Origin of the sequence: Sphingomonas sp. DBB INV C78 (genome assembly GCF_042693015.1) — a bacterium.
GTDB lineage: Bacteria > Pseudomonadota > Alphaproteobacteria > Sphingomonadales > Sphingomonadaceae > Sphingomonas_E.
Genome location: NZ_CP170544.1, coordinates 279276 through 390522, shown reverse-complemented (window position 1 = coordinate 390522; position 111247 = coordinate 279276). Strand labels below are relative to the sequence as shown.

General features: G+C 64.8%; 121 protein-coding genes, 3 tRNA genes and 1 pseudogene (2 of these 125 only partly in view). 76 read left to right on the top strand and 49 right to left on the bottom strand.

Going from position 1 to position 111247, the window contains the following annotated elements:
• Positions 1 to 1445 carry the 3' portion of a hypothetical protein gene (locus tag ACFB49_RS02040; protein ID WP_380875275.1) on the top strand. It extends 7 nt beyond the left edge of the window, so 1445 of the gene's 1452 nt are visible here — the last part of the coding sequence; its start codon lies beyond the left edge, outside the window; the stop codon is at positions 1443 to 1445.
• 6 nt (positions 1446 to 1451) lie between these two features.
• Here ACFB49_RS02040 and ACFB49_RS02035 read toward each other — a convergent pair whose 3' ends face one another.
• The 3 genes from ACFB49_RS02035 to ACFB49_RS02025 form a co-directional block, all read right to left on the bottom strand.
• Positions 1452 to 2207: an FkbM family methyltransferase gene (locus ACFB49_RS02035; protein WP_380875273.1), complete on the bottom strand. Its 756-nt coding sequence runs from the start codon at positions 2205 to 2207 to the stop codon at positions 1452 to 1454.
• A 75-nt stretch (positions 2208 to 2282) separates the two neighbouring features.
• Positions 2283 to 3866, bottom strand: coding sequence for a hypothetical protein (locus ACFB49_RS02030; protein WP_380875270.1), 1584 nt, complete (start codon positions 3864 to 3866; stop codon positions 2283 to 2285).
• Between the two features lie 194 nt (positions 3867 to 4060).
• Complete coding sequence (locus ACFB49_RS02025; RefSeq protein WP_380875267.1) at positions 4061 to 4594, bottom strand: serine O-acetyltransferase; 534 nt, start codon at positions 4592 to 4594, stop codon at positions 4061 to 4063.
• Between the two features lie 381 nt (positions 4595 to 4975).
• Between ACFB49_RS02025 and rpoB the strand changes: the two genes are divergently transcribed.
• The 13 genes from rpoB (at position 4976) to speD (ending at position 22494) form a co-directional block, all read left to right on the top strand.
• Complete coding sequence (gene rpoB / locus ACFB49_RS02020) at positions 4976 to 9133, top strand: DNA-directed RNA polymerase subunit beta (protein ID WP_380875264.1); 4158 nt, start codon at positions 4976 to 4978, stop codon at positions 9131 to 9133.
• A gap of 77 nt (positions 9134 to 9210) precedes the next feature.
• Complete coding sequence (gene rpoC, locus ACFB49_RS02015; RefSeq protein ID WP_380875262.1) at positions 9211 to 13464, top strand: DNA-directed RNA polymerase subunit beta'; 4254 nt, start codon at positions 9211 to 9213, stop codon at positions 13462 to 13464.
• A 258-nt stretch (positions 13465 to 13722) separates the two neighbouring features.
• Positions 13723 to 14172, top strand: coding sequence for a hypothetical protein (locus ACFB49_RS02010; protein WP_380875260.1), 450 nt, complete (start codon positions 13723 to 13725; stop codon positions 14170 to 14172).
• A 72-nt stretch (positions 14173 to 14244) separates the two neighbouring features.
• A complete protein-coding gene (locus tag ACFB49_RS02005) occupies positions 14245 to 14379 on the top strand; it encodes a hypothetical protein (protein WP_380875258.1) in 135 nt (44 codons plus the stop codon).
• Positions 14376 to 15065 (top strand): uracil-DNA glycosylase, encoded by a 690-nt coding sequence (ung, locus tag ACFB49_RS02000; RefSeq protein WP_380875256.1) that lies wholly within the window; start codon positions 14376 to 14378, stop codon positions 15063 to 15065. The genes ACFB49_RS02005 and ung overlap by 4 nt, the downstream gene beginning before the upstream one ends.
• 83 nt (positions 15066 to 15148) lie before the next feature.
• Positions 15149 to 16141 (top strand): SPFH domain-containing protein, encoded by a 993-nt coding sequence (locus ACFB49_RS01995; RefSeq protein WP_380875254.1) that lies wholly within the window; start codon positions 15149 to 15151, stop codon positions 16139 to 16141.
• Between the two features lie 147 nt (positions 16142 to 16288).
• Positions 16289 to 16957 carry a DUF4178 domain-containing protein gene (locus ACFB49_RS01990; protein ID WP_380875251.1) on the top strand — a complete coding sequence of 223 codons (669 nt, stop codon included), beginning with the start codon at positions 16289 to 16291 and terminating at the stop codon, positions 16955 to 16957.
• Positions 16933 to 18303: a DUF4178 domain-containing protein gene (locus tag ACFB49_RS01985; protein WP_380875248.1), complete on the top strand. Its 1371-nt coding sequence runs from the start codon at positions 16933 to 16935 to the stop codon at positions 18301 to 18303. Before ACFB49_RS01990 ends, ACFB49_RS01985 begins: the two co-directional genes overlap by 25 nt.
• 1 nt (position 18304) lies before the next feature.
• On the top strand, positions 18305 to 18451 hold the full coding sequence (locus ACFB49_RS01980) for a hypothetical protein (RefSeq protein ID WP_380875245.1): 147 nt from the start codon (positions 18305 to 18307) through the stop codon (positions 18449 to 18451).
• 7 nt (positions 18452 to 18458) lie between these two features.
• Positions 18459 to 18674 carry a DUF350 domain-containing protein gene (locus tag ACFB49_RS01975; RefSeq protein ID WP_380875242.1) on the top strand — a complete coding sequence of 72 codons (216 nt, stop codon included), beginning with the start codon at positions 18459 to 18461 and terminating at the stop codon, positions 18672 to 18674.
• 127 nt (positions 18675 to 18801) lie between these two features.
• Positions 18802 to 20331: a polyamine aminopropyltransferase gene (locus ACFB49_RS01970; protein ID WP_380875240.1), complete on the top strand. Its 1530-nt coding sequence runs from the start codon at positions 18802 to 18804 to the stop codon at positions 20329 to 20331.
• 118 nt (positions 20332 to 20449) lie between these two features.
• Entirely contained in the window at positions 20450 to 22063 is a 1614-nt protein-coding gene (locus ACFB49_RS01965; protein WP_380875237.1) for an FAD-dependent oxidoreductase, read from the top strand.
• Positions 22060 to 22494: an adenosylmethionine decarboxylase gene (gene speD, locus ACFB49_RS01960; RefSeq protein ID WP_380875235.1), complete on the top strand. Its 435-nt coding sequence runs from the start codon at positions 22060 to 22062 to the stop codon at positions 22492 to 22494. Before ACFB49_RS01965 ends, speD begins: the two co-directional genes overlap by 4 nt.
• A 127-nt stretch (positions 22495 to 22621) precedes the next feature.
• Here the strand turns inward: speD and hisI are convergent, their stop codons facing one another.
• Entirely contained in the window at positions 22622 to 22981 is a 360-nt protein-coding gene (gene hisI, locus ACFB49_RS01955; RefSeq protein ID WP_380875232.1) for a phosphoribosyl-AMP cyclohydrolase, read from the bottom strand.
• Positions 22982 to 23106: 125 nt separating this feature from the next.
• Between hisI and purF the strand changes: the two genes are divergently transcribed.
• The 3 genes from purF to ACFB49_RS01940 all read left to right on the top strand — a co-directional run bounded on the left by purF (position 23107) and on the right by ACFB49_RS01940 (position 25992).
• Positions 23107 to 24567, top strand: coding sequence for an amidophosphoribosyltransferase (gene purF, locus ACFB49_RS01950; protein ID WP_380875229.1), 1461 nt, complete (start codon positions 23107 to 23109; stop codon positions 24565 to 24567).
• A complete protein-coding gene (locus ACFB49_RS01945; RefSeq protein ID WP_380875226.1) occupies positions 24564 to 25304 on the top strand; it encodes an SDR family NAD(P)-dependent oxidoreductase in 741 nt (246 codons plus the stop codon). Before purF ends, ACFB49_RS01945 begins: the two co-directional genes overlap by 4 nt.
• Before the next feature lie 88 nt (positions 25305 to 25392).
• Positions 25393 to 25992 (top strand): hypothetical protein, encoded by a 600-nt coding sequence (locus ACFB49_RS01940; protein WP_380875223.1) that lies wholly within the window; start codon positions 25393 to 25395, stop codon positions 25990 to 25992.
• On the opposite strand, the gene ACFB49_RS01935 is transcribed toward ACFB49_RS01940, so the two are convergent.
• The 7 genes from ACFB49_RS01935 to ACFB49_RS01905 form a co-directional block, all read right to left on the bottom strand.
• Positions 25989 to 26591 carry a GAF domain-containing protein gene (locus ACFB49_RS01935; protein WP_380875220.1) on the bottom strand — a complete coding sequence of 201 codons (603 nt, stop codon included), beginning with the start codon at positions 26589 to 26591 and terminating at the stop codon, positions 25989 to 25991. The two genes, ACFB49_RS01940 and ACFB49_RS01935, sit on opposite strands and share 4 nt — an antisense overlap.
• A 133-nt stretch (positions 26592 to 26724) precedes the next feature.
• Positions 26725 to 27474, bottom strand: a complete 750-nt coding sequence (locus ACFB49_RS01930) for a queuosine precursor transporter (protein WP_380875217.1) — start codon at positions 27472 to 27474, stop codon at positions 26725 to 26727.
• 153 nt (positions 27475 to 27627) lie between these two features.
• Positions 27628 to 28629, bottom strand: coding sequence for an NADPH:quinone oxidoreductase family protein (locus ACFB49_RS01925; protein WP_380875215.1), 1002 nt, complete (start codon positions 28627 to 28629; stop codon positions 27628 to 27630).
• 24 nt (positions 28630 to 28653) lie between these two features.
• Positions 28654 to 29238 (bottom strand): 3-isopropylmalate dehydratase small subunit, encoded by a 585-nt coding sequence (leuD, locus tag ACFB49_RS01920; RefSeq protein WP_380875212.1) that lies wholly within the window; start codon positions 29236 to 29238, stop codon positions 28654 to 28656.
• Positions 29238 to 30068 carry an N-acyl homoserine lactonase family protein gene (locus ACFB49_RS01915; protein WP_380875209.1) on the bottom strand — a complete coding sequence of 277 codons (831 nt, stop codon included), beginning with the start codon at positions 30066 to 30068 and terminating at the stop codon, positions 29238 to 29240. The genes leuD and ACFB49_RS01915 overlap by 1 nt, the downstream gene beginning before the upstream one ends.
• Positions 30065 to 31504, bottom strand: coding sequence for a 3-isopropylmalate dehydratase large subunit (leuC, locus tag ACFB49_RS01910; RefSeq protein WP_380875206.1), 1440 nt, complete (start codon positions 31502 to 31504; stop codon positions 30065 to 30067). Before leuC ends, ACFB49_RS01915 begins: the two co-directional genes overlap by 4 nt.
• A gap of 62 nt (positions 31505 to 31566) precedes the next feature.
• Positions 31567 to 32910, bottom strand: a complete 1344-nt coding sequence (locus ACFB49_RS01905; protein WP_380875203.1) for a serine hydrolase domain-containing protein — start codon at positions 32908 to 32910, stop codon at positions 31567 to 31569.
• Positions 32911 to 33160: 250 nt separating this feature from the next.
• Between ACFB49_RS01905 and rplU the strand changes: the two genes are divergently transcribed.
• The 3 genes from rplU to ACFB49_RS01890 all read left to right on the top strand — a co-directional run bounded on the left by rplU (position 33161) and on the right by ACFB49_RS01890 (position 34544).
• Positions 33161 to 33526: a 50S ribosomal protein L21 gene (rplU, locus tag ACFB49_RS01900; RefSeq protein ID WP_380875200.1), complete on the top strand. Its 366-nt coding sequence runs from the start codon at positions 33161 to 33163 to the stop codon at positions 33524 to 33526.
• A 22-nt stretch (positions 33527 to 33548) separates the two neighbouring features.
• A complete protein-coding gene (gene rpmA / locus ACFB49_RS01895; RefSeq protein ID WP_380875197.1) occupies positions 33549 to 33818 on the top strand; it encodes a 50S ribosomal protein L27 in 270 nt (89 codons plus the stop codon).
• A gap of 174 nt (positions 33819 to 33992) precedes the next feature.
• Positions 33993 to 34544: a GNAT family N-acetyltransferase gene (locus ACFB49_RS01890; RefSeq protein WP_380875195.1), complete on the top strand. Its 552-nt coding sequence runs from the start codon at positions 33993 to 33995 to the stop codon at positions 34542 to 34544.
• Positions 34545 to 34582: 38 nt separating this feature from the next.
• On the opposite strand, the gene ACFB49_RS01885 is transcribed toward ACFB49_RS01890, so the two are convergent.
• Complete coding sequence (locus ACFB49_RS01885; protein WP_380875192.1) at positions 34583 to 35422, bottom strand: metal-dependent hydrolase; 840 nt, start codon at positions 35420 to 35422, stop codon at positions 34583 to 34585.
• 44 nt (positions 35423 to 35466) lie between these two features.
• Between ACFB49_RS01885 and ACFB49_RS01880 the strand changes: the two genes are divergently transcribed.
• Genes ACFB49_RS01880 through ACFB49_RS01865 form a run of 4 tightly spaced genes read left to right on the top strand, consistent with a single transcriptional unit; the run spans position 35467 to position 39183 of the window.
• Positions 35467 to 36042, top strand: a complete 576-nt coding sequence (locus tag ACFB49_RS01880) for a TetR/AcrR family transcriptional regulator (protein WP_380875189.1) — start codon at positions 35467 to 35469, stop codon at positions 36040 to 36042.
• Between the two features lie 45 nt (positions 36043 to 36087).
• Positions 36088 to 37131, top strand: coding sequence for a GTPase ObgE (gene obgE, locus ACFB49_RS01875; protein ID WP_380875186.1), 1044 nt, complete (start codon positions 36088 to 36090; stop codon positions 37129 to 37131).
• 19 nt (positions 37132 to 37150) lie between these two features.
• Entirely contained in the window at positions 37151 to 38275 is a 1125-nt protein-coding gene (gene proB, locus ACFB49_RS01870; RefSeq protein WP_380875183.1) for a glutamate 5-kinase, read from the top strand.
• Positions 38272 to 39183 carry an SDR family oxidoreductase gene (locus ACFB49_RS01865; RefSeq protein ID WP_380875181.1) on the top strand — a complete coding sequence of 304 codons (912 nt, stop codon included), beginning with the start codon at positions 38272 to 38274 and terminating at the stop codon, positions 39181 to 39183. Before proB ends, ACFB49_RS01865 begins: the two co-directional genes overlap by 4 nt.
• Position 39184: 1 nt before the next feature.
• On the opposite strand, the gene ACFB49_RS01860 is transcribed toward ACFB49_RS01865, so the two are convergent.
• Positions 39185 to 39694, bottom strand: coding sequence for a Pycsar system effector family protein (locus ACFB49_RS01860; protein WP_380875178.1), 510 nt, complete (start codon positions 39692 to 39694; stop codon positions 39185 to 39187).
• A gap of 117 nt (positions 39695 to 39811) precedes the next feature.
• On the opposite strand from ACFB49_RS01860, the gene ACFB49_RS01855 reads away from it, so the two are divergent.
• The 3 genes from ACFB49_RS01855 (at position 39812) to ACFB49_RS01845 (ending at position 43392) form a co-directional block, all read left to right on the top strand.
• Positions 39812 to 40054: an acyl carrier protein gene (locus tag ACFB49_RS01855; RefSeq protein WP_380875175.1), complete on the top strand. Its 243-nt coding sequence runs from the start codon at positions 39812 to 39814 to the stop codon at positions 40052 to 40054.
• 94 nt (positions 40055 to 40148) lie between these two features.
• The gene (gene spt / locus ACFB49_RS01850; RefSeq protein ID WP_380875172.1) at positions 40149 to 41354 is read left to right on the top strand and encodes a serine palmitoyltransferase; all 1206 of its coding nucleotides are present in this window, start codon (positions 40149 to 40151) and stop codon (positions 41352 to 41354) included.
• 49 nt (positions 41355 to 41403) lie between these two features.
• Positions 41404 to 43392, top strand: a complete 1989-nt coding sequence (locus ACFB49_RS01845) for an ATP-binding protein (protein WP_380875169.1) — start codon at positions 41404 to 41406, stop codon at positions 43390 to 43392.
• Positions 43393 to 43401: 9 nt separating this feature from the next.
• On the opposite strand, the gene ACFB49_RS01840 is transcribed toward ACFB49_RS01845, so the two are convergent.
• Positions 43402 to 44184: a hypothetical protein gene (locus ACFB49_RS01840; RefSeq protein ID WP_380875167.1), complete on the bottom strand. Its 783-nt coding sequence runs from the start codon at positions 44182 to 44184 to the stop codon at positions 43402 to 43404.
• Between the two features lie 42 nt (positions 44185 to 44226).
• On the opposite strand from ACFB49_RS01840, the gene ACFB49_RS01835 reads away from it, so the two are divergent.
• Together ACFB49_RS01835 and ACFB49_RS01830 are read left to right on the top strand one after the other, a co-directional pair.
• Positions 44227 to 44607 carry a hypothetical protein gene (locus ACFB49_RS01835; protein WP_380875164.1) on the top strand — a complete coding sequence of 127 codons (381 nt, stop codon included), beginning with the start codon at positions 44227 to 44229 and terminating at the stop codon, positions 44605 to 44607.
• 42 nt (positions 44608 to 44649) lie between these two features.
• Positions 44650 to 44820 carry a hypothetical protein gene (locus tag ACFB49_RS01830; RefSeq protein ID WP_380875161.1) on the top strand — a complete coding sequence of 57 codons (171 nt, stop codon included), beginning with the start codon at positions 44650 to 44652 and terminating at the stop codon, positions 44818 to 44820.
• Here ACFB49_RS01830 and ACFB49_RS01825 read toward each other — a convergent pair whose 3' ends face one another.
• On the bottom strand, positions 44821 to 45507 hold the full coding sequence (locus ACFB49_RS01825) for a helix-turn-helix transcriptional regulator (protein ID WP_380875158.1): 687 nt from the start codon (positions 45505 to 45507) through the stop codon (positions 44821 to 44823).
• A gap of 107 nt (positions 45508 to 45614) precedes the next feature.
• On the opposite strand from ACFB49_RS01825, the gene ACFB49_RS01820 reads away from it, so the two are divergent.
• Positions 45615 to 45818, top strand: coding sequence for a hypothetical protein (locus ACFB49_RS01820; RefSeq protein WP_380875155.1), 204 nt, complete (start codon positions 45615 to 45617; stop codon positions 45816 to 45818).
• Positions 45815 to 46126 (top strand): hypothetical protein, encoded by a 312-nt coding sequence (locus tag ACFB49_RS01815; protein ID WP_380875153.1) that lies wholly within the window; start codon positions 45815 to 45817, stop codon positions 46124 to 46126. The genes ACFB49_RS01820 and ACFB49_RS01815 overlap by 4 nt, the downstream gene beginning before the upstream one ends.
• On the opposite strand, the gene ACFB49_RS01810 is transcribed toward ACFB49_RS01815, so the two are convergent.
• On the bottom strand, positions 46123 to 46758 hold the full coding sequence (locus ACFB49_RS01810; protein ID WP_380875151.1) for a hypothetical protein: 636 nt from the start codon (positions 46756 to 46758) through the stop codon (positions 46123 to 46125). The two genes, ACFB49_RS01815 and ACFB49_RS01810, sit on opposite strands and share 4 nt — an antisense overlap.
• A gap of 75 nt (positions 46759 to 46833) precedes the next feature.
• Here ACFB49_RS01810 and ACFB49_RS01805 point away from each other — a divergent pair, with 75 nt between their 5' ends.
• The 5 genes from ACFB49_RS01805 to ACFB49_RS01785 all read left to right on the top strand — a co-directional run bounded on the left by ACFB49_RS01805 (position 46834) and on the right by ACFB49_RS01785 (position 51556).
• On the top strand, positions 46834 to 47910 hold the full coding sequence (locus tag ACFB49_RS01805) for a DNA topoisomerase IB (protein WP_380875148.1): 1077 nt from the start codon (positions 46834 to 46836) through the stop codon (positions 47908 to 47910).
• Positions 47910 to 49112 carry a mechanosensitive ion channel family protein gene (locus ACFB49_RS01800; RefSeq protein ID WP_380875145.1) on the top strand — a complete coding sequence of 401 codons (1203 nt, stop codon included), beginning with the start codon at positions 47910 to 47912 and terminating at the stop codon, positions 49110 to 49112. Before ACFB49_RS01805 ends, ACFB49_RS01800 begins: the two co-directional genes overlap by 1 nt.
• A gap of 205 nt (positions 49113 to 49317) precedes the next feature.
• Positions 49318 to 49776 carry a MaoC family dehydratase gene (locus ACFB49_RS01795; protein WP_380875143.1) on the top strand — a complete coding sequence of 153 codons (459 nt, stop codon included), beginning with the start codon at positions 49318 to 49320 and terminating at the stop codon, positions 49774 to 49776.
• A 30-nt stretch (positions 49777 to 49806) separates the two neighbouring features.
• Entirely contained in the window at positions 49807 to 50982 is a 1176-nt protein-coding gene (locus ACFB49_RS01790; protein ID WP_380875141.1) for an acetyl-CoA C-acyltransferase, read from the top strand.
• 91 nt (positions 50983 to 51073) lie between these two features.
• Positions 51074 to 51556, top strand: a complete 483-nt coding sequence (locus tag ACFB49_RS01785) for a pyridoxamine 5'-phosphate oxidase family protein (protein WP_380875140.1) — start codon at positions 51074 to 51076, stop codon at positions 51554 to 51556.
• Here the strand turns inward: ACFB49_RS01785 and dgcA are convergent.
• From dgcA to ACFB49_RS01770, 3 genes are read right to left on the bottom strand one after another with little or no spacing between them, the layout of a single operon-like run.
• Positions 51553 to 52557 carry an N-acetyl-D-Glu racemase DgcA gene (dgcA, locus tag ACFB49_RS01780; RefSeq protein WP_380875137.1) on the bottom strand — a complete coding sequence of 335 codons (1005 nt, stop codon included), beginning with the start codon at positions 52555 to 52557 and terminating at the stop codon, positions 51553 to 51555. The two genes, ACFB49_RS01785 and dgcA, sit on opposite strands and share 4 nt — an antisense overlap.
• 3 nt (positions 52558 to 52560) lie before the next feature.
• Entirely contained in the window at positions 52561 to 54120 is a 1560-nt protein-coding gene (locus tag ACFB49_RS01775; RefSeq protein ID WP_380875134.1) for a hypothetical protein, read from the bottom strand.
• A complete protein-coding gene (locus ACFB49_RS01770; protein ID WP_380875131.1) occupies positions 54104 to 55330 on the bottom strand; it encodes a polyhydroxyalkanoate depolymerase in 1227 nt (408 codons plus the stop codon). The genes ACFB49_RS01775 and ACFB49_RS01770 overlap by 17 nt, the downstream gene beginning before the upstream one ends.
• Before the next feature lie 145 nt (positions 55331 to 55475).
• On the opposite strand from ACFB49_RS01770, the gene ACFB49_RS01765 reads away from it, so the two are divergent.
• The 5 genes from ACFB49_RS01765 to ACFB49_RS01745 all read left to right on the top strand — a co-directional run bounded on the left by ACFB49_RS01765 (position 55476) and on the right by ACFB49_RS01745 (position 60528).
• Positions 55476 to 57248, top strand: coding sequence for an ABC transporter transmembrane domain-containing protein (locus ACFB49_RS01765; protein WP_380875128.1), 1773 nt, complete (start codon positions 55476 to 55478; stop codon positions 57246 to 57248).
• Positions 57249 to 57251: 3 nt separating this feature from the next.
• Positions 57252 to 57959 (top strand): HAD family hydrolase, encoded by a 708-nt coding sequence (locus tag ACFB49_RS01760; protein WP_380875126.1) that lies wholly within the window; start codon positions 57252 to 57254, stop codon positions 57957 to 57959.
• A 66-nt stretch (positions 57960 to 58025) separates the two neighbouring features.
• Positions 58026 to 58874, top strand: a complete 849-nt coding sequence (locus ACFB49_RS01755; protein WP_380875123.1) for an AAA family ATPase — start codon at positions 58026 to 58028, stop codon at positions 58872 to 58874.
• 181 nt (positions 58875 to 59055) lie between these two features.
• Positions 59056 to 59376, top strand: coding sequence for a DMT family transporter (locus tag ACFB49_RS01750; RefSeq protein ID WP_380875120.1), 321 nt, complete (start codon positions 59056 to 59058; stop codon positions 59374 to 59376).
• Positions 59377 to 59436: 60 nt separating this feature from the next.
• Entirely contained in the window at positions 59437 to 60528 is a 1092-nt protein-coding gene (locus ACFB49_RS01745) for a hypothetical protein (protein WP_380875118.1), read from the top strand.
• Here the strand turns inward: ACFB49_RS01745 and ACFB49_RS01740 are convergent.
• Complete coding sequence (locus ACFB49_RS01740) at positions 60522 to 61667, bottom strand: aspartyl/asparaginyl beta-hydroxylase domain-containing protein (RefSeq protein WP_380875115.1); 1146 nt, start codon at positions 61665 to 61667, stop codon at positions 60522 to 60524. The two genes, ACFB49_RS01745 and ACFB49_RS01740, sit on opposite strands and share 7 nt — an antisense overlap.
• Before the next feature lie 101 nt (positions 61668 to 61768).
• Here ACFB49_RS01740 and ACFB49_RS01735 point away from each other — a divergent pair, with 101 nt between their 5' ends.
• Positions 61769 to 63304, top strand: coding sequence for a M20/M25/M40 family metallo-hydrolase (locus ACFB49_RS01735; protein ID WP_380875113.1), 1536 nt, complete (start codon positions 61769 to 61771; stop codon positions 63302 to 63304).
• A gap of 358 nt (positions 63305 to 63662) precedes the next feature.
• On the opposite strand, the gene ACFB49_RS01730 is transcribed toward ACFB49_RS01735, so the two are convergent.
• Complete coding sequence (locus ACFB49_RS01730; protein WP_380875110.1) at positions 63663 to 64340, bottom strand: endonuclease V; 678 nt, start codon at positions 64338 to 64340, stop codon at positions 63663 to 63665.
• A 213-nt stretch (positions 64341 to 64553) separates the two neighbouring features.
• Between ACFB49_RS01730 and ACFB49_RS01725 the strand changes: the two genes are divergently transcribed.
• From ACFB49_RS01725 to ACFB49_RS01710, 4 genes are all read left to right on the top strand, one after another.
• A complete protein-coding gene (locus ACFB49_RS01725; protein ID WP_380875107.1) occupies positions 64554 to 64892 on the top strand; it encodes a P-II family nitrogen regulator in 339 nt (112 codons plus the stop codon).
• Between the two features lie 75 nt (positions 64893 to 64967).
• Positions 64968 to 66380, top strand: a complete 1413-nt coding sequence (gene glnA, locus ACFB49_RS01720; RefSeq protein WP_380875105.1) for a type I glutamate--ammonia ligase — start codon at positions 64968 to 64970, stop codon at positions 66378 to 66380.
• A 76-nt stretch (positions 66381 to 66456) separates the two neighbouring features.
• A complete protein-coding gene (locus ACFB49_RS01715) occupies positions 66457 to 67239 on the top strand; it encodes a hypothetical protein (RefSeq protein ID WP_380875104.1) in 783 nt (260 codons plus the stop codon).
• A 117-nt stretch (positions 67240 to 67356) separates the two neighbouring features.
• On the top strand, positions 67357 to 68118 hold the full coding sequence (locus ACFB49_RS01710; RefSeq protein ID WP_380875103.1) for an SDR family NAD(P)-dependent oxidoreductase: 762 nt from the start codon (positions 67357 to 67359) through the stop codon (positions 68116 to 68118).
• A 99-nt stretch (positions 68119 to 68217) separates the two neighbouring features.
• Here the strand turns inward: ACFB49_RS01710 and thiS are convergent, their stop codons facing one another.
• Positions 68218 to 69225 carry a sulfur carrier protein ThiS gene (gene thiS / locus ACFB49_RS01705; RefSeq protein WP_380875101.1) on the bottom strand — a complete coding sequence of 336 codons (1008 nt, stop codon included), beginning with the start codon at positions 69223 to 69225 and terminating at the stop codon, positions 68218 to 68220.
• A gap of 95 nt (positions 69226 to 69320) precedes the next feature.
• Between thiS and ACFB49_RS01700 the strand changes: the two genes are divergently transcribed.
• From ACFB49_RS01700 to aat, 9 genes are all read left to right on the top strand, one after another.
• Entirely contained in the window at positions 69321 to 69728 is a 408-nt protein-coding gene (locus ACFB49_RS01700) for an antitoxin Xre/MbcA/ParS toxin-binding domain-containing protein (RefSeq protein ID WP_380875099.1), read from the top strand.
• A gap of 12 nt (positions 69729 to 69740) precedes the next feature.
• A complete protein-coding gene (locus tag ACFB49_RS01695; protein WP_380875097.1) occupies positions 69741 to 70172 on the top strand; it encodes an RES family NAD+ phosphorylase in 432 nt (143 codons plus the stop codon).
• A 42-nt stretch (positions 70173 to 70214) separates the two neighbouring features.
• Positions 70215 to 70649 (top strand): type II 3-dehydroquinate dehydratase, encoded by a 435-nt coding sequence (aroQ, locus tag ACFB49_RS01690; RefSeq protein ID WP_380875095.1) that lies wholly within the window; start codon positions 70215 to 70217, stop codon positions 70647 to 70649.
• Positions 70650 to 70700: 51 nt separating this feature from the next.
• A complete protein-coding gene (accB, locus tag ACFB49_RS01685) occupies positions 70701 to 71174 on the top strand; it encodes an acetyl-CoA carboxylase biotin carboxyl carrier protein (protein ID WP_380875093.1) in 474 nt (157 codons plus the stop codon).
• Positions 71175 to 71180: 6 nt separating this feature from the next.
• Positions 71181 to 72533, top strand: a complete 1353-nt coding sequence (gene accC, locus ACFB49_RS01680) for an acetyl-CoA carboxylase biotin carboxylase subunit (RefSeq protein ID WP_380875091.1) — start codon at positions 71181 to 71183, stop codon at positions 72531 to 72533.
• The gene (locus ACFB49_RS01675) at positions 72506 to 72889 is read left to right on the top strand and encodes an ACT domain-containing protein (RefSeq protein WP_380875089.1); all 384 of its coding nucleotides are present in this window, start codon (positions 72506 to 72508) and stop codon (positions 72887 to 72889) included. Before accC ends, ACFB49_RS01675 begins: the two co-directional genes overlap by 28 nt.
• Complete coding sequence (gene arsC, locus ACFB49_RS01670; protein ID WP_380875087.1) at positions 72886 to 73227, top strand: arsenate reductase (glutaredoxin); 342 nt, start codon at positions 72886 to 72888, stop codon at positions 73225 to 73227. The genes ACFB49_RS01675 and arsC overlap by 4 nt, the downstream gene beginning before the upstream one ends.
• Before the next feature lie 109 nt (positions 73228 to 73336).
• A complete protein-coding gene (locus ACFB49_RS01665; RefSeq protein ID WP_380875086.1) occupies positions 73337 to 74065 on the top strand; it encodes a ParA family protein in 729 nt (242 codons plus the stop codon).
• A gap of 47 nt (positions 74066 to 74112) precedes the next feature.
• Entirely contained in the window at positions 74113 to 74856 is a 744-nt protein-coding gene (aat, locus tag ACFB49_RS01660; RefSeq protein ID WP_380875084.1) for a leucyl/phenylalanyl-tRNA--protein transferase, read from the top strand.
• Between the two features lie 35 nt (positions 74857 to 74891).
• Here aat and ACFB49_RS01655 read toward each other — a convergent pair.
• From ACFB49_RS01655 to ACFB49_RS01630, 6 genes and pseudogenes are all read right to left on the bottom strand, one after another.
• Positions 74892 to 75059, bottom strand: a pseudogene (locus tag ACFB49_RS01655) (DUF2155 domain-containing protein); the annotation flags it as partial.
• Positions 75060 to 75334: 275 nt separating this feature from the next.
• Complete coding sequence (gene mlaD / locus ACFB49_RS01650) at positions 75335 to 75835, bottom strand: outer membrane lipid asymmetry maintenance protein MlaD (RefSeq protein ID WP_380875082.1); 501 nt, start codon at positions 75833 to 75835, stop codon at positions 75335 to 75337.
• Positions 75836 to 75838: 3 nt separating this feature from the next.
• Positions 75839 to 76228: an NADH:ubiquinone oxidoreductase subunit NDUFA12 gene (locus ACFB49_RS01645; protein WP_380875081.1), complete on the bottom strand. Its 390-nt coding sequence runs from the start codon at positions 76226 to 76228 to the stop codon at positions 75839 to 75841.
• Between the two features lie 52 nt (positions 76229 to 76280).
• Positions 76281 to 76775, bottom strand: coding sequence for a DUF192 domain-containing protein (locus tag ACFB49_RS01640; RefSeq protein ID WP_380875079.1), 495 nt, complete (start codon positions 76773 to 76775; stop codon positions 76281 to 76283).
• A gap of 106 nt (positions 76776 to 76881) precedes the next feature.
• A complete protein-coding gene (locus tag ACFB49_RS01635) occupies positions 76882 to 77490 on the bottom strand; it encodes a cold-shock protein (RefSeq protein ID WP_380879799.1) in 609 nt (202 codons plus the stop codon).
• An 80-nt stretch (positions 77491 to 77570) separates the two neighbouring features.
• Positions 77571 to 78053: a regulatory protein RecX gene (locus ACFB49_RS01630; protein WP_380875078.1), complete on the bottom strand. Its 483-nt coding sequence runs from the start codon at positions 78051 to 78053 to the stop codon at positions 77571 to 77573.
• A gap of 209 nt (positions 78054 to 78262) precedes the next feature.
• Between ACFB49_RS01630 and ACFB49_RS01625 the strand changes: the two genes are divergently transcribed.
• The 10 genes from ACFB49_RS01625 (at position 78263) to ACFB49_RS01580 (ending at position 86933) form a co-directional block, all read left to right on the top strand.
• Positions 78263 to 80044, top strand: coding sequence for a fatty acyl-AMP ligase (locus ACFB49_RS01625; RefSeq protein ID WP_380875077.1), 1782 nt, complete (start codon positions 78263 to 78265; stop codon positions 80042 to 80044).
• Between the two features lie 119 nt (positions 80045 to 80163).
• Positions 80164 to 82509: a putative bifunctional diguanylate cyclase/phosphodiesterase gene (locus tag ACFB49_RS01620; protein ID WP_380875075.1), complete on the top strand. Its 2346-nt coding sequence runs from the start codon at positions 80164 to 80166 to the stop codon at positions 82507 to 82509.
• 80 nt (positions 82510 to 82589) lie between these two features.
• Positions 82590 to 82665: transfer RNA gene (locus ACFB49_RS01615), tRNA-Trp, on the top strand.
• 162 nt (positions 82666 to 82827) lie between these two features.
• Positions 82828 to 83031, top strand: a complete 204-nt coding sequence (gene secE / locus ACFB49_RS01610; protein ID WP_380875073.1) for a preprotein translocase subunit SecE — start codon at positions 82828 to 82830, stop codon at positions 83029 to 83031.
• Positions 83032 to 83051: 20 nt separating this feature from the next.
• Positions 83052 to 83591 (top strand): transcription termination/antitermination protein NusG, encoded by a 540-nt coding sequence (nusG, locus tag ACFB49_RS01605; protein ID WP_380875072.1) that lies wholly within the window; start codon positions 83052 to 83054, stop codon positions 83589 to 83591.
• A gap of 149 nt (positions 83592 to 83740) precedes the next feature.
• Positions 83741 to 84172, top strand: coding sequence for a 50S ribosomal protein L11 (gene rplK, locus ACFB49_RS01600; RefSeq protein ID WP_380875071.1), 432 nt, complete (start codon positions 83741 to 83743; stop codon positions 84170 to 84172).
• 3 nt (positions 84173 to 84175) lie between these two features.
• Entirely contained in the window at positions 84176 to 84880 is a 705-nt protein-coding gene (rplA, locus tag ACFB49_RS01595) for a 50S ribosomal protein L1 (RefSeq protein ID WP_380875070.1), read from the top strand.
• Positions 84881 to 85235: 355 nt separating this feature from the next.
• Positions 85236 to 85751, top strand: coding sequence for a 50S ribosomal protein L10 (rplJ, locus tag ACFB49_RS01590; RefSeq protein WP_380875069.1), 516 nt, complete (start codon positions 85236 to 85238; stop codon positions 85749 to 85751).
• 57 nt (positions 85752 to 85808) lie between these two features.
• The gene (rplL, locus tag ACFB49_RS01585; protein ID WP_380875068.1) at positions 85809 to 86186 is read left to right on the top strand and encodes a 50S ribosomal protein L7/L12; all 378 of its coding nucleotides are present in this window, start codon (positions 85809 to 85811) and stop codon (positions 86184 to 86186) included.
• 189 nt (positions 86187 to 86375) lie between these two features.
• Positions 86376 to 86933 carry a DUF882 domain-containing protein gene (locus tag ACFB49_RS01580; protein WP_380875066.1) on the top strand — a complete coding sequence of 186 codons (558 nt, stop codon included), beginning with the start codon at positions 86376 to 86378 and terminating at the stop codon, positions 86931 to 86933.
• On the opposite strand, the gene thiE is transcribed toward ACFB49_RS01580, so the two are convergent.
• From thiE to tkt, 9 genes are all read right to left on the bottom strand, one after another.
• On the bottom strand, positions 86934 to 87638 hold the full coding sequence (gene thiE / locus ACFB49_RS01575; RefSeq protein WP_380875064.1) for a thiamine phosphate synthase: 705 nt from the start codon (positions 87636 to 87638) through the stop codon (positions 86934 to 86936).
• Complete coding sequence (locus ACFB49_RS01570; RefSeq protein ID WP_380875063.1) at positions 87635 to 88012, bottom strand: putative quinol monooxygenase; 378 nt, start codon at positions 88010 to 88012, stop codon at positions 87635 to 87637. The genes thiE and ACFB49_RS01570 overlap by 4 nt, the downstream gene beginning before the upstream one ends.
• Positions 88013 to 88027: 15 nt before the next feature.
• A complete protein-coding gene (locus ACFB49_RS01565) occupies positions 88028 to 88942 on the bottom strand; it encodes a class I fructose-bisphosphate aldolase (RefSeq protein WP_380875062.1) in 915 nt (304 codons plus the stop codon).
• 75 nt (positions 88943 to 89017) lie between these two features.
• A complete protein-coding gene (locus ACFB49_RS01560) occupies positions 89018 to 89149 on the bottom strand; it encodes a hypothetical protein (RefSeq protein WP_380875061.1) in 132 nt (43 codons plus the stop codon).
• A complete protein-coding gene (locus ACFB49_RS01555; RefSeq protein ID WP_380875059.1) occupies positions 89146 to 89442 on the bottom strand; it encodes a VOC family protein in 297 nt (98 codons plus the stop codon). The genes ACFB49_RS01560 and ACFB49_RS01555 overlap by 4 nt, the downstream gene beginning before the upstream one ends.
• A gap of 322 nt (positions 89443 to 89764) precedes the next feature.
• A complete protein-coding gene (locus tag ACFB49_RS01550; protein ID WP_380875057.1) occupies positions 89765 to 90943 on the bottom strand; it encodes a phosphoglycerate kinase in 1179 nt (392 codons plus the stop codon).
• Entirely contained in the window at positions 90940 to 91404 is a 465-nt protein-coding gene (locus tag ACFB49_RS01545; protein WP_380875055.1) for an MOSC domain-containing protein, read from the bottom strand. Before ACFB49_RS01545 ends, ACFB49_RS01550 begins: the two co-directional genes overlap by 4 nt.
• An 11-nt stretch (positions 91405 to 91415) precedes the next feature.
• The gene (gene gap / locus ACFB49_RS01540; RefSeq protein WP_380875054.1) at positions 91416 to 92423 is read right to left on the bottom strand and encodes a type I glyceraldehyde-3-phosphate dehydrogenase; all 1008 of its coding nucleotides are present in this window, start codon (positions 92421 to 92423) and stop codon (positions 91416 to 91418) included.
• Between the two features lie 12 nt (positions 92424 to 92435).
• The gene (gene tkt, locus ACFB49_RS01535; protein WP_380875052.1) at positions 92436 to 94406 is read right to left on the bottom strand and encodes a transketolase; all 1971 of its coding nucleotides are present in this window, start codon (positions 94404 to 94406) and stop codon (positions 92436 to 92438) included.
• Between the two features lie 170 nt (positions 94407 to 94576).
• Here tkt and ACFB49_RS01530 point away from each other — a divergent pair, with 170 nt between their 5' ends.
• The 4 genes from ACFB49_RS01530 to ACFB49_RS01515 all read left to right on the top strand — a co-directional run bounded on the left by ACFB49_RS01530 (position 94577) and on the right by ACFB49_RS01515 (position 96109).
• Positions 94577 to 94804 (top strand): hypothetical protein, encoded by a 228-nt coding sequence (locus tag ACFB49_RS01530; protein ID WP_380875050.1) that lies wholly within the window; start codon positions 94577 to 94579, stop codon positions 94802 to 94804.
• A complete protein-coding gene (locus ACFB49_RS01525; RefSeq protein WP_380875048.1) occupies positions 94804 to 95136 on the top strand; it encodes a cell division protein ZapA in 333 nt (110 codons plus the stop codon). Before ACFB49_RS01530 ends, ACFB49_RS01525 begins: the two co-directional genes overlap by 1 nt.
• 197 nt (positions 95137 to 95333) lie before the next feature.
• On the top strand, positions 95334 to 95900 hold the full coding sequence (locus ACFB49_RS01520; RefSeq protein WP_380875046.1) for a 5-formyltetrahydrofolate cyclo-ligase: 567 nt from the start codon (positions 95334 to 95336) through the stop codon (positions 95898 to 95900).
• Positions 95897 to 96109 carry a DUF2842 domain-containing protein gene (locus ACFB49_RS01515; protein ID WP_380875045.1) on the top strand — a complete coding sequence of 71 codons (213 nt, stop codon included), beginning with the start codon at positions 95897 to 95899 and terminating at the stop codon, positions 96107 to 96109. The genes ACFB49_RS01520 and ACFB49_RS01515 overlap by 4 nt, the downstream gene beginning before the upstream one ends.
• A 302-nt stretch (positions 96110 to 96411) precedes the next feature.
• On the opposite strand, the gene ACFB49_RS01510 is transcribed toward ACFB49_RS01515, so the two are convergent.
• The 3 genes from ACFB49_RS01510 to ACFB49_RS01500 form a co-directional block, all read right to left on the bottom strand.
• Positions 96412 to 96488 (bottom strand) — tRNA-Asp (locus ACFB49_RS01510).
• A 97-nt stretch (positions 96489 to 96585) separates the two neighbouring features.
• Positions 96586 to 96662: transfer RNA gene (locus ACFB49_RS01505), tRNA-Asp, on the bottom strand.
• Positions 96663 to 96726: 64 nt separating this feature from the next.
• Positions 96727 to 97974 carry an AI-2E family transporter gene (locus tag ACFB49_RS01500; protein WP_380875043.1) on the bottom strand — a complete coding sequence of 416 codons (1248 nt, stop codon included), beginning with the start codon at positions 97972 to 97974 and terminating at the stop codon, positions 96727 to 96729.
• A gap of 339 nt (positions 97975 to 98313) precedes the next feature.
• Here ACFB49_RS01500 and ACFB49_RS01495 point away from each other — a divergent pair, with 339 nt between their 5' ends.
• From ACFB49_RS01495 to ACFB49_RS01470, 6 genes are all read left to right on the top strand, one after another.
• Positions 98314 to 98928, top strand: coding sequence for a cell wall hydrolase (locus ACFB49_RS01495; protein WP_380875041.1), 615 nt, complete (start codon positions 98314 to 98316; stop codon positions 98926 to 98928).
• Positions 98929 to 99082: 154 nt separating this feature from the next.
• Positions 99083 to 99862, top strand: coding sequence for a phosphoribosylaminoimidazolesuccinocarboxamide synthase (gene purC / locus ACFB49_RS01490; RefSeq protein WP_380875039.1), 780 nt, complete (start codon positions 99083 to 99085; stop codon positions 99860 to 99862).
• 101 nt (positions 99863 to 99963) lie between these two features.
• Positions 99964 to 100200, top strand: coding sequence for a phosphoribosylformylglycinamidine synthase subunit PurS (gene purS, locus ACFB49_RS01485; protein WP_380875037.1), 237 nt, complete (start codon positions 99964 to 99966; stop codon positions 100198 to 100200).
• Entirely contained in the window at positions 100197 to 100862 is a 666-nt protein-coding gene (gene purQ, locus ACFB49_RS01480; protein WP_380875035.1) for a phosphoribosylformylglycinamidine synthase subunit PurQ, read from the top strand. The genes purS and purQ overlap by 4 nt, the downstream gene beginning before the upstream one ends.
• A complete protein-coding gene (locus tag ACFB49_RS01475) occupies positions 100859 to 101272 on the top strand; it encodes a GFA family protein (protein ID WP_380875034.1) in 414 nt (137 codons plus the stop codon). Before purQ ends, ACFB49_RS01475 begins: the two co-directional genes overlap by 4 nt.
• 54 nt (positions 101273 to 101326) lie before the next feature.
• A complete protein-coding gene (locus ACFB49_RS01470; protein ID WP_380875032.1) occupies positions 101327 to 102181 on the top strand; it encodes a sugar phosphate isomerase/epimerase family protein in 855 nt (284 codons plus the stop codon).
• 42 nt (positions 102182 to 102223) lie between these two features.
• Here ACFB49_RS01470 and ACFB49_RS01465 read toward each other — a convergent pair whose 3' ends face one another.
• The 5 genes from ACFB49_RS01465 to cysD all read right to left on the bottom strand — a co-directional run bounded on the left by ACFB49_RS01465 (position 102224) and on the right by cysD (position 107824).
• Positions 102224 to 103150, bottom strand: coding sequence for an SPOR domain-containing protein (locus ACFB49_RS01465; protein WP_380875030.1), 927 nt, complete (start codon positions 103148 to 103150; stop codon positions 102224 to 102226).
• Between the two features lie 101 nt (positions 103151 to 103251).
• Complete coding sequence (locus tag ACFB49_RS01460) at positions 103252 to 104121, bottom strand: TIGR03619 family F420-dependent LLM class oxidoreductase (RefSeq protein WP_380875029.1); 870 nt, start codon at positions 104119 to 104121, stop codon at positions 103252 to 103254.
• Between the two features lie 126 nt (positions 104122 to 104247).
• Positions 104248 to 104985 (bottom strand): 3'(2'),5'-bisphosphate nucleotidase CysQ, encoded by a 738-nt coding sequence (locus tag ACFB49_RS01455; RefSeq protein ID WP_380875028.1) that lies wholly within the window; start codon positions 104983 to 104985, stop codon positions 104248 to 104250.
• Positions 104982 to 106898 carry a sulfate adenylyltransferase subunit CysN gene (cysN, locus tag ACFB49_RS01450; protein WP_380875026.1) on the bottom strand — a complete coding sequence of 639 codons (1917 nt, stop codon included), beginning with the start codon at positions 106896 to 106898 and terminating at the stop codon, positions 104982 to 104984. The genes ACFB49_RS01455 and cysN overlap by 4 nt, the downstream gene beginning before the upstream one ends.
• Positions 106898 to 107824, bottom strand: coding sequence for a sulfate adenylyltransferase subunit CysD (gene cysD, locus ACFB49_RS01445; protein ID WP_380875025.1), 927 nt, complete (start codon positions 107822 to 107824; stop codon positions 106898 to 106900). Before cysD ends, cysN begins: the two co-directional genes overlap by 1 nt.
• Positions 107825 to 108044: 220 nt before the next feature.
• On the opposite strand from cysD, the gene ACFB49_RS01440 reads away from it, so the two are divergent.
• Positions 108045 to 108491 (top strand): nuclear transport factor 2 family protein, encoded by a 447-nt coding sequence (locus ACFB49_RS01440; protein ID WP_380875023.1) that lies wholly within the window; start codon positions 108045 to 108047, stop codon positions 108489 to 108491.
• Positions 108492 to 108691: 200 nt separating this feature from the next.
• Here the strand turns inward: ACFB49_RS01440 and ACFB49_RS01435 are convergent, their stop codons facing one another.
• From ACFB49_RS01435 to ACFB49_RS01420, 4 genes are all read right to left on the bottom strand, one after another.
• Positions 108692 to 109165, bottom strand: coding sequence for a nuclear transport factor 2 family protein (locus ACFB49_RS01435; protein WP_380875022.1), 474 nt, complete (start codon positions 109163 to 109165; stop codon positions 108692 to 108694).
• Positions 109166 to 109176: 11 nt separating this feature from the next.
• The gene (locus ACFB49_RS01430) at positions 109177 to 109701 is read right to left on the bottom strand and encodes a nuclear transport factor 2 family protein (protein WP_380875020.1); all 525 of its coding nucleotides are present in this window, start codon (positions 109699 to 109701) and stop codon (positions 109177 to 109179) included.
• Positions 109702 to 109805: 104 nt separating this feature from the next.
• Positions 109806 to 110990, bottom strand: coding sequence for an MFS transporter (locus ACFB49_RS01425; protein WP_380875018.1), 1185 nt, complete (start codon positions 110988 to 110990; stop codon positions 109806 to 109808).
• A gap of 5 nt (positions 110991 to 110995) precedes the next feature.
• Positions 110996 to 111247, bottom strand: the end of a protein-coding gene (locus ACFB49_RS01420; protein WP_380875017.1) for a lipid-transfer protein. 918 nt of this gene lie beyond the right edge of the window; only the last 252 of its 1170 coding nucleotides appear in the window; its start codon lies off the right edge, out of view; its stop codon occupies positions 110996 to 110998.

Below are 111247 nucleotides of genomic sequence, written 5' to 3'. Positions count from 1 at the left end.
ACACAGCGATATTGCTGGCCTTCCTGTTGGCCAATCTCGCCTTCCTGCTCTGGCTCTGCGACCGCGACGGCTATGAGGGCGACGATCTCAACAGCATCGTCCCGATGTTCCATCTGGCCGAGGCAAAGGCCGGCCTGCTGCTGATCTATCGCTATGCGTGGCAGCCTTTGTCCTATGAACTCGGCGCCGCGATGTATCGCCTCACGGGGTCACCCGACCCCATCTTCCTGCTCGCGCCGATCGCGGGCGCCATATCGCTGACGCTGCTGCTTTGGCAGGGTTGGCGAGAGCGGCCGACGCGCCATGGCTGGCTGGCGGTCTTCGCACTGCTGCTGACGATCCCCGAATATTGGTATTCGGGCCTCTATTATAATTCCTCGATCCTCGCCCTTCCGTTCCTTGCCGGGGCGGTGCTGGTCGTCCGCAGCACGAGCGACGCCAAGGCGCTGTTCGCGGCCGGCCTGCTTGCCGGCATCGCGGCGCTGATGCGCTTCGACTTCATCCTCGCCTGCCCGCTGCTCGCCGCCTTCACCTCGACGCACAGCGGGCGCATCGCGCCAATAGCGGTGCTCGCGGCAGGGGTGGTGGTTGCGCTGATCGTCGCGCTGGCGACGGGCATCGTCGACCTGAGCGCCATATTCGACGTCTATCGCGCCAGCAGTGCCGAAATCGCGCGCAAGGCCGGAGATCCGGGCTGGGACATCCGCGCCAAATTGTTCGTCTGGACTTTGACCTTCACCCCCTTCGGTTGGCTCATCCTGCTCGTCGGCGGCGCGCTCGGCCTCTGGCAGGCCAACGGGGCCGCCCGCCGCCGCATCGCCCTCTACCTCCTCGCCGCGGTGCCATTGCTCTTCCCGCTCAAGGATATGCTGAGCGTGAAATATGCCCTGCCCCTCCTGGCCTTCGCGCCGATGGTGCTGATCCGCTGCCTCGCAGCGATCGAGGCCGCCCTGCCAACCCTGTGGGCAAGACTCGTGCCGGCGGCGTTGCTCGGCGGGGGCTTTTTGCTTGCGTTCATCTCGATATCGCTGATCGGCCGCCCGCCATTCGTCCTGCCCGGCCTGATGCCCGCGCGCACCATACCCACCCATGACGGAGGGCGCAGCTATGGCGGCTATGTCTGGATGATGCGCGCCCTCGACGCCCCTGCCGCGCGGACGGAAGCGCAGGATCACGCCGCCCGGCTCGCAGGCCTGTTTCTCGGCGGCAAGGGGCCGGATATCGTCATCATCGGCGGCGAGAATGTTTTCGATCGTGGTGGGGTGGGCTGGCGCCACCTGCAACTGAAGCTCGAAGGGGCAGGCATCCACGGCGATTTAGTGGGTCGCGACCAGATCCGTTTCGCGCAAGGAGATCGCCATCTGTGGCTGGTCGGCCCTACCGCGCCGTTGCCGGCCACGTCCGCCGAAGCCATCGTGATCGACGAGCGCGATCCAGCCGGCTGACGCGCCTCAGCCGATCCCGAGCGCAGCCTCGCGTTCGGGGTGGATGAAGACCGTGTTGAGCCCGCTGGTATCCCCGGCGATCAATCGATCGCCATGATAGCGGTAGGGCATCAGGCCGAACTCGCCGAGGGCCGCGACGACGTCCGGCGGCGGGGTTTCGACGATCACCACAGGCTTTGACGCGGCAAGCGTTTCCTTGCCGCCGCGGATCACCGCCAGTTCCAGCCCCTGCACGTCGATCTTCACAACGTCCGGCCGGAAGCCGAACTCGTCGAGCGTCTTCACCCCGACCTCATGCTCCGAAACCGTCAGCCGCTTGCGATCGAAGCCATAGATGCGATGCGGATTGAGCCACTCCGCCGCCGCATCATAATTCAGCGAGGCGAGGCCATCGAAGATGAAGCCCCGATAGGCGGGGATATAGAGCCTGAACGCCCCTTCCTGATCCGCAAGCCCGACCGGCTTGATCTCGACACTCGTATCGGCCGCGAAGACGCGCGTCAGCCGCGCAGACAGCACCGGATTGGGCTCGAACGAAACGATCTTCGCCGGGCGCGCGGTCCGTTGCAGCGCATAGATGCTTTGCCCCCAATTGCCGCCGATATCGAGGGCGAGCCCGACGGGCGCCATTCGGGCAAGCAGCCGGAAATCCTCCTCCATCGGCCAGCCCAGGACACGCGTGCCGAGATTGTAGGACGCAAATTTCAGGGGCCGGATAGCGGGCACATGGCACTGCAAAGTCCGCAACGCTTTAGAGATCATCTCCCGCTCCCCCCAAGCTATCGGACAAATAAGGCAAACCGCCGTTCCCGGCAAATGTTGCGCGGGCGTTGCGGTCTATTCGCTGGTGGCGGAATCGGACGCGGCGGCCACGCCAATATATTCCACGGCCGCCCGGCGCTTCGGTGTTTCCGCCATCGGCTGGCCGGAATATTCGCGCATGCCCCACGCGCCATATCGGCTGATCGGACCGGTGGAGTTGAACAGCGTCATGACATCGCCGATCTGCGTGCGCCACGCCGCCAGATATTTCTTGTAGACGCCATACATGCGCTGATCGCGATTGATCGCGGCCACCAGCGGCACCTCATCGGGATTGACGATGTGCTGCCCGCCCTCATACGCGATGTAGCGCTTGCCATAGCGGCGGGCGGCAGCCTTGTTCGCCATCGCCTTGGCAATCGTCGCATCGACGTCGGCGTTCAGGAAGGCGAAGATGTTGTTGAGGTCGGTCACCCCCTTGCGGGGGCCGGCGAAGGTGGCGTGGCCGAAATAGGGCGCGGTCGCCAGCCCGTCCACATTGGCGGCGGTGTCGGCATATTTCAGCACCTGTTCCGCAACCCAGGGATTGGCATTCTGGGTAGAGATCAGCCTCACCAGACGCGTCGGCTGCGCCTTGAAGACATCGGCCCAGATCTTGTTCATCCAGGTCGATTTCTCGGCATAGCGACGCAGCAAGGCTTCACTCGGGTCCTTTGAAAGCCCCCGTGCCAGCCCTTCCGCCTGTGCCTGCTTGGTCACGGGAAAGCCGAAATTCCACACCTCGTTCGACATCTCGACATAGACCTTGCGGTCGGCGGCGAGATTGTCGCGAACATACATCGCGAAACGCCGGACAAAATCCTCGTCCGCGTTCCAGGGCATGCAGAACCAGGCATCAGCCTTCGTCTGGTTGGCCAGCGCCACCATATATTCGATGGACATGCCGAGCTTGCCCGCCTGGCTCAGCGTCTGTGGCGTTACCCGCGTGGCCCAGGTGACCGGCTCATTGGCGTTGGTATATTGCCAATCCATGAAGCGCAGCAGCTGATAGCCCTTCAGCTGCTCCAGAAAGGCCGGCGAGAACAGATCCGTCGGCGATGCCGATTTCTCGCGGCAATCGATCTGGCGCAGCGGATCGGCCTTGTCGGTCTGGCTGAGCGAAAGCCACGCGGTCTTCGCCTTTGCCGCGCCGGACGGCACCCAGTTGAATTCGACGCTGCTGCCGCCGCTCCGCGACACACCGATCACCGATCCGCCGGCGGTCAGGCTGCCCTTGCCGGCCCAGGTGCAGCGGATGCGCGTCGGGCTCGTGCCCATCGCCCCTTCCGGCGGGATCAGCATCAGATGCCCGATCTCGCCCGGCAACAGCGATATGATATTGCCATTGGCATCGATCTGCAGCGGATTGAAGGGCTGCCAGCCGCTCACGCCCGGCTTCTGGCTGCCCCAGGTCGCGCCCTGCGCCAGATTCATCAGCGCGCGATCCTGCATGTAATAGTTGGGCGAAGACAGGTTCAGCCCCAGCGCGCCGGTAGCCGGAGGCGAAGGAGGTACGGGAACCGGCGGCTTGGGCCCCGGCTTCGGCGACGGAACCGCAACATCAAGCACGGACGGCGCCGCAAGGCTCGCCGCAACGACCAGGACAGTGGCAAGGACCACGCAAACTCCTGTCTTCACCGGATTTCGGGAAACGGCCCGGCCCATGGTTGACTGGATAGACACCATCACCTCGCACGTCGGACGCACGGTGCCACAGTCGACCGAGACCGAAAAATCCTCGATTGTTACGCGGCGGAGCGGACCATATGCCTACCCCCCTGACGAGTCAAAAAAACTAATGTATCCGGCTCGTTTCATAAGGTTACATCATCGGTTCGCGAACCGATGGGCCGCGCGGGAATGCCCACGACGATGGCATGCGGCGCCACATCGGACAGCACGACCGCATTGGCGCCGATGATGGCATGGTCGCCGATCGAAACCCCGCCGAGGATCTTGGCCCCTGCTCCCACTTCGACCCAGCAGCCGAGACGCGGCACGTCGCCGGAACCACGCGTGCCGAGCGTCACCTGCTGGAACAACAGGCAATTGGACCCGATCACCGTGCGGGGATGGACGACCACGCCGTTGGGATGCGGTAACAGCAGGCCGCCGCCAATCTGGCTGTTGGCGGGAATATCGGCGCCTGTCACGACGCTCCAGAAACGGTGCCGAAAGGTCGCGATCCTGCGGGCGATGCCGCCGATCAGCCCACCGCGCGCCTCCGCCCGCTGATAGGCGCGGATGCTGGCCAGCAGCGATCGCGACGGCTGCCAGCCCCCCGTCCTGCGTTCGCGCGACCAATCCGGTTCGGCAGAACGGGGCCGATCGCCCCCACCCTCTTTCACTTGCGCACTCCGCCCCTTATCTTCCGTTCGGGCGCCGGTGTTGCCGTATTATGGTCCTTCCCGCCAGCGCTACGTGGCTGCCATCGCGATTAAGCGACATACCCCCTTTCGCAAATCCAACAGCGAGCCTATATAGGCGGCACACGATTTTTCCGGCCCTCTTACCCCATTCCGGGGACGGAGGCCGCTTCGCTTGCTTCCGGGACACGGCCTGCCTTGCGCACAGACCGCGACGAATGGGGAGTTTAGCGGGGTAATACCAGACGCAGGCAGTGCGGTTCCGACAGTCCGGACCCGCACTTTTTTTCGTGGAGTCCTTCCACGAATCGGCTGCTCTCCGCTGCAAGGCGGACCTTTTTTGATCGGACGCGAGGAACATTCATGGCGAACCAGGCGGCATCCGGCCAGGCCCTCATCAACACGGCGAAGAAGCGCATCCGCAAGGTCTTCGGCAACATCCACGAAGTCGTGCAGATGCCGAACCTGATCGAGGTTCAGCGCGAATCCTACGAACAGTTCCTGCGCTCGCGCCCCGAAGACGGCTATGTCTCGGGCCTGGAAAAGACGCTCCGTTCGGTCTTCCCGATCCGTGATTTCGCCGGCACCGCCGAACTCGATTTCGTCAATTACGAACTCGAATCGCCGAAATATGACGTGGACGAGTGCCGCCAGCGCGGCATCACCTATGCGGCGCCGATGCGCGTCACGCTGCGCCTGATCGTGTTCGAAGTGGACGTCGATACCGACACCCGCTCCGTGCTCGATATCAAGGAGCAGGACGTCTACATGGGCGACATGCCGCTGATGACGCACAACGGCACCTTCTTCGTGAACGGCACCGAGCGCGTCATCGTCAGCCAGATGCACCGTTCGCCGGGCGTGCTGTTCGATCATGACCGCGGCAAGACCCACGCGTCGGGCAAGTATCTCTTCGCCGCGCGCGTCATCCCCTATCGCGGCTCGTGGCTCGATTTCGAGTTCGACGCCAAGGACATCGTTAACGTCCGTATCGACCGCAAGCGCAAGCTGCCGGTCACGACTTTGCTGTATGCGCTCGGCCTGAACGGCGAAGAGATCCTCAACCACTTCTACAAGACCGCGACCTATGTGCGCGGCGAAGGCGGCTGGAAGGTTCCGTTCCTGCCGGAGAATTGGCGCGGCCAGAAGCCGAACTTCGATGTCGTCAACGGCGACAGCGGCGAGGTGGTGTTCCCCGCCGGCCAGAAGATCAGCCCGCGTGCCGCCAACAAGGCCGGCAAGGACGGCCTGCAGACGCTGCTGATCCCGACCGACGAGATCTTTGGCAAGTATAGCGCGTTCGATCTGATCGACGAGAAGACCGGCCGTATCTGGATCGAGGCGGGCGACGAGGTTTCGCCTGAAAATCTCGAACTGCTCGACCAGGCAGGCATCGAGAAGCTCGAACTGCTCGACATCGACCATATCTCCACGGGCCCGTGGATTCGCAACACGCTGAAGGCCGACAAGGTCGAGGACCGCGATCATGCGCTGTCCGAGATCTATCGCGTCATGCGCCCCGGCGAGCCGCCGACGAAGGAAACCGCGGAATCGCTGTTCGCCGGTCTGTTCTTCGATCCGGAGCGCTACGACCTGTCGGCCGTCGGCCGCGTCAAGCTCAACATGCGCCTCGACCTCGATGCCGAGGACACGGTGACGACGCTCCGCAGCGAGGACATCCTCGCCGTGGTGAAGACGCTTGTCGACCTGAAGGACGGCAAGGGCGAAATCGACGACATCGACAATCTCGGCAACCGCCGCGTCCGTTCGGTGGGCGAGTTGCTGGAAAACCAGTATCGCGTCGGCCTGCTCCGCATGGAGCGCGCCGTTAAGGAGCGCATGAGCTCGGTCGACGTGTCGACCGTCATGCCGAACGACCTGATCAACGCGAAGCCGGCCGTCGCGGCCGTGCGTGAGTTCTTCGGTTCGTCGCAGCTCTCGCAGTTCATGGACCAGACCAACCCGCTCTCCGAAGTGACGCACAAGCGTCGCGTTTCGGCGCTCGGGCCGGGCGGTCTCACGCGTGAACGTGCGGGCTTCGAAGTCCGCGACGTTCACCCGACCCACTATGGCCGTATCTGCCCGATCGAAACGCCGGAAGGCCCGAACATCGGTCTTATCAACTCGCTGGCGTCGTTCAGCCGCGTCAACAAGTACGGCTTCATCGAGACGCCGTACCGCAAGGTCGTCGATCACAAGGTGACCAACGAGGTCGTCTATCTGTCGGCGATGGAAGAGGCCAAGCACACGATCGCGCAGGCGAACGCTGAGCTGGACGCTCAGGGCCATTTCGTCGAGGAGCTCGTCTCGTCGCGTCAGGCCGGTGAATTCCTGATCGCCCCGCGCGATCTGATCACTCTGATGGACGTCAGCCCCAAGCAGCTCGTGTCGGTCGCCGCCTCGCTCATTCCGTTCCTGGAAAACGACGACGCCAACCGCGCGCTCATGGGCTCGAACATGCAGCGTCAGGCGGTTCCGCTCGTCCGCGCCGAGGCGCCGTTCGTCGGCACCGGCATGGAAGAGACGGTTGCGCGTGACTCCGGCGCCGCCATCGGCGCACGCCGCACCGGCATCGTCGACCAGGTGGACGCGACCCGCATCGTCATCCGCGCGACCGAAGAGGTCGAGGCCGGCAAGTCTGGCGTCGACATCTACACGCTGATGAAGTTCCAGCGTTCGAACCAGTCGACCTGCATCAACCAGCGTCCGCTGGTGAAGGTTGGCGATGTCGTCCAGAAGGGTGACGTGATCGCCGACGGCCCGTCGACCGAGTTCGGCGAACTGGCGCTGGGCCGCAACGTCCTCGTCGCGTTCATGCCGTGGAATGGCTACAACTACGAAGACTCCATCCTGATCTCCGAACGGATCGTGAAGGACGACGTGTTCACGTCGATCCACATCGACGAGTTCGAGGTCATGGCCCGCGACACCAAGCTGGGGCCGGAGGACATCACCCGCGACATTCCGAACGTCGGTGAAGAAGCGCTGCGCAACCTCGACGAGGCCGGCATCGTTTACATCGGCGCCGAAGTGGAGCCGGGCGACATCCTGGTCGGCAAGATCACGCCGAAGGGCGAAAGCCCGATGACGCCGGAAGAAAAGCTGCTGCGCGCCATCTTCGGCGAAAAGGCGTCGGACGTGCGCGATACTTCGCTCCGTCTGCCGCCGGGCGTTGCCGGCACGATCGTCGACGTTCGCGTCTTCAATCGTCACGGCATCGACAAGGACGAGCGCGCGATGGCGATCGAGCGCGAGGAGATCGACCGCCTGCGCAAGGACGCCGAGGACGAACGCGGCATCCTGAACCGCGCCACCTTCTCGCGTCTGCGCGAGATGCTGCTCGGCCAGGTCGCGACCGGCGCGCCGAAGGGCGTGAAGAAGGGTTCGGCGATCGACGACGAGCTGCTGGACTCGGTCGAGCGTCACGAATGGTGGAAGTTCGCCGTTCAGGACGACGCCCGCCAAGCCGATCTGGAAGCGGTGAAGACGCAGTATGACGACGCCGCCGGCGTCATCAAGGCGCGCTTCGAGGATCGCGTCGAGAAGCTGCAGCGCGGTGACGAGCTGCCGCCGGGCGTGCTCAAGATGGTCAAGGTGTTCGTCGCGGTGAAGCGCAAGCTGCAGCCGGGCGACAAGATGGCCGGCCGTCACGGGAACAAGGGCGTCATCAGCCGCATCCTGCCGAACGAGGACATGCCGTTCCTCGCCGACGGGACGCCGGTCGATATCGTGCTCAACCCGCTGGGCGTGCCTTCGCGCATGAACGTCGGCCAGATCTTCGAAACCCATCTGGGCTGGGCCGCGCGCGGCCTGGGCCAGCAGGTGACCGAGGCGCTGGAAGCGTGGCGTGAGGCAAACCCCGAAGCGACGGGCGGCAAGGCCCCGGAAGCGGTGGTCGATCGCCTCAAGACGATCTACGGCGAACAGTATCACGCCGAGATCGACGCGCGGACGCCCGACCAGATCATCGAGATGGCCAAGGTGCTGAAGAACGGCGTGCCGATGGCAACGCCAGTGTTCGACGGCGCCCGCGAGGCGGACGTTTCGGACATGCTGACGCTGGCAGGTCTCGACACGTCGGGCCAGGTCGAACTGTTCGACGGCCGCACCGGCGACACCTTCGATCGCAAGGTGACCGTGGGCTACATCTACATGCTGAAGCTCCACCACCTCGTGGACGACAAGATCCACGCGCGTTCGATCGGGCCGTACAGCCTCGTCACCCAGCAGCCGCTGGGCGGTAAGGCGCAGTTCGGCGGCCAGCGCTTCGGCGAAATGGAAGTCTGGGCGCTCCAGGCTTACGGCGCCGCTTACACGCTGCAGGAAATGCTGACGGTGAAGTCCGACGACGTGGTCGGCCGCACCAAGGTCTATGAAGCGATCGTCAAGGGCGACGACACCTTCGAGGCCGGCATTCCCGAGAGCTTCAACGTGCTCGTCAAGGAAATGCGCTCGCTGGGCCTCAACGTCGAACTCAAGTCGATCGAGGACGACGAAGGACTGGCGGAGGCGGCGGAATAAGGGATGCCCAGGCGCCGAGCGATCGGCGCCCCTCCCTCCCGCCAAGCCCCTGACATTCACTTCCGAAGGGAAGACACATGAACGAACTGACCAACTTCGCCAATCCGGTCGCCAAGCCGGAAACCTTCGACCAGATCCGCATCGGCATCGCTTCGCCGGAGCGCATCCGTTCCTGGTCGTTCGGCGAGATCAAGAAGCCCGAGACGATCAACTATCGCACGTTCAAGCCCGAGCGTGACGGCCTGTTCTGCGCGCGCATCTTCGGTCCGATCAAGGATTACGAATGCCTGTGCGGCAAGTACAAGCGCATGAAGTATAAGGGCATCGTCTGCGAAAAGTGCGGTGTCGAAGTCACGGTGTCGAAGGTCCGCCGCGAGCGGATGGGCCATATCGAGCTCGCCGCGCCGGTCGCGCACATCTGGTTCCTGAAGTCGCTGCCGTCGCGCATCGGCCTGCTGCTCGACATGCAGCTCAAGCAGCTCGAGCGCGTGCTCTATTTCGAAGCCTATATCGTCATCGAACCGGGCCTTACCCCGCTTGAGAAGTATCAGCTCCTCACCGAGGATGAGCTGCTCGAGGCGCAAGACGAATATGGCGAGGACGCCTTCACCGCCGGCATCGGCGCCGAAGCCGTACGCAAGATGCTCGAGAGCCTCGATCTCGAAGGCGAACGCAAGGATCTGCTCGAAGAGCTCGCGGTCACCAAGTCCGAGCTGAAGCCCAAGAAGATCATCAAGCGCCTGAAGGTCGTCGAGAGCTTCATCGATTCGGGCAACCGCCCGGAATGGATGATCCTCGAGGTGATCCCGGTCATTCCGCCGGAACTGCGTCCGCTGGTGCCGCTGGATGGCGGCCGCTTCGCGACGTCGGATCTGAACGACCTCTATCGCCGCGTCATCAACCGTAACAACCGCCTGAAGCGCCTCATGGAGCTGCGCGCGCCGGACATCATCGTCCGCAACGAAAAGCGCATGCTGCAGGAAGCGGTCGACGCGCTGTTCGATAACGGCCGCCGCGGCCGCACGATCACGGGCGCCAACAAGCGTCCGCTGAAGTCGCTGTCCGACATGCTCAAGGGCAAGCAGGGCCGCTTCCGTCAGAACCTGCTCGGCAAGCGCGTCGACTATTCGGGTCGTTCGGTCATCGTCACCGGTCCGGAACTGAAGTTGCACCAGTGCGGCCTGCCGAAGAAGATGGCGCTCGAACTGTTCAAGCCGTTCATCTACGCCCGCCTCGACGCCAAGGGTCTGTCGATGACCCTGAAGCAGGCGAAGAAGTGGGTCGAAAAGGAACGCAAGGAAGTCTGGGACATCCTCGACGAAGTGATCCGTGAGCACCCGGTTCTGCTGAACCGCGCGCCGACGCTTCACCGTCTGGGCATCCAGGCGTTCGAGCCCGTGCTGATCGAGGGCAAGGCCATCCAGCTTCACCCGCTGGTCTGCTCGGCCTTCAACGCCGACTTCGACGGCGACCAGATGGCCGTGCACGTCCCGCTGAGCCTTGAGGCCCAGCTGGAAGCGCGCGTCCTGATGATGTCGACCAACAACATCCTGAGCCCCGCGAACGGCAAGCCGATCATCGTGCCGTCGCAGGACATGGTTCTCGGCCTTTATTATCTGTCGATGATGAAGGAAGGCGAGCCGGGCGAAGGCATGCTGCTCTCCGATATGATCGAGGTCCACCAGGCCCTCAACACCGGTGCCGTCACGCTCCATTCGAAGATTGTCAGCCGCGTCCCGCAGACGGACACGGACGGCAACCAGTATATGAAGCGCTACGAGACAACGCCGGGCCGCATGCTGCTGGGCGAATGCCTGCCCAAGAGCCACAAGGTGCCGTTCGAAACGGTCAACCGCCTGCTGACCAAGAAGGACATCGGCGACGTCATCGACGAAGTCTATCGTCACACCGGCCAGAAGGAGACGGTGCTGTTCGCCGACGCCATCATGGCGCTGGGCTTCCGTCACGCGTTCCAGGCCGGTATCTCGTTCGGCAAGGACGACATGATCATCCCCGACGCGAAGGAACCGCTGGTCGATGAGACCCGCGCCCTCGTGAAGGATTATGAGCAGCAGTATCAGGACGGCCTGATCACCCAGCAGGAAAAGTACAACAAGGTGATCGACGCCTGGTCGCGCTGCGGTGATCGCGTGGCGGCCGAGATGATGAAGGAGATCCAGGCCGTCAAGAAGGACGCCAAGACCGGCCGTGAAATGCCGATCAACGCGATCTACATGATGGCCCACTCCGGTGCCCGTGGTTCGGCGGCGCAGATCAAGCAGCTCGCCGGCATGCGCGGCCTGATGGCCAAGCCGTCGGGCGAGATCATCGAAACGCCGATCATCTCGAACTTCAAGGAAGGCCTGACCGTTCTTGAATATTTCAACTCCACCCACGGCGCCCGCAAGGGCCTCGCGGATACGGCGTTGAAGACCGCGAACTCGGGCTACCTGACCCGCCGTCTGGTCGATGTGTCGCAGGATTGCGTCGTCGTCGAACTGGATTGCGGCACCGAGCGCGCGCTGGAGATGAAGGCGATCGTCCAGGGCGGTGCAACCATCGCCTCGCTGGGCGAGCGTATCCTGGGCCGCACCACGGCCGAGGACATCGTCGACAGCAAGTCGAACGAGGTGGTGATCCCGGAAGGCACGCTACTCGACGAAGCGATGATCACGCAGATCGAGGCGATCAGCCTGCAGTCGGTCAAGATCCGCAGCCCGCTGGTCTGCGAATCCAAGAACGGCGTCTGCGCGGCCTGCTACGGTCGTGACCTCGCCCGCGGTACGCCGGTGAACATCGGCGAAGCGGTCGGCGTGATCGCGGCGCAGTCGATCGGTGAGCCGGGCACGCAGCTGACGATGCGGACCTTCCACATCGGCGGCGCGGCGCAGCTCAACCAGGAATCGAACCTGGAAGCTGTCGCCGACGGCAAGCTCGTCTATCGTGAGATCCCGACCATCGTCGACACGCGGGGCCGTCGCGTCACGCTCGCCCGCAACGGCGAGATCGCGATCCTCGACAGCGAGGGCCGCGAGCGCGCGACCCATCGCCTGCCTTACGGTGCTACCCTCCTCGTCAAGGACGGCGGCTCCGTGACCAAGGGTGAGCGTATCGCCGAATGGGATCCCTCGTTCAGCCCGGTCATCACCGAAAAGGGCGGCACCGTCCGCTTCCAGGACATGATCGAGAACCGCACGGTTCGCGAGGAAACCGACGAAGCGACCGGCATCTCGCAGCGGGTGATCGTCGAAGACCACCTCAAGTCCAAGAAGGACGACTTCCGTCCGCGCATCACCCTGCTCGACGAGAACAGCGGTGAAGCCGGCGTGTCGCGCCTGATCCCGGGCTCGATCGTGGCGGTCGAGGATGGCCAGACGGTGCAGGCCGGCGACGTGCTCGCCCGCGTGCCTCGCGAAGCCGCCAAGACCCGCGACATTACGGGCGGTCTGCCGCGCGTGGCGGAGCTGTTCGAGGCGCGCAAGCCGAAGGAGAATGCGATCATCGCCAAGGTCTCGGGCCGTGTCGAATTCGGCAAGGACTACAAGGCCAAGCGCAAGATCCTCATCCGTCCGGAAGATGGTTCGGAAGCGATCGAATATCTGATCCCGAAGTCGAAGGTGATCGACGTTCAGGAAGGCGACTACGTCAAGCGTGGCGACAACCTGATCGGCGGCAGCCCGGATCCGCACGATATTCTCGAAGTGCTCGGCATCGAGCCGCTCGCCGAATATCTCGTGTCGGAAATCCAGGAAGTCTATCGACTGCAGGGCGTGAAGATCAACGACAAGCACATCGAGACGATCGTCCGTCAGATGCTGCAGAAGGTTGAGATCACGGCCGCCGGCGACAGCACGCTGCTGCCGGGCGAACAGCTCGATCGGATCGAGATGGACGAAGCCAACGAAAAGCTGCTCGCCGAAGGCAAGCTGCCGGCCGAAGGCAAGCCCGTCCTGCTGGGCATCACCAAGGCGTCGCTGCAAACCCGCAGCTTCATCTCGGCCGCGTCCTTCCAGGAAACGACGCGCGTGCTCACCGAAGCTTCGGTGCAGGGCAAGATCGACACGCTCGACGGCCTCAAGGAGAACGTCATCGTCGGCCGCCTGATCCCGGCGGGCACCGGTGCCGGCATGAACCGCCTGCGCGTCACCGCGACCAGCCGCGACGCCGCGCTCCGCGCTTCGCAGCGCGCGTGGCAGGCATCGCTGGTGGCCCCGGCCACTGCGGCCGAGGAGCATGCCGCGGAGCTCGTCCGCCCAGTCGAGGACGACACGGGTGACGATCCCCTGGGCGCCGTCGTCGGCGAGGACTTCACCACCGAAGACCTCGATTGATCTGACGGCCTCACGGTCTGAAAGAATGACCCCGCCGGTTCGCGCCGGCGGGGTTTTTCTTTGTCCTGCGGCGCGTTGGGCCTAGTCGATCCCCAAGCTCTTCCCTTGAAAACTTCGTATCGCCTCAAGTCGATATTATGTTATTTTACGATCCCATAAGAATGCCCGCAATATCGAGTCGCACGCAATGACGGGCGAATAGAGTAAAGCACTAGCGTCAATTCTGTCATATCCCACGGATTAAATGGGGGAATTGTCATGGGCATCAAATTCGCGAAACATTGTTTGTGGCTTGCGGCACCTCTTGCGCTTGCTTTTGCAACGCCTGCCGCCGCGCAGGAATTCCCGCTCTCCTTCGGCGATTTTTGGGAGATCGGCCGCATCGACGTGAAGGACGGCGGCGATTTCGCCTACGCCCAGCACATCGCCGGCAAGTGGAAGGCCAGCCAGGAATTCGCCAAGTCCAAGGGTTGGATCAAGGATTACAAGATCCTCTACAGCAACAACCCTCGCGCCGATGAACCGGACATCTATCTCGTCACCATCTTCGAGAAGATGCCGACCGGCCCTGAAGGCGACGCCCGCGCCAAGGCGTTCGAGGAGTTTTCCAAGGCCAGCGCCAAGCAGCTCAGCGAGGAAAGCGGCAACCGCGCGCAATATCGCACGCTGATGGGCAGCATCCTGCTGCAGGAAGCCAAGGTAAAATAACCCGTTTCCCCGGCCGCCACTCCCGCTTGCTCGGGGGTGGCGGATCGGTTCGACGCGCCCTATCCTTACCCTATGAAGAAGGAATTCGTCGCCCTAATGCTGCTGGCGGTGCTGCTGCTGCCGATGCTCGCGGGCATCCGCCGCATCCGCAAACTGCCCCGCACACCCGCGGACGCGCCCAAGGATGAAGGCGGAGGGCAGCCATGAACGACGCGATCAAGCTGCACGAAAGCTGGAAGGCCCACCTCGCCCCCGAATTCGCGACGCCGCACATGCAGGCGCTGAAAGGCTTTCTGGTCGAGGAGAAGGCCAAGGGCGCGCGCATCTTCCCCAAGGGCAGCGAATATTTCCGCGCGATGGATCTGACGCCGCTGGATCAGGTCCGCGTCGTCATCCTCGGGCAAGACCCCTATCATGGCGAAGGCCAGGCGCACGGCCTCTGCTTCTCGGTCCAGCCTGGCGTCCGCACGCCGCCGTCGCTGGTCAACATCTACAAGGAGCTCAACGCCGATCTCGGCATCACGCCCGCGCGCCATGGCTTTCTCGAACATTGGGCGAGCCAGGGCGTGCTATTGCTCAACAGCGTACTCACGGTCGAGATGGGCCGCGCCGCATCGCATCAGGGCCGCGGCTGGGAGAAGTTCACCGACGCCGTGATCCGCCTCGTCAACGATCAGGCTGAGCCGACCGTCTTCCTGCTGTGGGGCGCCTATGCCCAGCGCAAGGCGGCGTTCGTCGATACCAGCCGCCACCTCGTCCTCAAGGCCGCGCACCCCTCGCCGCTCTCCGCCCACAACGGCTTTCTCGGCTGCCGCCACTTCTCGAAAGCGAACGCGTTTCTGGAGACCAACGGCCGCACGCCGATCGATTGGGCACTGCCGGCGACGGTGTAACAACAACATAACACACCGCCCATTTCCCCGGTCGCGAATTCCGGCTATGTCTCTGCTATCGCAACCGCGTGTGGGGACCAGTCATGGGTCTGTTCGATTTCCTGTCCAAGCAACTGATCGACGTTATCGACTGGGTGGAGGAGCCCGGCGAGCTGGCGGAGCGCGTGCCGATGAAGGATCGCGAGATCCAGAATGGCGCGCAATTGACCGTGCGCGAAGGCCAAGTCGCCGCCTTCTTCAACGAAGGCCAGATCGCGGACATGTTTGGCCCCGGCCTCTACACACTCGAAACATCGACGCTGCCGGTGATGACCGCGCTCCGCAACTGGGACAAGGGCTTCAAGTCGCCCTTCAAGTCGGACGTGGTGTTCTATTCCTTGAAGGAACAGATCAACCTCAAATGGGGCACCGCCCAGCCCGTCACCATCCGCGATAAGGAATTGGGGCCGATCCGCCTGCGCGCCTTTGGCAGCTATTCGTTCAAGGTCGATAAGGTCGCGGCCTTCACCTCCACATTGGTCGGCACGCTCGATCGGGTGACGGTGGCAGATATCGAACCGCAGCTCCGCGCCGCCATCGCGACCGCGCTCGCCACGGGCCTGGGCGGCGGCAGCGTCCCCTTCCTCGATCTCGCCGCCAACCAGACGGCCCTGTCGCAGGCGTTGAAGGACGCGGTGAACCCGTCCTTCGCGCAATGGGGCCTCGCCCTTTCCAGCTTCTTTGTCGAAAGCCTGAGCCTGCCGGACGAGGTGCAGAAGCATCTCGACAAGGCAAGTTCGATGCGCGTGCTCGGCGATCTCGATCGCTATGCCAAGTTCCAGGCGGCCGAGGCGATCGAGACGGCGGCGGCAAACCCTGGCGGCATTGCAGGTCTCGGCGCCGGGATGGGCGCGGGTGCGGCGATCGGCCAGGTCATGGCGTCCAGCCTAGGCGGCCAAACCGGCAGCGGCGGCCCCGCCCCGGCCGAAGACCCATTCGCCTTGGTCGAGAAGCTCCACAAGCTCCTCACCATCGGCGCGATCAGCCAGGAGGAATTCGACGCCAAGAAGGCGGAGCTGCTGAGCCGGATCCGGTAAGCATCTTCCGATGCACTCCTACCTCCGTTCGTGTCGAGCGAAGTCGAGACACCCTTCGAGCGTAGCCGAGAAGCCCTCGTCTGCGCTCGGGCGCGTCCCTCGACTTCGCTCGGGAAGAACGGGCTGAATGGTGCGGGGGCCAATTCAATGCTGACCGTCAACTGCCCCAATTGCGGCGCGGGAGTCACCTTCCGCTCACCCGCATTGCCCATCAAGGTCTGCGATTATTGTCACACGTCGGTGATGCGCATCGAAGATGGCGTGCGCGACATGGGCAAGATCGCGGTTCTGCCTTATGATATCAGCCCGATACAGATCGGCACGCGGGGGCAGGTCGATGGGGGCAATTTCGATATCATCGGTCGCGTCCGCTGGGGCTGGGGCGATGGCTTCTGGAACGAATGGCTGATGCTGTTCGGTGACGGCAGCCATGGCTGGCTCGGCGAGGCGATGGGCGATTTCATGTATCTGCGCGAACAGGATGCGTCCGCGGCCCGATCACGCCTGATCAAGGGCCTCGTCGCTGGCGGCGAAACCGCCCCTGGCGAAGAAGGGCAGGAACAAGGGATCAGCTACAAGGTCGTCGACCAGCGCACCGCCACCTGTGCTGGCAGCGAGGGCGAACTGCCCTTCAACGCGCCCGCGAACTGGAGCGTCTACAGCGTCGACCTGCGCTCGCCCGGCGGCGAATGCGCCAGCTTCCAGCGCGATGGCGAGGAAGCGAGCTTCTATGTCGGCCGCTATGTCTCGCTCGGCGAAATCCGCGCCACCAACCTCCGCGCGATCGAGGGGTGGGCAATGCCCGCCTTCGCCTGATGTCCGGCCCGTGGGAAACGCCTGAACCGGGAGAAGCCGCACCCGCGCCCCGCACCAGCGGCCCCGCGCCCGCCACGCAGACGCTCTCCTGCCCGAGCTGCGGCGGCACGATCGAGCTCAAGGCCGCGGGCTACACCGTCACCGTCGTCTGCCAATATTGCGCTTCGGTGCTCGACGTCGCCAACCCCGATGTCCGCATCATCAAGGAATATCACGAAGCCGCCGCCCAACTCGCCATCCCGCTAGGCACCCGCGGCACGCTGAAGGGCGTGGAATGGGAAGCGATCGGTTACCTCCAGAAATCGGAGGACGGCTTCACCTGGGAAGAATATCTCCTCTTCAACCCCTATCATGGGTATCGCTGGCTCGTCACAGACGGGCGCGGCTGGAGCTTCGGGACGATGCTCACCCGCCTGCCCCAAACGACGAGCTTCGGCAAAGGGCTTGTCCTCGACGGGCGCAGCTACAGCCACTTTGCCGATGGCCGTGCCAAGGTCGATTATGTGCTGGGCGAATTCTACTGGCGCGTCCGCGTGGACGACAATGTCCGCACCGCCGATTATGTTCGGCCGAACTGGATGCTGTCATGGGAAGGCAGCGGCGCCGAGGATAGCTGGACGCTGTCCGAACTGCTGAAAGCCGGCGAGGTGAAGCGCGAATTCGGCGCGGGCCTTTCCGCCGGCATGTTTTCCGGCCTGCCGCCGATGCCGCACCAGCCATCGCCTTATGCCGGCGCGCTGAAGCCGGCGCTGGCCTTCGCCGCGATCGCGATCGTCGCTTTGTTCGTGCTGACGATGATGTTTGGCGGCAGCCAGCGCGCCGTCACCGAAACCGTGACGATCGAGCCCGATCGTCCGGGTCGCTCGATCACCGTCGGGCCGATCACGCTCACCCGGCGGCAGGCGGTTACGATCGCGGCGCAGGCGCCCGCACTCGACAATGCGTGGGTCGATCTCGATTATTCGTTGGTCGATCGCGCGACGCAGGAAAGTTTCGACGCCTATGGCCTGGCCGAGCGCTATTCGGGCTATGACAGCGACGGGAGCTGGACCGAGGGATCGCGCACCGCCGCCACCAAGATGGCGATGCTGCCGGCCGGCACCTATGATCTCCTCGTCGATGCCGAGGCGCACAACTGGACCGGGCAGATGCGCGAGGTGCAGGTGCAGGTGACCGTCAACCGCGGCGCCCGCTTCTGGAGCAATCTCATCCTCGCCATGCTGTTCGTCATCATCCCCGTCGGGATCATGCTGTGGCGGCACCTGAAGTTCGAAAATGCGCGGCTGGCCGAAAGCGATCGCGGCGCCGCGCCCGAGGATCTGTTCGCGTCACTGGGGGGCGACTGACATGGGCTGGCGCACCTTCCTCTACGGCTTGTGGTGCCTCGGCATCGTCGGCGCCTATCTGGCGGCCGCGGTCGTCGGCTATTCCCCTTTCGCCGATGGCGGGCGCTCGGCCGTGCGCTCCGCCATGTACGGCCCAACCCACAAATAAGGAGGCGATGATGGTCACAAGCGTGCCCGTGCTGCTCAACACCTTGCTCTATGCCGGCGTCGGCATCGTCGTGCTCATCATCGGCTTCGTCATCCTCGACCTGCTGACGCCGGGCAAGCTGTGGGAGGAGATCAACGACAAGCAGAACCGCGCCGTCGCCATCTTCGCGGGCGCGATCGCGCTGTCGCTGTCGATCATCATCGCCGCCGCCATCCATGGGTGAGGGGCGAACTATTCCCTTTCTTCGTCATCCCCGCGAAGGCGGGGATCCATATCCTCCGACGTTGCGACTCCATTCGTGCCGCTGCGTGTATGGATTCCCGCCTTCGCGGGAATGACGGAATGATTGCGTGACAGAGCAGACCACCCGCCCCCGCCCCTCGCCGGCCGTGCTCGCGCTGATCGCCTCGGCCTTCGTCGTGGCGACCTGCGGGCTTGTCTATGAGCTGCTGGCCGGGACGCTCGCTTCCTATCTGCTCGGCGACAGCGTCACCCAGTTCTCCACCGTCATCGGCGCCTATCTGTTCGCCATGGGCATCGGTAGCTGGTGCTCGCGTTATGTGACGAGGGATGAGCTGCGCCTGTTCGTCCGCGTCGAGATATTGATCGCGCTGATCGGCGGATGCCTTGCCGCGGTGCTGTTCCTGCTCTTCCCGGTCGTCGATCATTTCCGCATCGCGCTCTACGCACTGGTGCTGGGGGTGGGCTTCCTCGTCGGCTTGGAAATCCCGCTGCTCCTCCGCATCCTGCGTGCCGATTTCGAGTTTCGCGATCTCGTGTCGACCGTGCTGACCTTCGATTATGTCGGCGCGCTCGCGGCGTCGCTGCTGTTCCCGCTGTTGCTGATGCCGCATCTCGGCATGATCCGCACCGGCTTCCTCTTCGGCCTCGCCAATGTCGGCGTGGCGCTCGCGCTCATGTGGATGCTGCCGTCGAGCGCGCGGCTGGGGATGGAGAAAGCGGCGGGCATCCTCGTCGCGCTGCTGCTCGCGGCAGGCTTCATAGGCGCCGAGCGACTCCAGCGGCTGGCCGAAGTCGCGGCTTATGAGGAACCGGTGATCTACGCCGCCTCCACGCCGTATCAACGGATCGTGCTGACGCGCGGCGGCGATGACCTCCGCCTCTTCCTCAACGGCAATCTGCAATTCTCCTCGCGCGACGAATATCGCTACCACGAGGCGCTGGTGCATCCCGCCGTGGGCCGCGTGGCGCGCCCTGCCCACGTGCTGATCCTCGGTGGCGGCGACGGCCTCGCCGCGCGCGAGGTGTTCCGCCAGCCGGGCGTCAAAACCGTCACCCTCGTCGATCTCGATCCGGAGATGACGCGGCTTTTCGCCCGCAGCCCGATGCTCGCGCGGCTCAACAAGGGCGCGCTCACCGATCCGCGGCTGAAGGTCATCAATGCCGACGCCTTCCGCTGGGTGCGCGATGCCCGCGGCCCTTACGATGCGATCATCGTCGATTTCCCCGATCCCACCGATTTCTCGGTCGGCAAGCTCTACACCAAGACCTTCTACCAGCAGGTCCGCAAGCTGCTGGCGCCGGGCGGGATGATGGTGGTCCAGTCGACCTCGCCGCTCGTCGCGCCCAACGCCTATTGGACGGTGGCGACGACGCTGGAGGCGGCGGGCTTCACCACGCGCGGCTACCATGTCTATGTGCCGAGCTTCGGCGAATGGGGCTTCGTCCTCGCCGCCAACGGCCCGATCGGCGATGCCGTGCGCGTACCGGATGGCGGCCGCTATCTGACGAGCTTCGAAGCCAGCCGCCTGTTCGATTTCCCACCCGACATGGCCCGCCGCCCCGCCCCGGTGAACCGCCTCGACAATCAGGCACTCGTCCGCGAATTCGCCGACGAATGGGGGCGGTATGAAGGCTGACCGCCTCCCCACCATCGTCACCCTGAACTCGTTTCAGGGTCCACCGCTCCACAAGCAAAGTCCGTGCGGGTGGATGAGTGGATGCTGAAACAAGTTCAGCATGACGGTTGGATGATCCATGCCTGATCGCCGCACCGTGATCGCCGGCATCGGCGCCGCAGGTGTCGCAGCCGCCGGGGCCGTGGCGTGGCGCCTGCACGAACCCGCCACGCCCGGCACGCTCTCCGGCGCGGACATGGCGCGCGGTCACCGCCTCCGCGACGGCAACTTCCCCGCCGCTACAATCGAAGAACAGGCCGGCATCGTCATCGCCGGCGGCGGGGTTGCGGGGCTGTCCGCTGGCTGGGCGCTGGCCGAGGCAGGCTTCGACGATTTCACACTGCTCGAACTTGAAGACCAGACCGGCGGCAATGCCCGTTCCGGCCGCAACGCCGTCTCCGCCTTCCCGCTCGGCGCGCATTATCTCCCCGTCCCCAATCGCGAGGCGAAGGCGCTCCGCGCGATGCTGGCAAAGCTCGGCATGATCGTCGGTGAAAGGGACGGTGCGCCGATCTACGACCCCTATCAGCTCTGCGCCGATCTGCAGGAGCGCCTCTTCTACCAAGGCCGCTGGCAGGAAGGTCTGATCCCCCGCCGCGGCCTGTCACCCACAGACCATCACGATCTCGACGCCTTTGCCGCCGCCATGGCCGCCTTCGCCGCCCGCATCGGCAGCGACGGCAAGCCCGCCTTCGCGATCCCCATGGCCTATAGCAGCCGCGATGCCGACCTGCTGGCACTCGACCACCTTACCTTCGCGCAATGGCTGGACCAGCAAGGCTGGCGCTCCCCGGTGCTGCGCGCCCATGTCCGCTACTGCATGCGCGACGATTACGGCTCGGAGCCCGACCATGTCTCCGCTTGGGCCGGCATCCACTATTTCGCCGGCCGACGCGGCTGGGCGGCGGACAATGCCGGCGACAATGAGCTGACCTGGCCCGAAGGCAATGGCCGCCTCGCCCACGCGCTCGCCACCCGGATCGGCCCGCGTATCGCCCCGGCCCGCATCGTCCACCGCATCGCCCGCGATGGTGAAGGTGTCGCGGTCGACAGCTTCGACGTGACGCGCGAAGCCACCGTCCGCACCCACGCAAAAGCCGCGATCATCGCCGTCCCCCATTTCGTCGCCACCCGCATCGCGCCGGAGGCTGCACCCGATGCCAAGGGTTTCGGCTATGCTCCCTGGGTCGTCGCCAATGTCACGATCGATCGCCTGCCTTTGGGCCGCGGCGCCAAGCTCGCCTGGGACAATGTGTCCTGGACCAGCGAGTCGCTGGGCTATGTCGTTGCCACCCATCAAGGCCCGGCGGCGCGGACGCCCGGCACGGTGCTCACCTGGTATATGCCGCTCTCGCGCATGGCCCCGGCCGGCGCCCGACGCCTGCTGATGGAACGCCCGCTGGCCGAATGGCAGGCGATCGTCCGCGACGACCTGCTCGCCATGCACCGCGATCTCGAAGACAGCATCCGCTCGATCGACATATGGCGCTGGGGCCATGCGATGATCCGGCCGACACCGGGTTTTCTCTGGATCACCGCCCCCGCCGCCGCATCGGCGGCCAAGCCGCCCTTCTTCCTCGCCCACAGCGACCTCTCCGGCCTGTCGCTGTTCGAGGAAGCGCATTATCGCGGCACCTTGGCCGCCGAAGGAGCGATGGCGCATCTCGGCCACGCCTTCGCATCCATGCTATGAGCCAATCCGTGACCTCACCGCCCCCCTATGACGGCCGCCACCTGATCGCCGACCTACACGGCTGCGCGCGCCTTGACGACGCCGCTTATATCGAGCGCGTGCTGCGCGATGCCGCGGCGGCGGCGGGCGCGACGGTGCTCGACGTCCGCCTCCACGCCTTCGGCCCGGGCCAAGGGGTGACGGGGGTGGCGCTGCTCGCCGAATCCCACATCTCGATCCATAGCTGGCCGGAAAATGGCTATGCCGCGATTGATTTCTTCCTGTGCGGCAGCCGCCACGATCTCGAAGCCGCACTAAACGTTGCGGTGACGGGGCTCGCCGCCGGGCGTGTCGAACGCCAGACGATCGCACGGGGTTATGGCGTGGCTATATCCCCCTCCCTGGAAGGGAGGGAACGTCAGGCCGATCATCCCCCGGACGATCTGAAATAGCCGGGGGCTATTTCACCTGATGTTGGGTGGGTGTCGCCGTCAGGCGATCATCGGGCCGCTCGAAATAGCTCGCTTCGCTCGCAACCCACCCCCAGCCCCTCCCTTCCAGGGAGGGGAGTAGCCAAGCTCAGCCCCGAACCAGTCCCCCACCTTCGATCTTCCGGTAGAAGCAGCTTGTCGCCCCGGTGTGGCAGGCCGGGCCTGCCGGCTCCACCTTGATCCAGATCGCGTCCTGATCGCAGTCGATCCGCATCTCGACCACCTTCAGCACATGGCCGCTGGTCTCGCCCTTGCGCCAAAGCTTGCCGCGGGATCGCGACCAGAAGGTCGCATCGCCGGAAGCGATCGTCGCCTCCAGCGCCTCGGCATTCATATGCGCGACCATCAGCACATCGCCCGTATGCGCATCGGTGACGACGGCGGTGACGAGCCCTGCGGCATCATATTTGGGCAGCAACGCCGTGCCGGTTTCGCGGTCCTGATCCATGTCCGATCGCCTATCTTGCGCACCTCGACCACACAAGCCGCAACATTGCGGTCACAAAGGGGCGACAAATCGCAAAGGCCACCCTATATGCGCGGCAATTCGATCACCCGGACGGGCGCCACGCGATGATCACCACGAATCCTTTCGACGACGACAAGCTCCGCGAGGAGTGCGGCATTTTCGGTATCTGGGGCGCTGAGACCGCGTCCGCCATGGTGGCGCTTGGCCTCCATGCCCTCCAGCATCGCGGTCAGGAGGCCGCCGGCATCGTCAGCTGGGACGGCCGCGCCTTCCACACCCACCGCGCAATGGGCCATGTCGCCGGCAATTTCGACCGCGACGACGTGATCCGCGGCCTTCCCGGCAATGTCGCCTGCGGCCATGTCCGCTACTCGACGACCGGCGAAACCGCGCTGCGCAACGTCCAGCCCTTGTTCGCCGAACTTTCGTCGGGCGGCTTCGCGGTCGCCCATAACGGCAACATCTCCAACGCGATGAAACTCCGTCGCGAGCTGGTTCGTCGCGGTTCGATCTTCCAGTCGACCAGCGATACCGAGACGATCATTCATCTCGTCGCGACGTCGACCTATCGCACGCTGCTCGATCGCTTCATCGACGCGCTCAAGCGAGTCGAAGGCGCCTATTCGCTGATCTGCATGACGCCGGAGGGCATGATCGCCTGCCGCGATCCGCTCGGTATCCGTCCGCTGGTGATGGGCCGCATCGGCGATGCCTATATCTTCGCTTCGGAAACCGTCGCGCTTGATGTCGTCGGCGCGACCTTCCTCCGCCAGGTCGAACCCGGCGAGATCGTCGTCGTCTCCGAACAGGGCATCAAGTCGCACCGGCCGTTCGCGCCGGTTTCGCCCCGCCCCTGCATCTTCGAGCATGTCTATTTCTCGCGCCCCGATTCGATCGTCGATGGATCGTCGGTCTATGGCGTCCGCAAGCGGATCGGCGCTCAACTCGCGATCGAGAACCCGGTCGAAGCCGATCTCGTCGTCCCGGTCCCCGATTCGGGCGTGCCGGCGGCGATCGGTTATGCCCAGCAGTCGGGCATCCCGTTCGAACTCGGCATCATCCGCTCGCATTATGTCGGCCGCACCTTCATCCAGCCGGGCGATCAGGTCCGCCACCTGGGCGTGAAGCTGAAGCACAATGCCAACCGCGAGCTGATCGCCGGCAAGCGCATCGTCCTGATCGACGATTCGATCGTGCGCGGCACCACCAGCGTCAAGATCCTGCAGATGCTGCGTGATGCCGGCGCATCGGAAGTCCATCTCCGCATCGCCAGCCCGCCGACGCGGCATAGCTGCTTCTACGGCGTCGACACGCCCGAGCGCGCCAAGCTGCTCGCCGCGCAGATGACGGTATCCGAAATGGCGACCTATATCGGCGCCGACAGCCTTGCCTTCGTCTCGGTCGACGGCCTCTACCGCGCGCTGGGCGAGGATCTGCGTGAGGAAGGGCAGCCGCAATATTGCGACGCCTGCTTCACCGGCGACTATCCGACTCATCTGACCGATCAGGACGAAGTCGCCCCCGCCGACCAGCTTTCGCTTCTGGCAGAGCGCGTAGTCGCGTGACGCTGGCATCGCTGGCGGGCAAGACCGCACTCATCACCGGCGCCTCGCGCGGGATTGGCGCCGCAACGGCTGAAGCATTGGCCGCCGCTGGCGCACACGTGATCCTGACGGCGCGCACCGCGGGCGGGCTGGAAGAGGTCGAAGGCCGCATCCACGCCGCCGGCGGCACCGCGACGATCGCTCCGCTCGATCTGGCGGACGGCGACAGCATCGCACGGCTGGCCTCTGCCGTCAGCGGCCGCTGGCCGAAGCTCGACATGCTCGTCCTCAACGCGGCGATGCTCGGCTCGCTGGGCCCCGTGCCGGCGATCGACGGCAAGGAATTCGCCCGCGTGCTCACCCTGAACGTGGTCGCCCAGCAGGCGCTGCTCACCGCCTTTGACCCGCTGCTCCGTGCCGCGGACAGCGCACGCGTGATCGGTATCACCTCCAGCGTCGGCCAGCGTCCCCGCGCGTATTGGGGCGCTTATGGCGCGTCGAAGGCCGCCTTCGAAAATCTGCTGCTGGCCTATGCGGACGAGGTCGCCAACCTTCGCGACATCCGTGTCGCCATCGTCGATCCGGGCGCGACCGCTACGAAGATGCGCGCGCGCGCCTATCCGGGTGAGGATCAGAGCCGGATGCAGCAGCCATCGGCCGTCGCCGAATCGATCCTCCGCCTGATCCGCGACGATTTCCCCGCCAATTTCCGCCTGCGCGTCGCGGGCTCGGCGCGGGACCAGCAGGAAGCGATGTAAGGAACGGGGGCAGCCGCCATGGCTCGCCCCCGGCCTCGTTTCGGGTTAGCCTGTCAGCCAACCTCCTCCTTTGCCGGAGAGTATGCGCATGACCGGCCATTACCCGCCGTCATTATTGGGCTTGGTCGCGGCCATTGGCGTCGCCGGCGCGGCGCACGCCATTCCACCGCCGCCCGAACGATCGACCACCGATTGCGCCGCGCCTGTCTATGCCACCGATACATTGGTCTGCTCCAATCCGGCGTTGCTGGCGCTGGACCGTGCCGTGCAAGACCGGATCGCGAGGCTCGACCCCAAGCTGCTGACCAGCCGGCCACCCTATATTGAGGATCAGAGCGCCTGGTTCCGGCGGCGCAGCACCTGCGCCTTCCGGCCTGCGCAGGCCGATTGCGTCGCAGCCGCTTATGCCGAACGGATCGCCGTGCTCGATGCGCTCGCCGAAGCCCCGCAGGATCAGGCCTGGCCCATGGACTGCAAGCCCACTTACTGGTCCGGTGGCACCAAGGCGATCACCCAGGGCGATCATGTCATCCTGATCGACGGTGAGGGCACGGTCCGCGGCGTCGCCATGCCGATGGCGCCCAAGGCGCCCTGGCGCCCCTTTGCGCGCCTGAAGAAGGAAGGCGAATCCTTCAGCGTTCAGGATGTCGGCAACGGCAAGCCCCTGCGCTGCGAGCCCGCCGATTAGGCTCCTCGTGCGGCGAGCAGTTCCGCGATCCGCTGTTCGAGCTCCCTGTTCACCCGCGTCAGTTCGGCGATCAGCCGTCCATTCTCCATCGCGGTGGCCGCAGATCGCGCCAGCGCCTCCAGCTTGGCGATCTCCTGTTTGCGCGGCACGCGGATCTGCGACCAATAGGCCCCGATCGCCGCGAACGGCTTGTCGCCGATCGGCACCATCACCAGGCTGCGGACGAAGGTCTTGCGATAGGCCTCCAGCGGCACCCGCGGGTCGGCTTCGATATCGGCGATCACCGCGGTCTGGCCGTTCAGCATCGCCCAGCCGGATACGCAGGTGCTGGCGGGGAAGCGCTGACCCTGCCACAGCGGTTCAGCCGCATCTTCTGCGACATAATAGCATTGGTCGTGGTCGCGCAGCACGATGGCGATGCCCTGTGCCCCGACGATCGCCCGCGCCGTCCCGCGTAACACTTCGATCACCTCGTCCTGCGATCGCGTGCCCGCCAGTTGCTCGATGGTTTCCGTCAGGCGGAACCAGCGCTCATCGTCACCGACGAAATCCGGGCTGGGGTTGGAAGAAGACGAACCATAACTTCGGTCGACGGCCATACACCACCACAGTCGAACGTAACGCAGACGTCAGGATAACGCGCGATCACCGTATTTGGTCAAGGAAATCATGCCACTAAGGACTTTTCCTGAGTCTGTACCGAAATGAACACAGGCCGATCGGCCCCGTGGCTTACAGACCCGCCTTGAAGGGCGTGAAGTCGGTCCGCTCGTCATAGACGTCGACGCCCTCGCGACGTTTCAGGAAGCCGACCACGGCGTAGGTGACGGGGGTCAGCAGCACCTCCCAGCTCACCTTCAGCACCCATTGGGTGACGAGCACCTTCAGCACGAGATCGTGGGTCCATCCCTCCGCGCCCCAGAAAGCGAGCGGATAGAAAAGCAGACTATCGACGCCCTGCCCCACAACCGTCGATCCGATCGTGCGGGTCCAGAGATGCTTGCCCTTGGACCAAACCTTCATCCGCGCCAGCACGTAGCTGTTGGCGAACTCGCCGGCCCAGAAAGCGGTGATCGAAGCAAAGACGATGCGCGGCACCTGGCCGAACACCTGCTCATAAGCGGCCTGCCCGCCCCATGTGGCAGCGGGAGGCAGCTTCACCACCACCCAAGACATGAAGGCCATGAACAGCAAGGCCGCCGTCCCCGCCCAGATGCAACGCCGGGCGCGGGCATAGCCGTAAACTTCGGTGAGAACGTCGCCCAGCACATAGCCGAGCGGAAAGAATAATATGCCCGCGCCGAACGGCCACAGCCCGATAAGCGGCAGATCGATCACCGCCACCTTGCCGGCGCCCAACACGTTGGACAGCAGCAGGATGGTGACGAAGGCCGCCATCACGAAATCGAAATAGCGCAACGGCCGCGCCCCCAGCGCGCCCGCTTCGACAGCTACCGGCTGCCCCTGTTCCACCCCATGCATGGCCGCGAGACTATCGGGCTCGCGGCCGGATGCAAGCGTCGGGGAAAACTACTTCTTCTTCGTCATGCTGAACTTGTTTCAGCATCCATGCGCGCCACCAGCGGCAAGCGCTCACATGGACCCTGAAACAAGTTCAGGGTAACATCGAAAAGGTCAGTCGGCGATCTTCACCACCAGCTTCCCGATCGCGCCCCGCGCGCCCATCTTGGCGATCGCATCGCCGCCGCGCGCGAAGGAAAAGGTCTCGGACACGACCGGCTTGATCTTGCCCTCACCCCACAGGTCGAAGAGTTGCGCCACGCGGGCTCGATTGGCTTTCGGATCGCGCGCCGCCCAGGCGCCCCAGAACACGCCGCAGACGTCGCAGCTCTTGAGCAAGGTCAGGTTCAGCGCCAGCTTGGGGATGCCGGCCGGGAAGCCGACGACCAGATAACGCCCTTCCCACGCGATCGACCGCAGCGCCGGCTCGGCATAGTCGCCGCCGACCGGATCATAGATCACGTCCGCGCCATTGGGGCCGACCGCCGCCTTGAACTTCTCCGCCAGTTCCTTCGACTGGTCCTTGTCGAAGGGCGCCCGGCCATACAGGATCACCTCGTCCGCGCCCGCCTTGCGGCACGCCTCGGCCTTCTCCTCGCTGGAAACCGCCGCGACGACGCGCGCGCCGAACGCCTTGCCGAGTTCGACCGCCGCCAGGCCGACACCGCCGGCAGCACCCAGCACCAGCAAGGTCTCCCCGGCCTTCAGACGCCCGCGATCAAGCAGCGCGTGGATCGTCGTCGCGTAGGTCAGAAGAAGCGCCGAGGCTTCGACGAAGTCCCGGCCTTCCGGCAATTTGTAGCATTTGACCGCATCGACCGCGACAAGCTCGACCATGCCGCCATGGCCTGTCGTTGCCACCACGCGGTCGCCGACGGCCCAGCCATCGACACCCTCACCAACCGCGGCAACGGTGCCCGAAACCTCCGCCCCCGGCGCGAACGGCCGCGCCGGCTTGAACTGATATTTGTCCTCGATGATCAGCACGTCGGGATAGTTGATCGCGCAGGCCTTGACCGCGATCAGCAACTGGCCCGGCCCCGCGACGGGATCGGCGATGTCGAGCAGTTCGAGCGTTTCCGGTCCGCCCGCGGCGGTCGACAGCAGGGCCTTCATTCGTCTCTCTCCCGTAATTTTCTGTCAGGCGGCAAGCCAGGGTCGTTCGGCCGCGATCTTCGCTTCATAAGCGGAAATCGCCGCGTCGCGCGCCAGGGTAAGGCCGATCTCGTCGAGCCCGTTCATCAGGCAATCGCGGCGGAACGGATCGATTTCGAAGGTGAAGCGATCCTGGAAGGGCGTCGTCACCGTTCGGCTTTCGAGGTCAACCGTGATCGAATGATCCTTCGCCACTTCCATCAACCGATCGACCGCCGCCTGCGGCAGCACGACGGTGACGATCCCGTTCTTGAAGGCGTTGCCCGAGAAGATGTCCGAAAAGCTCGGCGCGATCACCGCCTTCACGCCCATGTCGTCCAAGGCCCAGGCGGCATGTTCGCGGCTCGATCCGCAGCCGAAATTGTCGCCGGCGATGATGATCGGTGCGCCGGCATATTCGGGATCGTCGAACACGTTGCCCGGCTCCGCCCGGATCGTCTCGAACGCACCCTTGCCCAGGCCCGCGCGGGTGATCGTCTTCAGATAGTGCGCGGGAATGATGACGTCGGTGTCGACATTCTTGCGGCCGAGCGGAAAAGCGCGGCCTTCAACGGTGGTAATCGGTTCCATCAGTCCGCGGCCTCCGGAAATGCGGGGAGCTTGGCGACATCGGCCTGCTCATGCTCGATAATGACGGTCGCCTTCAGCGTCTCGGCAATGGCGCCGAAGCGTTGCTGGCTGGACAGGGTCTGCACCCGATCCATGTTGAAACGGGGCACGGCGCGTAGCGGCACCTGTTCGGCGACATGATAAAGGTCGCCGCTGATCAGCACCGGCCCCTTATTCTTGAGGCGCACCAGCAAGGCGTGATGGCCGGGCGTATGGCCGGGCAACGTCAGCATCACCACGCTGCCGTCACCATAGACATCCTTATCGCCGACCACCGCTTCCTTGGGCGCATTGCCCTTGATCCACGGATCGAACCGCTGCGGCTCCAGCAGCGGATTGTTCGGCCCGGACGACAGGATCGCCAAATCCTCCGCGCCGATCAGCAAGGTCGCCGTCGGGAAGCTCGCGGCCTGGCCGACATGGTCATAATGCATGTGGCTGATGCCGACATGGCGCACCTGTTCCGGCTTCACGCCGATCTCGCGCAGTTGATCGACGATCGTGCGCTTCAGGCTGGTGGTGATGCCCGGCGGCCCCTGCTGGACGCGGCCGGCAAGCTCGGCACCGAAGCCCGCATCCCACAGCATATAATCGTCACCATGGCGGATCAGATAGCAGCTGATCACCAGATCCTTGCGCTTGCCGGCCAGCGCGAAACTGTCGGCAAACATGTCGAGATCGGCATTGGTGACGTGTCCGCAATCGAGCCGCCACAGCTTGACGTCCGGTTGAGCGGCGGGCGCGGCGGCGGAGAGCGCGACGCCAGCCGCAATCGCCGCGAACCGCTTCAAGCCGCCGTTCCGATCAGATCGCGCACATCGGTCAGCCGCCCCGTCACCGCCGCCGCCGCCGCCATGGCGGGCGAGACGAGATGGGTGCGCGCGCCCGGCCCCTGCCGGCCGACGAAATTGCGGTTGCTGGTCGATGCGCAACGCTCGCCCGGCGGCACCTTGTCCGGGTTCATCGCCAGGCACATAGAGCAGCCCGGCTCGCGCCACTGGAAGCCGGCTTCAATGAAAATCCGGTCCAGCCCCTCGGCCTCGGCCTGGCGCTTGACGAGGCCGGAGCCCGGCACGACCAGCGCCTGACGAATGTTGGATGCGACATGGCGCCCCTTGGCGATCGCAGCGGCCGCGCGCAGATCCTCGATCCGGCTGTTGGTGCAGGAGCCGATGAAGATATTCTCCACCGCCACATCCTGCATCCGCGTGCCGGGTGTCAGCCCCATATAATCGAGCGACTTGCGGGCCGCTTCCTGCTTGGACGGATCGGCAAAGCTGTCGGGATCGGGGACGACGCCGGTGATCGGCACTACATCCTCGGGGCTGGTGCCCCAGGTCAGGCTGGGCGCGATCTCGGCAGCGTCAAGCACGACGACCTTGTCGTAACGCGCGCCCGGATCGGTCGCGAGCGAGCGCCACCAGGCGACCGCCTTGTCCCAGTCCGCGCCCTTGGGCGCCATCGGCCGGCCCTTGAGGTAGGCGAAGGTGGTCTCGTCCGGCGCGACCAGGCCGGCGCGGGCACCGCCCTCGATCGACATGTTCGAGACGGTCAGGCGCCCCTCGATCGACATCTCGCGGAACACGTTGCCGGTATATTCGATCACATAACCGGTGCCGCCCGCGGCGCCGATCTTGCCGATGATCGCCAGCACCACATCCTTGGGGCTGACGCCGAAGCCCAGCTTGCCATCGACGCGGACTTCCATCGTCTTGGAGGGCGCCAGCATCAGCGTCTGGGTGGCGAGCACATGCTCCACTTCCGACGTGCCGATACCGAACGCCAGCGCGCCCAGGCCACCATGGCAAGACGTATGGCTGTCGCCACAGACGATCGTCGTGCCGGGCAGCGAGAAACCCTGTTCGGGGCCGACGACATGGACGATGCCCTGCTCGGCCGCGGTCGCGTCGATATAGCGAATGCCGAATGCGGGCGCGTTGGTTTCCAGCGCCGCGAGCTGCTGCGCCGATTCCGGATCGGCGATCGGGATGCGATGACCCGCGGCGTCGAGGCGCGGCGTGGTCGGCAGATTATGATCCGGCACCGCAAGGGTAAGATCCGGCCGCCGCACCTTCCGGCCTGCCACGCGGAGCCCTTCAAAGGCCTGCGGGCTGGTAACTTCGTGAACCAGGTGGCGATCGATGAAGATCAGGCAGGTGCCATCGTCGCGCCGTTCGACGACATGGGCATCCCAGATCTTCTCGTACAGGGTGCGGGGTGCGTTCATAGTGCCGAACGCTTTATGCCCTCCCCCCCGATTTTCAAGCGGCGGAGGAGCCAGACATTGTTTCAGCGCCGCTGCTTTTCCTTGGGTTCGCCTTTGCCCAGTTCCAGCCAGTCCTCGAACGGCCGGCCATAGAACATGTCGAACACCTCGTTCTGCACGCCCAGCGGCTTGCTGCTCTGCGAATTCCACAGCACGCCGACGCCATTCTTCGTGGCCGGATCGAAGAAGATCAGCGAACGATAGCCGGAAACCGCGCCGCGGTGGCCGACGATATGGTGACCGTCATATTTCAGGTCGCGCCAGCCCATCGCATATTGCTGCTCGCTGACGTCGCGATCATATTTCGAGCGCGCATGGCGCCGCTCCACCTTCACGCGGGGCGAGTGGACCGTTTCGATCACCGCCGGCGACAGCACCTGCGGGTCGCCGCCCATCTGCGCCTGCAGCCACAGGCCGAGATCGAAGATCGACGAATTGACGCCGCCGGCCGCGGGCACCTTGTAATAGGCATCCTCCACCTTGAGCGTGCGGTGGCCGACATGCGGCTTCGCCCAGCTCGGACTGGATTCGAGGCCCGCGCGCGTCACGCTGGCGCTCGTCATGCCCAGCGGCTCGAAAATCTTGCGGGCGACCATATCGGCGTAGGAACGCTTGGTCGCGGTTGCCACCGCCTCGCTCGCCGCGTCGAAGGCGACATTCTGATAGGTGTGGCAGGTCGCCGGCTTGCAATAGGCGTCGAGCGCACCGAGCTCGGTGCGGATCACATGCGGATCGACGCCGCCTTCCAGCTTGTCGTCATAGGCGTTGTGGACGATGCCGGTGCGGTGGGCGAGCAGATCGGCGACGCTGACGATATTCTGGCCGTCATTCGGCAGTTTCAACGAAGGCGCCCATTTGCCGATCGGATCGGCGAGCGACAATTTCTTCTCGCTCGCCAGCTCTGTGACCAACGTCGCCGCGACGCCCTTGGACAAGGATGCCCAGCGGAACACCGTGCCGGTCGTCACCCGCTGGTCGGTGCCGGCCTCGGTGACGCCATAGCCTTTGACGAAGCTGATCTGCCCCTTTTCGACGACCACGATGCCCAGGCCGACCATATCGTCCTTCTGGACAAGCTGGGTCAGCCGGCGATCGAGCTTCGTGTAGTCGACGAGATGGGGTCCCGGTGTCGGCACGCCGGGCACGATCGCGATGCGCGCGGGTTTCACGGGGCGCGGGTTCTGCTGTTCCGGCACCCACTTCGTCGGATCGAAGGTCGCGAGCGCATAGCCAATGCCCAAGACTAGCAGCACCGTAACGATCAGCGCCGCTCGCTTCCAGGAACGGCGCGCGCGGGAAACGCCCGAATCGGCCAATCCCGGCCGGTTGTCGTGAAGGATGTCCTTGTTCGGGTTCGCGTCAGCCACGGCTTATGCCCTGGCGCCGATTCCCGCCGTTTCCGAATGCGTTCACGATCATGGCGCCTTCCCATAACGACCGGATTCGGGCAGTCAAACCCCGACTGGCGCGGCTTTCGCTCTACTTGGCGCGCACCTTGCGATGCTATGGCGTTGACACAAGGGGATGCTTGAAGTAGCAGCGCCACCTTCCCGTGCGGGGGCTTAGGCCGCAGCCTTTGCCTTGCGCGGACCAGCTTTTGAAGAAGTGATGAGGGCCATGTTCGCTATCGTGCGCACGGGCGGCAAGCAGTATCGCGTTGCCGCAGGAGACAAGATCGTTGTCGAGAAGATCGCGGGTGACGCGGGCTCGACCGTGCAGCTCAGCGACGTGCTGCTCGCTGGCGAAGGTTCGGAACTGAAGGACGTGAACGGCCTGACCGTCGCGGCCGAGATCATTGCCCAGGCAAAGGGCGAGAAGGTGATCGTGTTCAAGAAGCGTCGCCGTCACAATTATCGTCGCCGCAACGGCCACCGCCAGCAGCACACGATCCTGAAGATCCTGTCGATCGGCGGCGAAGAGAAGAAGGCGAAGAAGGCATCGAAGAAGGCCGAGGCGGAAGCGCCGGCGGCTGCCGAAGCCTGAGCGAGCGGAAGGAGTTTAGAAAATGGCACATAAGAAAGCAGGCGGCTCCTCGCGCAACGGTCGCGATTCGGCAGGCCGTCGTCTTGGCGTGAAGAAGTTCGGCGGCCAGGAAGTCGTCGGCGGCAACATTATCGTGCGCCAGCGCGGCACGCGGGTCTATCCCGGCCGCAATGTCGGCATGGGCAAGGATCACACCCTGTTCGCGCTCGTCGAAGGCCGCGTGACCTTCCACGAAGGCAAGCTTGGCCGCAAATATGTAAGCGTCGATATGGTGGCCGCAGCCGCCGAATAATCGGACGAACCGGTTTTCGGGTCGTCTAGTGGGCGACCCGAAGGGCCTATTCGATAGGCCGTGAGGGAGACGGGTCGCACCGCCTCCCTTTTTGCTGTCTCCCTCTCCAAATGTCGTCGCGCTGTAACCCTTTGCGGGCAATAAGCGCCAAGAAAGACCAGGAGAGTAGATCCTATGTTTGCGAGAACCGAACGGCTGCTGTTGCGGCCCGCCTGGGAAGAGGATGCTTCCGCGCTGCACGCCGCGATCGGCGATGAAAGCGTGGTCCGCAACCTCGCGCGGGCGCCCTGGCCCTATCGCGTCGAGGATGCCCGCAGCTTCGTCGGAACGGCGCGCGATCCCGCTCTGCCCGATTTCCTGATCTTCTGCCGTACCCATGGCTCGCCGCGGTTGATCGGCGGCATCGGCCTGCAGCGCGATGACAGCGGCGCGGTTGAGCTTGGCTATTGGATCGGACGGTCCTTCTGGGGCCTGGGCTTCGCCACCGAAGCGGCGCGCGCGATGGTCGGCATGGCGGACGATTCGCTGCGGATTCCCGCGCTGGTCGCAGGCCACTTCCTCGACAATCCCGCGTCCGCCAACGTGCTCTACAAGCTCGGCTTCCGCCCGACCGGCGAAGTCGTGATGCGCCGCAGCCTTGCCCGCGGCCGCGAAGTCGCCTGCGCACGCTTCGTCCGTGAAGCCGGGGCGGAAGGCGAAATCGCCAATCCGGCGCTTGCAGCCTGACAATCAAAGCCCCCTCCCCGCGCGGGAGGGGCTTTCCTTCATATCGCCAGAACGGCCTCGCCTTCGCGAACCTCCGCCCGCGTGATCAGCACGCGGTCGTCATGCTTCCACGGGTGGAAGCCCGGCATGAAGAAGGCCAGCCAGGCCGACAATATCTTGCGCATCATCCCCGGCCGCACGAAGGCGAACCAGAACATGCGCGCCCACAGCCGCGGCCCGGCAAGCCCGTCCTGGCGAAGCAATTCCAGCATGCCCCGCGTCCGATCGACCACGAAGTTGCGGGTCACGAACAGCATCACCTTGGCCTTCACCTTCCAGCGGGTGAAGCGCGGCCAATCCTTCGTCGCATGAAGCCAGGTGTCATAAGCGACACCCTTATGCTCGATTTCTTCCATCGCATGCCAACGCCACATATCGCCGGCGCTGGCCTCGGCACCCGCAAGATGGCGCGGGTCGGCAAGCAGTTCATGCGCCAGGATCGCCGTGAAATGCTCAAGCGCCATGGTCGCGGCCAGGCTTACGATCGGCGGCTTGGATCGCGTAACGGCCAGCCGATGCTCGACCGCTTTTTCCAGCTTTCCCACATCATAGCCCGCATCGGTCACGCGCCGGTTGAAGGCGACATGCTCACGCGTGTGCATCACTTCCTGTTTGGTGAAAGCGGCAATTTCTTCCGCAAGTTGCGGCGGCGCGCCATCCCGGAACTTGCGGACGCTGTCGATGAAGAAGCCTTCGCCCTTGGGGAAGGTGATCGAAAGCCCATTGTAGAATGCGGTTGCAACCGGGTCTCCGCCCAGCCACCAGCGTTGCTGGGGTAGGCCACGGCCGAACCTGCGGTCGCGTGGGGTGATCGTCAGGTCGCTCGGGGTCTCGGTCATCGGTTGTCTCCGTGATCGAGTGTAGCATAGGGTTATTTACATCAATGTCAATAGTGCGTACCCGCCTTAGCGCCGAAGACAGTCGCCTTGCCGCCCTTGAGGCGGCGCGAACCTTGTTGATCGAGGAAGGTCCGCAAGCGGTGACGCTGAAAGCCGTCGCCACGCGGATCGGCCGCACCCATGCCAATCTGCTCCATCATTTCGGATCGGCCGCGGGGCTGCAGCAGGCGCTGGCGGTCAGCATGGCGGAAAAGATCACCGCCCAGATCGGCGCGACCGTGCTCAAGGCGCGCGCCGGCGAAGCGGACCAGCGCCAGATCGTCGAACAGACATTCGACGCCTTCGGCAAGGAAGGCGCGGGCGCGCTGGCATCCTGGGCGATTCTGTCGGGCGACCACAGCGTGCTCGATCCGATCCTCGAGACCATTCATCGCCTTGTCGACGAATTGGGGCCGTATCAGAATCGCCCGCTCGCAGCGATCACGCTCTCGCTCGTGCTGTCCGCGCTCGGCGATGCACTGATGGGCGAAGCGATGACCAACGCGCTCGGCCTGCCGCGGGAAACCGCCCGAGAAATGGCGCTCGCCCATATTCTCAGCTTCGGCGGCGACGTGAAATAACAGCGCAAGGTTCTCATTTGGGCGCATCCGCGCTAAGCGCGCGCCATGCATTTTCTCGACCAAGCCAAGATCTATGTCCGTTCCGGCGCGGGCGGCCCCGGTGCCGTCAGCTTCCGGCGCGAAAAGTTCATCGAATATGGCGGCCCCGACGGCGGCAATGGCGGCAAGGGTGGCGACATCATTTTCGAAGCCGTGCCCGGCCTCAATACGCTGATCGACTTCCGCTACACCCAGCATTTCCGGGCGCCGCGCGGCAAGGGCGGATCGGGATCGAACCGCACGGGTGCGGGCGGCGACGATCTCGTCATCAAGGTGCCGGTCGGCACGCAGATCCTGTCCGAGGACAAGGAGAATGTGCTGCTCGACTTCACCAAGCCGGGCCAGCGCGAGATTTTCATGCGCGGCGGCGACGGCGGGCGCGGCAATGCCAGTTACAAGACCTCCACCAACCGCGCACCCCGCCAGCACGGCACGGGCTGGCCCTATGAGGAAGCGTGGGTCTGGTTGCGGCTCAAGCTGCTGGCCGACGCCGGCCTCGTCGGCCTGCCCAATGCCGGCAAGTCGACCTTCATCAATGCCGTCACCAATGCGAAGGCCAAGGTCGGCGACTATCCCTTCACCACGGTGCGCCCACAGCTCGGCGTCGTCACCCGCCACCAGCGCGAATTCGTCATCGCCGACATCCCCGGTTTGATCGAGGGCGCGGCCGACGGCGCAGGCATTGGCGACCGTTTCCTCGGTCATATCGAGCGGTGCCGCGTGCTGCTGCACCTGATCGACGCCAGCGGCGAAGATCCGATCGAGGCCTATCATATCGTCCGCGAGGAACTGGACGCCTATGGCGCCGGCCTGATCGAGAAGCCCGAAGTGCTGGCGCTCAACAAGATCGATGCGATCGACGACAAGACCGTCGCCAAGCTCGCCAAGAAGCTTGCGAAGGAAAGCGGCGCCGAAGTGATGCTGCTTTCGGGCACGGCGGGAACGGGTGTCGATGCGGTGCTCGATCGCCTGGTCGAGGCTATCGGCCCGGCCGAAGCGACCGCCCAGCCGCAGGGTGAGGGGGAAGAATCCGAATGGTCGCCGATCTGATCGCGCGGAATCGCTGATCATGCCCGCCGCCCGTTTTGCGCCAGCCAATTGCGCTCGCCTTGTCGTCAAGATCGGGTCGGCGCTGCTGGTCGATCCGGCCGGCCATGTCCGCCGCGACTGGCTGGCGGGCGTCGTCGCCGACATCGCCGACCGGGTGGCCGCGGGCCAGCGGGTTGCGGTCGTCTCCTCCGGCGCGATCGCGCTCGGCGCACGGCGGTTGGGCCTGCCCAAGGGCGGCCGCGCCAGCCTGGAAGACGCACAGGCGGCGGCCGCGACCGGCCAGATCGCGCTTTCCCACTGCTGGGCGGAACTGCTGGGCGAACGCGGCCTGACCGCGGCGCAGATGCTGGTCACGCTCGACGATCTTGAGGATCGCCGGCGCTATCTCAACGCATCCGCGACGCTCGAACGGCTGATGTCGCTGGGCGTGGTGCCCGTCATCAACGAGAACGACTCGGTCGCCACCGAGGAGATCCGCTTCGGCGACAATGACCGGCTGGCGGCGCGCATCGGCCAGGCCGCATCGGCGCGCGGCGTCATCCTGCTGTCCGACATTGACGGCCTCTACACCGCCAATCCCGCGCGCGATCCGGATGCCAGGCTGGTTCCCGAAGTCACGCGGCTCGACGCGCGCATCCGCGCCATGGCCGACACCGGATCGGCTTCGGGCATGGGATCGGGCGGCATGGTCTCCAAGCTCGAAGCCGCACGTATCGCGATGAGCGCCGGCACGCATCTCGCCATCATCTCCGGCAAGATCGATCATCCGCTGGAAGCTTTCTCCGAAACCGGCCACGGCACGGTGTTCGTGGCGGAAAAAGGTGCGTCGGCGCGCAAGGCCTGGCTTGCTGGCCGGCTGACGGCCAAGGGCGCCATCCATGTCGACGCCGGCGCGGTGAAGGCGCTGGGCAGCGGCCGCAGCCTGCTCGCTGCCGGAGCGACCTTGGTGGAAGGCAAGTTCGCACGCGGCGACGTGGTCGACATACTCGGCCCCGAATCCGCGCCGATCGCCCGCGGGCTGGCGGAATATGACGCCGATGACGCGGCCCTCATCGTCGGCCGCCGGTCCGACGCGCTGGAGGCGGTGCTGGGCTATGCGCCCCGCGCGGCTTTGGTCCATCGTGACCATATGGTCATGCTGTGACCGCACCGATCGCCATCACCGGCGGCACGGGCTTCGTCGGCAGCCATGTCCTCAGGATCGCAGGCCAACGCGGCCTCACCGTGCGCGCGCTCGCTCGCCGGCCGCAAGCGCCCGCCCCGCACATCGAATGGGTGGCGGGCGCTCTCGACGATAGGGATGCACTCGCCCGGCTGTCTGACGGCGCACGCGCGATGATCCATATCGCCGGCGTCATCAACGCGCCGGATCGTGAGGGCTTCATCGCCGGCAATATCCACGGGACCGAGAATGTGGTGCGCGCCGCTCAGGACGCCGGCATCCGTCGCCTCATCCTCGTCTCATCGCTTGCCGCGCGGGAACCCGGCCTGTCGGAATATGGCTGGTCGAAGGCCGAAGCCGAGAAACCCGTCATTTCTTCCGGGCTGGACTGGACCATCGTTCGCCCGCCGGCCGTCTATGGCCCCGGCGATCGCGAGATGCTCGAACTGTTCCGGCTTGCCGCCAAGGGGTTCGTCACGCTCCCCCCGCCCGGCCGCCTGTCGCTGATCGAGGCGAGCGACCTTTCCCGCCTGCTGCTCGATCTGGTCGATGCGCCGACGGCCATCGGCCAATGCTTCGAGCCCGACGACGGCATCGAAGCCGGCTGGGACCATCGCGCCTTCGCGCATGCGCTCGGCGATGCTGTCGGCCGATCGGTGCGAACGCTGTCGGTGCCAGCCTCCATATTGCGGATCGCGGCGACGGCGGACGGGCTGATCCGCGGCAAGGCGGCCAAGCTCACGCCGGATCGGGTGCGCTATTTCTGCCATCCCGATTGGGTTGTGAGCGCTACGCGCCGTCCGCCCGAAAGCCTCTGGCGCCCGATGGTCGAAACGCGCGCGGGCCTGAAGGCGACGGCCGAAAGCTACAAGCGTCTCGGCTGGCTCTAACTCAGGCCAGATAGGTCCACAGGAAGGCGATGAAACTGGCGGTCAGCCCAAGCAGGAAGACGCGATAGGCGTAGCCCAGGAACCGGTATTTCTTCCGTTCGAGCACGCGACCATTCTGGTAGATGTCGTGCGCCATCGTGCGGAAGATATCCTCGTCCCGGTAGGCCTTCTCCACCACCCGCTCGACATAGTCGTTCTCTTCGAGCTGGGTGAAAGATCCGAAAAACAGTAAGTTGATCCAGTCGGTCTTGCGGGTGTGGGTGGCCGGCAGGATCGCCAAAACCGCCAGCACGGCCGAAAAGAAGGCGAATCCGCCAAGGATGAGCAAGGGCAGCGGTGCGCCCGATCCCTTCGACTGCCCGATGGTGATCGTGAAGATGACGAAGGTGGCGCCCATCAGGATCGACGCCTTCTGATCGGCCATCTGGCTGAGCTGGACATGGATCTGCTGGGTGGTGCGCAGCAGGTGGATGCCGTTAACGGACGGCACGCGCTTATTTTCTTCACTCATCGCCCTGCCCCTCACTTCGCGACAAGTTTTACATGACGATGCTGCATTGCCAAGCCGCCGCCGCTTTCCCGCCGCATTCCCTTGGCAAGCGGCCGCGCAGAGCTTTAAGGACGGACCATGAGCAATCGCGACGAAACCTTCGCCAAGGTGGCCGACGCCATCGAACCCTTCAACAAAAAGGGCATCAACCTGACCGAGGCGACGACGTTCGCCGGCGATCTGGAATGGGACAGCCTGACGGTGATGGATTTCGTCGCGGCGATCGAGGACGAGTTCGACATCATCATCACGATGAACATGCAGGCGGAGATCGAAACCGTCGGCCAGCTCATCGACGCCGTCGAAAAGCTGCGGGGATAGATGCTTTCCGCGCCGCAAGCCTTGAATCCAACAGGGCTTTCGCCGCGAACCTGTCTCTACCTAACTCGCCACCAGCGCATTTCCGGATCATAAGATGACCGACCTTTTTTCCAAGTTCGACGCCCTTATCGCCGAGCGCCAGGCCTTGCTGGACACCGGCGTGCGCGATCCCTTCGCCATCGTCATGGACGAGGTGAAATCGCCGACGCTGGCGATCATCCAGGGCAAGCCGACGATCTTGCTCGGCACCTATAATTATATGGGCATGACCTTCGACCCCGACGTCGTCGCGGCGGGCAAGAAGGCGCTGGACGATTTCGGTTCGGGCACCACTGGCAGCCGCGTGCTCAACGGCACCTATCAGGGCCACAAGGAGTGCGAGGAAGCACTCAAGGAATTTTACGGCACCGAACACGCCATGGTCTTTTCGACCGGCTATCAGGCCAATCTCGGCATGATTTCCACGATCGCGGGCAAGGGTGACTACATCATCCTCGATGCCGACAGCCATGCGTCCATCTATGACGGCTGCGCGCTCGGCAATGCCGAGGTCGTGCGCTTCCGCCACAATTCGGTCGAGGATCTCGACAAGCGGCTGGGCCGCCTGCCGGTGGATGCACTCAAGCTGGTCGTGCTCGAAGGCGTCTATTCGATGCTCGGCGACATCGCTCCCCTGCCCGCAATGGTGGCCGCGGTGCGCAAGCATCCGAACTGCATGATCCTGGTGGACGAAGCGCACGGCATGGGCTTCTTCGGCCCCAACGGCCGCGGTGTCTACGAAGAGCTTGGCGTCGAGAAGGATATCGACTTCGTCGTCGGCACCTTTTCCAAGTCGGTCGGCACGGTCGGCGGCTTCTGCGTTTCCAACCATCCAAAGTTCGAGGTGCTGCGCCTCGTCTGCCGGCCTTATGTGTTCACCGCCTCACTGCCGCCTTCGGTGGTGGCGACGGCAGCGACCTCGATCCGCAAGCTGATGCACGCGGGCGAAAAGCGCGCGCATCTGTGGAAGAATTCGAAGCGCCTGCACGCCGGCCTACGCGAAATGGGCTTCACGCTCGGCACGGAAACCGCGCAGTCGGCGATCATCGCGGTAATGCTGCCCGATCAGGAAGCGGCCGTCAGAATGTGGCAAGGGCTGCTTGAGCTCGGCGTCTACGTCAACATGGCGCGACCGCCTGCCACGCCCGCGGGAACTTTCCTGCTGCGTTGCTCGCTGTGTGCCGAACATTCCGACGAGCAAGTCGGGGATATTCTCGATCGCTTTCGTGCGGCCGGCAAGGCGGTGGGCTGCATCGCCTGATCTGTGCCTGATTGCCACGGACGTTGATGCTGGTTAGATTCCCTGCAGCATGGGGAATGATGGCATCGACGCCGTAGACGATGGGTCGCGCCAGGGAGCTTGGCGGCGCTGGCTGGCAACTGCGACGGCGCTGGCGGCCGGAGCGCTGCTGATCGGGCTGGTCTTCCTCGTCGCATCGTCCAACCGCCAACGCGACGCGGCCTTGGTGCGCGAGCGACACAGCTATGAAGTCGTGATCGTGAGCCGCGCGCTCGATGCGGCGCTGGCCCGGTCCGAAGCCGCGCTCGGCCGCTTCGTCGTCAGTTCCGACAAGCAGACCGGCGCGCTTTATTATGACGAATGGCGCCGCGCGGGCCGCTTGCTCTATCGCCTGCAAGAACTGACGCGCGACGATCCACATCAAGCCGCGCTTGGCGCCGAACTCCAGCGCCTTTACGAGTTGCGCGGACGCGAACTGGCAGCGCCCGCGTCGCAATCCAATTACCGCAAGGGCTGGGAAGCCGTCGGTCTTTTCTATCAGGCGGGCCAGGCGGTCAGCCTCTCCCGCATCAACGAGATCCTGACCGAGATCAGTGGCCGCGAACGCGCGGTGCTGAGGCAGCGATCCGCACTCGCCGCGCAATCGGCTGAGCGCTCCAATTACCTCGCAGCGCTGCTTTCCGGCCTTGGCTTGCTGCTGGTGCTGGCCGCTGTCGGCCTCGGCTGGGCGACGGTGGGCGCCTTCGCCGAACAGCGGCTGGCGCGGCGTGACGCGCGGGTCGAAGCCGAACGCGCCGAAACGCTCGAGCAGGCTGTCGCAGAGCGCACGCGCGAACTCCGTGAGGCAAATGAGTCGCTGCGTCTTGAGGGCGTAGAACGTGCCGCTGCCGAGGCGCAATTGCGTCAGGTGCAGAAGATGGAAGCGGTGGGCCAGCTTACAGGCGGCATCGCGCATGACTTCAACAACATGCTGGCGGTTGTCGTCGGCGGACTTGATCTTGCCCGACGCCGGCTGACGCATGAAGCCAATGAGGTCGGCCGCCATCTCGACAATGCGATGGAAGGCGCCACCCGTGCGGCAGCGCTGACCAAGCGACTGCTCGCTTTTGCTCGCGCCGAGCCATTGCTGCCGGAAGGACTGGACCCTGCCAAGCTGATCTCCGGCATGTCCGAACTGCTGGATCGCGCGCTCGGCGAGCGGATTCGCGTGCGGCTGCACAGCGAAGCGATCGGCTGGCATGTGTGGTGCGACCCCAGCCAATTCGAAAATGCGATCCTGAACCTTGCCGTCAACGCACGCGACGCGATGGCGGGCGAAGGCGAACTGACGATCGAGACAAGCAACGTGATGCTGGCCGCGGGTCAGGTGGGCGAGGCGCCGGCGGGCGAATATGTCTGCATTGCGGTGACGGACACGGGTGCGGGCATGACGCCGGAAGTGCGCGAGCGTGCTTTCGAGCCCTTCTTCACGACCAAGCCAGTCGGCAAAGGAACCGGACTCGGATTGAGCCAAATCTTCGGCTTCGTTCGGCAGTCCGAAGGCGATATCGCGATCCGCTCAGCGCCTGGCGAGGGCACGACCGTCTCCCTCTATCTGCCACGCCACATCAAGCAAGGCGTGACCGGCGAGGTGCTTACGCGCACGATGAGCCCTGCCGTCGCGCCTGCGGATGCCAGGGGTGCGACCGTGCTGGTGGTCGAGGACGATGCACGCGTCCGCACGGCGACGGTCGGCGCACTGGTCGAGATCGGCTACGCCCCCATTCCCAGCGCAAGCGGCGAGGAAGCGTTGGCGATACTAGCGGCGCGCGACGATATCCGACTCGTTATCTCCGACGTGGTGATGCCGGGCATGACGGGCCCGGAGCTTGCCGATGAGATCGAGCGTCGGCATCCCGGCCTAGGGGTGTTGTTCGTTACCGGGTTCGTCGGCGAGGCGGGGGACACCGCTCGGATGAGCGGCCGCGATCTGCTCCGCAAGCCTTTCACCATAAGCGCGCTCGAAGCGGCGGTCGCCACGGCACTGAACCGTCACCCGGCGACCGACAGGGCCGCCTGAACCCTCAATTCAGGGCGTGCTGGTGGCGGCAATGCTGCCGTCGGCGGCTTCGCAGCGAAGGCGGCTGATGGTGCGATCGCCATCCGTGCCGCCGCGAGCCAGGATCACGGTGTTGCGGCAGATGCCGGTGGCCGCGGTTTCCGCCGGCCCGACGACGACGAAACCGGTCAGCGTCTCGTCACGCCATGCTTCCGCTTCGCCCGACGCAAAGGCGCGCGCGATGGCAGCACGCACCGCCGGCCGGGCGTCCAGCGGGACTTCCGCTAGGGGTGCTGCGGCCTTTTCAGGCGTGTGTGACAGCGATGCCGGCCGTTCGAGCGGAAAGATCAAAGGCACCGGCGACCGCGCAGTTGTCGGTTTCGACGCAGCGGCAAGCGCGGGCGCATTTGCCGCAGGAGGCTGCTGCACGGGTGGTGATACAACTGGTGCCGGCAGCGCGAGGATCACGGGTGGCGGCGCGACCGGCCGGGTCCAGACCGTCCAAAGCGTCGCCCCGGCAGCGATCATGGCGGTACAGGCAGTGGCAAGTCCGATCCGTGCGCGCCGCGCGCGCGCCTGCGGATCTCCACGCCGCGCGACGAAGCGCCAGTTACGTTCCGCAACAAGGTGCTGCTCGCGACGGATGGTGATGGAAGCCCGCGCGCTGCCATCGGGCTGGAGGACCACGTCCCAATGTTCCTCGACGCGCGAATAGCCGGTGGTGAAAGGACGCAGATCAGCAGACCCGCCGGCCAAAGCCGACGCGCGCTCGTCCGCTACCATGATGGCGCCTTCACGCGACCCTCGTCGCATTCCCCCTCCGCGTCAGCGAAGCCGGGCTTATAGCATTAATGGTTGATAAAGCGCAAAATCGCGCTGCAATCAGTGGATGGTGTCTGTCACGCTGTCGGCGGAGAGCATCAGGATCACCCGCTCGATCTGCCGCCACTGGCAGAAGCGCGCGAGGTTGCCGACATCGCGGCTATGTTCCGCCCGCGATGCCGCCTCGAGCCCGGCCTCGTCGCCATAGGTGCGAATCAGATCCTCGGCAAAATCGACGGTGGCGCGATCAGCGATGTAAAGCGCGGTGGAAATTTGACGTTCTCCTGTTGCGCAGGATCAGTTCAAGTGCCGTGCCAAGCGGCCGCCACCGCCCCGCGCGACGGACGACAGCGCGACACGATGTTCAACGGCACATTCACCAAATGCCGTGGCGGGACACATGTGCCGTTTTGATACGGGCTGGTGCACCAGTTCGGGCAATGGCAAAGGGACGGAATGTCGCAATCCTCCGCTCCGCGCGCCACCGGCTCCGTCCTTGCGCTCACCATCATCGGGGGCGTCGTCGTCGGCGCGATCCTGGGCCAGCCATCGGCCGGCTTCCTTATCGGCACGGGAATCGGCGCTGCAATTTCGCTGGCCTTCTGGGCTTTCGACCGCCGCCGCTGATCAGCGGAAACGGCGCCCGCCCCACACCACCCGGCCGATGACGTGGATATCGGCCTGATCGCAATCGGGCAGTGGCGGATAAGCGGGATTGTCGCTGGAGATCGTCACGCGGCCCGCGGCCGGCTGGATCAGCAGCCGCTTGACCAAAAGCGCGTCCTCAACCCGCAGCACGTAGATCCCGTCGCGTAGCCGTTCGGCAGCATCGGACCGATCGACGAGAATATCGTCCCCGTCCGCCAGCGTCGGCGCCATGGAATCACCCTCCACGCGAATCAGCGACAGAGCGGACGGGCCCGACGGCGCGAGGTTGCGGAGCCAGCCGGCATCGAATGCGAAACGCTGCGCGGCGCGCTTGTCGGCAGTGATCGCGCCCGGCCCGGCCGATGCCCGAACCGCGAGATGGGGCACCGCGATGAAATCGGTATCGTGACGCTTCGTCCCCTTGTCGGCCGCCACGATCCGCGGTGCGACAGGATGATCCCGACCACCCAATAGAGCTTCATCCACGCCGAAATAACGCGCGAGCGTCGCGCGATCCTCCTCGTCAAGCTTGCGAGGGGAACCGCGCTTGATGAACTGCTGCATATAAGCGGGGTTGCGGCCGATCAGCCGCGACAGGGACGCATAATCCTCCCCACGCTCGCGAATGAGCGCTTCCAGCACCTCGCGCGGATCAGCATCGGACATGTCCGCATCCTACGGATAGGAAATATCCTAGACAAGTAGGATTTTTCCTATGAGAACATAATAGGAACAATGCCCCGGCGAGTCGGGCAAGGAAAGGAGAATCGTTCATGCACCTCTTGTCCGTCATCGAACGTCATCTGCGCCGCAGCCGGACTCCGGCGACGCGCTTTGGCCGCGAGGCGGTCAACGATCCCCGCTTCGTACTGGACCTGCGCAATGGGCGGGAACCACGTGCATCGACCCAAGCGCGCGTGCTCGCTTATCTTGCCGCGGTCGACCGCCCCGCCGAAGGGGGACGGATCAGCGCATGACGGAGATCGTCGGCCGACGGCTCGTTCAGGGGCTTGCGGATCTGCTGACGCGTTTCGGCGTGCCCAGCCTGGACACACATTTGATCGAGGACTGGGCGAGCGCCACGTTCGTCGGCCACCGCCATTGCATTCGAATCCTGCTGGAAAGCTCCCGTCGCCCGGACACGACCATGCTGGCGATGCGGCTGGCGGAGGCGGAGATCGATCTGCCAGGCCATTTGCTGGCCGATCTGGCGTTGGCCGGCCATCACGATGCGGCCAACGGCATCCTGCTGGAAATCGAGGCGCTGACCCTGCGCTACAGCTAGGCGCGGTTGGCGGCCAGGCGGTGCAGATCGGCGATGGTGGCGCGCAGCATCTCGTCATCGGGCTCGTTTGGCCGTGCCGGCACGACGGCGCTGGCGGGAGGCGCCATTTCAGCCGCCAGCCGCTCCATCAGCGCCGCCAAGGGCGAATCGTCGATAACCTGCCCCGGATCGCCCACCACCACATTGTCGAGCAGCAGCTCATTCGGTTCGTCCCGAGTGACAGGCGTCGCTTCCGGTGCAGGATCGCGGAGCGGAAAGTCCGCCAGCGCATCGAGAATCAACGGACGGACGACGGGTTCGGGCTTCACGATGATCGGCACGAATGGCCGGTGCGCGGCCGGGGTCAGCCAGTCTTCCTGATCGTCGCCTTCGTCGATGATGACATTGGCAGCCGCATTTCGGGCATCCAGCCAGCGAAATCCGGCCCAGGTGGATATGGTCACGACGAGCGCCGGACCAACAAGCAACGCCGGAGCCGCAGCAGCACCGGGAAGCAGACCATTGACGAAGTTGTTCGGCATCGCCCAGCAAAAAAAGGCGGTCGCCGCCCCTAGCATCAGGGATGCGATCGGCCCCACCGGCCATGCTTCGATGCGCGCCGCGGCGCGCTCCACCCAGCTTGATCCGCTCACAGCGCCAGCTCACCGATTGAGAATGTGAAAGGCGTAAACGAAAATGCTTAACGCCTGGTTGTGAAGGCGACTGCCATGCCGCGCCGGAACGAAGCGCGCAAGCCGCGCGTTCGATGGGACCAGTCTATTGGGGAGAATCCGCGCACCGTGCTTTGTTATGTCGATGATACCGATCCGGGTATTGCACGTCAGCGGATTGGGGACGCCTGGGCCTATTTCGACAATAGGGGCCGTCGCATCACTCGCCGTCAGGAAATCGATCGGCTGAATGCCATCGCCCTCCCCCCCGCATATTCCGATGCATGGTTCTGCAAATCAGCCAAGGGCCATATCCAGGCTGTCGGCTGGGACGAAAAGGGCCGTAAGCAATATCGCTACCACACCGATTTCCGCGCCGCGCAAGACGCGGCGAAATATGATCGCTGCGTTGATTTCGGCCGCGCGCTGCCGGCGATCCGGGCCAAGGTGGAAGCGGACCTCTGTCGCCGGACGCTTGATCGCGACCGGGTCGTTGCCGCGGTGATCCGTTTGCTCGATATCGGCCATGTGCGTGTCGGCAATGAAAGCTACGCCAAGGCGAATCGCAGCTTCGGCGCGACGACGCTGCGTCGCCGACATGCCGAAGTGAAGGGTGATCGGGTACGTCTGGAATATCGCGCCAAATCGGGCAAGATCCAGCGTCTGACGATCAACGATGGGCGATTGAGCAGGATCGTGCGCCGGTGCCAGGATCTCAGCGGTCAACATCTTTTCCAATATCTCGACGCCGACGGCGTGGCCCGCCCCGTTACGTCCAGTGATGTGAACGACTATCTTAGGGATGCGACCGGGGGCGATTTCACCGCCAAGCATTTCCGTACCTGGGGGGCGAGCGTGATCGCCTTTGCCGCCCTGATTGCGGCCGACGGCACCATTTCGATCAAGGGGATGATGGAACCCGTGGCCCAGGCGCTCGGCAACACGCCGGCCATCGCCAGGAAATCCTATGTGCACCCTGCCCTTATCGAACTGGCCGGCAACCGCACGGCTTCACCGCTAGTGGGGTTGAACCTTCCCCGTCGCACGAAATATCTGTCGTCTGCGGAACGCGGCCTGATCGCGTTTCTCGATGAACTTGCGCAGCGCACCGAATCCGAACCAAAGGCCGCCTGATGACGACCGCCGTTAATAATACCGTCGCACCGGCGGCGAACATTTCATCCTCTGTCGATCAGCTCGACCACGCAGTCGACGCGTCGATCGGCTGGCTTTCCAGTCATAGCCTGCAGATCCTGCTGGCAGGCGCCATGGCGGCGATCATCGTGCTTGCCATGATGGGCTTGAAGCGGCTCGGGCTCCATCTGTGCGACGATCGCACCAACCGCACCCACTGGCCGTTCATCATCGGCAAGGCGCTTGCGCGCACGCGGCTGTGGTTCATGGTGGCTGTCGCCGCGCAACTGGTGGCGACCTATGCCGACGCGCCCCTTTTCCTCGCGCGGACAGTGACCTTCCTGTTCACGATCACGATGGTATTGCAGGTCGCAATCTGGGCGCGCGTACTGATCCTGGGCGCGATCGAGCATCGCGCCGGTGTAGATACCGATGCGTCGAGCGGCCTTGGCAGCGCGATGGGCATCATCCGGCTGCTGGTATCGGTCGCCGTCTTCGCGATCGCCCTGATCGTCATCCTCGACAATCTGGGCGTGAACGTCACCGGTCTGGTCGCTGGTCTGGGCATCGGCGGTATCGCCATCGGTCTTGCCGCGCAGGGCATTTTTTCCGATCTGTTTGCGGCGCTTTCGATCCTGTTCGACAAGCCGTTCCGCCGCGGAGACGGCATCAAGTTCGATCAGACATCAGGCTCGGTCGAATCCATCGGTCTCAAATCCACCCGCGTCCGCGCCGTCACCGGCGAACAGGTCGTGATTTCAAACGCGAACCTGCTGAACAAGGAATTGCGCAACTTCGACCGGCTGGAACATCGCCGCATGGTCCACCGCTTCGGCGTCATATACCAGACCATGCCGGACGTGCTTTCCGGCATTCCGGCGCGACTGGAAAAGATCGTGACCGCACACCGCCATTGCAGCTTCGTGCGCTGCGGCATGGTCGGCTTCGGCGCATCCAGCCTGGATTTCGAACTGCAGTTCGACGTCCACCACATGGATTATGAGAAGGTGTTCGCCACCAATCACGAAATCCTGATCGCGATCCTCCAGCATTTCAATGCGGAAGCGATCATGTTCGCTTATCCAACGCAGACCAGTTTTACCGCCGCGCCCGATGGCACGATGATCATGCCCTATCCGGAAGCCGGGCCGGAAACGAAGCCGTCGGAAAAACGCAACGGGTTGGGAAGCCGCGCCGGTTGAAGCGGACGGCCGGCATAGCGGCGGCCCGGCGAGATACGCCGCCGGGGCCGCCATGTGTCACATCATGAAACGCTAAGCTACCAACTGCTGTCCCTGATGCCCCGATTCGGGGCGATGTGCGGTGATGCCAGTCACAGGCCACGGCACTTGACGTTTACGTCAACGTATATCAGACAACCGCCGACAAAATCGGAGAGGACCGGGCATGGCTACGATCAGCGTTGCGGATTATCAGGCGAAAAAGGGCCAGGTGGTCGGCACTTCGGAATGGATTCTGGTCGACCAGGCGATGATCGACCGCTTCGCCGACGCGACGGGTGACCATCAGTTCATCCATGTGAACCCCGAAATGGCAAAGATGACGCCGTTCGGCGGCACGATCGCCCATGGTTTCCTCACCCTCTCTTTGCTGCCGGTGATGCGCGAAAAGAGCGACGCGCCGACGCTTGAAGGCATCAAGATGGGCGTGAATTATGGCGGCAACAAAGTCCGCTTTCTGACGCCGGTGCCGTCGGGATCGCGCGTCCGCGGCCATTTCAAGCTGCTCGACCTCGAGGAAAAGGGCGCTGGCCGCTATCAGGAAACCTGCGAGCTTACCGTTGAGATCGAAGGCAAGGACAAGCCGGCGCTGATCGCCGAATGGATCGCCCAGGTCTTCCTCTGAACCCCTCATCGATCATCAAGGATCATGGTCATGCGTGAAGCCGTCATCGTTTCCACCGCCCGCACGCCGATCGGCCGGGCCTATCGCGGCGCGTTCAATGCCACGCCGTCGCCGACCCTTACCGCCCACGCCATCCGTGCCGCGGTCGAACGGGCGAAGTTGAACCCCGCCGAAGTGGATGACGTCGTCATTGGCGCGGCCCTCCAACAGGGCGTGCAGGCGACGATCGGCCGCACTGCGGCGTTGCGCGCGGGCCTGCCGGTTACGGTCGCCGGCGTGTCGGTGGACCGCCAATGCGCGTCGGGGCTGGAAGCCATCGCCATCGCGGCGCGCAAGGTGATCGTCGACCAGGAAGATGTGGTCGTCGCCGGCGGCGTCGAGTCGATCTCGATGGTGCAAACCAAGGAACTGCGCCTCGGCTTCGATCCCGAACTGATCGCCATGCACGACGACGTCTACATGCCGATGCTGCAGACCGCCGAGGTCGTCGCCAACCGCTATGGTGTCAGCCGCGCGGCGCAGGACGAATATTCCCTGCAGTCGCAGCAGCGGACGGCCGCCGCGCAGGCCGCGGGCAAGTTCGACGACGAAATCATCCCGGTGACGGCGACGATGAACGTCACCGACAAGGCGACCGGCGAAACCACGCAGAAGCAGGTGACGCTGGCGAGGGACGAGGGCAACCGGCCGGAGACGACGCTGGAGGGCCTCACCGCCTTGCAGCCTGTGATCGGCCCGTCGGGCTTCATCACCGCCGGCAATGCGAGCCAGCTTTCGGACGGCGCCTCGGCCTGCGTCGTCATGGAGCGCTCGGTCGCAGAAGCCCGCGGCCTGGCGCCGCTCGGCCGCTTCGTCGGCATGGCGGTTGCGGGCACCAAGCCGGACGAAATGGGCATCGGTCCGGTGTTCGCTGTGCCGAAGCTGCTCGAACGCTTCAACCTCAAGATGGGCGATATCGGCCTGTGGGAGTTGAACGAGGCCTTCGCGGTGCAGGTGCTCTATTGTCGCGACACGCTGGGCATTCCCAACGACCTGCTCAACGTCAACGGCGGTGCGATCTCGATCGGCCATCCTTATGGCATGTCGGGCGCACGCATGGTCGGCCACGCGCTCATCGAGGGAAAGCGCCGCGGTGTCCGCTACGTCGTGGTAACGATGTGCGTCGGCGGCGGCATGGGTGCTGCCGGCCTGTTCGAAGTGCTCTGACGAAGGGAAGGGGCGGTTCGCGCCGTCCCTTTTCACAGGAACGATCGCCGCCCCCGCCTGTTCTTTTCCGACACGATCGGAGGAGAGCAAGATGCCCAGCGAAGCCGAAATCGAGGCCCGGTTCTGGAAGGATCTGAAGGCCAGCCCATTCCTTATGATCGGGCTTGTCGGCGCCGCCGACGCCCATGCTCAGCCGATGACCGCCTTCTTCGACGACGATCATGGGCCGATCTATTTCTTCACCTCTCGCGACAATAATCTGGTGAGCAAGCTTACCCAGTCGCACCATGCGATCGCCAATTATGTGGCGAAGGATCACGATCTTTTCGCCAGTGTCCACGGCCATCTGAACGTGGAAACCAATGCGGCGGTGATCGACCATTTCTGGAACAGCCGCATCGCATCCTGGTACGAAGGCGGACGCGACGATCCCAAGCTTGCTTTGCTGCGGCTGGATACCGAGCGGGCGGAGATCTGGCTGGGCGCTTCCAGCTTCGGAGCGGCGATCAAGCGCCTGCTGGGGCGCGATCCCAAGGCCGACTATGCGGGCAAGGTGGCCGAGGTTCAGCTCTAGCCTTCGCCCCACAGGCCGTTGATCGGGGGTGACATGGTTCCGCCTGAAAAGGCGAAACCGGGCACCCGATCTTCGGCCAGCAGCAACGGGCCGTCGAGATCGACCCAGCGCACGCCCTGCGCGGCCAGGAAGGACGGCGCGATACCGAGCGAGGTGGAGAGCATGCAGCCCACCATGATCTCCAGCTTCGCATCGCTCGCCGCCGCCGCCAGAGCCAGCGCCTCGGTCAGCCCACCGGCCTTGTCTAGCTTGATGTTGATCGCCGCGTAACGGCCAACACAGCGCGCGAGATCGGCGCGATCCTGGCAGCTCTCGTCGGCGCAGAGCGGAATGGGCGAGACGATGCCATCAAGCAGATGGTCCTGCCCCGCCTTTACCGGCTGCTCGACCAGTTCGACGCCATAGGGCACCAGCGCCTGCGCTTCTGCGACGATGTCACGATCGGTCCAGGCCTCGTTGGCATCGACGATCAGCCGCGCCTCGGGTGCGCCGCGACGAACGGCGGCGACGCGGGCGACATCCCCCTCCCCTGCGAGTTTCAGCTTGAGCAAAGGGTGCTGAGTTGCCGCGGCACGCGCATCCGCCTCCATGCGGTCCGGCTCGCCGAGCGAGATGGTGTAAGCGGTCAGCAGCGGGGTGGGTTCGGCAAGGCCGGCAATCTGCCACGCCGGCTGGCCTATACGCTTGCAATCCAGATCCCAGAGCGCGGCGTCGACGGCATTGCGCGCCGCCCCCCGCGGCATCAGCGTTTGCACCTCGTCACGCCCCGCACCGCCCGCGATCGGCCCAACCATCGCCTCCACCGCATCGAGCACGCTCTCGGCGGTTTCGCCGTGATAATAGATGGCGGTCGCCTCGCCGCGGCCGATCAGTTCTCCGTCGGCTATCTCCGCAACGACGACATCGACATGCGTCTTGGCGCCGCGCGCTATGGTGAAGGCGCCGGCGACCGGCCAGCGTTCGATCCGCGCGGTGAGGCGCGGCGGTTCAGCGGAATTCATGCGTCAGGTGATCGTCAGAGGTTCGTCGGTGCCGCGCCGCGGGATCGGGCGGGGATCCTTGGACGGCCACAGCGCCTTGGGCAGAATGCGGGCCGACTTGTCGAACGCCGTCTTCACGTCCGGACGGGTGAGGAAGGTGCCCCACAGCGCCCGCAGCCGCGATGCCGCGGGAGCCCACAACGCGCCATCGGGCTGAAACTGATCGGCGATGGTCGATGCGCCCTCCGGCGAGGCCAGCGTCGCGATCGCGATCTTCGCGGCTTCGTCGTTACGACCCGAACATAATAGGGCCTCGATCGCAGCAGCCTCATTATCCTTGGCATCGACGATCAACTGATCCGCGGCGCTCTTTGCCTCGGCCGTGCGGCCAAGGGTCGAGAGCGCGCAGATTTCCGTCCGGCGCAGCCAGGCCCGTCCCCAAGGGCTGATCGCATCGCCGCTGCCTTCGCGCGCCGCCCGCGCAACGGCCAGTGCCTCATCCGGCTTGCTTGCTTCGTCGAGCAATTCGGCCAGGCCCACCATCCCTGAAACGACCGAGGGCGTCGTCTTCGGATCGATCCTGGTGAAGGCGCGCATCCGCTCGACCGCGGCGGCGCGATTGCCCTGCGAGGCGAGCGCCTGGGCATGATAGCGGACGCTCGTCACGGCCTCCTCGCTCATGCCCTCCGCGATCGGCACTTTCTCCGCAAGCTCGATCGCTTCGGGATAGCGGCCGAGCAGGATGAAGGCGCGGACGGCATCGCGCCGCGTGCGCTCGTCATTCTCGCTGCGGGTAAAGGCTTCGAGGCGGGACAGGGCAAAGCGGTCGATAGCCCGACCGCCATGTTCACCCAGCCGGGCTTCAATCGCGGGCCAGAGCGGCTGGTATAGCCGTTCGGTCGCCATCGATACCAGCAATTCGGGCATGGTGACGCGCGGCAAAATCGCCTCTGCCTCGGTGACCTGCTTGTCGACAAGCAGCGCCTCGATGGCCCCCTGCGCCAGGCTGTCGCGCATATCCGGCCGGTCCGAAGGCTGCCAATCCGCCCTTGCCAGCGCGACATAGAGACGCTTGCGGGTGGCGAGATCGCGCCGCTGGGTCAGATCCTGGACGATGCCGCGCGCGATCGCACTATTGATCGGGCCGAGGCCCTGGGGACTCTCCTCCGCCAGCAAAGTCAGACGCCGCGCCGCTTCAGGCAGATTCCGCTCGTTGACTGCGACGAACACGCCCACGGCGCGCACGCCGGGGCTTTCGGGGTCGGCCGCCACCATCTCACGATAGATGGCCGGCACTTCGTCGCCACGGCCGACATTGCCGAGGCAGGGGATACGCAGCAGTTGGATCTGATTGCGTTCCTTGCCGGCCATCCGCGCGGCCATCGGATCGAGAATGGCGAGCGCGCCGGTGCAATCTTCCTGCTGCAACTTGCCAAGCGCTGCGCGAAGCTCGCCCTTGGCATCCGGCTTTTCCGCTTGCGGCTGAAGTTGGGTCGTACGGGCAGTCATCCCCGTCGACGCCGAAGCCAGCATCAGCCCCAGCGCGGCAGCCGCGCTCAATCTTCTCTTAATCGCGTTTGTCATGATCGGCGATCCAACCCGTAACGACCGGCGCGATGATCTCACGCCAGCGTCGGCCGTTGAAGATGCCATAATGTCCGACGCCATCGGCCATGTGATATTTCTTCAGAGCCTTGGGCAGACTGGTCGCAATCTTGAGCGCCGCCTTGGTTTGGCCGATCCCGGAAATGTCGTCACGCTCGCCTTCTACCGCGAGGATGGCGATATCCTTGATCGCAGCAGGGTCGACCTTGCGGCCGCGATGCATCATCTCGCCCTTGGGCAAGGCATGATCCTGGAAGACGACATCGATCGTCTGCAGGTAGAAATCGGCATCCATGTCGCAGACCGAACGATATTCGTCGTAGAAGCCCTTGGTCGAGTCCGCGCTGTCGCCGTCGCCTTCCACCAGATGCTTGAACATCGTCCAATGGCTGATCAGGTGGTTGCCGAAGTTCATCGCCATGAAGCCGGTCAACTGCAGGAAGCCCGGATAAACCCGTCGACCCGCGCCCGGATAATAAAAAGGCACGGTGTGGATCACATTCTGCTCGAACCAGCTATGCGGCCGCTGCGTCGCCACCGTGTTCACTTCCGTCGGTGCTTCACGCGTATCGATCGGCCCGCCCATCATTGTGAGCGTTAGCGGCCGCGCCGGATTATTGTCCTCGGACATCAGGCAGGCCGCGGCATAACAGGGCACCGACGGCTGGCATACCGCCAGCATGTGCGCGCCGGGGCCGATATGCTCCAGGAATTCGATGACATAATCGACATAATCGTCGAGATCGAACTTGCCTTCCGACATCGGCACCATCTTCGCATCGCGCCAGTCGGTGATATAAACGTCATGCTCCGGCAGCATCCGCTCCACCGTGCCGCGTAGCAGCGTGGCATAGTGGCCGGACATCGGCGCGACGATCAGCAGCTTGGGGCCGCCCTGAATTCCCTTGCGCACGAAATGCTTGAGCTGGCCGAACGGCTTGCGCAGCACGATCTCCTCGGAGACTGGCACCGGTTTCCCGTCTACCAAAGTCATCTTGAGGCCGAACGCCGGCTTGCCGCGCGGTGCCGAGGCATGGGCAAACACATCCAGACCGGATGCCATCAGCGGACCCATCGCGGTGTAAGACAGCGGATTGGCGGGACTCTGCATCCACTCCGCCCCCATATTGGCGAAGGTGCTGGCGCCCGCCAGCAGGGTGCGTTGCATTTCGTAAGCGTTGTACAGCATCGAATTGGGAATCCCGGATGGCGAGTTGTGAGGAGCTTACGCCCAAACTTCTTAACGGTGCAATGCAGCAAAAGTCGCAGACGGGGACAGCAGCCGCGCTGCTCGACCGTTGAGCAGGTCATCCGGTCCTGCTAGGCGGGCGCGCATGGCCGACCCCGCTCCGTCTCCGCCCACCGATCGCAAGCTCGGCAATCTCGGCCTCATCTGGCGCTTTGCCGCGCGTTATCCGGGCCATATCGTCGGCGCAGGCATCGCACTGCTGGCGGCGGCGCTCGCGACGCTGGCGATTCCGTGGCGGCTACGGCTGATCATCGACAACGGCTTCATCGCCAAGGGCGGCGAAGTATCGCCGTATTTCCATTATCTGCTGATGATCATCGTCGTCCTCGCGCTGGCGACGGCGATGCGCTTCTATTTCGTGTCGTGGCTCGGTGAGCGCGTGGTGGCTGACATCCGATCGGCGGTCCATGGCAACCTGCTGACGCTGGCGCCCGGCTATTTCGAGGAAAATCGCCCCGCCGAAATCGCGTCGCGGCTGACGGCGGACACGACCCTGATCGAGCAGGTCGTCGGCACCACCGCCTCGGTCGCGCTTCGCAACCTCGTGCTCGCGCTCGGCGGCATCGCCTATCTTTTCACGCTGGCACCAAAGCTGACCGCACTGCTGCTGCTTGGCATTCCGGTCGTGATCGTGCCGATCGTCATCCTCGGCCGCCGCGTCCGCACGGTGGCTCGGCACAGCCAGGATCGCATCGCCGACGTTGGCGCGATGACCGCAGAGACGCTCGGCGCGATGAAGATCGTCCAGGCCTTCGGGCAGGAAGCGCGTGAGGGCGGCCGCTTTTCGGGCGCCGTGGAGGCCGCATTCGGCACGGCCCGGCGCCGCATTTCGCTGCGCGCGATCATGACCGCGATCGTCATGTTCCTCGTCTTCAGCTCGATCACACTGGTGATGTGGCAGGGCGCGATGGACGTGGCCTCCGGTGCCATGTCCGGTGGCGCGCTCGCCGCGTTCATGCTCTCGGGCGCGCTCGTCGCCGGGGCATTCGGCGCGCTCAGCGAGGTTTATGGCGATCTGCTCCGCGGCGCCGGCGCCGCCAGCCGGCTGGCCGAGCTGCTGCAGGAAGTGCCGGACATCCGTCCGCCGGCCAATCCCGTGCCGCTGCCCCTGCCCCCCAAGGGCAGTCTGAGCTTCGAGAATGTGACCTTCCATTATCCGACCCGGCCGGAGGTGAAGGCGCTCGACGACTTCAGTCTGGCGATTCAGCCCGGCGAGATGGTGGCGGTTGTCGGCCCGTCGGGCGCGGGCAAGTCCACCTTGTTCCAGCTCGCTCAGCGTTTCTACGATCCAGAGGCGGGCAGGTTACGCCTCGACGGCATCGCCTTGCCCGATGCCGACCCGGCGGAGGTGCGGTCGCGCATCGCCATGGTGCCGCAGGAAACCGTGATCTTCGCGGCCTCCGCGCGCGACAATCTGCGTTACGGCCGCTGGGATGCCGACGATGCGGCGCTGTGGGCGGCGGCCGAGGCGGCCAACGCCGCGACATTCCTGCGCGCCCTGCCGCAGGGGCTAGACACCTTCATGGGCGAAGGCGGCGCGCGGCTTTCGGGCGGCCAGCGCCAGCGGCTCGCCATTGCCCGTGCGCTGCTGCGCGATGCGCCGCTGCTGTTGCTCGACGAGGCGACCTCCGCGCTCGACGCCGAATCCGAGCGGCTGGTGCAGACCGCGCTCGACCGGCTGATGCAGAACCGCACCACGATCGTCATCGCCCACCGCCTCGCCACCGTCCGCGCCGCCGATCGCATCGTCGTGATGGATCATGGCCGCATCGTCGAGGAAGGCACGCACGATGCGCTCGCATCCAGCGGCGGCCTTTATGCTCGCCTCGCGCGGCTGCAGTTTGAGGGCGTGGAGTAGACCGTGGCGATCAGCCTGGTCGGCCTCGATGCCGACGATACGCTCTGGCACAATGAGACGATCTTCCGGCTGACGCATGAGCGCTTCAATGCGCTTCTGGCCGACTTCGCCGATGCCGGAACAGTGGAAACCAGGCTTACGGAGATCGAGCGTCGGAACCTTGCGGTCTATGGCTATGGTGCCAAGGGCTTCACGCTTTCGATGCTGGAGACCGCGCTCGAGATCAGCGACCGACAGGCGTCGACGGCGGTAATTGCCGAAATTCTGGCCGCGGGCCGCGAGATGATGGCCCATCCGATCGATCCGCTGCCCGGCGTGCGCGAGGCGCTGGAGGTGCTTGCGGCGGAGTCGCGGCTGGTGCTGATCACCAAGGGCGACCTTTTCCATCAGGAACAGAAGCTTGCGGCGTCCGGCCTGGGCAGCCTGTTCCACGGCGTCGAGGTGGTGAGCGAGAAGACCGCCGACACCTATGTCCGCGCCTTTGCGCGTCATGGCGGCAGTGCCGAAACCGCGCTGATGGCGGGCAATTCGGTGCGGTCGGACATCCTTCCGGCGCTGGCGGCGGGCGCCCATGCGGCGCTGATCCCCTACCCACTCGTCTGGGCGCATGAGGCGGCCGATCCGCCCGCCGACCATCCCCGTTATCGCGAACTGACGAGCCTTGCCGACCTCCCTGGCTGGATCGAGGAACTGCGCACCTCGCCGCGCTGACGCTTGCCAGCAGCGCCACCGCCCCCTATCCGACCAAGGTTGACGTGGGCGGCAAGGGAGTTGCGGGTGCGTTTCGAGGGCACGAAGGACTATGTCGCGACCGATGACCTGAAGGTCGCGGTCAATGCCGCGGTCACGCTGCGCCGCCCGCTGCTGGTGAAGGGCGAGCCCGGCACCGGCAAGACGGTGCTGGCCCATGAGATCGCCAAGGCGACCGGTGCGCCGCTGATCCAGTGGCACGTCAAGTCGACCACCAAGGCGCATCAGGGCCTCTACGAATATGATGCGGTGGCGCGCCTGCGCGACGGCCAGCTTGGCGACGAGCGGGTCCACGACATTTCCAATTACATCCGCAAGGGCAAGTTGTGGGAGGCCTTCACCTCGCCCGAACTGCCCGTGCTGCTGATCGACGAGATCGACAAAGCCGATATCGAGTTCCCGAACGATCTCCTCCAGGAACTCGATCGGATGAGCTTCGACGTCTACGAAACCGGCGAGACGATCACCGCCCGCGAACGCCCGATCGTCGTCATCACCTCGAACAACGAGAAGGATCTGCCGGACGCATTCCTGCGCCGCTGCTTCTTCCACTACATCAAGTTCCCCGAGCGGGAGACGATGCAGGAGATCATCGACGTCCACTTCCCGGGCATCCAGAAGATCCTCGTCAGCCGGGCGATGGACATCTTCTACGAGGTCCGCGACGTCCCCGGCCTCAAGAAGAAGCCGTCGACGAGCGAATTGCTCGACTGGCTGAAGCTGCTGCTGGCCGAGGACATGCCGCTCGACGTGCTGCAATCGCAGGATGCCCGCAAGGCGATCCCGCCGCTCCACGGCGCGCTGCTCAAGAACGAGCAGGACGTGATGCTGTTCGAACGCCTGGCCTTCATCGCGCGGCGCCAGACCGGGAACTAAGTTGAGGAAGTTGAGGATTGCCTCATAGCATTGGAGGCACCCTGTAGGACAGAGATCCTGCCAGATATGACTTCCCAAACGCCGGCCAATGCGCCATAGGCGCCGCCCATCCGCCTGCCTTGGTCTCTTCTGGGTTTCCGACCGTGGCTTCACCGGCTGAGCCCATGACAGGAGAAACTCCATGGCATGGGCCATTCTCGGCATCGCCGTGATCACTGAAATCTGCTGGGCGCTGAGCCTGAAATGGGCGGCGCTGCGCGGCACATGGACGGCCTCCATCATCCCGATCGCGCTCAGCTTCGTGAATATGGGGCTGCTGGCGCTTGCGATGCGCGGCATCTCCGCGGGCACGGCCTATGCGGTGTGGACCGGCCTTGGCGCGGTGGGTGTCATCATCTTCGGCACGATCTTCTTCAAGGAACAGGTGAACCCGGTGCAGATGGGCTTCATGGCGCTGATCATCGTCGGCGTCGTCGGGACCAAGCTGTTCGCGCAAGCCTGACCATCGGGGCCTGAACACCCACGCCTTCCATCCCTCTGCCCCATCTGGCAGGGTAAGGTGATGATTGGTTTCCGGCTTGTCCGTATCCTTGCCGCCCTGGCCTTGGCGGCCCCCGCAGTTCCGCTGCTCGCCCAGCCCCAGGAGGGCGCGAACCCGGCCGTCTGGGCGGGCGAGCCGACGACGGGAGTGCTGACGCACCGGGCCACGGGCGCGACCTTCCCGGCCGCCTACGGCATCTTCAAGCGCAGCCGCATCGTCGCGCTGGCGCCCGACGGCAGCGATGTCGCGATCAATTATGATGCGCAGGACGGCGAAACCCATACGCGGCTTTCGATCTTCCTCTACCACCCCCGTCCGGTTCCGGAGCATGGGCTGAAGGGCGCACTGGCCGCGATCGCTGCCCGATCGCCGCAAGCCTTCGTCTGGGCCGACGGACCTTTCTCGATCGCGGCGCCCGGCAATTCACCCGTGCCGCTGCGTGCCTTCAAGGGCACCTACAAAACGGGCGCCGGCCCAAGCGCGGTGATGGACTATCTCTACCTCGCCGAACTTGGCGGCTGGGCGGTCAAGATGCGGGCGACGATCACCAAGGTGCGCGATCCATCGCAGGAGGAAGCGATCGACCTGATCTTCCGCCAATTGCCCTGGGCCGCCGTGCTTGCCGCCAATGGCGAGTGCCGCGGGCCTGCCTGCCAGACAAAAGGGCCGGCGCAGTTCAACAGCCATATGGTGGAAAGCATGCTGCCTGCCGTGCTGGCGAAGCGGATACCGTTCGACATCAAGGCCGAACGCAACCTGCCAGAAGTCGCCCGCACCGCGACGCCACCGCTGGGCGAGGCGGTGATCCGCCGATCGACCAAGGATCCATTGGTCTATTTCACCGAGGTCAAGGATCTCGGCGCCTTCCGGTTGGTGAAACTGCCTGCCAATGTCGCGCAGATGGTCGACGGATCGTTCGGCAAGATTTCCGTCGAAGGGCCGATCTATGGCGTGGCGATCGACAGCGCCGGCAATCTGCTGATGCCGCGCTTCTTTGCCGGCGAACCGACCCCGGCCCAGTTCGGCGCGGTCGTGCGCGAACTTGTGCTGCATTCGACCGCATCACCCTTCGTCACCGTCGCCGAGACGGTGGCGGCGATGCCGGATCAATAATCGACGATCGATTCGAACAAAGCGGTCAGCGCCTGCCGCTCCGCCGCGTCGATTTCCGGCCGCCAGATTTCGAACAGCAGGACGACGCGGGTGCTGTCCCCGTCATTCCACGCCTCATGCTCGATGCTGTCGTCGAAGATCAGCATCTTGCCTTCCTCCCACTCGCGCACCTCATTGCCGACGCGGAAGCGGCAGCCGGGCGGCACGATCAGCGGCAGGTGGCAGATCAGGCGGGTGTTGAGCAGCCCGTTATGGGGTTGGATATGGGTGCCGGGGTGTAGCCGCGAAAACAGCGCCATCGGCGATCGCCCACGGATATGGGGCATGGGTGCTGCCTCCAGCGCGGCGACAGTGCGCGGGCAGCGTTCGGCCATTTCCGGGACCAGAACGCCTTCCTTGAGGATATAGGCCGCGCCCCAGCGGGGATCTTCAAACAAGGGATTGGCCGGACGCGGGCGATCAGCGCGGCCCTGAACATAAGGCGCGAAGGCCTCGCCCTCCGCCATCAATGCCGTCAGTTCATCGCGGATGGCCGAGGTCGCCGCTTCCATCTCCGCCACCCACGGGAAGGCACCGCGCTCGTAGAACTGGATTTGCGGCAGGCCCGGATAATAGAAGCTGTTGGGCTGCTGCACATACACCTGCTTGCGACCGGCAAGGATGTCGATCGCCTGCCGGAAACGCGGTCCGGCCTCGCCGCCGTCGATCGCCGCCAGCGCGCTTTCCATATGCGCCTGATAATCGCGCCGGTGCGCCTGCACCGCCTCGCTCACCCGCTGCAGATCGGCGGCGAGCGCCTGCGGGACGCTACCGTCGGTCGGCGCGGCCTTGAGCGCTAGGCTGTAGAAGGAGGTGGCAGCGCGATCATCGCCCTGGCGCGCACGGCAATCACCCTTCATCACCAGCGCGCGCAGATTGCGCGGCTGATCGGCGAGAAGGCGATCGACCGCGACTTCCTCGGCGGCATGATCGCCTTCGAGGCGGCAAGCCTGGGCGAGCAGTATCCATGGAGGAACAATACCGGAGGCGGGATCGGCCAGCGTCTCGAACAGGCGCCGCGCGGTGGCGGCGTCCCGCCGCTGCATTGCCGCGACGCCTTCGCGCACCATCACATCCGCTTCCGCCGCGTTCAGCGCCACATTCTGCTCCCTGCCCCGATGGCCCTTCTATAGCGGCGCGCTTGCGCCCGCGCCAATTCCACGATCTAATCCAGAAACCATTGAAAACAGGGGGCGAGTCCATGCGCGACGACAGCAAGAGCGGCACCTTTGCGGATCGGCGGGCGGTGCTGCGCGGCGCGGCGGCGGGCGCGGCACTCTTCGCCCCCGGCGCGACCCTCGCGGCGAGTGGCGACCTTGCCGCCATCCGCAAGGCGGTGGAGGCCAATCACGATACCGCCGTTCAGCGCCTGCAGGACTGGATTCGCCTCCCCTCCATCGCAGCCGAAAATCGCGACATGGAAAAGGGCTGTTCCTACATGATGGAACTCGCCCGCGACGCCGGCTTCCAGCATGTCGAGCGCGTGCCGACCAGCGGCCATCCCGGCGTGTTCGCCACGCTCGATGCCGGCGCCAAGAAGTGGATGGGCATCTACTTCATGTATGACGTGAAGCAATATGACCCGGCCGAATGGTCGGTGCCGCCGATCGAAGCACGACTGATCGACAAGCCCGGCTTCGGCAAGGTGGTAATGGGCCGCGGCGCCGTGAACCAGAAGGGGCCGGAAGCGAACTTTCTGGCCGCGCTCCACGCCTTCCGCGCGGCCGGCCGCAAGCTGCCGGTCAACCTCGTGCTCGTCGCCGAGGGTGAGGAGGAGATCGGATCGCCGCATTTCAGCGAGATCGTCCGTCGCCCCGACGTGCTCGCCGCGCTCAAGAAATGCGTCGGCGTGATCATCCCGACCGGCTGGCAGAGCCCCTCCACCGGCGGCGCCGCGGTCAATCTCGGCGCCAAGGGTGTGATCGAGTTCGAGCTGATCGCGTCGGGCGAGAAATGGGGCCGCGGCCCGGCCAAGGATATCCATTCGAGCGAAAAGGCCCGCGTCGACAGCCCCGCCTGGCGGCTGGTCTCGGCACTGTCCACGCTCGTCAGTCCGGACGGCAATATGCCGGTGGTCGATGGCTACATGGACAATGTCCGCCCGCTGACGCCACGCGAACGCGCGTTGATCGCGGAAGCCGGACGGACGATGAGCGAGGCCGACGCCAAGCGCCAGCTCGGCGTCAAGACATGGATCGATGACCTGCCCTGGCAACAGGCGCTCGAACGGCTGGCGGCCGTGCCGACGATCAATATCGAAGGGCTGGTCTCCGGTTACACCGGGCCGGGCGGCAAGACGGTGCTGCCGGGCCGCGCCGTCGCCAAGATCGACTGCCGCATCGTCCCCAACCAGACCAAGGATGAGGCCGTCGCCAAGATCCGCGCGCATCTCGACAAGCATGGCTTCAAGGATGTCGAGATGAACGTGTCGGGCGGCTATGACCCGACCGAGACGGCCGAGGACAGCAAGCTCGTGAAGGCGCAGCTTGCCGTCTATGCGCGCAACAAGGTGCCGACGACCATCTACCCGCGCCTTGCCGGCTCCTGGCCGGGCGTGGTGTTTACCGGCCAGCCCGTCGGCCTGCCCGCGGGCCAGTTCGGCTTGGGCCATGGCAGCGGCGCGCATGCCCCTGACGAATATTTCGTGCTGGAAAGCAGCAACCCGAAGGTCGCCGGCATGGACGACGCCGCGATGGGTTTCGTCGACTTCCTCTACGAGATTGCGGCGATCGGGTGAGCAGGCGCCGCTCGGCGCCTTGCAAGGATCGGGGGTCCGAAGCTTTCAATGTAGGACTTTATCTGTTCTACGCTGGTCGATGGAACGGCACGATTATCGCGAGCTATCGGCGGCCGCGCGCCAAGCTTCGCTCCCACATGCCGGCAACCTTCCCGCACTGCCTGGTCGCGTTGCCGGAGTGTCGGTGGTGCATTGGGCGGGCGCAGGTGGCGCGCCGCTGCGGCATGGCGGTCGCGCCGGTGGCACGTCATCGTCGCATGGGTGTCGCGTCACTGTCGCCGGCACGTCGCCATACCGCCGCTTCGGAGGCGCAATTGGCGCCGGAGGCCCCCAAAAGCGCTCGCAACCCTCAACTTCCTCAACTTCGCGCGTCAAAGGCTCGGCGCGCGGCATTGGCGGCGTCATGCGCCAGCCGGATCGGCGGCGGCAGTCTGCGGCCGTCGCTGAGGCGCAATACCCAGTCGACGGCGCTGGCGAGCGAGATGCGATGGCCGATGGTTATATAGATCGGGGCCGCCCGCGCTCGCATCCGCAGCGCAATACCGACGACTTCGCCCTTATGGACGATCGGCGCACGATCGCCCGGATATGGCCCCACCTCGCCCGCCACCTCGCCACAGAGGAGCGATTTGGCGCAGCCGATCGTCGGCACGTCGACCGCAACGCCGAAATGGCTGGCAATGCCGGCACGGCGTGGATGCGCCTGCCCCAGGCCATCGACGATCAGGAGATCGGGCTTCACCGTCAGCCGCTCCCAGGCCAGCCGCAGCACAGGCACCTCGCGAAAGCCGAGATAACCGGGCACGTAAGGAAAAGGCGGGATCGCCGTTGCAGTGGCGGCCTGCCCGTCGAGCGGCGCGATCGCGGCGTGGACCGGCCCGTAGCTGTCGCGCCACTTCATCGATACATCCGCCCCCGCGATCCGGTTTATCGGCCCGAGACGGTCGAGCACCTCCACCCGCCCGGCGATCAGCCGTTGGACGCCGGTGGCCTCCTTGAGCGTCGCTACATCCAGCCAGTCCCGACTCACCTCCATCCCCCACTCCGAATCGAGGCCGCCCCAATAAGACCGCTCCGGCCGCATTCCGCACGAAATTCTGCACAAGATTCAGGCACAATCTTGCCCTCTGCTGCTTCTTGCGGCACCGCAGCGAAAGTCAGCACCGGATTCGCGACGCATTCTTGCGCCGCACCATTTGGCACGCTTATTGAAGAACGCGCGTCAGCGTTCGAGCGGGAGGGAACGCCCATGAAGAAAATCGAAGCGATCATCAAACCGTTCAAGCTCGACGAGGTGAAGGAAGCGCTGCACGAGGTGGGCGTATCCGGAATAACCGTTACCGAGGCGAAGGGTTTCGGCCGGCAGAAGGGGCATACCGAGCTTTATCGGGGCGCCGAATATGTCGTCGATTTCCTGCCGAAGGTGAAGCTTGAGGTGGTGGTCGACGATGATCTCGCCGATCGCGTTGTGGAAGCCATCGCTGCGGCCGCCCAGACGGGCCGGATCGGCGACGGCAAGATCTTCGTGATCCCGGTGGAAAGCGCGCTGCGCATCCGCACGGGGGAGAAGGGCGCCGACGCGATCTGATCGCGGCCGGGCCAAGGAATGCGTGGGCGAATGACCCGCGAAACTCTAGGGATTTCAATCGGAAGGCGAAGTGACATGGCCAATAAGGCTTCTGACGTTCTGAAACTCATCAAGGACAAGGAGATCGAGTGGGTCGATCTCCGCTTCACCGATCCCAAGGGCAAGTGGCAGCACCTGACCATGGTCGCCGGCCTGATCGGCGAAGATGAGTTGACCGACGGCCTGATGTTCGACGGCTCGTCGATCGAAGGCTGGAAGGCGATCAACGAGAGCGACATGATCCTGAAGCCGGATCTGGACGCAGTGTGGATCGATCCGTTCTCGGCGACGCCGATGCTGATCCTGGTCTGCGACATCGTCGAGCCGTCGACTGGCGAACTCTACGCCCGCGATCCGCGCTCGACCGCGAAGCGCGCCGAAGCGTTCCTGAAGTCCACCGGCATCGGCGATACCGTCTATGTCGGCCCGGAAGCCGAATTCTTCATGTTCGACGACGTGCGGTTCGAGAACAGCTACTCGACCAGCTATTACAAGATCGACGACATCGAACTGCCGGGCAACACCGGCCGCGAATATGAAGGCGGCAACCTCGGTCACCGTCCGCGCGCCAAGGGCGGCTACTTCCCGGTCGCGCCGGTCGACTCGGCCGTCGACATCCGCGGCGAGATGGTTTCGACCATGATCGAAATGGGCCTGCCCTGCGACAAGCATCACCACGAAGTCGCTGCCGCGCAGCACGAGCTCGGCCTCACCTTCGGCACGCTGGTGACGACCGCCGATCGCATGCAGATCTACAAGTATGTCGTCCACCAGGTTGCCCAGGCCTATGGCAAGACGGCAACCTTCATGCCGAAGCCGATCAAGGAAGATAACGGCTCGGGCATGCACACCCACATCTCGATCTGGAAGGGCAAGGAGCCGCTGTTCGCGGGCAATGGCTATGCCGGTCTTTCCGACATGTGCCTGTATTTCATCGGCGGCGTCATCAAGCATGCCAAGGCGCTGAATGCCTTCACCAACCCGACCACCAACAGCTACAAGCGCCTGGTGCCGGGTTATGAAGCGCCGGTGCTGCTGGCCTATTCGGCGCGCAACCGTTCGGCTTCCTGCCGTATCCCGTACGGCACGGGCGCCAAGGCGAAGCGCGTCGAGTTCCGCTTCCCGGACGCGATGGCCAATCCGTACCTCTGCTACGCTGCGCTAATGATGGCCGGCCTCGACGGCATCGAGAACAAGATCCATCCGGGCGAAGCGATGGACAAGAATCTCTACGACTTGCCGCCGGAAGAACTGAAGGACATCCCGACCGTCTGCGGCTCGCTCCGCGAAGCGCTCGAGAGCCTCGAGAAGGACAATGCCTTCCTGCTGAAGGGCGGCGTGTTCAGCGACGACCAGATCGCCGCTTATATCGAGCTCAAGTGGGCCGAGGTCTATCGCTGGGAAATGACCCCCAGCCCGGTCGAATATGACATGTATTACTCGGCCTGATCCGCAATCAGACCGTGGACAGGAAGGGGGTTCCGGGGCACTGCTCCGGAACCTCTTTTCATTAGGGCCAGCAGGCATGGGTTTGTTCGACAGATTGTTCGGCAAGAAGGCATCGCGCATCGAGGTGCCGGCGGCGGAGCCGGCTCCAGTCGCCGCGCCAATCCGCCCTGCCGAGCCCGCCCCACAGCCGAAATCAGCGGCCGACACTGCGCGCGAGGAGGAAGGCTTGCGGGCAATGACCGAGTTGCTCGACGAAATGGTATTGGCCGTCGCGCAGGCGCTCGCGGCCCAGGGCCAGAACAATCCGATCAACCTCGTCTATGTCATGGCGGCTGTGGCCGGGCAGGTCGCGCAGGCCGGCGCGATCCGGTCGCGCGCTCTGGCGGGCGAGCCGCTGGAAGCGCCGCATGTCGTGGCTGTCGAAGCTACCAACGGGCGCACCTATCTGTTCGGCGATGCGATCGGCATGGCCCTGATCGGCGAGGTCACCGATCCCGGCGTGCTCTGGCAGTCGGCGGGAACATCGGGGCTCCCGTTCGACCAGCAGATCATCAACGAGCTATTCTCTCATGCGGCGAGCACGGTTGGCAGTGCGGATTTCGGCCGGCCGCGCTTTGGGGTGGAACTGCCGCCGGATCTGACGATCGACGCAGCTGTCCGTCATATCGGCACCATAGTGCCGAGCCTCACCAAGCGGGGCGTCGGGCAGAACCTCTGGACGCGCATGACAGCCCTGGCGACGCGCCACGCCATCCTGGCGGCAGCGCGGGAGCATGACATGGAAGCGCTCGGTCACGTAGCGCTGGACGCCGCCGTCGCGGGCTCGCGCATCCGCTTCGAGGACATAGCCAAAGGCTGATGCCTCCCCGCCATTCGATTGCGCATTCCGGCAAGCGCTTTCGCGCAGATGAAGCGGGCCTCGCCAGCATGTCGCCGCGTCCATAAGATCGCCCCGAAATATCGGAGAGGGTGATCCATGGCGAATGTTGCGCGCTACGACTATTCCGGCGCGAAAATACTCGTGACCGGCGGCACGAGCGGGATCGGCGCCGCCGTCGCAGCCGGTTATCGCGCGGCCGGCGCGGACGTGACGATCACCGGCACCCGCGCCGCGCCCAGCGATTATGACGAGGATTTGTCGGGCTACCGCTACCTCCAGCTCGACATCGAGGATACGGACAGCGTCGCGCGCGTCGCCGCGGCCGCCAGTGCCGGCGGGCTGGACATATTGATCAACAATGCCGGCCTGGCTCTGCCCTCGATCGGCCTGGATGAATATGATCCCGAAATCTTCAGCCGCGCGATCAACATGCACCTGACATCGGCATATCGCATGGCGAAGGGCTGCTTTGACGCGCTTTCAAAAAGCACTCTCGCGGGCGGCGCCTCGATCGTCGGCATCGCCTCCATGTCATCCTATTTCGGGATCGGCATCGTGCCCGGCTATGGCGCCGCCAAGACGGGTATATTGGGGCTGACCCGCGTGCTCGCGGTCGAATGGGGCAAGCATGGAATCCGCGTCAACGCGGTCGCGGCGGGCCTGACCGAGAGCCGGATGACGGCCGGAACCTTCGCCAATCCCGAATGGTCGCAACCCACGCTCGCCCGCACGCCAGCCGGCCGACTGGGCAAGCCGGAGGATATTGCCGGGGCCGTGCTGTTCCTGACGAGTGCGGGCGCGTCCTGGGTCACGGGCCAGACATTGCCGGTGGACGGCGGGTTCACGGTCGCGGGCTAATCTCACTACTCGTCATCCCAGCGAAAGCTGGGATCTCGTGCCGCTAGCGCGCGCTCCATTGCCTGAGATCCCAGCTTTCGCTGGGATGACGGACTGTTGCTAGATCAGCCCCGCCAGCGGGCTGGACGGGTCGGCATACATGCGCCGGCCCATCCGGCCAGACCGATAGGCCATCCGGCCGGCTTCGACCGCGGCCTTCATCGCCCGCGCCATCAGGATCGGGTCCTTGGCCTCGGCGATGGCGGTGTTCATCAGCACGCCGTCGCAGCCAAGCTCCATCGCCACGGCTGCGTCGGACGCTGTGCCGACACCGGCATCGACCAGCACCGGCACCTTCGCGCCTTCGACGATCAGGCGGATGGTGACGCGGTTCTGGATGCCAAGGCCCGAACCGATCGGCGCGCCCAGCGGCATGATCGCGACGGCGCCGGCTTCCTCAAGCTGCTTCGCGGCGATGGGATCGTCGACGCAATAGACCATCGGCTTGAAGCCTTCCTTGACCAAAGTCTCGGTCGCCTTCAGCGTTTCGCGCATGTCGGGATAGAGCGTCCGCGCCTCACCCAGCACTTCCAGCTTCACCAGATCCCAGCCACCCGCCTCGCGCGCCAGGCGCAGCGTGCGGATCGCCTCGTCCGCAGTGAAGCAACCGGCGGTGTTGGGCAGGTAGGTAATCTTCTTCGGATCGATGAAGTCGGTCAGCATCGGCGCCTTGGGATCAGCGATATTGACCCGGCGGACGGCAACCGTGACGATTTCCGCGCCCGACGCTTCGACCGCGGCCGCGTTCTGGGCGAAATCCTTATATTTTCCGGTGCCAACGATCAGCCGCGAGCGGAAGGTGCGGCCAGCGACCGTCCAGCTATCGTCATCGACCTTGGCGGCATGATCGCCACCGCCGACGAAGTGGACGATCTCCAGCTCGTCGCCATCTTCGACCAGTACGTCCTCCAACGTGGAGCGCGGCACGACTTCGAGATTGCGCTCGACGGCGACCTTGTCGGGATCAAGGCCGAGCTCGGCAGCAAGCGCGGCCAGCGTGAGCCCGGTCGGCACGCGGCGATGCTCGCCATTCACGCGCAACTGGATGGTGCCGTCAGCAAGGCTCATGTCAGATCACTCCTTCGTCCGCCCCCATCTAGGATTTGTCGCGGGCTTGTCCACCGGCTTGATCGCCTGACATTTGACGCATATATATACGACAAATGGCAACGGCATTCTCTCTCGACCGCTTTCTTCACGCGCCGGCGCTCGATCGCGCGCGCGGGGTGGAGCGTGGTTTGCCCGCAAAGGCGGTGCGCGAACTGGTGGCCGACCCCGCCGTGACGCTCGCCGATGTCGCGCGGATCGTCGCCAAGCGGCGCACGCTGGAGCGTCGCCTTGCCGATGACGAAGCATTAACGCCCGAGGAAAGCGACCGTTTCGCACGCTTCGCCGAACTGCTCGAACTCGCATCCGACGTGCTGGGTGGCCGGGCGGCGGCGATGGACTGGCTGCGCGAACCCAAGGATCGCTTCGAAGGGATCAGCCCGCTCGATCTGCTGCGTACCCATTCGGGGGCGCAACTGGTCGAAAACCTGCTGCTGCAGGCGCGTCACGGCATGCTGGCCTGATCGACCGCATCGATGCGGTTGTGGCGCATATCCGAATATGCGGTGCTGGACGGCATGGGCGGAATCGTCGCCAGCGGCCGATGGCATGAACGCGGCCGGCCGATCGTCTACACCGCCGACTCGAGCGCGCTCGCGATGCTGGAAGTGCTGGTCCATCTGCAGGTGCGGTCCGTTCCGCCGCCCTTCCAGCTTATCGAGATCCACATATCGGATGAGGTGACTTCGGAGGATGCCCCGCCGAAGCTGCTCGACGATCCGGCCAAAAGCGCTGTTTGGGGCACAAGCTGGCTGGCCGAACGCCGCTCGGCATTGCTGCGCGCGCCATCGGCAATCGCACCGGGCGGTTTCAACTGGTTGCTCAATCCGCTACATGGCGAGGCGGCACGCGCGCAGGTCATCCGGCATGCGCGCTGGCCTTGGGACAGCCGTCTCTTCCCGGCCTGACACCGCGCCCCTATAGGGGATCGCCACCAAGGGGGAATTTGCATGGCGGATATGGTTTTCGTTCTGAACGGGCCGAACCTCAACCTGCTCGGCCTGCGCGAGCCGGAGATTTATGGTTCGGACACGCTGGACGATATTGCCGACCGGCTGGAGGATCAGGCCCGCGAACTCGGCCTCACCATCGACATGCGGCAGTCCAATCATGAAGGCCATCTGATCGATTGGCTGCACGAGGCGAACGCACTGCCTGCGAAGGCGGTGATCCTCAACCCCGGCGGCTATACGCACACGTCGGTGGCGCTTCACGACGCGATCAAATCGATCGAGGTGCCTGTGATCGAGGTGCATCTTTCGAACCCGCATGCGCGGGAGAGCTTCCGCCACAAGAGCTTTGTCGGCATGGCGGCGAAGGGCACGGTGGCGGGTTTCGGCGCGCTTTCCTACACGCTCGCGCTGGACGCGGCGGCCAAGCTCTGACAGTAGCGCGCGCAACTCGGAAACAAGACAAACAGGGAAGGGTCAGACCGAATGACCGACAAGCATGAGGGCCCGATCCGGGTCGATGTCGATCTGGTGAAGCAGCTTGCCGAGCTGCTGGATGCCACCAAGCTCACCGAGATCGAGGTCGAGGACGGCGAGCGCCGCGTCCGCGTTGTGCGCAAGGCCGCTCCCGTCGCTGCCCCCGTGGCCTATGCCCCGGCCGCGCCCGTCGCCGCCGCGCCGGCCGCTGCCCCCGCGCCTACCGCCGAAGCCGCGCCCGCCGATCATCCCGGCGCCGTGAAGTCGCCGATGGTGGGCACCGCCTATCTCGCCGCCGAACCGGGCTCGGCGCCCTTCGTGTCGCCGGGCGACAAGGTTTCCGCCGGCCAGACGCTGCTGATCGTCGAGGCGATGAAGGTGATGAACCCGATCACCGCGGCGCGCGGCGGCACCGTCAAGCAGGTTCTCGTCGAGAACGGCCAGCCGGTGGAATTCGATCAGCCGCTGCTGATCGTCGAGTAAATAGCGATGGCGATCCACAAGGTACTCATAGCCAACCGCGGCGAAATCGCGCTGCGCATCCATCGCGCCTGCCATGAAATGGGCATCCAGACCGTCGCGGTGCATTCCACCGCCGACGCGGAGGCGATGCATGTGCGGCTGGCCGACCAGGCGGTGTGCATCGGCCCGCCGCCCGCGGTCGAAAGCTATCTCAACATCCCGAACATCATCGCCGCGGCCGAGATCACCGGCGCCGATGCGATCCATCCGGGCTACGGCTTCCTTTCGGAAAATGCCCGCTTTGCCGAGATCGTCGAGAGCCACAACCTGATCTGGATCGGCCCGAAGCCGGAGCATATCCGGACGATGGGCGACAAGATCGAGGCGAAGCTGACCGCGGCCAAGCTCGGCCTGCCGTTGGTGCCGGGTTCGGACGGTCCATTGACCGACCTGGGCGAGGCCAAGCGCGTCGCCGCCGAGATCGGCTATCCCGTGCTGATCAAGGCTGCCTCCGGCGGCGGCGGGCGCGGCATGAAGGTGGTGCCCGAAGAAAGACAGCTTGAAACCCTGATGGCGCAGGCGGGATCGGAGGCGAAGGCGGCCTTTGGCGACGCCACCGTCTATATGGAGAAATATCTCGGCGATCCCCGCCATATCGAGTTTCAGATTTTCGGCGACGGCAAGGGCCAGGCGATCCACCTGGGCGAACGCGACTGTTCGCTGCAGCGCCGCCATCAGAAGGTGCTGGAGGAAGCTCCCTCCCCCGTCATCTCGGCTGCACAGCGCGATGAGATGGGCGGGATCGTTGCCAAGGCGATGGCCGAAATGGGCTATCGCGGCGCGGGCACGATCGAGTTCCTGTACGAAGACGGGAAATTCTACTTCATCGAGATGAATACCCGCCTGCAGGTGGAGCATCCGGTGACCGAGGCGATCACGGGTCTCGACCTCGTCCGCGAGCAGATCCGCATCGCCGACGGCCATGGCCTGACCTTGCGGCAGGAAGATGTGCAGTTCCGCGGCCACGCGATCGAATGCCGCATCAATGCCGAGCATCCGCGCACCTTCGCGCCCTCGCCCGGCCTGGTGAAACAGTTCCACGCGCCGGGCGGCATGAATGTCCGCGTCGATAGCGGGCTCTACGCCGGCTACCGCATTCCGCCTTATTACGACAGCATGATCGCCAAGCTGATCGTCTATGGCACGACCCGCGAAGGCGCGCTCCGCCGCCTGCGCCGTGCGCTGGAAGAGTTCGTGATCGACGGCGTCACGACCACCATTCCGCTCCACCAGGCGCTGCTGGACGATCCCGATTTCCAGAAGGGCAATTACACGATCAAGTGGCTGGAACAGTGGCTGGCCGAGCAGGAACCCGCCTGACCGGAGAGACGAACCTCAACCGCTTGCTGGAAGGCATGGAGCCGCGGCTTTACGACCGGCCCTATGCCTTCCGCTCAGACGGCCCCACCGAAGGCGCCTTCGCGCTGATCCGCGAAGATGAAGGCGAGACCGTCATCGCAGAAGACGCGGATGGCGGCTGGGCAAGGATCAGCCTGACCATCCATTCCAGCCTGGCGGCCGTCGGCCTTACGGCCGCGATCAGCACGGCGCTCGCCAAGGCCGGCATCAGCGCGAATGTCGTCGCCGGCCATTATCACGATCATATCTTCGTGCCATGGGATCGACGCATCGATGCCATGGCCGTGCTCAACCAACTTTCGGGAGACCGTTCGTGAAAGCCACCATCTGGCACAATCCAAAGTGCGGCACATCGCGCAAGACGCTGGCGATCCTTGAGGAGAACGGCGCCGACGTCACGGTGGTCGAATATCTCAAGACCCCGCCCACCCGCGCCAAGCTGGCCGAACTCTACAAGAAGGCCGGGATCGGCCCGCGCGACGGGCTGCGCACCAAGGAAGATGCGGCCAAGGCGCTGATCGCATCGGGTGCGAGCGATGACGCGATCCTCGACGCGATGGTCGCCGATCCGATCCTGATCGAGCGTCCGCTGGTGGAAACCGACAAGGGTGTCCGCCTCTGCCGGCCGCAGGACAAGGTGCTGGAAATCCTCTGACGGCAGGCGTCGCGGCCGTGAAAACTTGACCAGCGTGCCCTTGTCGCGAGAAATACACGGATCGAATTGTAAGGCTCTTCCATATTTCCCAACAGGGTGAAGAGGTTGCATGGCGACGATCGCGGTCTACAGCCTGAAGGGCGGCGTCGGTAAGACCACGCTGGCCGTGAACCTCGCCTGGTGCTCGGCAATTCTTTCGTCGCGCCGGACCTTATTGTGGGATCTCGATCCGCAGGCCGCGTCCACCTATCTGCTGGAAAGCGAACATGCGCGCGGCGAGGCGCAGGCGGTGTTCGCCAAGGATGTCAGCGCCGAAAAGCTGGTGAAGCCGACCGCGATCGAGCGGCTGTCGATATTGCCGGCGGACATCTCGCTGCGCGGACTCGATCGCTTCCTGTTCGGGCTCGGCAAGAAGAAGCGGATGGCCAAGCTGATCGAAGGGCTGACGCGCGAGCATGATCGCATCATCCTCGATTGCCCGCCGGGCCTGACCGAGACGGCCGACCAGGCGATGCGCGCGGCGTCACTGATCCTGGTGCCCGTCATCCCCTCCCCGCTATCACGGCGCGCCTTTGATGAGGTGGTGGCGCATCTCGCCAGCGAGCACGGACGGCACGCACCGATCCTTCCTGTCTTCACCATGGTCGATCGCCGCCGCGCGCTCCATCTGGCGGCCCTGGCCGAGCAGCCGGACTGGCCCGCCGTGCCGATGGCAAGCGCCGTGGAGGCGATGGCGGCGCGGCGTGAACCGGTGGGCGCCTTCGCCCCGCGATCGCCGCCGGCGGAAGCCTTCGCCTTGCTGTGGCGCGGCATCGAAAAGCGTCTCGCAAACCTTTGATCAGGCCTCTCGCACAGGCCTCAGGCTTGTTGTAGCATCCAACCCGGATGTCTCGTCTCGACCCCGATCTGCTGCTTCGCGCTTACTCCGTTGGCGTGTTTCCGATGGCCGACAGTCGCGACGCCAGGGAGATCTTCTGGGTCGAGCCGAAGCGGCGCGGCATCCTTCCGCTCGACGGCTTCCGCCTGTCGCACTCGCTGGCCAAGACGGTGCGGTCGGAACGCTTCACCGTCACCGCCAACAAGGCGTTCCGTCAGGTCGTGAGCATGTGCGCGGAACCACGGCCCGACCGCCCGGACACCTGGATCAACCCACAGATCGAATCCGCTTATGGTGACCTCCACGCGCGCGGCCATGCCCATTCGGTCGAATGCTGGCGCGGCGAGGCGCTGGTCGGCGGCCTATATGGCGTAACGCTGGGCGGCGCATTCTTCGGCGAAAGCATGTTCAGCCGCGAACGTGACGCATCGAAGGTCGCGCTTGCCTGGCTGGTGGCACGGCTGCGGGTCGGCCGCTTCGGGCTGCTCGATTGCCAGTTCATCACCGATCATCTCGCCTCGCTGGGCGCGATCGAGATCAGCCGCGACGATTATGTGTCGTTGTTGGATGCCGCACTCGGGGCGACCGGCGCTGCGGTGGGCGCAGGCGGTGCGGCGGGCGTGGCGTCGCTCTCGGCTGGCGTGCCGGATTTCTTCGCGCTCGATCGGTTGGCGGCGCCGGACCCTACGGACACGGTTTCCGGGCCGATATCCGGATGGCGCATCGTGCAACTCTTGGGCCACACGTCGTAGACTTGGTGCTGCACCATATTGAGCGACGGCGATTCCTTGTAGACCCAGCCCGAAAAGACCCGCCGCCACTTATTGTCGCGGCCGCGCACATCGGTCTGCAGGAAAGCGCCGGTCAGCATCTGCGGTTCCCACGGCGCAGTCGTCTCGCACGCGCGCAGCCGCACGATCACGTCGCCGACACGCACCGCCTGCCCCGGCTTCATGGTCAGATCACGGGCGATGCCGTTGCGCTTGTTGAGCACGCCGATGACGGCGACACGTTCGGCCATCGGCGTCGCAGCCCGAACGGCCGGCTGGCTCGGCCGAGCCTCGCCGCGTGGGCGCTCGGCGGCTGGTGCAGCTTCGTTGGCCGCGGCTGCGGGCGCTTCCGGTTCCTCGATCGGTTGCGGCGGCCCGGCTTCGTTCTGGAGAGCCTCCGCCGCCTGCCAGGCGCCGACACCAAGCAGCACGGCCAGCGCCGTCGCCGCGATCGCGCGTTTCACGGCGTGGCGCCGCCCGGCGCAGCAGCGGCCGGCTCTTCGCTCTTGCCGGTGCCGTTAACGAACTGGCCGATCATCGACATCAGATCGACCGCGCCCTGCGTGTCGATGATGGTGTCGCCATTCTTGAGCGGCGTTTCCGATCCACCCGGAAGCAGAGCGATGAAGTTGCCGCCGAGAAAACCTTCGGAGGTGATCGCGGCGCTGCTGTCCGACGGAACCTTGACCTGGGGATCGATCGCGAGAGTCACCGCGACCTGATAGGTCTGCGGATCGAGACGCTGTTCGGCAACGGTGCCGACCTTCAGGCCGGCGACGCGGACATCGGTGCCGACATTGATGCCCGATGCGTTAGGAAAGAGCGCCGTGACGCGAATGGCGTCCGCGCTCGCACCGCCGCCGGTGCGGTTCCACGCGAACAGCACGAACCACACAGCCAGCGCCACGACCAATAGGCCGACCAGCGCCTCTCCGACATTTTCCCGCAGCAGCGTCTTCATCGATCAGTTCGGGCTCCACGCCTCATAATCGCCCGTCGCAGCGGCACGCTGGCCGCCCCTCTCGAGCGCGCCCGAAGGGCGATAGGCCGCGGCCGTGCCGGTCGGATTCGGAGCCGACGGCTTCTGCCATGCGCGCGGCGGGAGCAGCGCCTTGTCGGGCGCGTCCTCTACCGTCTGATGCAGCCAGCCATGCCATTCGGCCGGAACCCGGCTCGCATCGTTGGCGCCATTATAGATGACCCAGCGACGGCGCGGTCCCTTGCTCGACTTCGTCTCGAAATAGACGTTGCCCAGCGCGTCCTCGCCCACTTTCGCGCCATTGCGGCGGCTCCAGAGCGAGGTGCCGATGGTGGCGCCATCCCACCAGGTGAATATGCTTTTCAACAGGCCCATGAAATGCGCTTAGCCTTTGATACGGGGTTGGTGCAACGGCAAAGCGGCAGGTTCAGCGCGCGGGCCTGGCCTGCGGATCGCGCCACGAAACCTTGTCGCCGACGGCAATTCCCTGCGCCGCGGCATTGCCGCCGGCGATTTCCAGCACCGCGCTCACCGGTTCGCCCGAAGGCACCGGCTCTAGCGATTCGGGCACCGTATTCTCGGCGATACGGGCAATTGTCCCGTCCGGCCGGATGAAGATCATGTCCAGCGGGATCAACGTATTCTTCATCCAGAAGCTGGCCGGCTGCGGCGGATCATAGGGAAAGAGCATGCCGCGATCGGGCGCGAGTTCTGTCCGATACATCAGGCCGCGCGCCTGTTCGGCATCGGTGCGCGCCATTTCGACCAGGAAGGCGCGCTTACCGCCAGAGGTGGCAATTGACAGCTCGACAAGTCCATCCGTCCGCGTGACGGCGGTATTGTCGTCAGCGGCGGCACAGCCGGACAGCGGAACGGCGCAAAGCAACGCGGCGCCGAGCAAGGCAAAGGATTGGCGAATCATGCACGCCCCATGAAATGATCGTGGCGCAAACCAAATCGCCCAAGGATCGGACGCACGCAAGCGTTCGCCGATTTCAAGGCGGCGCTATCCCGTCGAGATAACGGTGTCAGCTTTCGGCCGACTGGACCACGACCGCCAAAGGCCCCTTCCGACCGGAAGCCACCCTGGCAAGTAGCGGCTGCTCCGGCATCAGATCGCCTAAACCGGCACGGCGCACGACTTCCATATGGACGAAGATGTCCTGTTCATCATGCGGACGCATGACGAAACCATAACCCTTCAACCGGTTGAACCACTTGACGATTACCGGCTCGAATGCGCCGGCATCCTCGATGAGGTCACCCGGATCCACACGATCCGCATTACGCCGCGCGATCAGATCGGCATCCGGCCCCGTCGCTGTGCTAAGATCGAGCGCGAGCACGTTCCGGGCCTGCAGTCCGCGGTCACGACGAACGGCGATCACCGTTGCACGCGCCCCTTCAGGCAGGGTCCGGCGATCATGTTCGCGCAGGACGGAAAAATGAATGAGGACGTCGCCCGCCCCATCGTCACCGATGAGGAAACCGAATCCCCGCGTTGCATCGAACCATTTTACGGTGCCAGCGACCTGGAACCCTTCGTCCGCAGCCGATTGAGCCGATTCGTTGCCGGCGCCAAGCTGCTCTACAGGCGAATTATCCAAAGTCGACGCCACCTGACCTTCTAACTTCATTAGGCCCACCCCCCCGGCAAGCAGGCGCGGACGCTAGCACGGGCTGAAACCGAAACGAAGGTGTAAATGAACCGATTTTATCAAGTGATCCCATCCGGGACATCGCCGGGCGCAGACAGGACAATTCGTCGTGCCAAATCCATCGGATGGCCGGCGCGGAGCATGGCCGCAAGCGCGCGCCGACGGCCGTCCTGATCGGAAACTTCGCTGGCAAACGGACCGATCCGGCGCTTTCGCGCGAAAGCCAATGCGGCTTCCATGGCGTTGGCGACAGCGGCTTCCCGTGCCACCGCGGCATCCTCATCCTGAATGCCGTCAGCGCGCAATCGCTCCGCCAACCGGCGTTCGCCATAGCCCCGACGTTGATAGGATGCGGCCCGCGCCTGCGCGAAACTGGTGTCATCGATATAGCCGGCTGCCGTAAACCGCGCGACGATCGCCTCCACCGGCGGCGGGCCATCGCCCTGCCATTCCCGCTCCACCAGCTTGCGACGGAGATATGCGGCGAGCTTCGCCCGAGTCGTCGCGAAGCGGCCGACATAGCCGATCGCGAGTCGCTCCAAACCCTCGCCGTCGATCGGCTTATGGTTGCGATATGATGACGATCGTGCCACGCGCCTTGTTTGTGCCACACTCGGGCCGGATTTAGAACGCGCCTTTCAGGGTATTTCCGTGTCGTGTGCCGCGTATTGTGGCTGGATTAACAATTATGACGATGGCCGCTCCCCGGGGTGCACGTCGTCAGGTCAAAAAACCTAAGGAGTCGCCGTCGGTGCTGAACAAGACCGCAGCCACGACGAATATTGAGCCCATCAAGGCGAAATCTGTGCCTGTCATCACCCCGACGCCGACGGAGGATGTGCTGCCGCGCATCTTTTCCGAATTCGCGACGCTGGGCGATGCGCTGGATTATGCTGCGCGGGGTGTGCGCGGGCTCAATTTCCACGACGCCCGCGGGACACTCGTCCACACCTATAGCTATGCAGAGATGCGCGACGACGCGATCGCGACGGCCTATCGCCTGATCGCCCATGGCGTGCGCACCGCCGATCGCATCGCGCTGATCGCGGAAACCGGCCCGGAATTCGCCGCACTCTTCTTCGGCGCCATCTACGCCGGCGCCTGGCCCGTGCCGCTGCCCCTGCCCACCAGCTTTGGCGGCAAGGAGAGCTATATTGACCAACTCAAGGTCCAACTCTGCAGTTCGGATCCCAAGATGCTGTTCTTCCCGGAAGAACTGCGCGAGATGGCGGGCGCCGCTGCTGCAGCCTGCCATGTCGAAGGCGTCAGCTACGAAAGCTTCGCCAAGGAAGACGCGAAGCCCGCGCCGCTGCCTCATGCTGCGCCGCATGACATCGCCTATCTGCAATATTCCAGCGGATCGACCCGCTTTCCGCACGGCGTCGCCGTCACCCATTCGGCGCTGCTCAACAATCTGTCGTCGCACTCGCACGGGATGGAGTTGGTCGAGAGCGACCGCTGCATTTCCTGGCTGCCCTGGTATCATGACATGGGGCTGGTCGGCTGCTTCCTGTCGCCGGTCGCCAACCAGGTTTCGGTCGATTATCTGAAGACTGAGGATTTCGCCCGGCGCCCGCTCGCCTGGCTGGATCTTATCAGCCGCAATCCCGGCACGACGCTCAGCTATTCGCCGACCTTCGGCTACGACATTTGCGCACGCCGCATGTCGAGCCAGACCAAGGCTTCGGATCGATTCGACCTGTCGCGCTGGCGCGTCGCGGGCAATGGCGCGGACATGATCCGGCCGGACGTGATGCAGGCTTTCGTCGATGCGTTCGCCGAAGCCGGCTTCAAGGCATCCGCCTTCCTGCCGAGCTATGGCCTGGCCGAAGCGACGCTCGCCGTCTCGATCATGCCGCCGGGTGAAGGCATCGTCGTCGAGTTGGTGGAGGAAACCCAGCTTTCCGGAGGTGACGCCGCGATCGGCCGGCCGCAGCGTTATCGCGCGATCGTCAATTGCGGCAAGCCGGTGAAGGACATGCTCGTCGAGATCCGCGACGAGGATGGCGGCGTGCTGCCGGCTAACGCCATCGGCAAGGTCTGGTGCAAGGGCCCGTCGATCATGGACGGCTATTTCCGCGATCCCGAAGCCACCACCGCCTGCATGTCGGAAGGTTGGCTGGACACCGGCGACATGGGCTACCTCAGCGACGGCTACATCTACATTGTCGGCCGCGCCAAGGACATGATCATCATCAACGGCAAGAACCACTGGCCGCAGGATATCGAGTGGGCCGTGGAGCAGATCCCGGGCTTCAAGGCTGGTGACATCGCCGCCTTCGCGATCACTACGCCCGGCGGCGAGGAAACGCCGGCGGTGCTGGTACAGTGCCGCACGTCCGACATGGCCGAACGCACCCGCCTGCGCGACCAGATCCGCGAGAAGGTGCGCTCGATCACCGGCATGCATTGCGTAGTCGAACTCGTGCCGCCGCGGACCTTGCCGCGGACCAGTTCGGGCAAGCTCAGCCGCGCCAAGGCGCGCAATCTTTATCTTTCCGGTGAGATCCAACCCTACGATCTCGCTGCCTGAGCGACGCCGCGGTGACTATCGCGTATTTTGCGCGAGGTCACCGCAACCGGCGTTTTGATCCATAATGACTGTGTCGCTTACTTTACGCTAACTTCCTGCAATTAGTGATCGACCTTGTCATGCGGCCAAGGTCTGATCCTTCCTCGACACCCAAACCGGACTGGCGGGATATTCTCAGCCTGTCCAACGGCCGCGCGCCGGGCTCCGACCAGGTTCGTACCGCACAGATCGCCGAGTTGATCCGCATGGCGCCGGTGATCGCCATCACCCAGATCGCCAGCACGATCGCGCTGGCGGCGCTGCTCTGGCAATCGGTGCCGCCCGGGCATCTGCTCGCATGGGCCAGCGCCATCGCTCTCGCCCTGATCGAGATACGCCGCTTGGCAAGACGCGCGGAACAGCGCACCACGCCTCAGCCGCCCCAGCCCGCAATCCGGCGTACGATCGTGCGGGCACTGCTGCTCGGCCTGCTCTGGGCAATACCCGCCGCGCACTTCGCGACGGAAGGCACGCTGGATCAGCAACTCGCAATCTGCCTCGTCACCGCAGCGGTGATCGCTAGCGCGACCATCACGGTCGCCACCATGCCGCCGACGATGCTCGTATTCGTCGGGATCAGTTCGGCTGGTCTCGCCATCATGATGGCCAGAACCGGGTCGGTGCTGCTCACTGCCTTGGCGATCGGCTACGGCATTTGTCTTGCGTCAGGCGGCCTCGTCAGCGGCCGCGCCTTCGTTCATCGCAAATGGGCCGAGTTGGCCCTGGCCGAGAAACGCGAGGTGGTCAGCCTCCTGCTCCGCGAATCCGAAGATGATGGCGCCGACTGGCTATGGCAGGTCGACGCGCTCCGCCGGCTGCGGAGTGTTTCGCCGGGCCTTGCCCGCGCGGCCGGTCTCACGCCCGATCAGTTGCAGGGAACGCCTTTCTTTCGGCTGCTGGCTGGCGATCGATGGGAAGACCCCGGCCAGCCTTCGGAGTTGCGCAGCCTGCTCGATCGCATGAATGCCCGCGAGCGCTTCATCGATTTCGAGGTGCCGGCGAACATTGCCGGGGAAATCCGCTGGTGGCGGCTTTCGGCCGCGCCGCGCCATGACGACCGCGGCGCCTTCACCGGCTATCATGGCGTCGGCGCCGATATTACCGAAGCGCGGCGATCCGCCGAAAGGATCGACCGGATGGCACGTTTTGACGCGCTGACCGGGCTTTCCAACCGTGCCCATTTCAGTGAAGCGCTGCGCAAGGCGCTGAGCCGTGCCTTTCGTGACCGGAGCCGCTGCGCGCTGATGCTGGTCGACCTCGATCGCTTCAAGGCCGTGAATGACACGCTGGGCCATCCTGTCGGCGACCGCCTGCTGCGCCTGGTTGCCCAGCGCCTTTCGGCCCTTATCGGCAATGGCGATATTTGCGGCCGCCTGGGCGGCGACGAATTCGCGCTAATCGTGGTTAATGCGAGCGACATGGCCCGGATCGAAGCGCTGGGGCAGGCGATCATCGCCGCGCTTTCCACCCCCTTCGAGATTGACGGCCAGATCGTGCGCATCGGCGCCAGCGTCGGCACCGCGATCGGGCCGCGGGATGGCCGGTCGGCAGAGATGCTCGTGCGCAACGCGGATCTCGCCCTCTATCGCGCCAAGGAGGACGGCCGCGGCGCCCACCGCGTCTTCGAATCCAATATGCTCGTCCGCTCGCAAAAGCGGCGCGCGATCGAAAGCGCCTTGCGTGACGCTATCGACGGAGGCCAGTTCCGTCTGAGCTATCAGCCCGTGATCAGCGTGAAAGATGCCGGGATTGCAGGCTTCGAGGCATTGCTGCGCTGGACGCACCCCGAACTGGGCGAAGTGGCACCCGACGAATTCATCCCGATCGCCGCCGAGGCACGATTGCTCGCACCGATCGGCGAATGGGTATTGCGCACCGCGTGCGCTGAGGCTGCGCGCTGGCCGGACAATGTTCGCCTGCTCGTCAACCTCGCGCGTGATCAGGCGACTGATCCGCAGCTCCCCGCCGTCGTTCTCTCGGCCCTCGCCCAATCCGGCCTGCCGCCATCGCGCCTGGAGCTGGAGATTGGCGAGCGCTCCTTCCGCCAGGATTCAGCGACAGTTAGCGCGGCCGCGGATCGGCTTCGCGCGCTTTCCGTGCGAATATCGCTGGACGATTTCGGTGCCTGCGCCTCGGCTCTCGGCCATATCCGGCAGGGGCGATTCAGCACGGTCAAGGTCGATCGCAGCCTGATCGTGGCTGCGGCGGGGCATGACGCCGATGCGCTGGGCCTGATCCGCGCAATCGTTGCACTCACCAGCACGCTCGGCATGGACACCACGGCAGAAGGGGCGGAGACCGCAGCCGAGCAGCGCATTGCCCGCGATCTCGGCTGCACCCACCTCCAGGGCTATTTGTCGGGTATCCCGGTTTCGGCTGAAGAAGCGCGAGACATGATCGTACAGGCGGTGCGCCGCACGGCCTGAGAAACCGCCCGATCGGGCGCGGATCATGGCTTGCGCTCCGCCCTCCCCCTCGCTATGTCGCACGCCTCTCCGGACCTCGGAGGAGTGTAGCTCAGTTGGTAGAGCATCGGTCTCCAAAACCGAGGGCCGTGGGTTCGAGTCCCTCCACTCCTGCCATTCCATACGCCTGACGGCGAACGGGATGGTGAACAGGGTCCGGAAAGAATGGACGAGGCCGGGCTGCGCCGGGGTCACCCGATAGCGGCCGTCGGCCTCGTTGTCGCTGTTTCCACGCGATCGATTCGCGGCGGAGCGGCGGATTGAATTGAGAGGTTCTTGGTGGCGAAGGTTTCACCCGGCGAGTTCGTCAATCAGGTTAGGGCGGAGACCAAGAAGGTCGTCTGGCCGAGCCGTCGCGAGACGATCACGACCGGCATTCTGGTCGCGATCATGACGACGCTGCTGGCAGTCTTCTTCTTCGGCATCGATTCCTTTTTCGGTGCCGTCGTGAAGTTCCTGATCAATCTGGCAGCCGGCAAATAAGCGGGGAACAGGCAAGGCACATGGCGCGCTGGTACATCATCCACGCCTATTCGGGCTTCGAGAACAAGGTGAAGGAGGCGATCCTTGCGGACGCCGCGCGCCTGGGGCTCGAGCAGCTCGTCGAGGCGGTCGAAGTGCCGACCGAGAAGGTGACCGAGGTTCGCCGCGGCAAGAAGATCACCTCCGATCGCAAATTCTTCCCCGGCTATGTGCTGGCGAAGCTCAGCATGAACGACGATGTCTATCACCTGGTGAAGAACACACCGAAGGTGACAGGCTTCCTCGGTTCGTCAGGCAAGCCGCAGCCGATCAGCGAGGCCGAGGCCGCGCGCATCCTCAACACCAAGGAGGAAGCCGCCGCAGCCGCGCCGAAGACCAAGATCAAGGTCGATTTCGAGATCGGCGACAGCGTCAAGGTGCTCGACGGCCCGTTCGCCAGCTTCAACGGCGTCGTCGAAGAGCTCGATTTCGAAAAGAGCAAGGTCAAGGTGTCGGTGTCGATCTTCGGCCGCGCGACCCCGGTCGAGCTCGATTTCGAACAGGTCGAGCGCGCAAAGTAATTTTACCAGTTTCCGGAGCGATCCGGGAAAGCGGAAGCATCGCAGGAAAAGTGGGAACCGGTTTTCCGTTTCGCGATGCGACCAACAGACCGCGGGAGGCAGCTTCGGCCGCCGCATGAACCGCTAAACTTGAAAGAGAGTGAGAAACCATGGCCAAGAAAATCACTGGCTATATCAAGCTGCAGGTGCCGGCCGGCAAGGCCAACCCCAGCCCGCCGATCGGCCCCGCGCTCGGTCAGCGCGGCGTCAACATCATGGAATTCTGTAAGGCGTTCAACGCCGCGACCGGCGATCAGGAGCCCGGCACCCCGCTGCCGACGATCATCACCGTCTATGCGGACCGTTCCTTCTCCTTCGCCACGAAGCAGCCGCCCGCGACCTATCTGATCAAGAAGGCGATGAACCTGAAGTCGGGCTCCAAGGAGCCGGGCAAGGTTTCTGCCGGAAAGATCAAGCGCTCGCAGCTCGCCGAGATCGCGACCGCGAAGATGAAGGATCTGAACGCCAACGATATCGAAGCGGCGACCCGCATCATCGAAGGCTCCGCCCGCGCGATGGGCCTCGAAGTGGTGGAGGGCTAAGACATGTTCGCTCCGAAGAAGCTGACCAAGAAGCAGAAGACCCTCGTCAACGCGGTTGACGCGGCCAAGCTCTACGGCATCGACGAGGCGATCAGCCTTGCCAAGACCCACGCCACCGCCAAGTTCGACGAGACCATCGAAGTCGCCGTCAACCTGGGCGTCGATCCGCGCCACGCCGACCAGATGGTCCGCGGCGTCGTGACGCTGCCCAAGGGCACCGGCAAGGACGTGCGCGTCGGCGTGTTCGCCCGTGGCGCCAAGGCCGACGAAGCCAAGGCCGCCGGCGCCGAAGTCGTCGGTGCGGAAGACCTGCTCGAAGCGGTCCAGGCCGGCAACATCGATTTCGATCGCTGCATCGCCACCCCGGACATGATGGGCCTCGTCGGCCGTCTCGGTAAGGTTCTGGGTCCGAAGGGCCTGATGCCGAACCCTAAGCTCGGCACCGTGACGATGAACGTCGGCGAAGCCGTGAAGGCGGCCAAGGGCGGCCAGGTGGAATATCGCGTCGAAAAGGCCGGTATCATCCACTCGGGCATCGGCAAGGCCTCGTTCCCGGCCGAAGATCTCCGCGCGAACTTCGACGCGCTTCTCGACGCGCTGGTGAAGGCCAAGCCGTCGGGCGCCAAGGGCAAGTATGTCCGCAAGATCGCCGTCAGCTCCTCGATGGGCCCGGGCATCAAGGTCGACACTGCGGACGTCGCGGCCTGATCAGAATCTCCCTTCCCGTTCGCGGGAGGGGTTGGGGGTGGGCTTTTGCGTAGAAACACGCTAGAGGCCCGCCCGCACATCCATCCGATTCGTCGGATGGACGTACCGTCCGAGACTGCAGCCGGGCCGTGGCCCTTAATTCTGCTGCATAGGCGGGGATAGAGTTTTCGTAAGCGGCCGCCATTCGCGGCCGCTTCCGGTCTGCCAAGGGCTCCATGCCCGGCGTCAGATTACCCTTCCCCTTCGGACTGGCTGTCGGACTGCGTATCCGTCCGATGGCTCAATCTCCCGTGTCCGGCTCACCGGTCATGGGGGCCTCGACGGATGTTCCGTCGGGGCAGTTAAGGAGTAAGGCATGGATCGAGCTCAGAAAGCCGACCTGGTCGCCGAACTGAAGAGCACCTTCGCCGAGAGCGGTGTGGTCGTCGTGACCCGCAACCTCGGTCTTTCCGTCGCGCAGTCCACTGTGCTTCGGGTGAAGATGCGCGAAGCCGGCGCCAGCTATCGGGTATCGAAGAATACGCTCGCCCGCATTGCGACTGAGGGCACGGCCTACACCGCGATCAATGATCTGCTGGTGGGACCGACGGGGCTCAGCACGTCTGCCGATCCGGTGGCGGCCGCCAAGGTCGTCGTCGAATTCGCGAAGACCAACGACAAGTTGGAAATCGTCGGCGGCGCGATGGGAGACACCGTCCTCGACGTAAATGGGGTGAAGGCGCTGGCGACGATGCCGTCGCTGGACGAACTGCGCGGCACCATAATCGGGCTGCTCAATGCACCGGCGACCAAGATCGCGCGCATCCTCAAGGAGCCGGGCGGCCAGATCGCTCGCGTCCTTGCGGCGCACGCGGCCGAGGCCGACGCCTGATTTTCGATACCGTTTCACTGACACTGATTGGGGCACTGCCCCGCATGGAGACTACAAATGGCTGACCTTCAGAAGATTGTTGACGACCTTTCGGCCCTGACCGTTCTCGAAGCCGCGGAGCTCTCGAAGCTCCTCGAAGAGAAGTGGGGCGTTTCGGCAGCTGCGGCGGTTGCGGTTGCGGCTCCGGCCGGCGGCGGCGCCGCTGCTCCGGCTGCCGAAGAGAAGACCGAGTTCGACGTGATCCTCACCGGCGACGGTGGCAAGAAGATCAACGTCATCAAGGAAGTCCGCGCCATCACCGGCCTGGGCCTGACCGAAGCCAAGGCGCTCGTCGAAGGCGCGCCGAAGGCGATCAAGGAAGGCGTCGGCAAGGACGAGGCCGAGAAGCTCAAGAAGCAGCTTGAAGAAGCCGGCGCGACCGTCGAGCTCAAGTAAGCTTCTTCGCTTCGGCGACGAAAAGAGGGCGGCTCCGAAAGGGGCCGCCCTTTCTTTTTGTTCCCGGCCGGCAAGCAAACGGGACAAACCGTGGCTCAGTCGGGGTCGGCCCCTGCAACCCTAATTCCCTCTCAACCTTTATGGCCTATTTTTGTCGCAGGGGTTTTTGAAGCGGCGTGGGCTGAAATATTGACGACTGAAACGAGACAGATTGATCGACGCGGCCTGCTGGCCGGCGTGCTGGCGATCGGCGCAAGCAGCGTGATTGCCCCCCAGACAGCATTCGCGATGCTCGGCGAGCGGCGGCTCGCCTTCCGCAACGTCCACAACAACGAGCGCATCGACGCACGCTATTGGGGCGCGAGCGGTATCGACCGTGATGGCCTGGCCGAGATCAACCACGGCATGCGCGACTGGCGCACCGGCGACGTTGCCAGCATGGACCCCAGCCTGATCGATCTGCTGGTGACGCTGCGCGACAAGCTGGGCGCTTCGCCGCGCACCTCTTTCGACCTGATCTCCGGCTATCGTTCGCCGCGCACCAATGCCTCGCTGCGCGCCCATGGCGGTGGCGGGGTCGCCACCAAGAGCCAGCATATGCTCGGCAAGGCCAGCGACATCGCGCTGCCCGGCGTTCGGCTCGAGACGGTGCGCTCGGCCGCTCTGTCGATCGGCCGCGGCGGCGTCGGTTTTTATCCGCGGGACGGCTTCGTTCACGTCGACACGGGCCGCGTCCGCACCTGGTGATCAATTGCGGGTGAGAAGCCCTGCGAACTTGGCGACCGCAGCACCCGGCCCTTCCGGATCGTTCCACACCGCGCCACTGACCGCGAGGAAGTCTGCACCCGCTTCGACAAGCGGTGCCGCATTGCCCGGCGTGATGCCGCCGATCGCGACGCAGGGAATGCCCGTCACCGTGCTCCACCAGCCGAGGATCGACGGCTCCGCGCGGTGCTTCACCTCCTTGGTATCGGTAGGGTAGAAGGCACCGAAGGCGACATAGTCGGCCCCAGCCTCCCCTGCTTCCATCGCAAGGTGCCGGCTGTCATGGCAGGTGACGCCGATCTGAGCGTCGCGGCCGAGTTGCTCGCGCGCGTCGCGGGGATCGCCGTCATCCTGGCCGAGATGGACGCCATCGGCCTTCAGCCGCTTAGCGAGCCCGATGGAATCATTGACGATGAAGGCCACGTCGCGATCGGCGCAGATCTTCTGGAGCGGCGGCGCAAGCGCGGCGATCGCGTGGTCGTCGATCCCCTTCAGGCGGAGCTGGAACGCGGCCACGGGGCCGGCGTCCAACGCTTCCGCCAGCTTCGCGGCAAAGCCATCATCGATGCTCGGCGGAGAGATCAGATAAAGCTGGCAACCAGCCTTATCCTCATGCTCGAAACGCTCCGCAAAATGCGGGTCGAGCTTGAGGTCGTCCTCGTCGAAATCGTCTTCGGGTTCGTTCATTTCAGTCCATGTCCGCCGATTGGGCGCGTGGTGTGCCCATTATCCATGCCGGCGATCAGCGGCCGCGCCTTGGTGATCGCCGCCTTCACGGCCGGCAGCGACAGCGATGCCGCATGGCTTTCCTTGCTGTCCCATGCCTCGGTGATCCAGATGGCGTCGGCGTTTTCGGGATCCTCGGCGACGATGTAGCTGAGGCAGCCCGGCATGTCGGCCACGCCGTCGAGCAGGATCTTGACCAGCGCATCACGCTCGCCCGGCTTCGCCAGCATCCGGCCGATCAGCCCGAACATCGGCTCGCCGGCGGGAGCAGCCGAGGCGGCGGAGCCGAGCGCCGCCGCCGCTGCGGTTCCGGCGATGAAAGTCCGTCGTTCCATCGCCGGGCCCTTTCCTTACTCTTCGCCCTTGTAGATGCGGACAAGCTTGTCGAGCATCGCCAGCGCTTCGCCACGTTCCCGCTGGAACGTGTTGCGGCCGATGATCGAGCCGTTGCCACCGCCGTCGCGGATGTCGATCGCGTCCTGATAGACAGCGTCGGCACCCTTAGCCGCGCCGCCCGAGAAGACGACGATGCGACGGCCGTTGAAACATGCCTTCACGACGTGCTTCACGCGGTCCGACTGCTTCGACCAGTCCGTGCCGGCATAAGCCTTCTTGGCGTCTTCCTGTTCGATATGGTTGCTGGGCAGCTTCACCTTGATGATGTGGGCACCGAGCAGCGCCGCCATGTGCGCGGCATAGGCGCCGACGTCGAGCGCCAGTTCGCCCGACTTGGGCAGATTGCCGCCACGCGGATACGACCACAGCACGGTGGCGATGCCGACCGACTTGGCTTCCGCCGACATTTCCTTGATTTCTTCCATCATGTCGAAGCAGTCATCGCTGCCCGGATAGATGGTGAAGCCGATCGCCGAGCAACCAAGGCGCAGCGCGTCTTCGACGCTGCCGGTCAGCGCCTGGTTCGCCCCAGCCGCCCAACTGTTCGAGCTGTTGACCTTGAGGATCGTCGGGATCTGGCCGGCGAAGGTGTCGGCACCCGCTTCCAGCATACCGAGCGGCGCGGCATAAGCCGACAGGCCGGCGTCGATCGCGAGCTGATAGTGATAGTGCGGGTCATAGGCCGGCTCGTTGATCGCGAAGCTGCGCGCCGGGCCATGTTCGAAGCCCTGGTCGACCGGCAGGATGATCAGCTTGCCGGTGCCGCCCAGCTTGCCCTGCGTCAGGATGCGGGCGAGATTGGCCTTAACGCCGGGATTGTCGCTCTCGTAATTGGCGAGGATGGACTTGACGGTCGGCGTGAAGGTCATCGGTGTCGGCTCCCTGATGCGTGAATATTCGCCGCGTCCCTATCCGAATTGTCCGATATGACAAAGCCCAAGCGGTCAATTGCTGTCCCGTTTGCGGTCAACCGGCCAGGGTGGCCCCTTGAGTTCCAGCATATTGCCCTCCGGGTCAGACAGATAGATCGAAGGCCCCTCCCCTTCGGCGCCATAACGCGACGCGATCTCGCTCATGATTCCGTGGGTCGCAAGGTGCGCGAGAATCGCTTCGCCATCCCACGGCGCCACCCGGAAGCAGATATGGTCGACGTTGCGCCCTTGCCGCGTCGGCGCGGCGCCATTGCGCCGAGCTTGCCGGTGACGGGGACGAGGTCGATCAGCGCGGTCCCGACGCGGAGCTGCCACAGGCCGATCTCTGCCTGCACCTTCTCCAGCCGGGCGCCGAGGACCTCGGTATAGAAGCGGATCATGCCGTCGAGATCGACGATGCGCAGCACGACATGATCGATGGCCTGGATGGAGATCATCGACGCGCCTTAAACGCGACATGGACGCGCCGGGAGCGCGACACCGAAGTTGAGGAAGTTGAGGGTTGCCAGCGCATTCTTCCACTTCCCCGCGAAGGACGAAAACGCCGACAGAAATCGGCGTTTTCGGTGCAACTTTAACACCGGATAACGCCTGTAGGACAGCCATGAGCGCGGAGGGGCGTGCCCCATCGTCGTTAGACAAATCCCCGTCATGCCAGCGGAGGCTGGCATCCATGGCTCTCTCCGTCTGCACTACCGTTTGCCGCGATAGCCATGGACCCCGGCCTGCGCCGGGGTGACGATGATTATTGGAGGTGGATCAGCCGAGCGCTTTCACGCCCGGCAGTTCCTTGCCTTCCATCCATTCGAGGAAGGCGCCGCCGGCGGTGGAGACGAAGCTGAATTCGTCCGCGACACCGGCATGGTTGAGCGCGGCGACCGTATCGCCGCCACCCGCGACCGAGACGAGCTGGCCGGCGGTGGTGAGCGCGGCGGCGGTCTTCGCCAGCGCGACGGTCGCGGTGTCGAAGGGCGCGATTTCGAAGGCACCCATCGGGCCGTTCCAGACGAGCGTCTTGCAGGTCTTGAGCGCATCGCCCAGCGCCTCGACCGCGGCGGGGCCGACGTCGAGGATCATCTCATCGGCGGCGACTTCATGCACATTGACGGTGCGGACCGGCGGGTTGGCGCGGAATTCCTTGGCCACGACCACGTCATAGGGAAGGTGGACAATGCAGTTCGCCTTGTCGGCCGCGTCGAGGATTTCGAGCACGGTGTCCTTCAGGTCATGTTCGCACAGCGACTTGCCGACGTCGACGCCGCGGGCGGCGAGGAAGGTGTTGGCCATGCCGCCGCCGATAATCAGGTGATCGACCTTGGCGACGAGATGCTTGAGCACGTCGAGCTTTGTCGAGACCTTGGCGCCGCCGACGACCGCGGCGACCGGATGTTCGGGCTTACCCAGCGCCTTTTCCAGCGCCTCAAGCTCGGCCTGCATCGAACGGCCCGCATAAGCCGGCAGGACATGCGCCAGCCCCTCGGTCGAGGCGTGGGCGCGGTGCGCGGCGGAGAAGGCGTCGTTGACATAGATGTCGCCGAGCGCGGCGAAGCGCTGGACGACGGCGGGATCATTCTTCTCCTCGCCACCGAAGAAGCGGGTGTTTTCCAGGACGGCGATGTCGCCGGGCTGGAGCGTCGCGACGGCTTCCTTGTCGCCTTCCCAATCGACATAGCGGACCTCGCGGCCGAGCACCTGGCTAAGCGGACGGGTGATCTGCGCCAGTGACAATTCCGGCGTAGGCGTCTTGGGGCGGCCGAAATGGGCGAGGACGAGGACGATCGCGCCCTTATCGGCCAATTCGGAGATGGTCGGCGCGGCGGCACGCAAGCGGGTATCGTCGGTGACCTTCGCACCATCCATCGGCACGTTCAGATCCTCGCGAACAAGCACGCGCTTGCCACGGATGTCGCCGAGATCGTCGAGCGTCTTGAAGGTCATGGGTGTTCGATCCTCACTTCATCGCCAATGGCGAGATCGCCATCGGCCAGCACCCGCGCCGTGACGCCGCCGCGCCAGTCGGGCGCGAGCGCGGTCTTCAGGCCGGGTGCGATTTCATCCATGCGGCTGCACGGATCACATTCGCCGGTGATTTCCAGGATGACGCCGCCGGCAAAGTGCAGGCGGGCGCCGGTCTGCTGCGGCAGGTCAACGCCATCGATCAGCAGATTCGCGCGACGGACCCACCAGTCGAGTTGTGGGCCGGCGAGATCGGCCATCGCCGCATCCCAGTCAGCCCGCGTGATCACCGTCACCTGCCGCCGGCCGGTGCCGCCGGGTTTGCGCTTGCCGCGATGATCGCCCTCGATGCCGCCATCGAGGGTGACGGAAACGCGATCGGCCGTCTCCATCGGCCCGCGCGGCCTTGCGTGCCGGGCGATACCGAGGAGACGGCCGGTCATTCGTTCCGTCCTTAGAGCAGCTTGCCGATTGCCGCGCCGGTATCGACCATGCGGTTCGAGAAGCCCCACTCATTGTCGTACCAGGAAACCACGCGGACCAGCTTGCCTTCGAGCACGGCGGTCTCGAGGCTGTCGACGGTCGACGACGCGGGGTTGTGGTTGAGGTCGATCGAGACGAGCGGTTCGTCGGTGTAAGCGAGCACGCCCTTGAGCGCCCCTTCCGAAGCCGCCTTGAGGATCGAGTTGATCTCGTCCTTCGTGGTGTCGCGCTTCGGCGTGAAGGTCAGGTCGACGAGCGAGACGTTCGGCGTGGGGACGCGGATCGCCGAACCGTCCAGCTTGCCCTTCAGCTCGGGCAGAACCTCGCCCACCGCGCGCGCGGCGCCGGTGGTGGTCGGGATGATCGACATCGCGGCAGCGCGCGCACGACGCGGATCCTCGTGGATCTGGTCAAGGATCTTCTGGTCGTTGGTATAAGCGTGGACCGTGGTCATCAGGCCGCGCTCGATACCGACCGTATCGTTCAGCACCTTGGCGACGGGCGCCAGGCAGTTGGTGGTGCACGACGCGTTCGAGACGATCACATGCTCGGCGGTCAGCTTGTCATGGTTGACGCCATAGACGACGGTCAGGTCGACACCCTTGGCCGGGGCCGAGATCAGCACGCGCTTGGCGCCGGCGTCGAGATGCTTCTGCGCGCTCTCGCGATTGGTGAAGAAGCCGGTGCATTCGAAGGCGATGTCGACGCCGTTGGCGGCGTGCGGCAGGTTCGCCGGGTCACGCTCGGCCGTCACCTTGATGCGCTTGCCGTCAATGATCAGATCATTGCCGTCGACCTCGACGGTGCCAGCCCACGTGCCGTGGACCGAATCCCGCTTGAACAGCAGCGCGTTGGACTTCGCGTCGGCGAGGTCGTTGATCGCAACCAGTTCGAGCCCGCTGTCAGCACGTTCCAGGATCGCCCGCGCGACGAGGCGCCCGATGCGCCCGAACCCGTTGATCGCTACCTTCACCGCCATGGTCTAGTCTCCTCAGTTGCCGTTCAGCGCCGCAAGAACCTTGGGCGCGATCGCGTCGGGCGTGAGCCCGAAATGCCGGTACAGGTCCGGCGCCGGGGCGGATGCCCCGAATCCATCGATGCCGAAGCTCAGGCCGTCGAGCCCGACATAGCGTTCCCAGCCCATCGTCGTGCCGGCTTCGATCGAAACCTTGAGCACGTCCGCGGGCAGGACATCAGTCTTGTACGCCTTGGTCTGCGCGTCGAAGCGCGACCAGCAGGGCATCGACACGACATCGGCGCCGACGCCAGCGGCTTCAAGCTTGTCGGCGACGCCGAGCGCGATTTCGACTTCCGATCCGCTCGCGACCAGCACGACCTTGCGGGCGGCGGTGGCGGCGCGGAGGCGATAGGCGCCCTTGGCCGAATAATTCTCGTTCGCGTCGGTGCGGACCTGCGGCAGATTCTGGCGGCTCAGCGCCAGCAGCGACGGGCCATCGGCCTTTTCGAGCGACAGCGCCCAGCACTCCGCCGTCTCGACCGCGTCGGCGGGGCGATAGACGTCGAGGTTCGGCATCACGCGCAGCGACATGATGTGCTCGATCGGCTGGTGGGTCGGGCCATCCTCGCCAAGGCCGATCGAATCATGCGTCATCACATAGACGACGCGGGTCTGCTGCAGCGCCGACAGGCGGATCGCCGGGCGGCAATAATCGGAGAAGACCAGGAAGGTGCCGCCATAAGGGATGACGCCGCCATGCAGCGCCATGCCGTTCATCGCCGCGGCCATCCCGAATTCGCGGATGCCGTAATAGATGTAGCGGCCGGAATAATCCTTCGCCGTCAGCGGCTTCTGGACCTTGGTCTTGGTGTTGTTGGAACCGGTAAGATCGGCCGATCCGCCCACCATTTCCGGGATCGCCGCGGTCAGCGCCTGCAGCGCATCTTCGGATGCCTTGCGGGTCGCGACCTTCGCCGGATTGGCGAGCAGCGCGGAGATATGTTCGGCAGCGGCGGCGTTTACCGGCAGCTTGCCTGCCATGCGACGGGTGAATTCGGCGCCTTCAGGGTGCGCGGCGACGCGCTTTTCCCAGTCGGCACGCACCGAAGCACCACGCTTGCCGGCTTCCGCCCAGGCGGCGGCGATGTCGGCGGGAATTTCGAACGGAGCCGAATCCCAACCCAGCGTCGCGCGGGCCGCGGCAACCTCGTCACTTCCCAGCGGCGAACCGTGCGTGGCCGACGTGCCCTGCTTGTTGGGGGCGCCATAGCCGATGATGGTGCGGACCGAGATCAGCGACGGGCGCGGATCGGTGAGCGCTTCGTCGATCGCACGGGCAACGTCGGCCGGATCATGGCCGTCGCAGGCGACCGTGTGCCAGCCCGACGCGTCATAGCGGCCGAGGACATTCTCGCTCGACGACAGATCGACCGCGCCGTCGATGGTGATCTTGTTGTCGTCCCACAACACGATCAGCCGGCCGAGGCCGAGATGTCCGGCGAGACCGACGGCTTCATGGTTGATGCCTTCCATCAGGCAGCCGTCGCCGGCGATCACCCAGGTGTGGTGATCGACGAGATCGTCGCCGAAGCTGGCGTTCAAGTGCCGCTCGGCAATCGCCATGCCGACCGCAGCGGCGAAGCCCGAACCGAGCGGGCCGGTGGTCGCCTCGACGCCGGCGAGCTCGAAATTCTCCGGGTGGCCGGCGCAGGGGCTGTTGAGCTGGCGGAAGTTGCGGATGTCCTCGATCGTCGGACGCGCATAACCGGTCAGGTGCAGCAGCGAATAGATCAGCATCGACCCGTGGCCGGCCGACAGCACGAAGCGATCGCGATCGGCCCATTTGGGCGCCTGCGGATCGAACTTCAGATATTGCGTGAACAGCACGGTCGCCGCATCGGCCATGCCCATCGGCATGCCGGGATGGCCCGAATTGGCCGCCTGAACCGCATCCATGGACAACGCGCGGACCGCGTTGGCGAGTTGCTTCGGGGCGACGGTCATGGGCAAGCCTTATCGGTAAGCGGGATGAAAGCCGCGGGGGCCGCGGCGAGTCGTATGGGAGTCGCGCGTCCTTTGTCGCGCGGACGGCGGATCGTCAACCGCAGCCACGCGCGGATGCCCCTGCACTGCATCATATTGATGCGGGCCCGAGCCGTGCTATGCCTTCAGGCATGACCGACGAGCGTCTGATTTCGACCATCGATCGCATCGAACGGGCGCTGAACCGTCTGGAGAGCCGAGGCAGCAATCATCCTGCCGACAACTCCAGCGTCGAGGCGTTGAGCCAGCTTCAGGCGCGCTACGACAAGCTGGCCGAACGCGAACGGCGGCTGCGGGAACGCACCGCCTCCGCGCTCGATCGGCTCACCTCCCTGATAGACCGGCAGAAAGCGGGCTGATGGCCGAGGTCGATCTCGAAATCGGCGGCCGCCGCTACGCCATGGCCTGTCGCGACGGGGAGGAGGCGCATTTCCATCGCCTCGCCGCAATCATCGACCGCAAGATGACGCAGGCGGCGCAAGCGGTCGGCGGTCTCAACGAAGTGCGCCAGTTCCTGTTCGCGGCACTTCTGCTGGCGGACGAGCTGGACGACGGCCGCAAGGGGCAGCCCCGCCCCGTTCCCGCGATCGATCCCGCGGCACTCACCGCCCTCGAACGTCTGGCCGATCGGCTGGAGGCTTTGGCGGAACGTGTCGATAGCGGGCTTGAGACAGCCCCGGCAAATCCCTAGATAGGGAGGTGGCGGGCACTGCCCGGTACGAGCCTTTGAACATCCCTGAGGCGATTCATCATCCAATGGGAGCTGTCCCTGTCCGGACCCTGGTCCAAAGCACACGGCCCCCACCTGACGTTCACGGCGTCAGAGGATATTCCGGCAAACGGCCATGGTGGTCCCGCCAACCCACCACATTTCAGAACTGAGCGCGCATGAAGGCGGAGCTACGCCGCACTCTGCGCGTCCGCCGGCGTGCATTCGTCGCGGAACTGGCAGCATCCGGCCGATTGGAGACGGCAGCGCAGGCGATGGCCGACCGCGTCATCGCCGAACTGCGCGGCGCCCGTGCGATCGCAGGCTATTGGCCGGCAGGATCGGAGGCCGATTCCCGGCCGGCGCTTGTGGCCGCGGATGCGATCGGCTGGACGGTCGCCCTGCCCCGCGTCCACGAGGCCGACAGGACGATCAGCTTCCATCGCTGGCAACCGGGTGACGCGCTCATCCCCGGCGCGCACGGCCTGCTGGAGCCTTTCCCCGACGCCCCGATCGTCGCGCCGGACCTGATTCTCACACCCTTGATCGGCTTCGACCGACGGCTGATGCGGCTCGGCCAGGGCGCCGGATATTATGACCGGCTGTTCGCCCGATATCCCGATGTGCGTCGGATCGGGCTTGCATGGTCCGTCCAGGAAGTGGAGGAGGCGCCCGCAGACCCGTGGGACGTGCCGTTGCACGGGCTGGCAACAGAACGCGAATGGATCGAAGCGGAAACCGCATGAACCCGAGTTGGCGCAAACCTGTTGGCATGTTCCTGATCGTCGCGTTGATCGCGATCTGGGCGGTCGCCACCATATCGATCATCGAACTGCTGTCCGCGCCGGAATGGATCAACATGATCCTGTATGTCGTCGCCGGGTTCGCATGGCTGTGGGCGCTGCCGATGAAGCGGCTGCTGCGCTGGATGGAATTGGGGGTCTGGCGGGATTGATCGGGCTTGGATGGCCCATCTCTTCTGCTTACTTCGTCACCCCGGACTTGTTCCGGGGTCCACCGCTACGCAGGCTAAACGCCCGATAGTCACATCCGAGCGGCACCGCGAGACTATCCATGTGGGGCGGTTCGGATGGACGCAGGCTGGGGCTCTCGATAATCGGGGTTGCTGTGCGCGTGTCGGTGGACCCCGGAACAAGTCCGGGGTGACGGCTTTGCCAAGTATGGAATGCGTTGGCTTCGCAGTGCCGCAAGCCATTTTTCAGCCTGATGACCAAGCGCCCTTCCCGTTTCGGGAAGTGGCGCGAGTGACGGGGCTCGAACCCGCGACCTCCGGCGTGACAGGCCGGCGCTCTAACCAACTGAGCTACACCCGCACGAGATGCGTTCCGTTGCAGCGAATGCGCTGCGATCGGGAAACGCGGCCCTTATGGGAAGTTCTACCGCTTCAAAACCTTCCCTCCTGAGGAGGAATGGCGCGAGTGACGGGGCTCGAACCCGCGACCTCCGGCGTGACAGGCCGGCGCTCTAACCAACTGAGCTACACCCGCATAGAAGCGATGAGGCGCGCTCCCTAGAACCCCCCTTGGTGGCTGTCAACCGCCCTTCCGCGGATTATTGAGATGGCGTTCGGCTGGCTTCCCGCTCCGCCGCCACGGCGGCCACCACCTCGTCATGGTGATGGCTGGTCAGCGTCCCTTCCTCGAACAGGAATCCGGCGATGTCCGGGCTGCCCGCCGCATCGAGAATCGTCTTGAGGATGATGAGCAAGGGCACCGCCAGCAGCGCGCCCGTCGTGCCCCACACCCACGCCCAGTAGCTGAGCGCAATCAGGATCAGCAGCGGGTTGATCGTCAGCCGCCGGCCGACCAGCATGGGGGTGATCGCATTTGCCTCGACCAGATGGATCGCTACGAAGATCGCGGCGGGCGCCAGCCCCACCCATACGTCGGGATAGGTCATCAGCCCGCCCGCGGCGAGCAGGATGGCCGCTGCGATCGGGCCGAGATAGGGGATATAGTTGAGCAGAGCGACGATGCCGCCCCACATCATCGGCGTCTCCATGCCGATCGCCCACAAAGCCACCGCCACCATCGCGCCCAGCGAGATGTTGATGATGGTGATCGTGCCGAGATAGGCCGAGGTCGAATCGACCATCTCCTGAATCACCCGTGCGGTCGTCATCGCGCTGGAGAAGTTGGAGCGGCTCTGGATGATCCGCCGCCGCATCCGCGTCCATCCGGCGAGGAAGAAGAAGACGACGAGGATGCCGAAGAACATCTGGATCAGCGCATAAGGCGCCGAGGATGCGACGATCTCCAGCAGCGAATTGGGTGTCTGCACCGTCACCGTCGCCGCCGCCGCCGTCGGCTTGCGGGCGAAGGTGTGGACCAGATCGTCGATGAAGCGTTCGAGATTGGAATAGATCTCGATCAGCGGCGACAGGTTGGCGCGGATCTGGCCGGCGCGCTCGGGCAACCGCGCGAACCAGTCGCTCGCCGGCACGACGATCAGCGCGACCGCAATGTTCGCCACGGTGATGAAGAAGGCGATGCAGATGAAGGCCGCGAGCGTCGACGGCACCCGGCGCCGCTCCAGCCATTCGAGCGAGGGCACCAGCGCAACCGCAACCACTAGGGCTGCGGTGAGCGGCAGGAAGAACTCCGCCCCTGCCCTCAACGCGAAAGGCATGGCGAGGAACAGGCCGGCGCCGGCAATCAGCGTCAGCGCCGCGAGCAGCCGATCGCGGCGATAGGCGATCTCCGCATTCTCGGCGAGCGCACCATCAATCGCCTCCTCGATCGCTTCTTCGATACCGTGGGGCTCATGATCGTCGCTGGGGCTGGCGCTATGCTGGTTCATATCCACGCTTTGTTCATCTTTGCTGCTCTACATCCTTTCGAGGCCATGCGAAATCGACTCGTCGCACGATTCGACGCGTAAAAATCGGCTCGCTGGACGACGCAAATCTGCGATCGTTCCCAGCATCTTCCTCGCTCCATCCCGCGTGCGTAACGACTCGTCGTGCATTGTTTGACTCGTCGCACCCCCGGTTCGAAAGGACTCCCCGATCCGGTCGCTGCGGGGGATCGCGACTTCGGTTTTCAGACCCTGCTGTTCGACAAGACGTGAAAGTTTGGCCACGCCCGTGTGTTGAGTTTTGGGGTGGGGGCAGCTTTTGCGCATTCGATAGAGTTCTGAATGTCGCTGCGTTTTTCCCGCCGCAACCTGTCCATTTCGGCCGCTGCCGCCCTTGCAGTCGCCGTTCCGGCCACCTTCGGCTTCGCTTCCGAAACTTCTCTGGCCGCCACCATTTCCGCCGCGCTTCCCGATGAAATGCCTGTCGATGCACCCGTGATCGTTGCGGATGCTCCGGGCGAAGCGGTCGAGGCCCCGGCCCTTAAGCTCGACGTTCCCGCCACCGCACCGACCGCGACCGCTTCGCGCTTCGATGAGAGCGAGCTCGAATGCATGGCGAAGATCGTCCATCACGAATCCGCCAATCAGCCCCGCGCCGGCCAGCTCGCCGTCGCGCAGCTTGTCATGAACCGCGTCGAATCGGGCCGCTTCGCCGGCACGATCTGCGGCGTCGCCCACCAGCCGGGCCAGTTCTTCAACACCCGCGCCTATAATCCGAAGCGGGACAGCGCCACTTGGCGTTCGGCCGTGGACGTGTCCAAGGAAGCGATGGCCGGCGTAACCGCGGACGTGGTTCCCGGCGCGCTCTTCTACCACGCCGCCTATCAGGCGCCGCCGCGCTTCTTCCGCACCCGCCAGCGCGCGGGCGTGCTGGGCGACCACATCTTCTACCGCTGATCGGCTGAAGTCGGCCGGAAGGAGCAATCCTCGGCCGACTTTGTTGCCACGTGCCCGGCCTTGGAGTATAGGCCCGGCCATCCGCCTCGGTTGCGCGTCACCTTGACGCCGCGTCCGGGGCGATCTTCTTTTAACGCCCGGGGAGCCCGCGCTTATGTCCCGCCGCCGCCAGATCTACGAAGGCAAGGCCAAGATCCTGTATGAAGGCCCCGAACCGGGCACGCTGATCCAGTATTTCAAGGATGACGCGACCGCCTTCAATGCCCAGAAAAAGGGCACGATCAACGGCAAGGGCGTGCTGAACAACCGGATTTCCGAGCATGTCTTCACGCTGCTCGGCCAGATCGGCGTGCCGACTCACTTCATCCGCCGCCTCAACATGCGCGAGCAGCTGATCCGCCAGGTCGAGATCATCCCGATCGAGGTGGTCGTCCGCAACGTCGCCGCGGGATCGATCAGCAAGCGCCTCGGCATCGAGGAAGGCACGCAGCTACCGCGCACGATCATCGAATATTATTACAAGGACGATGCGCTCGGCGACCCGCTGGTCACCGACGAGCATATCGCCTGCTTCGGCTGGGCGAGCCAGGAGGAGATGCACGACATCGCCGACCTCGCCATCCGCGTGAACGATTTCATGTCGGGCCTGTTCGCGGGCGTCGGCATCCGTCTGGTCGACTTCAAGCTCGAATTCGGCCGGATCTGGGAAAATGACTATGCCCGCGTCATCCTGGCGGACGAGATCAGCCCCGACGGCTGCCGTCTGTGGGATGCGGTCTCGGGCGAAAAGCTCGACAAGGATCGCTTCCGCCGCGATCTCGGCGGCGAAGTCGAAGCCTATCAGGAAGTCGCACGCCGCCTGGGCCTGATGCCCGAAGGCGACACGACGGTGCTCGATCTCGAAAAGCACCGCAAGAATCGCGAGAAAAAGTAAGCCCTTGGGCGTGGAGGCGCAGGACTCCTCCACGCCGAGGTTGAAAGCTAAGCCCGACCGGCGCATATGCGCGCCATCCAACCATCATCGGGCTGAATCGCATGAAGGCGCGCGTTTACGTCACCCTCAAGAATGGCGTTCTTGATCCGCAGGGTCGTGCCATCCACCACGCGCTGGAGGGCCTCGGCTTTTCCGGCGTCGAGGATGTGCGCGCCGGCAAGCTGATCGAACTGTCGCTGGCAGAAGGCACCAGCGATACGGATATCGAGGCGATGTGCCGCAAGCTGTTGGCCAACACCGTCATCGAGAATTTCCGCATCGAACGGATCGCGGCGTGAAGAGCGCGGTCATCGTCTTCCCCGGATCGAATTGCGATCGCGACCTTGCCGTCGCCTTCCGCGATTTCACCGGCCAGGAGCCGGCGATGGTCTGGCATCGCGAAACCGAACTGCCCGACGGCATCGGCCTGATCGGCGTTCCCGGCGGCTTTTCCTATGGCGATTATCTGCGTTCGGGCGCGATGGCCGCGCGCAGCCCGGTGATGCGGGCGGTGGCCGATGCCGCCGCGCGCGGCGTCGCCGTGTTCGGCGTCTGCAACGGCTTCCAGGTGCTTACCGAAGCCGGCCTGCTGCCCGGCGCGCTGATGCGCAACGCCGGCCTCAACTTCGTCTGCCGCGATGTGACCTTGGAGGTCGGCACCAGCCAGTCCGCCTTCACCTCCCGCTATGAAGTGGGCGAGCAGATCCGCATCCCCGTCGCCCACCATGACGGCAACTACACCGCCGACGAAGCGACGCTGGACCGCCTGGAAGGCGAAGGCCGCGTCGCCTTCCGCTATGGCGAGCAGGTCAACGGTTCGGCCCGCAACATCGCCGGCATCCTCAACGATGCGGGCAATGTGCTGGGCATGATGCCGCATCCGGAACGGATGATCGAGGCAGCGCACGGCCGCACCGACGGCCGCCGCATGTTCGAAGGCCTGGTGGCAGCCATAGCATGAGCGTTTCGGGCGGCTGCCTGTGCGGCGCGGTGCGCTTCACGGTCGATGCCACCCCGCTCGGCGTGCGCACCTGCTGGTGCCGGCTGTGCCAATATCTGGCGGCCGGCAACGCAACGGTGAACGTCATATTCCCGGCCGACAAACTCACAGTGACCGGCGAAGTGCGCTGGCATGAGGCGGTAGCCGATTCGGGCAATCACATGCGCCGCGGCTTCTGCCCGGAATGCGGCACGCCTTTGTTCAGCGATGCACTGGTCCGGCCGCATCTCGCCGTTATCCGCGCGGGCGCGCTGGACGATCCCAATCTTGTCGCGCCGCAATCCACGATCTGGACATCGGCCGCTCCCGATTGGGCACATATCGACCCGGATCTGCCCCAGCACGAGCAGCAGGCACCACCGGTCGCCTGAATCCAGAAGCCATTGCGATTGCTCCGGCCCCGCCCGGCATCCACAATCGCAGGCATGGAGAGAGAAAAGACCGGGCTGATAGCCTGCCACTGGACGATCGCGGGGGATCAGCATCCGTTGCGGTCCAACGGGATCAGCCCGAACCCCCTGCCCGCCCGCATGGCGGCGGCCGCCCGCGCGGGCTTTACCGGCATGGGCTTCCTGCAGAGCGATCTTGCCCATCTGCTAACCCAATATAAGCCCGCCGAAATCGCACGGATGCTGGCCGATCACGGTCTCGTCGACATCGAGGTGGAATGCCTAGGCGACTGGTTCGCGACCGACGAACGCCGCGCGGCTTCGGATGCGACGCGGCGCATGTTGATCGACTTCGGCGCCACGGTGGGCGCGCATCACATGAAGCTGATGGGGCCGTTCGACGAAAATCTGCCCGTGGAGCATCTCACCGAAAGCTTCGCGGGCGTTTGCGCGGACGCTGCCGGATCAGGGATAAGCATCGCCATAGAAATGCTGCCTTTTTCCGACATCGCGACCCCCGAGCGGACGCTGGAGATCGTCGGCGACGCGCCCCGTGGCGGCATCTATCTCGACATCTGGCACGTCCGGCATGGCAATGTTTCGGATGACCAGCTACGCGCCATTCCGCTCGATCGGCTGATCGGCATTGAGGTGAACGATGCCATCCCCGATCATGGCCGATCCATGTTCGAAACGACGATCGAGGATCGACTGCCGCCCGGCCAGGGCACGCTCGATCCCGCGGGCTTCGTCCGCACGATCCGTGAAATGGGCTATCAGGGGCCGATTGGGGTGGAGATCATCTCCAACGCCCAGCGCGCCTTGCCGCTGGATGGGGCGGTGAAGGTAGCGTTCGATGCCACGGCCGGGTGCTTACAAGACCACTCATAATTCCACGTCATCCCAGTGAAGTCTGGGGCGACGAAGGTGGTTCTATGAGGGCACGACCGGGAAGCAATCGAACCCAGCCGCTGCGGCTGCCGCGCACAACCGAATAGAGTCCGCACGATCGGCCACCGGGCCGATCTGCACGCGAACGAGATTCTTGCCCGCCACCGGCTCATAGCGCGGCGTGAAGCCATCGACGCCATGCATCCGCGCGCGGATTTTGGCCCAGGCGGTTTCGGCCGCCGGCTGGCCCGAAAATGCGCCGAGTTGGATGCGCCAGAGCGAGGCGGGCGCCACGCCGCGCGACGCCACCGGCACGCTCGCTGCCAAGGCCATCGGTGCCGCCCGCGAGACCGGCGCCAGCGACGCCGGAAGCTCGCCACGCTCCCAGGCCGCGAGTTGCACGCGATAGCCGTCATAGGCGCGATAGAAATCCTCAAAGGGCTGACCAAGCCGATCGAGCGCGCTCACGGAAAAGCTGGCGAACTCGGCCGCCGGCACGGCGCGTGCCTGCGTCGCGATGTCGCGGGCGAGCGCGCAGAAGGCCGCCTGCGCCGGCGGCTGGGCGAAGAAATTATAAAGCTGCGTCATATGCTGATCGAGCGCGGCATTGGCGCGATGGCGGCTGGTTTCCGCAGAGTAAGCCCTGGCGAACACCGCCTTCCGCTTGGCGAGGAGTGCATTGTAATCGGGCGCCAGCGTCGCATTGGCCGGGCCACCGCAACTGAGCGCGGCGACGTTGAGCGCCGATCGCAAGTGCCAGATGGCCTCTTCCTGCCCCAGCCCGTCATTGATCGTCAGATAGCCGCCATTGCCATCAGCCGGCGGGATCGTGAGGTTGGCGGCGGCCCCGCCGGGCGGCTGCGGGCGCGGTGTCGCCGTCACCGGCGGCGGTGCGGGCTGTTTCATCGCGCAGCCGGCCAAAGCCGCCAGCCCGACGGCAATCGCTATCGTCCCCAGAGTCCGCGACATTTTCGCCCTCCCCCGCTGTTCCGGGGAATCTGATTCAAATGATTCGCCGAGGGAATCGCCGGGGCGTCCGCCCGTGCGTGGGACGCGACGGACGCCCCTGTTCAGGCGAAGGGACGGATATATTCGCGGGCAAAAGCCTCCATCACACGCTTCTTCTCGTCGATGGTCGAGCGCGGGCCGATGGTGAACATGAAGGGATAAGCGACCGTCGCGTCCATTCCCTGTTCGTGCAGCCGCTTGAGCTCGTCGACGCTGGCCGGCCGCGTCAGTGGCAGGATGATCTCGAACGGCAGATGGCTCCGGCCGGCTTCCTCGCGCAGACGCCGCAGCGTCGCGATTAGTTCCGGCACCTCCTCCGGTGCGTCGCCGCCACCGACCCAGCCGTCGCCCAGCCGCGCCGCGCGCTTCCACGCCACGTCGCCCGAACCGCCGATATAGATCGGCACTTCATAGCCCGGCATCGGCTCCAGCCGGACCGGATCGAAATTGTAAAACTCGCCATGATGCTCGACCGCACCGCCGCGCCACAGCTTGCGCGTCACCTCAATCGCCTCGTCAAGCCGCGCGCCGCGCTTCTCGAAGGGCACGCCCGCGGCGTCGAACTCTTCCTTCATCCAGCCCGGGGCCACGCCGATGATCGCACGGTTGCCGGAAAGCAGCGCCAGCGTGCCGGTCGCCTTGGCGGTCACGATCGGATGGCGCGTCGCCATGGTGTAGATGGCGGAAGCGAAGCGCAGCTTCGTGGTGACGGCTGCCTGCGCGGCCATCGTCACCCACATATCGGGATAGTCCCAATTAGTCGGCATCGGCGGCACGCCGTCCGGCGACATCGGATAACGGCTGCGGATCACGTCGGGGAAGCAGAAATGATCGCCGTGCATCACCCCGTCGAAGCCGACTTCCTCGGCAAAGCGGGCGCACTCGATCTGCTGGTCTGTCTCCATCCAGCTCAGATTCTGCCAGAATTTCATGCGCACCCTTCCCCAACCTGTCGTCACCCCGGCGAAGGCCGGAGCCCATAATCTCTGAGGTCAGAGTTTATGGATTCCCGCCTGCACGGGAATGACGAAGGTTTGTGGATTTGCGCTTTCGCTATTTCAGGCGGGCGTCACTTCGCGGATCAGGCCCAGCACCTGCTCCGCATATTGCGGCGGGCAGATCAGCAGATCGGGCAGATAGACGTCGGCCTGGTTGTAGACGAGCGGGCTGCCGTCGATGCGGCTGACGTGGAAGCCCGCCGCCTGCGCTACCGCGACCGGCGCACAGCTATCCCACTCATACTGCCCGCCCGAATGGAGATAGATCTCCGCCTCGCCGCGAACGACCGCCATCGCCTTGGCGCCGGCCGACCCCATCGGGACCAGTTCGGCACCGAGCTTTTCCGCGACCGCCACTGCTTCCGCGGCGGGGCGGGTGCGGCTGACGAGCATGCGAAGCTTGCCTTCCGCCGCCGCCGGATCAAGCTTGCGCTCGGTGCAGAGCGTCAGCGGAATGCCGGGCAGCGCCACCGCACCGATTTCCGCCCGGCCGTTGATGGCGAGCGCGATGTGGACCGCCCAGTCGGTGCGCTCCTCACCATATTCGCGCGTGCCATCGAGCGGATCGACGATCCACACCCGTTCCCGGCTGAGGCGATCGGAACTATCCTTCTCCTCTTCCGACAGAACGGCATCATCGGGGCGCTGCTCGGCCAGCGCCGCCATGATGAAGGCATTGGCCACGCGATCCCCCGCCTTGCCCAGCGCCTTGCCTTCGAAAAGGCCCGACTTCTGGAGCGTGACGAGGATCTGGCCGGCGGTTTCCGCGATGTGGCGGGCGAGTTCGACGTCCGTCACTTCAGCAACTCCTCGACGATGAGTTCGGCCGCCTGTTCGGGCGTCATCTTCGTCGTGTCGATGCGGATCTCCGGGTTGGTCGGCGCTTCATAGGGACTGTCGATGCCCGTGAAGTTCGCCAGCTCACCCGAACGCGCCTTCTTGTAGAGGCCCTTCACGTCGCGAGCCTCGGCCTCGGCCAGCGGCGTGTCGATGTGGACTTCCACGAACTCGCCCGACTTCATCATGTCGCGTACCATCTGCCGTTCCTGACGGAAGGGCGAGATGAAGGCGGTGATGACGATCAGGCCGGCGTCGGTCATCAGCTTCGCCACCTCGCCGACGCGGCGGATATTCTCCACGCGATCGGCATCGGTGAAGCCGAGATCCTTGTTGAGGCCGTGACGGACATTGTCACCGTCGAGCAGGAAGGTGTGCCGGTTCATCCGGTGCAGCTTCTTTTCGACGAGGTTGGCGATGGTCGACTTGCCCGCGCCCGACAGCCCCGTGAACCAAAGCACGGCCGGCTTCTGGTTCTTGAGGTTGGCGTGTGCATCGCGGCTGATGTCCAGCGCCTGCCAATGGACGTTCTGCGCCCGCCGCAGCGAGAAGTGCAGCATGCCCGCGGCCACAGTCGCGTTGGTCAGCTTGTCGATCAGGATGAAGCCGCCGAGATCGCGGTCCTGATCATAGGATTCGAACACGATCGGGCGATCGGTCGACAGGTTGGCGACGCCAATGGCGTTCAGATCCAGCGTCTTGGCCGCCAGATGCTCCATCGTGTTGACGTTGACCTGATATTTCGGCGCCTGGATGTTCGCGGTCACGGTCTGCGTGCCGAGCTTCAGCCAGTAAGGCCGGCCGGGCAGCATTTCCTCGTCCGCCATCCACACGATCGTCGCCTCGAACTGGTCGGCGGCCTGCGGCGGCGTATCCGCGATCGAGAGCACGTCGCCGCGCGAGCAATCCACCTCGTCGGCAAGGCAGATCGTGACCGACTGGCCCGCCACCGCCCGATCGAGATCGCCGTCGAGCGTGACGATGCGGCTGACCGTGGAGGTCTTGCCCGAAGGCAGCACGCGCACCGGATCGCCCGGCTTCACCGTGCCGGTCGCGATCAGGCCGGAGAAACCCCGGAAATCGAGGTTGGGGCGGTTGACCCACTGCACCGGCATGCGGAACGGCTTGGCCTGATCCGCGGTAACGTCCAGCTCGACCGTCTCGAGATGCTCGATCAGCGCCGGGCCCTTGTACCAGGGCGTGTTCGGCGACGGGCCGGTGATATTGTCGCCCTTGAAGCCGGAAATCGGCATGGCGAGGAAATCCCCGATCCCGATCGATGTCGCGAACACGCGATAATCCTCGACGATCGCCTCATACTGCGCCTGGTCGTAATCGATCAGGTCCATCTTGTTGACGGCCAGCACGATGTTGCGGATGCCGATCAGGTGCGCGAGGTAGCTGTGCCGGCGCGTCTGCGTCAGCACGCCCTTGCGCGCGTCGATCAGGATGACGGCGAGGTCCGCGGTCGAAGCGCCCGTCACCATGTTGCGCGTATACTGCTCATGCCCCGGCGTATCGGCGACGATGAACTTGCGCTTGTCGGTCGAGAAGAAGCGATAGGCGACGTCGATGGTGATGCCCTGCTCGCGCTCGGCGGCGAGGCCGTCGACCAGCAGCGCGAAATCGATCTCCTGCCCCTGCGTGCCGACACGCTTGCTGTCCGCCTCCAGCGCTGCAAGCTGATCCTCGAAGATCATCTTCGAATCATAGAGCAAGCGGCCGATCAACGTCGACTTGCCGTCGTCCACCGATCCGCAGGTGATGAAGCGCAGCAGGCTCTTGTGCTGGTGCTGGACGAGATAGGCGTCGATATCCTCGGCGATGAGATCCTGCGCCTTGTAGGAGCTCTCCTGAGTGACGATGTCCGACATCAGAAATACCCCTCCTGCTTCTTTTTCTCCATGCTGGCGGCCTGATCATGGTCGATCGCGCGGCCCTGGCGCTCTGACGTGGTGGTCAGCAGCATCTCCTGGATGACTTCCGGCAGCGTCTTCGCCTCGCTCTCCACCGCGCCCGTCAGCGGGTAGCAGCCGAGCGTGCGGAAGCGGATCGACTTCATTTCGGGGACTTCGCCAGGCTTCAGCGGGAAACGATCGTCATCGACCATCAGCGTCAGCCCGTCGCGCTGCACCGTCGGGCGCGGCGCCGAGAAATAGAGCGGGACGATCGGGATATTTTCCAGATGGATATACTGCCAGATGTCCAGCTCGGTCCAATTGGAGATCGGGAAGATGCGGATGCTTTCGCCCTTGGCCTTCTTGGCGTTGTAGAGGCGCCAGAGCTCCGGCCGCTGGTTCTTCGGGTCCCAGCGATGGTTGGCCGAACGGAAGGAGAAGATGCGCTCCTTGGCGCGGCTCTTTTCCTCGTCGCGGCGCGCGCCGCCAAAGGCCGCGTCGAAACCGAACTTGTCGAGCGCCTGCTTCAGCCCCTCGGTCTTCCACATATCGGTGTGGAGCGAGCCATGGTCGAACGGGTTGATCCCCCGCTCCTGCGCTTCGGGGTTTTGATAGACGAGCAGTTCCATGCCGCTCTCCTTGGCCATCCGATCGCGCAGATCATACATCGCCTTGAACTTCCACGTCGTATCGACGTGAAGCAGCGGAAACGGCGGCGGCGAAGGATAGAAGGCCTTGCGCGCAAGATGCAGCATGACGGCCGAATCCTTGCCGACCGAATAGAGCATCACGGGCTTTTCAACCTCGGACACGACTTCGCGCAGGATATGGATCGATTCCGCTTCCAGACGCTGAAGATGCGTCAGGTTCACGCCCGCGGAGGCGTTGGGATTGTCGGTCACTCTCTCTCGCTCTTTTCTATATTTGCGACGGACGTTGGCCCGTCGATCCCTAGCCCATTAAATCTGCGGGAGGCGGGGCACGTCATCAAGCGAGACGACTTCATCCTGAACGCCGCGGCTTTCGCTGGCGCGCCATAAATGTGCGGAGTCCGCAGAAAACGGGCTTTCCCGCATCGCCGGGGCCATCCAGTCTGCCTGCAACCAGGCAAAGGAGAGGCTAATGGACGCCATCGAGAAGCTACTCGCGATCGAGGAGATCAAGAAGCTCAAGGCACGCTATTTCCGCTGCATGGACACCAAGGACTGGGCGGGGCTGGAGGCGGTGTTCACCGAAGATCTCCACGCCGATTTCCGCGAAGGCAGCGATCCGCCCTTCGAAGGCGCGATCACCGACGGGCGCAGGCCTTACATTGAAATGCTGGCGCCGATCCTGAACGGCATCGTCACCGTCCATCACGGCCATATGCCGGAAATCCACATCACGTCGCCTACCACCGCCACCGGCATCTGGGCGATGGAGGATAAGCTATGGGTGAAGGACCGGTCGGTCGTCCCCTATGGTTTCCTGCATGGCTACGGCCACTATCACGAGACCTATCGCTGCGAGGCGGATGGCTGGAAGATCGCGAGTGTGCGGCTGACGCGGCTCAGGATCGATCAGGAGTAGCACTCCTTCTCCCGCAGGCGGGAGAAGGATAGGGAGCCTTGGCGCTGCAAGCGCCTAGGCGGACTTGCAAGCGGGCCGAAGGCCCGCGCCGGCAAGCCCCTCACCCAACCAGCATCGGGTGAACAGCGCCCCGCGCTGTTCAGGTCATGCCGGGGGCATGACCGGCCCAACGCTCCCGCTTGCGGGAGAGGGCTTTTGAGTTATTCCCCCGTCGGCCCCTCGAACGTCTGCAGCAGGTGCGCCGACAGATCGCCCGTCTGCCCGATCAGCTCGCGGCGTTCGGTGAAGCGCCATTCGCCGCCCACCTTTTCCAGCCGGTCGACATAGCTGCCGCTGATGATCGGCTGCAGCGGCAGTTCGTCGGTCGCCTGGACGACGAGGAAGTAGCTTTGGCAGCGGGCGTGGGTGTCGTCGTCGAAATCGATGATCGCGTTGGTGCAATAATGGCGGGTCTTGGGATTGCCCGTGTCCGGGTAACGGCGCGTCCATTGCGCCAGCGCATCGCCGAAATCGAAATCGCCGCCGGCCTTCACCGACGGTGTCTCCTCGCCGGGGAAATAGACGTCCGCGTGGGCAAACATCTCGCCCACGCGCGCAAAGTCACCCCTGTCCACCGCATCGGAATAACGGTGGAGAAGATTGAGGATCAGGAAATAATCGGTTCCGTCGGCCATGAAGCCCTCCCTCACTTGCCCGAAAGCTTGTCGATGATCCGCTGCTTCATCGGCACCACCCATTCTTCCTTGAGGCGGGGCGAGAGCAGACCGGCGGCCTCAAGCTCGTCGCACAGCACCATCTGGTGGCCGATGTCGAACATGTCGAACTGGCGGATGAACTTGCCGTCGCCGCCATAGGTGATGAAGGACACGCCCGGCGTCTCATAATAGCTGCCGTCCGGCCGCAGACCCGGCCCGCGATTCTTCCAGTGGGTGATGATCTGGTCGCCATTCACGGCATAGCCGGCATAGGGAAAGGTCCAGCCCGCCCAGCCCGATCCCACTTCCATGTCGCGGCCATAATGGGTGCGGCGGATCTCCTCGCGGCCATTGGCGGTGACCGGCATCACGCCGCCATATTCGCAGATATAGACGCAATCCTGATGGTAGAACTCGTCCGCGAGCCAGCTCCAGCTATTGCGGCGCTCGCATTCCTTGAACGCCTCGATCAGCCGTTCGACGGTGCCGGCGACTTCCTCATGGGGGTAAGTCACTTCCACTCTCCTTCCATATTTTGAAGGAGCTTAGCGCGGCCCGACGCCAAGCGCGCGTGCCCACGGGATGATGATGGCCGTGACGGTGGACGCGGCCCGATCAGTCAGGCCTTGCGCCGCTGGCGGATCAGTTCGACCACTGTCGCCAGCAAACAGACCATGCCGACCAGCTTGAAGGCGCCATGGCGCGTCAACGCCTCGCTCATCGGCTGGACGACCAGCGGGTTCAGGAAATCACCCAGGAAGATCGCCGAGTAGAGCAAAGCGATCGCCCGGTCGCGGATCGGTAGCGGCGCGGTGCCGGCCAGCGTCGCCACCATATGCGGGACGAAGGTGCCCCCGGCGAAACCGCAGAGGAAGCAGCCGATCACCGCGGGCGGGATCGAGTGCGAGAAGCCCAATAGCAGCAGGCCAACGCCCCAACAGGCGAAAGCCAGCGGCAGCACGCGGCCCACGCCGATCCATTGCCGGACCGACCCCAGCAGGAAGCCGCCGATCGCCGAACTGATCGAGCTGATGACGAGGATACGCGAGGCTTCCGTCGGCTTGCTGATGCCGATTTCGGCGAGCAGGAAGGAAAGCTGCGTATTCGTCATCATCAGCACGATGCCGAAGCCGACGACCATCAGATAGATCGGCCAGAGCAAGCGGATCGCCTGCATCGCGCTGCCGGTGGGAGCCCCGGCAACGACGACGGGTTTTGTGAGCGGTATCGTCAGCAGCGCCAGCGCCAACAATACGAAACCGAACATATAGAGCAGGTTGGGCGCCCGCCAGCCGCCGATATCGCCAAGCTGCCCGGCGATCATGATGCCGGCAACGCTGCCGACCGCACCGAGCGCGCCCTTGATGCCGATCATCCGTGCGCGCGTCACATCCGCGAAACGCGCGGAGATCAGGGCCGTGGTGGCGATCGTCACCATCGAAGCGGAGAAACCGAGGATCAGTCGGCTGCCGAGCAGCAATTCGCCGCGATGGAGGCCGAAGGCGGCCGCCCCGCTCGTCCCCAGCAGTGCGAGGCCGAGCATCAGCAGCATGGGTGATCCGAGCGCGCGGATCATCAGCGCCGACGCAAAGCCGCCAACGATCAGCCCGATCGCAGGCATCGTCATCACCGACTGCGCGAACAGCGCACCCTGCGATCCGCCGCCATATTCGGCGGCGAGCAGCGGCAGCACGGGGATCAGGGCCACGAACACAAGGCCCGTGCAGACCGATCCGCACAGCAGCACTGTCAGTGACAATGCCGCGCCGATGCGTCCGCCGATCAGCGGCCGCGCTACCGCCATCCCGCTCACGCGGGCGACAGGATGAGGCCGCTGGTCGGCACACCCGTTCCTGCGGTGACGATGACATTGTTCACGCCCGCCACCTGGTTGACCGATGTGCCACGCACCAGCCGCACGCCTTCGGCCACGCCGTTGAGGCCGTGGATGTAAGCCTCGCCCAACTGCCCGCCATGGGTGTTGATCGGCAGGCGGCCGCCCAGCTCGATATTGCCATCGCGGATGAAATTCTTCGCCTGCCCCTCTTTCGCGAAGCCGAA

Coding starts and splice junctions, on each gene's coding strand:
- ACFB49_RS01825 (WP_380875158.1), bottom strand. CDS start 45,507: ATGTCCGATGCTGATCCGCGCGAGGTGCTGGAAGCGCTCATTCGCGAG.
- ACFB49_RS01770 (WP_380875131.1), bottom strand. CDS start 55,330: ATGCTGTACAACGCTTACGAAATGCAACGCACCCTGCTGGCGGGCGCC.
- ACFB49_RS02035 (WP_380875273.1), bottom strand. CDS start 2,207: ATGATCTCTAAAGCGTTGCGGACTTTGCAGTGCCATGTGCCCGCTATC.
- ACFB49_RS01830 (WP_380875161.1), top strand. CDS start 44,650: ATGTCGCAATCCTCCGCTCCGCGCGCCACCGGCTCCGTCCTTGCGCTC.
- ACFB49_RS01980 (WP_380875245.1), top strand. CDS start 18,305: ATGGGCTGGCGCACCTTCCTCTACGGCTTGTGGTGCCTCGGCATCGTC.
- ACFB49_RS01525 (WP_380875048.1), top strand. CDS start 94,804: ATGGCCGAGGTCGATCTCGAAATCGGCGGCCGCCGCTACGCCATGGCC.
- ACFB49_RS01530 (WP_380875050.1), top strand. CDS start 94,577: ATGACCGACGAGCGTCTGATTTCGACCATCGATCGCATCGAACGGGCG.
- rpoB (WP_380875264.1), top strand. CDS start 4,976: ATGGCGAACCAGGCGGCATCCGGCCAGGCCCTCATCAACACGGCGAAG.
- ACFB49_RS01840 (WP_380875167.1), bottom strand. CDS start 44,184: ATGCGACGAGGGTCGCGTGAAGGCGCCATCATGGTAGCGGACGAGCGC.
- ACFB49_RS01500 (WP_380875043.1), bottom strand. CDS start 97,974: ATGAACCAGCATAGCGCCAGCCCCAGCGACGATCATGAGCCCCACGGT.
- spt (WP_380875172.1), top strand. CDS start 40,149: ATGACCGACCTTTTTTCCAAGTTCGACGCCCTTATCGCCGAGCGCCAG.
- ACFB49_RS01475 (WP_380875034.1), top strand. CDS start 100,859: ATGAGCGTTTCGGGCGGCTGCCTGTGCGGCGCGGTGCGCTTCACGGTC.
- ACFB49_RS02005 (WP_380875258.1), top strand. CDS start 14,245: ATGAAGAAGGAATTCGTCGCCCTAATGCTGCTGGCGGTGCTGCTGCTG.
- ACFB49_RS01975 (WP_380875242.1), top strand. CDS start 18,459: ATGATGGTCACAAGCGTGCCCGTGCTGCTCAACACCTTGCTCTATGCC.
- ACFB49_RS01725 (WP_380875107.1), top strand. CDS start 64,554: ATGAAGAAAATCGAAGCGATCATCAAACCGTTCAAGCTCGACGAGGTG.
- cysN (WP_380875026.1), bottom strand. CDS start 106,898: ATGTCGGACATCGTCACTCAGGAGAGCTCCTACAAGGCGCAGGATCTC.
- rplL (WP_380875068.1), top strand. CDS start 85,809: ATGGCTGACCTTCAGAAGATTGTTGACGACCTTTCGGCCCTGACCGTT.
- ACFB49_RS01495 (WP_380875041.1), top strand. CDS start 98,314: ATGTCGCTGCGTTTTTCCCGCCGCAACCTGTCCATTTCGGCCGCTGCC.
- ACFB49_RS01855 (WP_380875175.1), top strand. CDS start 39,812: ATGAGCAATCGCGACGAAACCTTCGCCAAGGTGGCCGACGCCATCGAA.
- ACFB49_RS01520 (WP_380875046.1), top strand. CDS start 95,334: ATGAAGGCGGAGCTACGCCGCACTCTGCGCGTCCGCCGGCGTGCATTC.
- tkt (WP_380875052.1), bottom strand. CDS start 94,406: ATGACCGTCGCCCCGAAGCAACTCGCCAACGCGGTCCGCGCGTTGTCC.
- ACFB49_RS01940 (WP_380875223.1), top strand. CDS start 25,393: ATGACCGGCCATTACCCGCCGTCATTATTGGGCTTGGTCGCGGCCATT.
- rplK (WP_380875071.1), top strand. CDS start 83,741: ATGGCCAAGAAAATCACTGGCTATATCAAGCTGCAGGTGCCGGCCGGC.
- ACFB49_RS01570 (WP_380875063.1), bottom strand. CDS start 88,012: ATGGAACGACGGACTTTCATCGCCGGAACCGCAGCGGCGGCGGCGCTC.
- rplA (WP_380875070.1), top strand. CDS start 84,176: ATGTTCGCTCCGAAGAAGCTGACCAAGAAGCAGAAGACCCTCGTCAAC.
- ACFB49_RS01435 (WP_380875022.1), bottom strand. CDS start 109,165: ATGGCCGACGGAACCGATTATTTCCTGATCCTCAATCTTCTCCACCGT.
- ACFB49_RS01790 (WP_380875141.1), top strand. CDS start 49,807: ATGCGTGAAGCCGTCATCGTTTCCACCGCCCGCACGCCGATCGGCCGG.
- ACFB49_RS01815 (WP_380875153.1), top strand. CDS start 45,815: ATGACGGAGATCGTCGGCCGACGGCTCGTTCAGGGGCTTGCGGATCTG.
- ACFB49_RS01425 (WP_380875018.1), bottom strand. CDS start 110,990: ATGGCGGTAGCGCGGCCGCTGATCGGCGGACGCATCGGCGCGGCATTG.
- ACFB49_RS01785 (WP_380875140.1), top strand. CDS start 51,074: ATGCCCAGCGAAGCCGAAATCGAGGCCCGGTTCTGGAAGGATCTGAAG.
- ACFB49_RS01560 (WP_380875061.1), bottom strand. CDS start 89,149: ATGAGCGAGATCGCGTCGCGTTATGGCGCCGAAGGGGAGGGGCCTTCG.
- ung (WP_380875256.1), top strand. CDS start 14,376: ATGAACGACGCGATCAAGCTGCACGAAAGCTGGAAGGCCCACCTCGCC.
- ACFB49_RS01545 (WP_380875055.1), bottom strand. CDS start 91,404: ATGACCGGCCGTCTCCTCGGTATCGCCCGGCACGCAAGGCCGCGCGGG.
- ACFB49_RS01795 (WP_380875143.1), top strand. CDS start 49,318: ATGGCTACGATCAGCGTTGCGGATTATCAGGCGAAAAAGGGCCAGGTG.
- ACFB49_RS01695 (WP_380875097.1), top strand. CDS start 69,741: ATGCGGTTGTGGCGCATATCCGAATATGCGGTGCTGGACGGCATGGGC.
- ACFB49_RS01965 (WP_380875237.1), top strand. CDS start 20,450: ATGCCTGATCGCCGCACCGTGATCGCCGGCATCGGCGCCGCAGGTGTC.
- purC (WP_380875039.1), top strand. CDS start 99,083: ATGTCCCGCCGCCGCCAGATCTACGAAGGCAAGGCCAAGATCCTGTAT.
- ACFB49_RS01745 (WP_380875118.1), top strand. CDS start 59,437: ATGATTGGTTTCCGGCTTGTCCGTATCCTTGCCGCCCTGGCCTTGGCG.
- ACFB49_RS01860 (WP_380875178.1), bottom strand. CDS start 39,694: ATGAGTGAAGAAAATAAGCGCGTGCCGTCCGTTAACGGCATCCACCTG.
- gap (WP_380875054.1), bottom strand. CDS start 92,423: ATGGCGGTGAAGGTAGCGATCAACGGGTTCGGGCGCATCGGGCGCCTC.
- ACFB49_RS01890 (WP_380875195.1), top strand. CDS start 33,993: ATGTTTGCGAGAACCGAACGGCTGCTGTTGCGGCCCGCCTGGGAAGAG.
- ACFB49_RS01710 (WP_380875103.1), top strand. CDS start 67,357: ATGGCGAATGTTGCGCGCTACGACTATTCCGGCGCGAAAATACTCGTG.
- ACFB49_RS01735 (WP_380875113.1), top strand. CDS start 61,769: ATGCGCGACGACAGCAAGAGCGGCACCTTTGCGGATCGGCGGGCGGTG.
- mlaD (WP_380875082.1), bottom strand. CDS start 75,835: ATGAAGACGCTGCTGCGGGAAAATGTCGGAGAGGCGCTGGTCGGCCTA.
- thiS (WP_380875101.1), bottom strand. CDS start 69,225: ATGAGCCTTGCTGACGGCACCATCCAGTTGCGCGTGAATGGCGAGCAT.
- ACFB49_RS01440 (WP_380875023.1), top strand. CDS start 108,045: ATGGACGCCATCGAGAAGCTACTCGCGATCGAGGAGATCAAGAAGCTC.
- ACFB49_RS01550 (WP_380875057.1), bottom strand. CDS start 90,943: ATGACCTTCAAGACGCTCGACGATCTCGGCGACATCCGTGGCAAGCGC.
- ACFB49_RS01645 (WP_380875081.1), bottom strand. CDS start 76,228: ATGGGCCTGTTGAAAAGCATATTCACCTGGTGGGATGGCGCCACCATC.
- ACFB49_RS01845 (WP_380875169.1), top strand. CDS start 41,404: ATGGGGAATGATGGCATCGACGCCGTAGACGATGGGTCGCGCCAGGGA.
- ACFB49_RS01470 (WP_380875032.1), top strand. CDS start 101,327: ATGGAGAGAGAAAAGACCGGGCTGATAGCCTGCCACTGGACGATCGCG.
- nusG (WP_380875072.1), top strand. CDS start 83,052: ATGGCGCGCTGGTACATCATCCACGCCTATTCGGGCTTCGAGAACAAG.
- ACFB49_RS01925 (WP_380875215.1), bottom strand. CDS start 28,629: ATGAAGGCCCTGCTGTCGACCGCCGCGGGCGGACCGGAAACGCTCGAA.
- ACFB49_RS01995 (WP_380875254.1), top strand. CDS start 15,149: ATGGGTCTGTTCGATTTCCTGTCCAAGCAACTGATCGACGTTATCGAC.
- ACFB49_RS01880 (WP_380875189.1), top strand. CDS start 35,467: ATGTCAATAGTGCGTACCCGCCTTAGCGCCGAAGACAGTCGCCTTGCC.
- hisI (WP_380875232.1), bottom strand. CDS start 22,981: ATGGATCAGGACCGCGAAACCGGCACGGCGTTGCTGCCCAAATATGAT.
- ACFB49_RS01805 (WP_380875148.1), top strand. CDS start 46,834: ATGCCGCGCCGGAACGAAGCGCGCAAGCCGCGCGTTCGATGGGACCAG.
- aat (WP_380875084.1), top strand. CDS start 74,113: ATGTCTCGTCTCGACCCCGATCTGCTGCTTCGCGCTTACTCCGTTGGC.
- accB (WP_380875093.1), top strand. CDS start 70,701: ATGACCGACAAGCATGAGGGCCCGATCCGGGTCGATGTCGATCTGGTG.
- thiE (WP_380875064.1), bottom strand. CDS start 87,638: ATGAACGAACCCGAAGACGATTTCGACGAGGACGACCTCAAGCTCGAC.
- rplJ (WP_380875069.1), top strand. CDS start 85,236: ATGGATCGAGCTCAGAAAGCCGACCTGGTCGCCGAACTGAAGAGCACC.
- ACFB49_RS01990 (WP_380875251.1), top strand. CDS start 16,289: ATGCTGACCGTCAACTGCCCCAATTGCGGCGCGGGAGTCACCTTCCGC.
- dgcA (WP_380875137.1), bottom strand. CDS start 52,557: ATGAATTCCGCTGAACCGCCGCGCCTCACCGCGCGGATCGAACGCTGG.
- ACFB49_RS01635 (WP_380879799.1), bottom strand. CDS start 77,490: ATGAAGTTAGAAGGTCAGGTGGCGTCGACTTTGGATAATTCGCCTGTA.
- ACFB49_RS01885 (WP_380875192.1), bottom strand. CDS start 35,422: ATGACCGAGACCCCGAGCGACCTGACGATCACCCCACGCGACCGCAGG.
- aroQ (WP_380875095.1), top strand. CDS start 70,215: ATGGCGGATATGGTTTTCGTTCTGAACGGGCCGAACCTCAACCTGCTC.
- purS (WP_380875037.1), top strand. CDS start 99,964: ATGAAGGCGCGCGTTTACGTCACCCTCAAGAATGGCGTTCTTGATCCG.
- ACFB49_RS01620 (WP_380875075.1), top strand. CDS start 80,164: ATGCGGCCAAGGTCTGATCCTTCCTCGACACCCAAACCGGACTGGCGG.
- leuD (WP_380875212.1), bottom strand. CDS start 29,238: ATGGAACCGATTACCACCGTTGAAGGCCGCGCTTTTCCGCTCGGCCGC.
- ACFB49_RS01750 (WP_380875120.1), top strand. CDS start 59,056: ATGGCATGGGCCATTCTCGGCATCGCCGTGATCACTGAAATCTGCTGG.
- proB (WP_380875183.1), top strand. CDS start 37,151: ATGCCCGCCGCCCGTTTTGCGCCAGCCAATTGCGCTCGCCTTGTCGTC.
- glnA (WP_380875105.1), top strand. CDS start 64,968: ATGGCCAATAAGGCTTCTGACGTTCTGAAACTCATCAAGGACAAGGAG.
- ACFB49_RS01465 (WP_380875030.1), bottom strand. CDS start 103,150: ATGTCGCGGACTCTGGGGACGATAGCGATTGCCGTCGGGCTGGCGGCT.
- ACFB49_RS01775 (WP_380875134.1), bottom strand. CDS start 54,120: ATGACAAACGCGATTAAGAGAAGATTGAGCGCGGCTGCCGCGCTGGGG.
- ACFB49_RS01935 (WP_380875220.1), bottom strand. CDS start 26,591: ATGGCCGTCGACCGAAGTTATGGTTCGTCTTCTTCCAACCCCAGCCCG.
- ACFB49_RS01665 (WP_380875086.1), top strand. CDS start 73,337: ATGGCGACGATCGCGGTCTACAGCCTGAAGGGCGGCGTCGGTAAGACC.
- ACFB49_RS02010 (WP_380875260.1), top strand. CDS start 13,723: ATGGGCATCAAATTCGCGAAACATTGTTTGTGGCTTGCGGCACCTCTT.
- rplU (WP_380875200.1), top strand. CDS start 33,161: ATGTTCGCTATCGTGCGCACGGGCGGCAAGCAGTATCGCGTTGCCGCA.
- accC (WP_380875091.1), top strand. CDS start 71,181: ATGGCGATCCACAAGGTACTCATAGCCAACCGCGGCGAAATCGCGCTG.
- obgE (WP_380875186.1), top strand. CDS start 36,088: ATGCATTTTCTCGACCAAGCCAAGATCTATGTCCGTTCCGGCGCGGGC.
- ACFB49_RS01800 (WP_380875145.1), top strand. CDS start 47,910: ATGACGACCGCCGTTAATAATACCGTCGCACCGGCGGCGAACATTTCA.
- rpmA (WP_380875197.1), top strand. CDS start 33,549: ATGGCACATAAGAAAGCAGGCGGCTCCTCGCGCAACGGTCGCGATTCG.
- ACFB49_RS01555 (WP_380875059.1), bottom strand. CDS start 89,442: ATGATCTCCATCCAGGCCATCGATCATGTCGTGCTGCGCATCGTCGAT.
- ACFB49_RS01640 (WP_380875079.1), bottom strand. CDS start 76,775: ATGATTCGCCAATCCTTTGCCTTGCTCGGCGCCGCGTTGCTTTGCGCC.
- ACFB49_RS01730 (WP_380875110.1), bottom strand. CDS start 64,340: ATGGAGGTGAGTCGGGACTGGCTGGATGTAGCGACGCTCAAGGAGGCC.
- rpoC (WP_380875262.1), top strand. CDS start 9,211: ATGAACGAACTGACCAACTTCGCCAATCCGGTCGCCAAGCCGGAAACC.
- ACFB49_RS01765 (WP_380875128.1), top strand. CDS start 55,476: ATGGCCGACCCCGCTCCGTCTCCGCCCACCGATCGCAAGCTCGGCAAT.
- ACFB49_RS01930 (WP_380875217.1), bottom strand. CDS start 27,474: ATGCATGGGGTGGAACAGGGGCAGCCGGTAGCTGTCGAAGCGGGCGCG.
- ACFB49_RS01515 (WP_380875045.1), top strand. CDS start 95,897: ATGAACCCGAGTTGGCGCAAACCTGTTGGCATGTTCCTGATCGTCGCG.
- ACFB49_RS01820 (WP_380875155.1), top strand. CDS start 45,615: ATGCACCTCTTGTCCGTCATCGAACGTCATCTGCGCCGCAGCCGGACT.
- speD (WP_380875235.1), top strand. CDS start 22,060: ATGAGCCAATCCGTGACCTCACCGCCCCCCTATGACGGCCGCCACCTG.
- ACFB49_RS01715 (WP_380875104.1), top strand. CDS start 66,457: ATGGGTTTGTTCGACAGATTGTTCGGCAAGAAGGCATCGCGCATCGAG.
- ACFB49_RS01565 (WP_380875062.1), bottom strand. CDS start 88,942: ATGACCTTCACGCCGACCGTCAAGTCCATCCTCGCCAATTACGAGAGC.
- purF (WP_380875229.1), top strand. CDS start 23,107: ATGATCACCACGAATCCTTTCGACGACGACAAGCTCCGCGAGGAGTGC.
- ACFB49_RS01460 (WP_380875029.1), bottom strand. CDS start 104,121: ATGAAATTCTGGCAGAATCTGAGCTGGATGGAGACAGACCAGCAGATC.
- ACFB49_RS01700 (WP_380875099.1), top strand. CDS start 69,321: ATGGCAACGGCATTCTCTCTCGACCGCTTTCTTCACGCGCCGGCGCTC.
- leuC (WP_380875206.1), bottom strand. CDS start 31,504: ATGAACGCACCCCGCACCCTGTACGAGAAGATCTGGGATGCCCATGTC.